We start from the raw sequence: 112777 nt of genomic DNA on the forward strand, positions 1-112777 counted from the left end.
CGCCAGGCTGGCGTTGAACGTTCATCACGATAGCCGGCGCTTGATTCGCCCATGCACCGAGCCAGCTATTTTCCGCCCCCTGTTCGACGGTGGCGACATCGCCCAACCGTACCGGCGCGCCGTTTTGATACGCGATGATAAGCCTGCGGTATTCGTCGGCAGACTGCATCTGATCGTTAGCAGAAAGTGTCACCGCCCGTTCGGGGCCATCCAGACTGCCTTTCGCCGAGTTGACGTTGGCGCCGGTAATTGCGGTACGGACCGTTTCGCTGGTCAGACCGAGCGCGGCGACAGCCTGAGCATTCAGTTTTACGCGTACCGCAGGGCGCTGCCCGCCGGCAAGCGTCACCAGCCCGACGCCGGAGACCTGCGAGATCTTCTGCGCCACGCGGGTTTCTACCATGTCCTCTACCTGGGTCATCGGCATCGCGTTTGAGGTGACGGCAAGCGTCATAATCGGCGGGTCCGCCGGGTTGACTTTGCTATAAATCGGCGGATTCGGCAGGTCGGAAGGCAATAAATTGGTGGCTGCGTTAATCGCCGCCTGTACTTCCTGCTCGGCAACGTCCAGCGGCAGCGTCAATTGAAACTGTAGCGTTACCACCGATGCGCCGCCGGAGCTTTGCGACGACATCTGCTTAAGTCCCGACATCTGGCCGAACTGGCGCTCAAGCGGCGCGGTGACGGCGGAGGTCATGACATCCGGGCTGGCGCCAGGGTAGAGCGTAACAACCTGAATAGTGGGGTAGTCGACCTCCGGCAAAGCGGCGACGGGCAGGAAGCGATAGCCGATAATCCCGGCGAGTAAAATCGCCGCCATCAGCAGAGTGGTGGCCACGGGGCGCAGAATAAACAGACGCGAAGGGCCGCCCGTGCTGCCCGGAGGTAATACCTGCATCAGGCGCGCGCTCCTTTTTGACCTTCATGGCGGGAAGGGGATTTTTCATCCGCCACGGTGGTTTGCGGCTCAACGACCTCGACTTTTGCGCCTTCCGTCAGCCGATCAATACCATCGGTAACGACGCGATCGCCTGCCGACAAGCCTGCGCTGATCACCACGTTTTGGTTATCCTGAATACCGATTTTTACCCGCTTCTTGCTGACGTTATTTTCGTCGTTCAGCACCCACACAAAGTGGCCCTCATTGCCCATTTGCACCGCCGCGGCAGGCACCACAACGGCATTTTGTTCGGTATCGACCAGCATCCGGGCGTTCACAAATTGATTGGGGAACAGCGTATCGTCCTGATTGGTAAAGCGCGCTTTAATTTTGATCGTTCCCGTCGTGGGATCAATCTGGTTGTCCAGACTGAGCAACACACCTTCGCTCAGTTTGTGCGAGTTAGTCCGATCCCAGGCTTCTACGACCAGCGCTTTCCCCGCTTTCTGTGCCTGAACTACGGTCGCGATATCGCTTTCCGGCAGAGTAAAAATGAGATCAATCGGGTGCGTTTGCGTAATGACGACAATACCGGCGGTATCGCTGCTGGAAATCTGGTTGCCGACATCCACCTGTTTCAGACCCACGCGTCCCGAGACCGGGGCCGTGATACGACTCCAGTCGAGCTGTAACTGCGCGCTGGCGACATTGGCTTCATCCGCTTTAATGGTTCCCTGGGTTTCGTTGACCAGCGCCTGTTGCGCATCCAGTTCCTGACGGGAAACCAGATTGGTTTTTGCCAGTTGCTGATAGCGCGCCAGATCACGACGCGCATTCGCCAGCGTAGCGTTATCTTTCGCCAACTGTCCCTGAGCCTGCGCCAGGGCGACCTTAAACTGGCTGGGATCGACTTGCGCCAGCAGATCGCCTGCGTTGACCTGCTGACCTTCCTGAAAGTGCAGGGCGATGAGTTGACCATCCACGCGGCTACGCACCGTAACGGTATTCGCTGCGGTCACGGTACCCAGCCCGCTCAGATAGCGCGGTACGGCTTGCGTGGTCGCGGTCGCGGCCTGTACCGGCACCAGAGGGCCGTCGCGCATACCGCGGCGACCTGCGGCGGCGGTATGCGGCGCTTGCGCGGCGACGCCCGGCGCGGCGGTCGGGCTTTCGCTACGGCTATGCCAGAACCAGAATGCGGCGGCGGCTACTACAACCCCAATCGCTATTGCCCAGCGGAAAGTATTACTGCCTTTCATCGGTATAAGTTTCTCATCCTGAAACGTTTTGCGGAATGTTGCTCCCTCTATTGTAGTCAGCAGGGAAGGGAGAAAAATGGAGGAATTATGGAACACGGTCGGGATTATTCTGAATGGCGGCCCGCTTTGCGAGGCGCTACGCAACTCTCATCGGTGAAAATCGTTAGCGTGCCGGAGTGCGGTAAAGTGGCGGCACGGCAATGAAGGTAAGCCACCGATTTCAGCAGGACGCTGAAACGGAAAAGCCCCTCCCGAGGAAGGGGCCAAAATAAGGAAAGGGTTATGATGAAGGTAGTCATCATACTGGTGATACTCTTAGTGATTAGCCTACCAGCTTACTAAGACACCAGGGGGAGGAGGAATCCTCCCTTACCCTCACTCCTGACGTTAAGCCACATCAAGAATAATGTCAATCCATCAGCACTGAGCTTGCGAGGCGCTTAGCGGAAAACAACCTCCGCCCAGCGCGCCAGTCCTGCGGTGACGGAGCCGAAATCATCGCCGCCAGCGACGGGTATGCCCGGTAGCTGTTCGGAAAGCGCTTTTTTAATCAATGGCGAACGGGCGCTGCCGCCGGTCAGATAGATGACATCCGGTTTTTCCTGCGCGCTGTCCAGCGCTAGTTGCACCTGTTCCAGAATACGCGCCAGCGGTTGATCCAGCGCCGCTTCCAGTCCTTGCTGGCTGATAGCGACCGCCAGGTCGTCGCTGATAAATGGCAGCCTCGCCGTAATATCCGCCTGGCCGGAAAGGGCGATTTTGCTCTCTTCCGCGCAGCGTACCAGGCGGTAACTAAGCCGCTGGCGCCAGACCTTGAGCAGCAACGCGACCTTGTCTGCTTCACGCGCGTTGCGAACCAAATCGTTCAACAGACGACCATTCGCGCTACTGTAAAAATCGCTTTGCGCCGGGACGTCGTTAATCGCCACGGCGTTCCACCACGGCAGCACCGGCAGGGCGATGCCTTTTTCGGTTTCGCCGCCCATGCCCAGCAAAGGCATCAGATTTTTAAAGGCCAGCGCGATATCCAGATCGTTTCCGCCCACGCGGCAACCGCTGTGCCCCAACAGGCTGTTTTCACGATCGGCGCGCTGACGCCACTGCGGCCCCATCAGCAGCATGGAGCAGTCGGTGGTGCCGCCGCCAATATCCACGACCAGCACACGCTTCTCTTCCCGCAGCGTAGCTTCGTAGTCCAGGCCCGCCGCAACCGGTTCATACTGGAATACCACCTCCTGAAAACCGGCGCGTTTTGCCGCCCGCTCCAGAATACCCTGCGCCTGGCGGTTCGCGTCATCGCCGCCGAGTCCCTGAAAGTTGATCGGGCGACCGATTACCGCCTGGGTAATGGCCTCCGGCAATTGGCTGTGCGCCGTATGACGAATATGTACCATCATGGCGCAGACCAAATCTTCAAACAGCGCGACCTGCTGCGGTTTCAGGCCGCTGGCGCCTAAAAAGGATTTCGGCGATTTGACAAACCAGACCTCCTGGGGATCGTCAATATAGTGCGCCAGCGACGCCAGACCAAACTGTACGCTTTGCGCGCCAACCTCAATATCTTCCTCGCGGTTGTACCGTATCGCGCGGCGCAGCAGCGCCTGGGTTTCTTCATCCGTTGCCGGCACATCATGATGGCGATACAGCCACTCGCTCACCGCCTCGCGCGTCGGCGCGCACAGCATAGACGGCAGTAATGCGCTGTTATTCTCCATTGTCAGCAACTGTGGATGCCCGTCGCGCATAATGGCGACCGAGCAGTTTGCCGTACCGTAATCAAATCCTATAAACACCTTAAAATCCCCATGCCAGTGAAGAAGGGGCGTGACTTTAGCGAAATGTCGTCGCGGCGACAACTGGAATATGAAAGCAAGGCGTTACGTGCGATTAGCGTTTATGCTGAAAGGTCAAATAAAGGAGAAAAGTATGTTTACCCTGAGCTGGCAGCCGCCTTACGACTGGTCGTGGATGTTGGGCTTTCTTGCCGCGCGTGCGGTGGACGGCGTGGAAACAGTAGGCGAGGGCTTTTATGCGCGCAGCCTGGTGGTGGGCGAGCATCGCGGACTGGTCAGCGTGAGGCCCAATCTGCCCACCCACACTGTGCAGGTGAGCGTAAGCGCCGGATTACTTCCCGTCGCGCCGGCGTGTCTGGCGAAGGTTTCGCGTCTGTTTGATCTTGACTGCCAGCCCGCGCAGGTTGCCGCCGTGCTGGGGCCACTGGGTGAGGACAGACCGGGGCTGCGTTTACCGGGATCGGTTGATATGTTTGAACAAGGCGTACGGGCGATACTGGGGCAACTGGTGAGTGTCGCGATGGCGGCAAGGTTGACGGCGAAAGTGGCGCGCCGCTATGGCGAGGCGTTGCCGGATGCCCCCGATTATGTCTGTTTTCCCGGTCCGGAAACGCTGGCGGTGGCCGATCCGCTGGCGCTTAAAGCTCTGGGGATGCCGCTGCGGCGCGCCGAAGCGCTGATTCATCTGGCGCAGGCGACGCTGGCGGGAAAACTGGCGCTCGCCGCGCCGCCGGATATTGAGCAGAGCGTTAAAAATTTACAAACGTTTCCGGGAATTGGCCGCTGGACGGCGAACTATTTCGCCCTGCGCGGTTGGCAGGCAAAAGATATCTTTTTACCCGATGATTACTTAATTAAGCAGCGCTTCGCCGGGATGACGGCCGCGCAGATCCGTCGCTACGCGGAGCGCTGGAAACCGTGGCGTTCCTACGCGCTACTGCATATCTGGTATACCCACGGCTGGCAACCGTCAATGGATAGCGAAATAGCTGGTATTCAGTAACAAATCCAACGGTTGCGCTTCGGCGATAGTGTCGCCATAAATCAGATCCACGCCAATACGGGAGAGCGTATCCAGCACCTGTGGGTTTTGTACCGGCCCGGCGAGCGTTTTGATGTCCAGATGCTGGGCGTGTCCCTGGATGATCGAGGTCAGCATTTCATCCATTAAACTCTCATGAACGTTGGCGATAAGGTCGCTATCCAGCAGTAAATAATCAGCGATATGCGGGGTCAGTAAATTAAACAGCTGTAAATCGCGCCCGACATGGCTGAGAATCACCTGGCAGCCGCGTTGCCGCAGTTTTCGCAGAGTCGCAGCGGCGGTCTGCGCCTGCTTAACGATAACGTCAGCCGGGATAATCAGGTGTAATAACCGTGGCGGCAGTGGGCTATGCTCCAGTTGTTCCAGCAGCTCATCAATGAGGGTCGCGCTGTATAATCCTGCGGCGGACAGCGGCAGCGCAACGCTTAATCCCTTGCTGGCGACGGCGGTCGCCGCATGGTGGAAAAACTCATGGAATACCCGTCGGTCAAGCGCGTGATGCAGCGCGGAGTCGGCTAATCCTGCCCGGAACGCGCGCTCTTCCATCACTTCCCCTTCGCTGGTCCACAGCCTGAGTGAGACCAGCCAAAAGCTGGTGGCCTCCGGCGTACGCGGCGGCGCGACGTTTCTGGCAAGCATTAGCAGGTGGTTATTTTTAATCATATGCCACTGTTCTTCCAGCGGCATCATTCCCTTTGAGGAGGTTAATGCGTGCTGCGGTTCGTACACGGTCAGACGGCCGCGACCGCTATTTTTCGCGGCGTAGCAGGCTATATCGGCCTGAGACACGACCTCTGTGAGCTGGCAGTTATGTTCATTTATCATTGTGATCCCGGCGCTGGCGCCGATCCGATGCAGGCGTCCTTCCCACATAAAGTGATATTCATTAACGGCGTTGATAAGCCGCGTCACGATAAAGCGCGCGCTGTCACTATTACAATCCGGCAGCAACAGGCCAAACTCATCGCCACCCAGACGGGCCAGGAGATCGCCGGAGCGAAGCATACTGAGCATCAGTGACGCGAGTTCGCGCAATAAGGCATCGCCGGCGGCATGTCCCGCGCTGTCGTTAACCGCTTTAAAACGGTCCAGATCGATAAACACCAGCGCATGATGTTGAGGTGATTCCTGTATTGTTTGCAGGCGCTGTTGAAGCTGTTTTTCAAAACTGGCGCGGTTGGCAAGATGGGTGAGGGCGTCATGCGTTGCGCTGTAGCTGAGCTGGCGTAACATTTTTCGTGATTCGGTAACGTCCTGGATAACCAGAACCGAACCAATCTTATCGCCGTCAAGCGTACTGAGCGGCGTGATACTGTAATGAATATCGTAGCTACCGCCGTTATGACAATGGAGCACTATCTCCTGTTCCATGTCCGATCGCGACCTGTCGGCGCGATAAATATCCTCCAGCAGCGGCCCCTTATCACCTGACGTAATGCGCAGAACCGTTAATAATGGCGCGCCTAAAGCATCCTCTTGCCGCCAGCCGCTCATCTTCTCGGCGATCGGGTTCATAAAGGTGATATTCATCGCGACATCAATACACACCACCGCTTCTCCGATAGAGTCAAGCGTGATGTGCAACCGTTCTTTTTCCTGAAACAGCGCGTCGTTCGCTTGTGTAATACGTTCCATCAACCGCTGGTTTTCCTGCTCGCTTTGCTTGAGATCGTTAATATCTTCAATCTGAGCAATAAAATAGAGAGGTTTATTGTCTTTATGACGAACCAGCGAGACGGCCAGTAGCGCCCAGACGACATCGCCGTTGCGGGTGTAGTAGCGTTTTTCCATGGAATAGCTATTGATGTCGCCGCGCACCAGCATGTTTAGCTGTTCAAGGTCGTTATTCAGGTCTTCCGGCCAGGTCAATTGCTGAAATGTCATCGTGCGTAATTCATCCTGGCTATAGCCAAGAAAATGGCTCAGAGATTTATTGACCTGTAGCCACTGACCCTCCGTACCGACCAGCGCCATACCAATGGCTGAATACTCCATCGCGTTGCGAAAGCGGGATTCGCTCTCGGTGATATGTTTGCGTTCCGTGCGAAACGCGTACATCACCATCGTCATCATATTGGCAGGCAGCAGGATCATTAAAAAAGGCAGCCACGGCATATTGACCATCACGTCGGTTTTCGGCGTGGCGAGCAGCGTGGGGTCATTGGCCAGCATGAGCGAGACCACGATAACGGTAGCTAAAAAAATTAAAAACGCCTCCATTCGCGGCAGGCGCACCGCACTCCACATCAACAGGACGATAACGCACGTAAACGGCCACGGAATATAGCGCATAGCGAGCCAGCTTAGCGCCAGCGTAATGACCAGCGTCAATAGCGTTTCCAGCAACAGATGCGGGTCGCGATGACGCAACAGATAGTGTGGTTTAAACAGTAAACCTAACGGCACCAGCGTCAGCGCGCCGATGGCTTCCGATAATACCCAAATCAGAAACGCTTTCGAGGCGACCGCTTCCGGCGCTATCAGCCAAAATAACAGGCCGCCGAGTAGCGGCGGAATCACGGCGCTGCCGATAGCCAGACGAAACCAGTCATTCAAATTTTGTAAGGGGTTGTAGCTGGGGAGCAGTTTTCGCAGCAGTATCGCGCCAGTGGCCGCCTCGATAATATTTATTGCCGTCCAGCTAAAGTTAAGCGAGGCGGCAGGAAATAAAGTCAGTGAGGCGCCGATGCTGCCGAGCGAGCAGGCGACCGCGATCCCTGGCCACAGACGGCCCGCATGGCGGTAAAACGCGACCATCATAATGGAGGTGGGGAACCACAGCGGCGCGAGTTGGGTGCCGACACGCGATAATACGAGCGAAAAGAGCGTAAAGACAAACGCGACCAGGCCTAAACTGACCAGACGCAATAGCGGGTGGGGGACGGTAACGAAAACATGTTGGGATGGTTTACTCATTACCACTCTATCCGAATCGCCGGTAACGTCGCGGAATACCGGACGCGTCAGTTTACTCTGTGATTATGCTAGTATAAACGCGTAATGATTTATACGCTGGCTGAATATAAATTGTGGCTCCCGGCGTATTCCTCCTCCAGACGGGTCGATAAATCCGCTGTCCGCGTTAAAACTGAACGCTTTTACGTCGCGACGTCGAATGCGCCGCCAACAAATTCACCGTGGCATAGCGCCGGACTGGTATCGCGCTGCTGAAATCCCTATAATTGCCGCGTTTGGCGTTTCGGCGCCCCCCTTCCTTACATCCAGGTTAATCAGGTCGCTAAATTTATGACTGATCAGTCTCATCAGTGCGTCATTATCGGTATCGCTGGCGCATCGGCTTCCGGCAAGAGTCTTATTGCCAGTACCCTTTACCGCGAATTGCGTGAACAAGTGGGTGACGAACATATTGGCGTTATTCCCGAAGACAGTTATTACAAAGATCAAAGCCATCTGTCGATGGAAGAACGCGTAAAAACCAACTATGACCATCCGAATGCGATGGATCACAGCCTGCTATTTCAGCATCTTCAGGCGCTCAAGCGCGGTTCGGCGATTGAATTACCGGTATACAGTTATGTTGAGCATACCCGTATGCAGGAAACGGTTCGCGTAGAACCGAAGAAAGTGATTATTCTTGAAGGTATTCTGTTACTGACCGACGCGCGTTTGCGTGAAGAGATGAACTTCTCTATTTTTGTCGATACGCCGCTGGATATCTGTTTGATGCGCCGTATCAAACGCGATGTGAACGAGCGTGGTCGCTCAATGGATTCGGTGATGGCGCAATATCAGAAAACGGTGCGTCCGATGTTCCTGCAATTTATTGAGCCTTCCAAACAATATGCGGATATTATCGTGCCGCGCGGCGGTAAAAACCGCATCGCTATTGATATTCTGAAAGCGAAAATCAGCCAGTTCTTTGAATAAATCTGGCGAATTGTGTACCGTTCAGTGATAACCTGGTTAGCCCTTGATGTGCTTGATTTAAGGGCTTGATGCGCGAAAGGAGAAAGTGCCATGCGTTTATGCGACCGAGATATTGAAGCCTGGCTGGATGAAGGCCGTTTGTCTATCACCCCGCGACCTCCCGTAGAGCGCATTAACGGCGCGACGGTCGATGTACGTCTTGGCAATAAATTTCGAACCTTCCGTGGCCATACGGCGGCGTTTATCGACCTGAGCGGGCCGAAAGATGAGGTCAGCGCGGCGCTGGATCGCGTGATGAGCGATGAAATCGTTTTGCCGGACGGCGAGGCATTTTATCTGCACCCGGGCGAGTTGGCGCTGGCCGTCACCTTTGAATCCGTTACCCTGCCGCCGGATTTAGTGGGCTGGCTGGATGGCCGTTCCTCGCTGGCGCGTCTGGGACTGATGGTGCATGTGACGGCGCACCGTATCGATCCCGGCTGGTCGGGCTGCATTGTGCTTGAGTTTTACAACTCCGGGAAGCTGCCGCTGGCGTTGCGTCCGGGTATGCTCATCGGCGCGCTGAGCTTTGAGCCGCTGTCCGGCCCGGCGGCGCGGCCTTATAACCGCCGTCAGGATGCCAAATATCGCGATCAGCAGGGCGCTGTTGCCAGCCGGATTGATAAAGACTGAGCCATTCGGCGCAATACTGCCGGTCCATTGAGGGTAGCATGAGACGATTTCTGACGACGCTGATGATTCTCCTGGTCGTGCTGGTGGCCGGATTCTCTGCGTTGGTATTGTTGGTCAATCCGAATGATTTCCGCGCCTATATGGTGCAGCAGGTTGCCGCGCGTAGTGAATATCAGTTGCAACTGGACGGGCCGCTGCGCTGGCACGTATGGCCGCAACTCAGCATCCTTTCCGGGCGAATGACGCTAACGGCGCGAGGCGCCAGCGAACCGCTGGTGCGGGCTGACAATATGCGCCTGGATGTCGCTTTATGGCCGCTGTTGAGTCATCAGCTTCATGTTAAGCAGGTGATGCTGAAGGGCGGGGTGATTCAACTGACGCCGCAAACGGAAGCGGTACGCAGCGATGATGCGCCGGTCGCGCCGAAAGATAATACCTTGCCGGACGTAGCGGAAGATCGCGGCTGGTCGTTTGATATTCGTAGCCTGCGCGTTGCCGACAGCGTGCTGGTTTTCCAGCATGAAAATGATGATCAGGTCACGGTGCGCGATATTCGTCTGAATATGGAACAAGATGCCGAGCATCGCGGCACGTTTGATTTTTCGGGACGCGTGAACCGCGATCAGCGGGATCTTGCTTTATCGTTCAGCGGAACGGTGGATGCTTCCGATTATCCGCATAATTTAACCGCGGGTATTGAGCAACTGCGCTGGCAATTGCAGGGCGCGGATCTACCGGCGCAGGGGATTGAGGGGCAGGGACAATTGCAGGCGCAGTGGCAGGAGGCGCAAAAACGTCTTTCATTTAACCACTTAAATTTAACGGCGAATGACAGTTCTCTGACCGGGCATGTTCAGGTAACGCTGGCGGAGCAGCCGGAATGGCAAATTGACCTCCAGTCCAGCAAGCTTAATCTGGACAACCTGTTGCCGCATCATAGCACCGTGGCACAGACGGGCGGCGCGGTGTCGCAGGGGCAAAATACGCTCCCCCTGACCAGGCCAGTTATCGCGTCGCGTGTTGGTGCGCCGCCTTATCAGGGGCTGCAAAGCTTTACGGCGGAGATTGCTTTACAGGCGGATTCAGTTCGCTGGCGGGGAATGGACTTTACCCAGGTTTCGACGAAGATGTCTAATCAGGCCGGATTGCTGGATATCACCGAGTTGCAGGGGAAACTGGCCGACGGAGAGATGTCGCTGCCCGGCACGCTTGACGCCCGCACCGCCAGTCCGCGCATCGAATTCCACCCTCGCCTCAACCATGTTGAGATTGGGACTATCCTGAAAGCCTTCAATTATCCGATTAGCCTGACCGGTAAGATGTCGCTGGTTGGCGATTTCTCCGGGGCGGATATTGACGCGGAGGCGTTTCGCCATAGCTGGAAAGGAAAAGCGCATGTTGACATGAGCAATACGCGCCTCGAAGGAATGAATTTCCAACAACTGGTGCAGCAGGCCGTAGAGCGAAGCGGCGGCGACGCGCAGCAGTCGCAGGAAAATATGGACAACGCGACCCGACTGGATCGCTTCACGACCGATCTGACGCTAAATAAGGGCACGCTGACGCTCGACGACATGGTCGGGCAATCTTCTATGCTGGCGTTAACCGGCAGCGGAACGCTGGATCTGGTTAAGCAGAGCTGTGATACGCAATTTAATCTGCGTGTGCTGGGCGGATGGAACGGCAATAGCAACCTGATCACCTTCCTGAAAGAGACGCCGGTGCCGCTGCGCGTCTATGGCAAGTGGCAGGAGCTGAACTATACCCTGCAAGTGGATCAGTTATTGCGCAAGCATTTACAGGATGAGGCGAAGCGTCGGCTCAACGACTGGGCGGATCGCAATAAAGATACCCGTAACGGTAAAGATGTGAAGAAACTGCTGGATAAGCTGTAGTTTTTGGCCAAAGAGGAGTGCCGGATGGCGAGGCTAACGCGCCTCCGGCCTGCCTGGTAAGCAGGCCGGGGCAGGCGAACAGACGTTACATCTCCGGGTCTGGCTCGCCGTTATGGAGCGGAATTAACTGCACTTTCTGCACTCGATGGCTTTCTACCTGCAATGTTTTCAGCAAATAATCACCCACCTGAACCTCTTCACCGGTTTGCGGTATGCGCTGCAAATATTCCATCAATAATCCGGCAATCGTATGGTATTCCCGTTTTTCATCCAGCGGCAGCGGCACGTACTGCACCAAATCCTCCAGCGGCATATGGCCGTTTGCTGTCCAGGAACCGTCCGGGTTCTTCTGAATATCGTGGCGGGCGTCAATTTCCTCGACTTCATTCGGCAGATTACCGGCGATAGTCTCCATGACATCGCTTAATGTCACAATGCCTTCAACCGAGCCAAACTCATCTACGACAAAGGCAAAATGGGTTCTGGCGTTACGGAACTGCTCCAGCGCAGGCAGCAGCGGCAATGTTTCCGGGAAAACCAGCGGTTGGCGAATCAGCGCGCGCAGGTTGAGCGGTTCGCCGCGCAGCGATTGTTGCAACAGATCGATGACGTGGACGACGCCGAGTAAATCTTCCTGTTCATTTTCACCCGTCACGACCAGACGCGTATGCTGGTTCTTTTCCAGCAGAGCGCGGATTTCCGCTTCCGGCGCGTTGAGATCGATATGCTCGATATCGTGACGCGACGTCATGATGCTACTTACGGTGCGCTGGTTGAGATTCAGCACCCGCTCAATCATCCTGCGCTCCTGCGGATTAAAAATCTGGCTGTCGTCATGGTCTGCCAGCATCGCAGCGGTTTCCGCATCCAGTTCGGCATCCTCTTTTTTACCGCTAATCAGCCGCATCACGGCCTCCGTTGTGCGCTGGCGCAGCGTATGGTTAGCGGAAAGAAAACGGCGGCGGTTAAAAATAGCCAGTTGGTTGAGCGCCTCGATCATCACCGAGAAGCCGATAGCCGCGTACAGATACCCTTTCGGAATGTGGAAACCAAACCCTTCCGCCACCAGGCTAAAGCCGATCATTAGCAGGAAGCTAAGACACAAAATGACAATGGTGGGGTGGTTGTTCACAAATCGGGTCAGTGACTTGCTGGCGAGCAGCATCAGGCTAATGGCGATTATCACTGCCGCCATCATGACCGCCAGGTGATCGACCATCCCCACGGCGGTAATCACGGAGTCGAGAGAAAAGATAGCGTCCAGCACCACGATTTGCGCGACCACCGCCCAGGATTTCGCCCCCTTACGCTGGGTAGGGTTGGCGCTATCTTTCCCTTCCAGCCGTTCGTTAAGCTCCATGGTGGCTTTAAAGAGCAGGAAGAAGCCGCCGAACAGCATAATCAGATCGCGGGCGCTGAAGCTTAACGTCTGTACGCTAAAGAGCGGCTTAGTCAAGGTGACCAGCCACGAGATTGACGCCAGCAGCAGCAGGCGCATGATCATCGCCAGTATCAGGCCGGTAATGCGCGCGCGGTCGCGCTGCCCCGGCGGTAGTTTTTCAGCGAGGATGGCAATAAAGACCAGGTTATCAATGCCGAGAACAAGTTCGATAACGATTAACGTTACCAGTCCGGCCCAGATTGACGGATCGGCAATCCATTCCATAGTAAGAGCAATACCTTCTGTAATATGACAATTGTCACAATTCGATCATGGATAATACGGCGGAAAAATGCAATGCCGCAGAGCAATTTATCTTTGTTACGCGGCTATAAAATAACTTTAAAATAGCCGTAATGTTTCTGTCGGAAACTAAATAATGTCAAGAATATATTTAGGAAATATCGCAGGTGGAGTGGAGTAAATAAATATTGTCAACATCAATAAAATCCTAAAATCATCTGTTAATTCATTTAATATTAATCTTAAAAATATAGAATGGCGGGTTTGTTACCTTGCCTGTCATTAGGTTAGCTGCAACAATTCTTGCAGGATTAAGATAGCGCGCTTAAATATCCTGTCACGACATCGAGAAAACTATTAATACGTAACCTTTATTTCGCTGAAGATTTTTATCTGAACGAGGATGAAATCGGAGGGGAATGCGAAAATTTAGAATAATCAGTGTATTGGTAGCTAAGAAGCCAGGGGCGGTAGCGTGCCTGAAAGCCTGAATATAAGCCTTTATTATTCTGTCAATAGCCTGCGGATGAATTGATTTTTTTTCAGAATGATGCCAGTTAATTTTCTCTGCCATTAACTGCAAGGTAAATGTGCACGGACGAAGCCGCTATTTAAATTGCACAGGATAATGACTCTGCCAAAGTGATAAATAATCAATGATGAAATCCAAAATGAAATTGATGCCATTATTGGCGTCGCTCAGCTTGATAAGTGGTTGCACAGTACTTCCGGGCAGCAATATGTCTACGATGGGGAAAGATGTGATCAAACAGCAAGACGCTGACTTTGATCTCGACCGGATGGTCAATGTGTATCCGCTGACGCCACGGTTGGTTGAGCAATTACGCCCGCGGCCCAATGTCGCGCAACCGAATATGTCGCTGGACCAGGAGATCGCCAGCTATCAGTATCGCGTCGGGCCTGGCGATGTGCTGAATGTCACCGTCTGGGATCACCCGGAATTGACCACGCCAGCAGGCCAGTACCGTAGCTCAAGCGATACCGGCAACTGGGTACAGCCGGACGGCACCATGTTTTATCCCTACATTGGAAAGGTTAGCGTCGTCGGTAAAACTTTGTCAGAGATTCGCAGCGATATTACCGGGCGTTTAGCGAAGTACATCGCGGACCCGCAGGTGGATGTCAATATCGCCGCTTTCCGCTCGCAAAAAGCGTACATCTCCGGCCAGGTGAATAAATCCGGTCAGCAGGCCATTACTAACGTACCGCTAACCGTCCTGGATGCGATTAACGCTGCGGGCGGCCTGACCGATATGGCGGACTGGCGCAACGTCGTGTTGACGCACAACGGCAAAGAACAGCGCATTTCGCTACAGGCGCTGATGCAAAATGGCGATCTTAGCCAGAACCGCTTGCTCTACCCTGGCGACATTCTGTATGTGCCGCGCAATGACGATCTGAAAGTCTTTGTCATGGGCGAAGTGAAAAAACAGAGCACCCTCAAAATGGATTTCAGCGGCATGACGCTCACCGAAGCATTAGGCAATGCGGAAGGCATCGATCTGACCACCTCCAACGCCAGCGGCATTTTTGTGATTCGTCCATTGAAAGGCGAGGGGGGACGCGGCGGCAAGATCGCCAATATCTACCAGCTTGATATGTCTGACGCCACGTCATTGGTGATGGCGACGGAATTCCGACTTCAGCCTTACGATGTGGTGTACGTCACGACCGCGCCGGTTGCTCGCTGGAACCGTCTGATCAATCAGTTGCTGCCGACCATTAGCGGTGTCCGTTATATGACGGATACGGCCAGCGACATTCATTCCTGGTAATCGTTATGTTTAACAAAATCTTAGTGGTCTGTGTGGGGAATGTTTGCCGTTCCCCGACGGCGGAACGTTTGCTAAAGCGCTTTCATCCCTCGCTGACGGTTGCGTCCGCCGGATTAGGCGCGCTGGTCGGCAAAGGCGCCGATCCTGCGGCGGCGAGCGTGGCGAGCGCCCACGATCTGTCTTTGGAAAATCACTGCGCAAGGCAAATTTCCGCGCGTCTGTGCCGGGAATATGACCTGATTCTGACGATGGAGAAACGTCACATCGCCGCCCTGTGCGACATTGCACCGGAAATGCGCGGCAAGGTAATGCTGTTTGGTCACTGGGACAGCGAGCGTGAAATACCGGACCCGTATCGCAAAAGCCGCGATGCGTTTGAGGCGGTGTACACATTACTGGAAAGGTCTGCCCGCCAGTGGGCGCAGGCACTGAATGCAGAGCAGGGAAAACCATGACAGAAAAAGTAAAACAATCTGCGGCGGTTACGGGTAGCGATGAAATCGATATCGGGCGTCTGGTCGGAACGGTGATTGAAGCGCGTTGGTGGGTGTTGGGGACGACGGCCATATTTGCGCTGTGCGCGGTAATTTATACGTTCTTCGCCACGCCCATCTATAGCGCCGATGCGCTGGTACAGATTGAACAAAACGCCGGTAATTCGCTGGTACAGGATATCAACAGCGCATTAGCGAATAAGCCGCCGGCTTCCGATGCGGAAATTCAGCTCATTCGATCGCGCCTGGTGCTGGGGAAGACCGTTGACGATCTGGATCTGGATATTGCCGTCACCAAAAACACCTTTCCGCTGTTCGGCGCCGGGTGGGAGCGGCTGATGGGACGTCACAATGAAATGGTGAAAGTCACGACATTCACCCGACCAGAGACGATGAGTGGACAGATCTTCACCCTCAAAGTGCTGGGCGACAAACGTTATCAGTTGGTTAGCGACGGCGGATTTAGCGCGCAGGGCGTTGTGGGCCAGCCACTCAATAAAGACGGCGTGACGATGCGGGTAGAGGCGATTGACGCCCGTCCTGATACGGAATTTACGGTGAGTAAATTCTCAACGCTTGGCATGATTAATAACCTGCAAAATAACCTCACCGTAACGGAAACCGGCAAAGATACCGGCGTTCTGAGCCTGACGTTCACGGGAGAGGATCGCGACCAGATCCGCGAAATTCTCAACAGTATTACCCGTAACTATCTGCAACAGGATATTGCGCGGAAATCTGAAGAGGCGGGGAAGAGCCTGGCGTTTCTGGCAAAACAACTGCCGGAAGTCCGCAGCCGTCTGGATGTGGCGGAAAACAAGCTAAACGCTTTCCGCCAGGATAAAGACTCGGTGGATTTACCGCTGGAGGCGAAGGCGGTGCTCGATTCGATGGTTAATATCGACGCCCAGTTGAATGAGTTGACGTTTAAAGAGGCGGAAATTTCCAAGCTCTTTACCAAAGCGCATCCGGCTTACCGCACCCTGCTGGAAAAACGTAAAGCGCTGGAAGATGAAAAAGCCAAACTGAACGGGCGGGTGACGGCGATGCCGAAAACCCAGCAGGAGATTGTGCGTTTGACCCGCGATGTGGAGTCCGGCCAGCAGGTCTATATGCAACTGCTTAATAAACAGCAGGAGCTGAAAATCACCGAAGCCAGCACCGTTGGCGACGTGCGCATCGTTGACCCGGCGATTACCCAGCCGGGCGTGCTGAAGCCGAAAAAGGCGTTGATTATTCTCGGCAGCATTATTCTGGGATTAATGTTATCGATTGTCGGCGTGCTGCTGCGCTCGCTGTTTAATCGCGGTATCGAAAGCCCGCAGGCGCTGGAGGAGCACGGGATCAGCGTCTATGCCAGTATTCCGCTGTCGGAATGGCAAAAAGCGCGCGATAGCGTCAAAACCATTAAAGGGATTAAGCGTTACAAGCAGAGCCAACTGCTGGCGGTGGGCAATCCGACCGATCTGGCGATTGAGGCGATTCGCAGCCTGCGCACCAGCCTGCATTTCGCCATGATGCAGGCGCAAAATAATGTACTCATGCTCACAGGCGTCAGCCCCTCTATCGGCAAAACCTTTGTTTGCGCCAACCTGGCGGCCGTCATCAGCCAGACGCATAAACGGGTATTACTGATCGACTGCGATATGCGCAAAGGCTACACCCATGAACTGCTCGGCACCAATAACGTGGACGGCTTATCTGACATTCTGGCGGGCAAAGGCGAGATAGCCTCCTGCGCGAAACCCACGGCGATCGCTAATTTTGATCTTATTCCGCGCGGTCAGGTACCGCCTAATCCATCGGAACTGCTGATGAGCGAGCGCTTCGGCGAGCTGATCGCCTGGGCAAGCAGCCGCTACGACCTGGTATTAATCGACACGCCGCCGATTCTGGCCGTGACGGACGCCGCGATTGTGGGTCGTCACGTCGGGACGACGCTGATGGTGGCGCGTTATGCCGTCAACACTTTAAAAGAGGTGGAAACCAGTCTGAGCCGTTTTGACCAGAATGGCATTCAGGTCAAAGGCGTCATTCTCAACTCCATTTTCCGCCGGGCGACGGGCTACCAGGATTATGGCTATTACGAGTATGAATACCAGTCAGATTCCAAATAAAAAATAAGGCGTGCCGGATGGCGCGGCCTGTGACTGTAGGCCGGACAAGCGTAGCGCCATGCGGCAAAACTATCTGGGGAATAAGCATGACAACAGACAATCCGCTGATCTCAATTTATATGCCAACCTGGAACAGGCAGCAGTTGGCTATCCGGGCGATTAAATCAGTACTACGTCAGGACTACCGTCACTGGGAGATGATCATCGTGGATGATTGCTCCTCGTCTTATCAGCAGCTACAACAATTTGTTGAGGAGCTGAACGACCCGCGCGTCCGTTATACTCATAATGCCATGAATACCGGCGCCTGCGCGGTACGCAATCAGGCCATTATGCAGGCGCAAGGGCACTACATTACCGGTATTGATGATGACGATGAATGGACGCCAAACCGTCTGAGCGTGTTTCTGGCCCATAAACACCAGTTGACTACGCACGCCTTTTTGTATGCCAACGACTATGTGTGTGAGGGCGAGGTCTACTCTCAGCCTGCCAGCCTGCCGCTGTATCCGAAATCCCCTTATTCGCGCCGCTTGTTCTACAAGCGCAATATTATTGGCAATCAGGTTTTTACCTGGGCCTGGCGTTTTAAAGCGTGTTTGTTCGATACCGAACTCAAGGCGGCGCAGGATTACGACATTTTTCTGCGTATGGTGGTGGAATATGGCGAACCGTGGAAAGTCGAAGAGGCGACGCAAATTTTACATATCAACCACGGCGAGATGCAGATTACCTCTTCGCCGAAAAAGTTCTCCGGCTATTTCCATTTTTATCGTAAGCACAAAGATAAATTCGATCGCGCCAGCAAAAAATACCAGCTTTTTACGCTGTACCAAATTCGCAATAAGCGAATGACCTGGCGCACGTTGCTGACGTTGCTCTCCGTGCGTAATAGCAAACGCCTGGCGGCCGGGCTGCGGGGGCGATAACGATGCTGGAAGACTTACGCGCGAATAGCTGGAGCTTACGCCCCTGTTGCATGGTGCTGGCCTACCGTATCGCTCATTTTTGTTCCGTCTGGCGCAAAAAGAATGTGCTGAATAATCTGTGGGCCGCGCCGGTGCTGGTGCTGTATCGCGTGATCACGGAATGCCTGTTCGGGTATGAAATCCAGGCCGCCGCGACCATTGGTCGGCGGTTCACTATCCATCATGGTTACGCGGTAGTGATCAACAAACATGTCGTCGCCGGCGACGATTTTACCATTCGCCACGGCGTCACCATTGGCAATCGCGGCGCGGACAGCCTGGCTTGTCCGGTGATCGGTAACGGCGTTGAGCTGGGGGCGAATGTCATCCTGCTTGGCGATATTACTATCGGTAATCACGTCACGATTGGCGCGGGTAGCGTGGTGCTTGACAGTATTCCGGACCATGCGCTGGTGGTGGGAGAAAAAGCACGGGTGAAGGTCAGCACATGAATATTCTGCAATTTAATGTACGGCTGGCGGAAGGCGGCGCGGCGGGAGTGGCGTTGGATCTCCATCTGCGGGCATTGCAAAAAGGGCTGACGTCGCGTTTTATCTATGGTTATGGCAAAGGCGGAAAAAAAAGCGTCAGTCACCACCGCTATCCGCAGGTGATAAAACAGACGCCGCGCGGCACGGCAATCGCCAATATCGCGCTATTTCGTTTCCTGAATCGCGATCTGTTTGGCAATCTCGACAATCTTTACCGCACGGTTATCCAGACATCCGGCCCGCTGGTGCTGCATTTTCATGTTCTCCACAGTTACTGGCTAAACCTGGCGGACATCGTGACGTTTTGCGAAAAAGTCAAAGCGCAAAAAGCGGACGTCACGCTGGTCTGGACGCTGCACGATCACTGGAGCGTCACCGGGCGTTGCGCCTTCACCGACGGTTGTGAGGGCTGGAAAAGCGGCTGCCAAAAATGTCCGACCCTAAGCAATTATCCGCCGGTCAGGGTGGATCGGGCGCACCAGCTTATTGACGGCAAACGTCAGCGCTTTCGTGACATGCTGCGGCTGGGCTGCCAGTTTATTTCGCCGAGCCAGCACGTGGCCGAGGCCTTTAACAGCGTTTATGGCGCGGGGCGCTGCCAGATTATTAACAACGGTATCGATCTGGCGACTGAGGCGATTCTCGCGCAGCTATCACCTGTGCCGCTGAATCCGGGAAAACCGCGAATTGCCATTGTGGCGCATGACTTGCGTTACGACGGCAAAACTGACCAGCGTCTGGTACACGACATGATGGCGCTGGGCGAAAAAATTGAACTGCATACCTTTGGTAAATTTTCGCCTTTTACCGGCCAAAACGTCGTTAATCACGGTTTTGAAACCGATAAGCGCAAATTAATGAGCGCGCTCAATGAGATGGACGCGCTGGTCTTTAGCTCGCGGGTCGATAACTATCCGCTGATCTTGTGTGAAGCGCTCTCGATCGGCGTACCGGTGCTCGCTACCCACAGCGAGGCGGCGCAGGAGGTGCTGGCGAAATCCGGCGGCCAGACCTTTGCCGCTACAGATGTACTGCGCCTGGCGCAGCGGCGTAAGCCAGAGATTGCTCAGGCGGTATTCGGCGCAACGCTGGACGCCTTTCGTATGCGTAGCCGCGTCGCGTACAGCGGTCAACAGATGCTGGAGGAGTATGTCTCGTTCTATCAGAATCTGTAGCTATCTGCTGCTGCCGCTGATCTACCTACTGGTCAATGTCAAGATTGCCCAACTGGGGGAAAGCTTTCCCATTACCATCGTCACTTTTTTACCGCTGTTGCTGCTGTTATTTGTGGAACGCATTAGCGTAAAAAAATTGATGATCGCCTTAGGCATCGGCGCGGGGCTTACGGCATTTAACTTCCTGTTCGGCCAGTCGCTGAATGCTGGTAAATATGTCACGTCCACGATGCTGTTTGTCTATATTGTGGTCATTATCGGGATGGTCTGGAGTATCCGATTCAAAACCATTTCCGTGCATAACCACCGAAAGATTTTGCGTTTTTTTTATCTGGTGGTGGGTATAGTGGTCGCGCTCGCCGCGGTTGAGATGGCGCAAATTATCCTTACCGGCGGCAGCAGTATTATGGAAGGAATTTCGAAATATCTCATTTACAGTAATAGCTACGTACTGAACTTCATAAAATTTGGCGGTAAGCGTACCACTGCGCTTTATTTTGAACCGGCATTTTTCGCTTTGGCACTAATCTCAATTTGGCTGAGCATCAAACAGTTTGGTATCAAAACACCGAAAAGCGATGCTATGATTCTGGCAGGGATAATATTATCAGGATCATTTTCAGGGGTAATGACCTTTATCCTGTTTTATCTTCTGGAGTGGGCGTTCCAATATTTGAATAAGGATGCGATAAAGAAAAAACTTCCACTGGCGCTGGTCTCATTAACCCTGTTTTTGGTTGGGGTAATTATTGCATTTCCTTATATCGCGACACGACTTGGCGATTTAGGGACGGAAGGCTCATCTTCTTATTATCGTATTGTGGGCCCCTTAGTCATGGTCGGATATTCCTTGACCCATATTGATGGTGTAGTCAGATTTGGCTCACTTTATGAATATGTCGCATCATTCGGAATCTTTAACGGTGCGGATGTCGGGAAAACCATAGACAATGGATTGTATCTACTGATTATTTATTTTTCCTGGTTCGCAGTGCTAATGACGCTGTGGTATATGGGGAAAGTTTTAAAAATGGCGCTAAATGCGTTTGGCGATAATCGCAATTTTCGGGTGCAGCTCTATCTTTTTACGCCGGTGTCGCTGTTTTTTACCGGTTCAATATTTAGCCCGGAATATGCTTTTTTAATCGTCTGTCCGTTCATTTTGCGCAAGGCGTTAAAAATTTCATAACGGGGTGGTGGCATGTTTTTAAGCGTCGTTACCGTCGCCTTTCGCAATTACGAAGGGGTGGTAAAAACCTGGCGCTCGCTGCGCAATCTGGCGCGCGATCCGGGCCTGTCATTTGAATGGATCGTAGTGGATGGCGGTTCGGAGGACGGCACGCGCGAATTTCTGCAAAAACGTCACGGTGAGTTTAACCTGCGTTTTATCAGTGAAAAGGATCTCGGTATTTATGATGCCATGAACAAAGGCATTGCGCTGGCGCAGGGGCGCTATACCCTGTTTCTTAATTCCGGTGATGCGTTCCATGATGATGCCGCGCTGTTTGTCCGGCAACTGGCGCGACAAAAGGGCGAGGCGATGTATATTGGCGACGCGCTGCTGGATTTCGGCGGCGGGCATAAAATACGCCGGAAGGCTAAACCCGGGTATTATATCTACCATAGTTTGCCAGCCAGCCATCAGGCGATATTTTTCCCGACGGCAGCGTTAAAAAAGTATCCTTATGATCTGCAATATCATGTCTCTTCAGATTATGCGCTGGCGGCCCGTCTCTATAAAGCAGGCTATCCTTTTCGGCGAATTAACGGACTGGTATCTGAATTTTCGATGGGCGGCGTGTCAACCTCGAATAATCTGGAATTATGTCAGGATGCAAAAAACGTACAGCGAAAAATATTACGTGTGCCAGGGTTTTGGGCGCAATTATCCTATTTATTACGTCTGAAAACGACGGGTAAAACAAAAGCGCGGTATAACAAAGTCTAATCACCGGGAGTTATTATGCAGGATCTTAGCGGCTTTACGGTGCCGAAGGGGTTCCGCGGCGCTAATGCGCTAAAAGTACAATTATGGTGGGCGGTACAGGCGACATTATTCGCTGGGTCGCCGCAAATATTGTATCGCTGGCGAGCCTTTTTGCTGCGTCTGTTTGGCGCCAAAATTGGAAAGAATGTGGTTATCCGACCGTCAGTAAAAATTACCTATCCGTGGAAATTAACCGTCGGCGATTATGCCTGGGTAGGCGACGACGCTGTGTTATATACGTTGGGTGAAATTAATATTGGCGCACATGCGGTCATTTCACAAAAAGGGTATTTGTGTACCGGTAGCCATGATTATACCAGCGCCCATTTCGATATTAACGCCGCGCCGATTGTTATTGGCGAAAAATGTTGGCTGGCAACCGATGTTTTTGTCGCGCCCGGCGTGACGATAGGTCATGGCACCGTCGTCGGCGCGCGCAGCAGCGTATTTAAATCATTACCGGCAAATGCGATTTGTCGGGGCAATCCCGCAGTGGTAACGCGCCAGCGCGTTCAGAAAGTTACTCCCTAACGGGACTATTTGAGGAAATGAAAATGTCAAAAGTCGCTCTCATTACTGGCGTAACCGGACAGGATGGGTCTTACCTGGCAGAATTTCTGCTGGAAAAAGGGTATGAGGTGCATGGTATCAAGCGCCGCGCGTCATCGTTTAATACCGAGCGCGTGGACCATATTTATCAGGACCCGCACAGCTGCAACCCGAAATTTCATCTGCATTATGGCGACCTGACCGACGCCTCCAACCTGACCCGCATTTTACAGGAAGTGCAGCCGGACGAGGTCTACAACCTGGGCGCGATGAGCCACGTGGCGGTGTCGTTTGAGTCGCCGGAATATACCGCCGATGTGGATGCGATGGGCACGCTGCGCCTGCTGGAGGCGATCCGCTTCCTCGGTCTTGAAAAGAAAACGCGGTTCTACCAGGCCTCCACCTCTGAACTGTACGGTCTGGTGCAGGAAATTCCGCAGAAAGAGACCACGCCGTTCTACCCGCGTTCCCCCTATGCGGTAGCGAAACTGTACGCCTACTGGATCACCGTCAACTACCGTGAATCCTACGGTATTTACGCCTGTAACGGCATTCTGTTTAACCACGAGTCCCCGCGTCGCGGCGAAACCTTCGTCACCCGTAAGATCACCCGCGCCATCGCCAATATCGCCCAGGGACTGGAGTCCTGCCTGTATCTCGGCAACATGGACTCGCTGCGCGACTGGGGTCATGCGAAAGATTACGTGCGGATGCAGTGGATGATGTTACAGCAGGAGCAGCCGGAAGATTTCGTGATTGCCACCGGCGTGCAGTATTCCGTACGCCAGTTTGTGGAGCTGGCGGCGGCGCAACTGGGGATAAAACTGCGCTTTGAAGGCGAAGGCATTAATGAAAAAGGGATCGTGGTATCCGTTACCGGACACGATGCGCCGGGCGTGAAACCGGGCGATGTGATTGTGGCCGTTGATCCGCGTTATTTCCGTCCGGCGGAAGTGGAAACCCTGCTGGGCGACCCGTCCAAAGCGCATGAGAAACTGGGCTGGAAACCGGAAATCACCCTGTCGGAGATGGTCTCCGAGATGGTGGCGAACGATCTGGAGGCCGCGAAAAAACACTCACTGCTGAAATCTCACGGTTACGAGGTGGCCATCGCGCTGGAGTCCTGAGAATGAATAAGCAACGAATTTTTGTGGCGGGCCATCGTGGGATGGTGGGATCCGCCATTGTACGGCAGCTTGCGCAGCGCGGCGACGTGGAACTGGTACTGCGCACCCGCGATGAGCTGGATCTGCTCGACGGGCGTGCGGTACAGGCGTTCTTTGCCGGGGCGGGTATCGACCAGGTTTATCTGGCGGCGGCGAAAGTGGGCGGCATTGTCGCCAACAACACGTATCCGGCGGATTTTATTTATGAAAACATGATGATAGAGAGCAACATTATTCACGCCGCGCACCTGCACAACGTGAACAAACTGCTGTTTCTCGGTTCGTCCTGTATCTATCCGAAACTGGCAAGGCAGCCGATGGCGGAAAGCGAGCTGCTGCAGGGGACGCTGGAGCCGACCAACGAGCCGTACGCCATCGCCAAGATCGCCGGGATTAAACTGTGCGAGTCCTACAACCGGCAGTACGGTCGCGACTACCGTTCGGTGATGCCAACCAACCTGTACGGCCCGCATGATAATTTCCACCCGGACAATTCACATGTGATCCCGGCGCTGCTGCGTCGCTTTCATGAGGCTGCGCAGAGCCACGCGCCGGAGGTGGTGGTGTGGGGCAGCGGCACGCCGATGCGTGAATTTCTGCACGTTGACGATATGGCGGCGGCCAGTATTCACGTGATGGAGCTGGCGCGTGAAGTGTGGCAGGAGAACACTGCCCCGATGCTGTCGCACATTAACGTCGGCACTGGCGTGGACTGCACCATCCGCGAGCTGGCGCAGACCATCGCAAAGGTGGTGGGTTACCAGGGCCGGGTGGTGTTCGACGCCGCGAAGCCGGACGGCACGCCGCGTAAATTGCTCGACGTCACGCGCCTGCATCAGCTTGGCTGGTATCACGAAATTTCACTGGAGGCAGGGCTTGCCGGTACTTACCAGTGGTTCCTTGAGAATCAGCAACGGTTCCGGGGGTGACAATGTTTTTACGTCAGGAAGATTTCGCCGCCGTGGTGCGGACCACGCCCCTCATCTCCCTCGATTTCATTGTGGAAAACGGCCAGGGGGAAATTTTACTGGGCCAGCGTCTCAACCGTCCGGCGCAGGGCTACTGGTTTGTGCCGGGGGGGCGGGTGTGCAAAGACGAAACGCTGGAGGCCGCCTTTGCACGCCTGACGCAGGCGGAACTGGGCGTGCGTCTGCCGCTGGCGGCAGGGACGTTTTATGGCGTCTGGCAGCACTTCTATGACGACAACTTTTCCGGTGAGGATTTTTCAACTCACTACATCGTGCTCGGCTTTCGTCTGCGCGTGGCGGAGAGCGATTTACGCCTGCCTGAGACCCAGCATGGCAGTTACCGCTGGCTGACGCCGGAACAGCTTCTGGCAAGCGATAATGTTCATGAGAACAGTCGGGCCTACTTCCTTCCTGACGCGCCGGCGGTGGGCCTATGAAGATCCTGGTCTATGGCATTAACTATTCGCCGGAACTGACCGGTATCGGCAAATATACCGGCGAAATGGTGGCGTGGATGGCGCGGGAAGGCCATGAGGTGCGGGTCATTACTGCGCCGCCGTACTACCCGCAGTGGAAGGTCGGCGAGCGCTATTCCGCCTGGCGCTATCGCCGGGAAGAGGGCGAGGCTACCGTCTGGCGCTGCCCGCTGTATGTGCCGAAACAGCCCTCCACCTTAAAACGGTTGCTTCATCTGGGGAGCTTTGCATTGAGCAGTTTTTTCCCACTGATGGCGCAGCGTCGCTGGAAGCCGGATCGGATTATCGGCGTTGTACCGACGCTCTTTTGTACGCCGGGAATGCGTCTGCTGGCGACACTCTCCGGCGCGCGTACCGTACTGCATATTCAGGATTACGAAGTGGATGCCATGCTCGGCTTAGGAATGGCGGGAAAAGGCAAGCGCGGCAGCGTAGCGCGGTTAGCGACGGCCTTTGAACGCAGCGCGCTGCGTAACGTTGATAATGTTTCGACCATTTCACGCTCCATGATGAATAAAGCGCGGGAAAAAGGCGTCGCGGCGGAAAAAATCCTCTTTTTTCCGAACTGGTCGGAAGTGGCGCGCTTTCAGGACGTTAATGACGCTGACGTGACGGCTTTGCGTCAGCAGCTTGGCTTGCCAGAGGGCAAAAAAATTGTGCTCTATTCCGGCAATATCGGCGAAAAGCAAGGGCTGGAAAAGGTAATTGACGCCGCGGAACGATTACGCGATCGACCGTTGATTTTTGCGATTGTCGGCCAGGGGGGCGGCAAGGCGCGGCTGGAGAACATGGCCCGCGAACGCGGCCTGGCAAATATTAAATTCCTCCCGCTGCAGCCTTACGACGCCTTACCCGCGCTGCTGAAAATGGGCGACTGCCATCTGGTGGTGCAAAAGCGCGGCGCAGCGGATGCGGTACTGCCCTCCAAGCTGACTAACATTCTGGCGGTCGGCGGTAATGCGGTGATTACCGCTGAGCCGCACACCGAATTAGGACAACTTTGCGCGCGCTATCCGGGCATCGCCGTTTGCGTGGAGCCGGAGTCGACCGACGCGCTGGTCGACGGGATTAGCCAGGCGCTCGCCATGCCGAAAAACAACACGACGGCACGTGAATACGCCGAACGCACGCTCAATAAAGAGAACGTGCTACGCCAATTTATTGCAGATATTCGGGGATGATAATGCGTCAGACAAAACTTTACCCGGTTGTGATGGCCGGTGGCTCCGGTAGCCGATTGTGGCCGCTTTCTCGCGTGCTTTATCCAAAACAGTTTCTGTGCCTGAAAGGCGATCTCACCATGCTGCAAACCACCATTTGCCGTCTGAACAGCGTGGAGTGCGAAAGCCCGGTGGTTATCTGCAACGAACAGCACCGTTTTATCGTTGCCGAACAGCTCCGCCAGCTCAATAAGCTGACGGAGAACATTATTCTTGAGCCCGCCGGGCGCAATACCGCGCCGGCGATTGCGTTGGCGGCGCTGGCAGCGACGCGCCAGCATACGGACTGCGATCCGCTGATGCTGGTACTGGCGGCGGATCATGCGATCGCCAATGAAGAGGCCTTCCGCGACGCGGTGCGCGACGCCATGCCCTATGCCGACGCGGGCAAACTGGTGACCTTCGGTATCGTGCCGGATCTGCCGGAAACCGGCTATGGCTATATCCGGCGCGGTGATGTCGTGCCGGGCGCGACGGATGCGGTGGCTTTTGAGGTGGCGCAGTTCGTTGAGAAGCCGGGGCTGGAAACCGCTCAGGCCTACGTCGCCAGCGGCGATTACTACTGGAACAGCGGCATGTTTCTGTTCCGCGCCGGACGCTATCTGGAAGAGCTGAAAAAGTTCCGCCCCGATATTCTGGCCGCCTGTGAACAGGCGATGCGCGGCGTCGATCCGGATCTTGACTTCATTCGTGTGGATGAAGAGGCCTTCCTCGCCTGTCCGGAAGAGTCCATTGACTACGCGGTGATGGAGCGGACGGCGGACGCGGTGGTGATGCCAATGGACGCGGGCTGGAGCGATGTCGGCTCGTGGTCCTCGCTGTGGGAAATCAGCGCCCACACCCCGGAGGGAAACGTCCACCACGGCGACGTCATCAGCCATAAAACGGAAAACAGCTACGTTTACGCCGAATCCGGCCTGGTGACCACCGTCGGCGTGAAGGATCTGGTGGTGGTGCAGACCAAAGACGCCGTGCTGATTGCCGATCGCCACGCGGTGCAGGACGTGAAAAAGGTGGTGGAGAAGATCAAGGCCGACGGACGCCATGAGCACCACATGCACCGCGAGGTTTACCGCCCGTGGGGCAAATACGACTCCATCGACGCGGGCGAGCGCTATCAGGTGAAGCGCATTACCGTCAAGCCGGGGGAAGGACTGTCGGTGCAGATGCACCATCACCGCGCCGAGCACTGGGTGGTGGTGGCGGGGACCGCCAGAGTCACCATCAACGGCGAGGTTAAGCTGCTCGGTGAAAACGAGTCCATCTATATTCCGCTGGGGGCGACTCACTGCCTGGAAAATCCGGGAAAAATACCGCTCGATTTAATTGAAGTGCGTTCCGGCTCGTATCTCGAAGAGGACGACGTGGTGCGGTTCGAGGACCGTTACGGGCGGGTCTGACGCCTGCAATGGTGCCCGGTAAGCGCAACGCGCCATCCGGCAATGAACAACAATAACGATGTTGGCCATTTACGGTCAGGGCTAACTGTTGCCTGAAGAAGGGTAAGAACATGACAAAATTAACCTGTTTCAAGGCCTACGACATTCGCGGCAGGCTGGGCGAAGAGCTCAATGAAGATATCGCGTGGCGGATTGGCCGCGCCTACGGCGAATATTTAAAACCGAAAACCATCGTGCTGGGCGGCGACGTGCGCCTGACCAGCGAGGCGCTGAAGCTGGCGCTGGCGAAAGGGTTACAGGACGCGGGCGTCGACGTGCTGGATATCGGTATGTCCGGCACCGAAGAGATTTACTTCGCCACCTTCCACCTCGGCGTGGACGGCGGTATTGAGGTGACCGCCAGCCATAACCCGATGGACTACAACGGTATGAAGCTGGTGCGCGAGGGCGCCCGCCCGATAAGCGGCGACACCGGTCTGCGCGACGTTCAGCGTCTGGCGGAAGCGGGCGATTTCCCGCCGGTGAACGACGCCGCGCGCGGCAGCTACAGACAAATCAGCCTGCGCGACGCCTACATCGACCACCTGCTCGCCTACATCAGTGTTAACAATCTCACCCCGCTGAAGCTGGTGGTGAATTCCGGCAACGGGGCGGCGGGGCCGGTCATTGACGCCATCGAAGCGCGTCTGAAGGCGCTGGGCGCGCCGGTGGAGTTCATCAAAATCCACAACACCCCGGACGGCACCTTCCCGAACGGCATTCCCAACCCGTTGCTGCCGGAGTGTCGCGACGACACCCGCAAGGCCGTTATTGAACACGGGGCGGACATGGGCATCGCCTTTGACGGCGACTTCGACCGCTGCTTCCTGTTCGATGAGAAAGGGCAGTTTATCGAGGGGTACTACATCGTCGGGCTGCTGGCGGAAGCGTTTCTGGAAAAACACCCGGGGGCGAAGATTATCCACGACCCGCGCCTGACCTGGAACACGGAGGCAGTGGTGACGGCGGCGGGCGGGACGCCGGTGATGTCAAAAACCGGACATGCCTTTATCAAGGAGCGGATGCGTACGGAGGATGCCATTTATGGCGGAGAAATGAGCGCGCATCACTATTTTCGTGATTTTGCCTACTGCGACAGCGGGATGATCCCGTGGCTGCTGGTGGCGGAGCTGGTGTGCCTGAAGGGACAGTCGCTGGGTGAACTGGTCCGCGACCGGATGGCGGCGTTCCCGGCGAGCGGGGAAATCAACAGCAGGCTGGCGGAGCCAGCGGCGGCCATCGCGCGGGTAGAAGCGCACTTTGCGGAAGAGGCGCAGGCAGTGGACCGCACGGACGGTCTCAGCATGTCGTTCGCCGACTGGCGTTTCAACCTGCGCTCGTCGAACACCGAACCGGTGGTGCGCCTGAATGTGGAGTCACGCGGCGATATTCCGCTGATGGAAGCGCGAACACGCACTCTGCTGGCGCTGCTGAATCAGTAACGTCAGATCTCCCCTTACCGCCTGCGGGTAAGGGGCCAATCACAGGAACAACGATGACAAATCTAAAAAAGCGCGAACGAGCCAAAACCAATGCATCGTTAATCTCTATGGTGCAACGCTTTTCAGATATCACCATCATGTTTGGCGGGCTGTGGTTCATCTGTGAAGTCAGTGGACTGCCATTCCTGTACATGCACCTGTTGGTGGCGCTGATTACGCTGGTTGTTTTTCAAATGCTGGGCGGGATGACCGATTTTTATCGCTCCTGGCGCGGCGTCAAAATGTCGACAGAGTTAACGCTGTTACTGCAAAACTGGACGCTGAGCCTGATCTTCAGCGCCGGTCTGGTGGCGTTTAATGATGACTTTGACAACCGCCTTGCCACCTGGCTGGCCTGGTATGCGCTGTCCAGCCTGGGCTTAGTGTTATGCCGTTCATTTATTCGTTTCGGCGCGGGCTGGCTACGCAATCGTGGTTATAACACTCGCCGGGTCGCCGTCGCCGGAGATTTGCCTGCGGGCCAGGCGTTGCTGGATAGCTTCCGTAATGAGCCGTGGCTGGGTTTTGAGGTGGTGGGCGTCTATCACGATCCCAAACCGGGCGGCGTCTCTGCTGACTGGGCCGGGAACTTCGAGCAGTTAATTGACGATGCGAAAGCCTCGCGAATTCACAATGTTTATATCGCTATGTCAATGAGCGACGGCGCCATGGTGAAAAAACTTGTGCGCGAGCTGGCCGACACCACCTGCTCGGTGATCCTTATTCCCGATGTGTTCACCTTTAATATTCTCCACTCGCGCGTGGAGGAGATGAGCGGCGTTCCGGTCGTTCCGCTGTATGACACGCCGCTGTCAGGGATTAACCGTCTGCTTAAACGGGCAGAGGATATCGTGCTGGCGTCGCTGATTCTGCTGCTCATCTCACCGGTACTGTGCTGCATTGCGCTGGCGGTCAAATTGAGCTCGCCCGGGCCGGTGATTTTCCGTCAGACGCGCTACGGGATGGACGGCAAGCCGATCAAGGTCTGGAAGTTCCGCTCAATGAAGGTAATGGAGAACGATAAGGTCGTTACCCAGGCGACACAAAACGATCCGCGCGTCACCCGGGTAGGTAACTTTTTGCGTCGTACCTCGCTGGATGAATTACCGCAGTTTATCAACGTGTTAACCGGCGGGATGTCCATCGTCGGTCCTCGCCCGCACGCGGTGGCGCATAACGAACAGTATCGTCAGTTGATTGAAGGTTACATGCTACGCCACAAGATGAAGCCGGGCATCACCGGCTGGGCGCAAATTAATGGCTGGCGCGGTGAAACCGATACGCTGGAGAAAATGGAAAAACGCGTGGAGTTCGACCTGGAATACATCCGCGAATGGAGTATTTGGTTCGATATCAAAATCGTTTTTCTGACGATTTTTAAAGGGTTTGTTAATAAAGCGGCGTATTAAGAACCTGATCCACAAGGCTATTTACTTGCCATATCGAACCAGGGCAGCGTGTACGCTCCGGTTTTTCCGCGCTGTCCGCGTTCAATCTGGCTGCGCCAATGACGCCTTGTGAACAGGTTCTGGAGAAAAGAATGAGTTTACGACAAAAAACGATCAGCGGCGCTAAATGGTCGGCTATCGCCACGATAGTGATTATCGGTCTGGGGTTAATTCAGATGACGGTGCTGGCGCGGATCATCGACAACCACCAGTTTGGCCTGTTGACTGTCTCGCTGGTGATTATCGCGCTGGCCGACACGATCTCGGACTTTGGCATCGCGAACTCGATTATCCAACGTAAAACGATTGGGCATCTGGAGCTGACCACGCTCTACTGGCTAAACGTTGGGCTTGGGATTGTGGTATTTGCGGTGGTCTTTTGGCTGAGCGATGCGATTGCCCATGTTTTGCATAACCCGGATCTCGCGCCGTTAATCAAAACGTTGTCGCTGGCGTTTATTGTGATCCCTCACGGGCAGCAGTTCCGTGCGCTGATGCAAAAAGAGCTGGAGTTCAATAAGATCGGCATGATCGAAACGACCTCCGTGCTGGCGGGGTTCACCTTTACGGTGATTAGCGCCCATTACTGGCCGCTGGCGTTAACCGCGATTCTCGGCTATCTGGTGAACAGCGCGGTGCGAACGCTGCTGTTTGGTTACTTTGGCCGCAAGATTTACCGCCCGGGGCTGCATTTTTCGCTGGCATCGGTGTCCACGAACCTGCGTTTTGGCGCGTGGCTGACGGCGGACAGTATCGTCAATTACATCAACACGAATTTATCGACGCTGGTACTGGCGAGAATTCTCGGCGCAAGCGTCGCCGGGGGATATAACCTCGCGTACAACGTGGCGGTTGTGCCGCCGGCGAAGCTTAACCCCATCATTACTCGCGTGCTATTTCCGGCATTCGCCAAAATTCAGGACGATACCGAGAAGCTGCGCGTCAACTTCTATAAGTTGCTTTCCGTGGTGGGAATTATCAATTTTCCCGCGCTGCTGGGCCTGATGGTAGTGGCGAACAATTTTGTGCCGTTAGTGTTTGGTGAGAAGTGGAACAGCATTATCCCGATCCTGCAATTGCTGTGCGTGGTGGGGCTGCTGCGCTCGGTAGGCAACCCGATTGGTTCGCTGCTGATGGCGAAAGCGCGCGTGGATATCAGCTTTAAATTCAACGTCTTTAAAACGTTTCTGTTTATCCCGGCAATTCTCATTGGCGGCCATCTGGCGGGGGCGATTGGCGTGACGCTGGGGTTCCTGGTGGTGCAAATCATCAACACCATTCTGAGCTATTTCGTGATGATTAAGCCGGTACTCGGCTCCAGCTATCGTCAGTATATTCTCAGCCTGTGGCTACCGTTTTATCTCTCATTGCCAACATTTATTACCAGCTACGGCGCAGGAAAGCTGGTCGACGGCTATTTACCGTTGTCAGGGGTATTCGCGCTACAGGTTATGGTCGGTATTTTGAGTTTTATTTTGATGATTATTTTTTCACGCAATGCGCTGGTGATGGAAATTAAAAATCAGCTTGTTGGTAGTGCAAAAATGAAAAAGTTATTACGTGTCGGATGACGGGGATATAAGAGGCTATTTATGAAATTATTAATTTTAGGCAACCACACATGCGGCAACCGTGGTGATAGCGCCATTATGCGCGGTTTGCTTGATGCCATCCGTCAACAGGCGCCAGAGGCGGAGATGGATGTGATGAGCCGTTTCCCGGTGAGTTCCGCCTGGTTGCAGGGGCGCCCGATTATTGCCGACCCGCTGTATCAGTTAAGTCAGAAACAGCAGGCGGCGGCAGGGCTTAACGGTCGGGTGAAAAAAGTATTACGCCGTCGTTTTCAGCATAAAATTTTATTGTCTAAAGTCGCCCAGGAAGGATCGCTGCGTAATTTTGCTATCGCGCCGGAATTTGCCGAATTCGCGCAATTTATTGCGCAGTATGACGCCGTCATTCAGGTGGGCGGTTCAAACTATGTCGACTTATACGGTTTGACTCACTTTGAATATCCGCTGTGCGCGTTTATGGCGAACAAACCAATTTATATGGTGGGACATAGCGTCGGCCCTTTCCAGAACCCTGACTTTAACCAGCTCGCCAATTATGTTTTTGGGCGCACCAGTGCGCTGATCCTGCGTGAAACCGTCAGCCGTGATCTAATGACCGCCGCGCAGATCGATACCCGGAAAGTGGAGCAGGGGGTGGATACTGCCTGGTTAGTCGAACGCCGTCACGACGAGTTTGTCGCCAGTTATGCTGTGCAGCACTGGCTGGACGTCACCGCGCGCCGCAAAACCGTCGCGATTACGTTGCGCGATCTGGAGCCGTTTGATAAACGCCTGGGCACCACTCAGCAGGCCTATGAGCAGGCATTTGCCCAGGTCGTGAATCGCCTGATTGCGGACGGTTATCAGGTACTGGCGCTGTCGACCTGCACCAGTATCGATCGCTATAACCGCGATGACCGGATGGTTGCGTTACGGATGGCGAAGTATGTAAACGACTCAGAGCATTTCCATATCGCGATGGACGAACTCAATGACGTGGAAATCGGAAAGATCCTCGCCTCCTGTGTACTGACCATCGGGACGCGCCTGCATTCCGCCATTATCTCCATGAATTTTGGCACGCCCGCTATCGCCATTAATTATGAACATAAATCCGCCGGGATTATGCAGCAGCTAGGCCTGGCGGAATTGGCTATCGATATCCGTCACTTGCTGAACGGTTCATTACAAAGCGTGGTGGCCGATACGCTCAATCAATTGCCTGCGCTAAAGGCAAAAGTGGCTAATGCCGTCACCGAGGAGCGGGCGAAAGGGTTCACGATGATCAAATCCGTTCTCGACAGAATTCGGGAGGAACAATGAAAGTCAGCTTTTTTCTGCTGAAATTTCCACTCTCATCGGAAACCTTTGTGCTGAATCAGATTACTGCGTTTATTGATATGGGCCATGAGGTGGAGATTGTCGCGTTACAAAAAGGCGATACCCAACATACTCACGCCGCCTGGGAGAAGTATGGCCTGGCGGCGAAAACCCGCTGGTTACAGGATGAGCCCCAGGGACGGCTGGCGAAACTGCGCTACCGGGCATGTAAAACGCTGCCGGGGCTGCATCGGGCGGCGACCTGGAAAGCGCTCAATTTTACCCGCTATGGCGATGAATCACGCAATTTGATCCTTTCCGCGATTTGCGCGCAGGTGAGCCACCCTTTTGTGGCGGATGTGTTTATCGCACACTTTGGTCCGGCGGGCGTGACGGCGGCCAAACTACGCGAACTGGGCGTGCTTCGCGGCAAAATCGCGACTATTTTCCACGGGATTGATATTTCCAGCCGCGAAGTGCTCAGTCATTACACGCCGGAGTATCAGCAGTTGTTTCGTCGTGGCGATCTGATGCTGCCCATCAGCGAACTGTGGGCCGGTCGCCTGAAAAGTATGGGCTGTCCGCCGGAAAAGATTGCCGTTTCGCGCATGGGCGTCGACATGACGCGTTTTACCCATCGTCCGGTGAAAGCGCCAGGGATGCCGCTGGAGATGATTTCCGTCGCGCGCCTGACCGAGAAAAAAGGCCTGCATGTGGCGATTGAAGCCTGTCGGCAACTGAAAGCGCAGGGCGTGGCGTTTCGCTACCGCATTCTGGGGATTGGCCCGTGGGAACGTCGGCTGCGTACGCTCATCGAGCAGTATCAGCTAGAGGATGTCATTGAGATGCCGGGGTTTAAACCGAGCCATGAAGTGAAGGCGATGCTGGATGACGCCGATGTTTTTTTGCTGCCGTCGATTACCGGTACGGATGGCGATATGGAAGGTATTCCGGTAGCGCTGATGGAGGCGATGGCGGTGGGGATTCCCGTGGTGTCTACCGTGCATAGCGGCATTCCGGAACTGGTGGAGGCCGGCAAATCCGGCTGGCTGGTGCCGGAAAACGATGCGCAGGCGCTGGCGGCCCGACTCGCTGATTTCAGCCGGATTGACCACGACACGCTGGAGTCGGTGATCACGCGCGCCCGTGAAAAAGTGGCGCAAGATTTTAATCAGCAGGCGATTAATCGCCAGTTAGCCAGCCTGCTACAAACGATATAAACGAGGTGGTATGCCCACGACTAAATTCTCCCGACGTACCCTCCTGACGGCAGGTTCCGCGCTTGCTGTTCTTCCTTTTCTACGCGCCTTGCCGGTACAGGCGCGTGAACCTCGCCAGACCGTCAATATTAAGGATTATCCGGCGGATGACGGTATCGCCTCGTTCAAACAGGCCTTCGCCGACGGACAGACCGTGGTCGTACCGCCAGGATGGGTGTGTGAAAATATCAATGCGGCGATAACGATTCCGGCGGGAAAAACGCTGCGGGTACAGGGCGCGGTGCGTGGGAATGGCCGGGGACGGTTTATTTTGCAGGACGGGTGTCAGGTGGTGGGGGAGCAGGGCGGCAGTCTGCACAATGTGACGCTGGATATTCGCGGGTCGGACTGTGTGATTAAAGGCGTGACGATGAGCGGCTTTGGCCCCGTCGCGCAAATTTTCATCGGCGGTAAGGAACCGCAGGTGATGCGTAATCTCATTATCGATGACATCACCGTTACCCACGCCAACTACGCCATTCTCCGCCAGGGATTTCATAACCAAATGGACGGCGCGCGGATTACGCATAGCCGCTTTAGCGATTTGCAGGGGGACGCCATTGAGTGGAATGTCGCGATTCACGACCGCGACATCCTGATTTCCGATCATGTCATCGAACGCATTGATTGTACCAATGGCAAAATCAACTGGGGGATCGGCATCGGGCTGGCGGGTAGCACCTATGACAATAGTTATCCTGAAGACCAGGCAGTAAAAAACTTTGTGGTGGCCAATATTACCGGATCTGATTGCCGACAGCTGGTGCACGTAGAAAATGGCAAACATTTCGTCATTCGCAATGTCAAAGCCAAAAACATCACGCCAGATTTCAGTAAAAAGGCGGGTATTGATAACGCAACGATCGCAATTTATGGCTGTGATAATTTCGTCATTGATAATATTGATATGACAAATAGTGCCGGGATGCTCATCGGCTATGGCGTCGTTAAAGGCAAATACCTGTCAATTCCGCAAAACTTTAAATTAAACGCTATTCGGTTGGATAATCGCCAGGTTGCTTATAAATTACGCGGCATTCAAATTTCCTCCGGTAACGCCCCCTCTTTTGTCGCCATCACCAACGTACGGATGACGCGTGCTACGCTGGAACTGCATAATCAACCGCAGCACCTCTTTCTGCGTAATATCAACGTGATGCAAACTTCAGCGATTGGCCCGGCGTTAAAAATGCGCTTCGATTTGCGTAAAGATGTCCGTGGTCAATTTATGGCCCGCCAGGACACGCTGCTTTCCCTCGCTAATGTTCATGCCATCAATGAAAACGGGCAGAGTTCCGTGGATATCGACAGGATTAATCACCAAACCGTGAATGTCGAAGCAGTGAATTTTCCGCTGCCGAAGCGGGGAGGGTAAGTACCGCTATTTTTACGAAAATTCCTGGGAAAAAGTTGTTCATACTTAATGTTATGGTGCCGACTAAGACGTAATGTAGAGCGTGCCATCATTATCCCTGGCAGCAGAGTAATTCATGCTGGCGAAAACAAGCTAAAGAGCTATAATTCAGCAACCATTTTACAGGTGGAAGAAACAATGATGAATTTGAAAGCAGTTATACCGGTAGCGGGTTTGGGTATGCATATGTTGCCTGCCACCAAGGCAATCCCAAAAGAGATGCTACCGATCGTCGACAAGCCAATGATTCAGTACATTGTCGATGAGATTGTGGCTGCAGGGATCAAAGAAATCGTACTGGTGACTCACGCGTCTAAAAACGCCGTTGAGAACCACTTCGACACCTCTTATGAACTTGAATCACTTCTTGAACAGCGCGTTAAGCGTCAGCTTTTGGCGGAAGTGCAATCTATCTGCCCACCGGGCGTAACGATTATGAACGTTCGCCAGGCGCAGCCGTTAGGGCTGGGGCACTCTATTCTGTGCGCGCGTCCGGTCGTGGGCGATAACCCTTTCATTGTGGTACTCCCGGATATTATTATTGATGATGCTACCGCCGATCCGCTGCGCTATAACCTTGCGGCGATGGTGGCGCGTTTCAATGAAACGGGTCGCAGCCAGGTGCTGGCGAAGCGCATGAAAGGTGATTTATCGGAGTATTCCGTTATCCAGACGAAAGAACCTCTGGATAATGAAGGCAAAGTCAGCCGGATTGTGGAGTTTATCGAAAAACCGGATCAGCCGCAGACGCTGGATTCCGATTTGATGGCGGTAGGCCGTTATGTGCTTTCAGCCGACATCTGGGCGGAACTGGAAAGAACCGAACCGGGCGCCTGGGGCCGCATCCAGCTCACCGATGCCATTGCTGAACTGGCGAAAAAACAGTCGGTTGACGCGATGCTGATGACGGGTGACAGCTATGACTGCGGTAAAAAAATGGGCTACATGCAGGCATTTGTGAAGTACGGGCTGCGCAACCTGAAAGAAGGAGCGAAGTTCCGTAAGAGCATAGAGCAGCTTTTGCATGAATAAGTATTAACAACCGTGATAAATGGTTGGTGATAAACATAATAACGGCAGTGAACATTCGAAGCGGCAAGTTGGCTGAAACGAGTGTTGGCTGCCGTTTTAGTTTTGTATAAAGGGCTTAAGTAACAAGGGGTTATCTGGAGCATTTTAATGCTGATTTTATAAGATTAATCCTTGTTTCCGGATGCAATTAATAAGACAATTAGCGTTTAAGTTTTAGTGAGCTTTGCCCTGCTGGGCGAGGTTTGTAACAAGTCGATATGTACGCAGTGCACTGGTAGCTGATGAGCCAGGGGCGGTAGCGTGTGTAACGACTTGAGCAATTAATTTTTATTGGCAAATTAAATACCACATTAAATACGCCTTATGGAATAGAAAAGTGAAAATACTTATTACTGGCGGGGCAGGTTTTATTGGATCAGCTGTTGTCCGCCATATTATTAAGAATACACAGGACACTGTAGTTAATATTGATAAATTAACCTACGCCGGTAATCTTGAATCCCTTTCTGATATTTCTGAAAGTAATCGCTACAATTTTGAACACGCGGATATTTGTGATTCCGCTGAAATAACGCGTATTTTTGAGCAGTACCAGCCGGACGCGGTGATGCATTTGGCTGCGGAAAGTCATGTGGATCGTTCGATTACCGGGCCGGCAGCATTTATTGAAACCAATATCGTCGGCACCTATGTACTTCTTGAAGTTGCGCGTAAATACTGGTCTGCGCTTGGCGAAGATAAAAAAAATAGTTTTCGTTTTCATCATATTTCCACTGATGAAGTTTACGGCGATTTACCGCATCCTGATGAAGTTGAAAACAGCGTTACGCTGCCGTTATTTACTGAAACGACGGCATATGCGCCAAGTAGCCCCTATTCTGCGTCAAAAGCATCCAGCGATCATTTAGTCCGTGCCTGGCGGCGTACCTATGGTCTACCAACGATCGTTACCAATTGTTCTAATAACTATGGCCCTTATCACTTCCCTGAAAAACTGATTCCGTTGGTCATTTTGAACGCACTGGAAGGAAAGCCTTTGCCAATTTATGGCAAAGGGGATCAGATTCGCGACTGGCTATATGTAGAAGATCACGCTCGCGCGCTTCATATGGTAGTGACTGAAGGCAAGGCAGGGGAGACTTATAACATTGGTGGCCACAATGAGAAGAAAAATCTCGATGTGGTATTTACTATCTGTGATCTGCTGGATGAGATTGTACCCAAAGCGACTTCTTATCGTGAACAAATCACTTATGTCGCGGATCGTCCGGGCCATGATCGTCGTTATGCCATTGATGCAGGTAAAATTAGCCGTGAATTAGGCTGGAAACCGCTGGAGACCTTTGAAAGCGGTATTCGTAAAACAGTGGAATGGTACCTTGCAAATACTCAATGGGTAAACAATGTTAAAAGTGGGGCGTATCAGAGTTGGATAGAACAGAACTATGAAGGACGCCAGTAATGAATATCTTACTTTTTGGTAAGACAGGGCAAGTAGGCTGGGAGTTGCAACGTTCTCTGGCACCAGTGGGGAATCTGATTGCCCTGGATGTCCATTCAAAAGAGTTTTGCGGTAATTTTAGTAATCCGAAAGGCGTTGCTGAAACCGTTCGTAAGCTTCGTCCCGATGTGATTGTTAACGCAGCAGCCCATACTGCAGTAGATAAAGCAGAGTCTGAACCAGAACTAGCGCAGTTACTTAACGCCACCAGTGTGGAAGCCATCGCTAAAGCGGCCAACGAAACTGGCGCATGGGTAGTGCATTATTCAACCGATTATGTATTTCCTGGTACCGGCGATATCCCATGGCAGGAAACGGACGCTACGTCGCCGCTGAATGTCTATGGCAAGACCAAACTGGCGGGAGAAAAGGCCCTGCAGGATAACTGCCCTAAGCACCTTATCTTCCGCACCAGTTGGGTTTATGCAGGTAAGGGCAATAATTTCGCAAAGACAATGCTTCGTCTGGCGAAAGAGCGTCAGACACTTTCAGTCATCAACGATCAGTACGGTGCGCCAACCGGTGCGGAATTACTGGCTGACTGCACGGCGCATGCGATCCGTGTGGCGTTAAATAAACCAGAAGTCGCAGGTCTTTACCATCTGGTTGCCGGGGGAACCACAACCTGGCATGACTACGCGGCGTTAGTCTTTGACGAGGCACGCAAAGCAGGGATAACGCTTGCGCTTACGGAGCTTAATGCTGTGCCGACCAGCGCCTACCCGACGCCGGCGAGCAGACCTGGAAATTCGCGTCTCAATACTGAAAAGTTTCAGCGTAATTTTGGCCTTATTCTGCCGCAATGGGAATTAGGAGTTAAGCGTATGCTGACTGAAATGTTTACGACGACAACCATCTGATAAATTTAAATGCCCATCAGGGCATTTTCTATGAATGAGAAATGGAAATGAAAACGCGTAAGGGCATTATTTTAGCGGGGGGCTCCGGCACCCGTCTTTATCCGGTGACCATGGCGGTAAGTAAGCAATTGCTACCAATTTATGATAAACCGATGATTTACTATCCCCTTTCCACGCTTATGCTGGCAGGCATTCGGGATATCCTGATCATCAGTACGCCACAGGACACGCCGCGTTTTCAACAACTGCTGGGAGACGGCCGCCAGTGGGGACTGAATCTCCAATATAAAGTACAGCCAAGCCCGGATGGCTTAGCACAGGCGTTTATTATTGGTGAAGAGTTCATTGGTCATGATGATTGTGCATTAGTGCTGGGTGACAATATCTTCTATGGTCATGATTTACCAAAGTTAATGGAAGCTGCCGTTAATAAAGAAAGTGGTGCTACCGTCTTTGCTTATCATGTAAACGATCCAGAGCGCTACGGTGTGGTTGAGTTTGACCAAAATGGCACAGCCGTTAGTCTGGAGGAAAAACCGTTACAACCGAAGAGTAATTACGCGGTAACGGGGCTGTATTTTTATGATAATAGCGTGGTGGAGATGGCGAAAAATCTTAAGCCTTCCGCTCGCGGTGAGTTAGAAATCACGGATATTAACCGTATCTATATGGAGCAGGGAAGATTGTCTGTCGCTATGATGGGGCGTGGTTATGCCTGGCTGGATACAGGGACGCATCAGAGTTTGATAGAGGCTAGTAATTTTATTGCAACCATCGAAGAACGCCAGGGACTAAAAGTGTCCTGCCCGGAAGAGATCGCTTATAGAAAAGGGTTTATTGATGCGGAGCAGATTAAGAATCTGGCTAAACCGTTGTCGAAGAATGCTTATGGGCAGTATCTCCTGAACATGATTAAAGGTTATTAATAAAATGAACGTTATTAAAACAGAAATTCCTGATGTATTAATTTTTGAACCTAAAGTGTTTAGTGATGAACGTGGGTTCTTTATGGAAAGTTTTAATCAGAAAGTATTTGAGGAAGCGGTTGGCCGAAAGATTGAATTTGTTCAGGATAATCATTCAAAATCAACTAAAGGTGTGTTACGTGGTTTACATTATCAAGTTGAACCTTATGCTCAAGGGAAGCTTGTACGCTGTATAGCAGGAGAAGTTTTTGATGTTGCTGTAGATATTCGCAAAGATTCCGAAACGTTTGGTAAATGGGTTGGTGTCAATATTTCTTCTGAAAATAAAAGGCAGTTGTGGATACCTGAAGGTTTTGCTCATGGGTTCTTAGTATTAAGTGAAGAAGCTGAATTTGTTTATAAAACATCAAACTATTATTCTGGCGAACATGAAAGAGGTATTATTTGGAATGATCCTGATATTAATATTACATGGGGAATAGATAGTCCAATTCTTTCATTAAAAGATAAAATTCATAAAGGTTTAGTAAAGTAACATAATTGCCATTATTTATAATTGAATAGATATTGTTCAACACCTATAAGCGTTTTATAGGTGTTATTAAAATTTTCTAATCCTATTTATTGCATTGTAATTAAAATTTAGAGAGTTATAGAGATATTTTAAAGAGCTTAGTCTATTCATCTGTTGTGTGAACGATGTGTGAATATGGGTTTTTTAGACAAAATAACCAAATTAGATAGATTTCAAAAAATATCAGACAGATATTTACTTGGAATAAGTAAAGTCAGTTCAAGAAAATAAAAATATGATATTAGAAACTATCATTCAACATTCCTTTTTAGCTAACAAAATACAGATGATTCGAGTTTTATCCTAATATGTTTAGAAATAAAGTTGCTCTTGGGTCTCAGATAGGATTGTTTACTTCAGTTCTTATATTAATAACAAACTTTTTTTTAAGAAGTTACTTTGTTAAAGTATATGGTGCTGATTTAACCGGGTATTATTTATTAGTAGTACAGTTGATGGGAGTATTAAACCTTGCTGAGCTAGGTATAAGTACAGCCTTAACATATATCCTATTTAAACCACTGCATAGAAAAGAAAATAGTGAGTTAAGACAATTATATTTTATAATAAAGAAAATATATCATTTTATAGCATTGGGCATATTAGTTATTGGACTGCTTTTCTTTTTGTTATTAAATTCTATAGTAAATGCAAGTATATCCCCTGAAAATCTATATATAACATGGGGGGTGTTTGTTATAAGTACATCATTATCATATTTATACTCTGCTCAATCTGTCATTTTAACAGCAGACCAGAATGTCTATTTGGTTAAATTAATTACTGGGTTAACTAGAAGTTTAGCATATATATTGCAAATATTTCTAATGATTTGCGGCGTCTCCTTTTGGATTGTGTGCGCTATTGAGTTACTTTCTAATGTAATACAACTTATTCTTTTTAACAGACTAACATTAAAAAAATATCCGCAATTAGTAAAGTTGGATATTACTGATACTATCAATAAAGAAAATATAATAAGTGTAAAATCTAAAATAAAAAGAGAGATAAAATATACGTTTGTACATAAAATTGCTGGTGTTGTTGTATTTAATACAGATTATTTAATTATATCTGTCTTTCTAGGTATAACGGTTATCACATCTTTTTCTTCCTATATGATGTTAATTCAAGCATTGGGTTTTCTGATATCAGCAATAGCTTCCCCACTGGGTGCTTATATAGGAGCAAAACTATATTCTGATAGTAAGGAAAAAGTTATCAGGATTATATCACTTTATAATTCACTTTTTTTTATGCTAGGTATTTTTTGCGCGTACATGTTTTATATATCTTCAAGTACATTTGTATCCTTATGGATGGGAAAAGAAATTGTACTTAGCCAACAATTAGTTTTGTTACTTTCTGTTAATTGCTTCGTATTGATTGCAAGGATCTCTTTTGATGTTGCAAAAGTAGGCCTTGGTTATATGTCAGATATTGAATTACCCCTACTGGAAGCCATAATTAATATTATCGTTTCATTAGTTTTAGTACATTATTTAGGTTTAAATGGGATAGTTATTGGAACTATCGTTAGTAATATCATCGTTGTCATGATCTTGAAACCAGTATTTTTATACAAAAATGCCCTTAAATCGGATAATGCATTTATTATTCATGAGCTTATAAGATCATGGTTCTTTATAAGCATATTCTTGCTTTCCATCTTTTTTATTACAAGGGCAAAAGTTATAGTCAGCAATGAATGGCTAGATTTCTTTATACAAGTGTGTATGAGTAGCATTACTCCTTTATTGTTATTGATAATGATATACAGCGTCTTTGATAGCAACGTTCGGAAATTCATGTTTGTTATGTTTAAAAAAATGTATAGGGAAAATTGATTCTCTAAAATTGGAGAAAAAGATCGTTGCCTGGATAGTTTGATAATGAAACCGATATATATTAAGCGTAGTGGTGTACGCAAAAGCGACTATTTGGCTATTGAAAATAAGGTATAAATCTAAACAAGATAAATATATGTAATAAAGTATTATCTTATTCCTTATCGCTTAATAATATGAGATGTGTTATGGTATTTTTAGCTTGGTTTATTGCTATTGGGATATATATAATATGTGGAATTCTTTATCTTCAATTTCCTCAATTATCACCACTAGGGGCCCTTGCATATACTGATACAGTGGGCGATGTAATCATTGTCGTATCCACGGGGATAGTGGGAGTTTTTCTCGGCTATTTTGCATTTTCTAAAATCAAGTTAGTAGGAATAAAAGATTTTAATAATTCTTGTTTTATAAATTTTTGTTCAGTATGCTTTATTATTTCAGCGTTTCTAATTTTCGCCTTAGGCGTCGCTGCATATGGTGGTTACATAGCATTTCTACATACGCCTTATATAGCAATCTATGAAGGTAGTGCAGAAAATCAAACCAGAGATATTCTCATATCTTCATCGGGATTGCTTGCTAACTATGCACTATTAACTAGCATTCGTGTCAACTTTAAAGAAATATCAATAACTAATAAAGTTGTCATAGCAGTATCGCTATTAATACTTGTTTCTATATTTATTCAGGGACGAAGAGAAAATTTAATTTTGCTAATATTATGTTTCGTGTCATTCTATATGCTAAATTATAAAATTAATTTTAAACGTATTATCAAAGTAAGCATTATTTGTATAATAATGTTTTTCATTGCTGGATTAGGTTTATATTTGCGTGAAAGCACTTCAACTTCAGGAGGAAGTATTTTTACAGCTATACCTTTTGCCGTGATGTATGAAACACATTTTTCTTTAGCGACTTTGGCTAATGAAGTGAGAACGCATTTATATAATAATTTACCTTATGGGGGAGTATTAGATTTATTTTCTCCCATATTATTTATTATCCCTGCTTTTATATATGGCATTTTTGGTTTAGATAAACAATCTTTGTTCGAGAATAATGAGATGCGTTTTTATGAGGATAAAGGTGGGCAGTTTATATTCACAGAGGCTTTTCATTCACTTGGTTATGTCGGAGTATTCCTGCATGGTTTAATCTTGGGTGTAATGCTAATAGTATTTTATCGTGTAGCCAAGAAAAGCAGGCTCATAATTTATCATTTTCCAATTGTTTCCCTCATATTTGTTGCAATGAGAAAAGACCTTACCTATGGTGTTAAATATATTTCTCTTTTGTTCATATTTATGATGATTTTTTATTTTATCTATAAGTTACTCCCACTTAAAAATAATGGTTGAATTAAAAATGCATAAAGTTCTTTTTATTAGTGCCTTTCATCCTGGGGCGAGAGGTTCGATCGGTGCTGGTGAGGCCATTTGTGGTGATAATTTAAAAAAACATGTAAATAATGGCAGTCAAGTCGATGTTATTGTTATATCTCCTGCAACACAATATGAAAATCCCGAAATTAAAGCACTATGCCATTCTTATGAAGTGATCAACGTTAGTAAGAAAGATTATCTTAAAGGGATACTTTTCAATGCTAAATATAAATCTTTTATTGCGCCATGGTTTTTTACTAGAGTAAATAAAAGTTTAATTAAACGGATAAATAATAAGATCTCTCACACGAATTACGACTTAGTATGGCTTGATTTTCCATCAGTTTTAGGAGTGGTAAAACATATTTTACATGCAAATATTCATTATTTTGCCCATGATGTTGTATCACAGCGCACAAGTCGTTCTCTTACAAAGAAACCTATCAATAAAGAGATTGCAAAAGTTGAGGCAAACTTATTCTGTAAGTTGAAAAAAATTGTGGCAATGTCTCATAAAGATAAATTGTTACTTGAACAAATGAATTATAAGGGAGTTATAGAGGTTGCTGATCTTGGAGTACAAAAAGTCGGTGAGGTATTAAATGGTATTCCGATTGAAGAGGTTGTAGATAAATTTAAGGATAGAAAAAATTTAATTTTTTTTGGTTACATGAAGCGTGCGGAAAACCACTGGTCTATAATATGGTTTATATTTTTTGTTTTTCTTAAAATAAGAAAACAAAATCCACATATCCATCTTTGGATTTTAGGCTTGGCTCCCAGACCTTTACTGAAGTTGATCGGCAAGTGTATATCTAATGTACATGTCGCTGGTGCTGTATCAGATCCTACCTTGGCTTTTCAAAAGGCCGATTTAAGTGTTGCACCTTTACTATATGGAGCTGGAGTAAAAATAAAGGTGTTACAGATGCTTGAGGCGGGTGCAACGGTTGTTGCTACTGAGGTTGGGGCTGAAGGTATTGAAAGCCATAAAAAGCTTCACATTGTTAATAAAACACAATTTGGTAAAAAAATACTTGAGCTTTTGGACTAAAAAATGCCCTCCTTTACTTTAATTGTTCCTACATATAATGCTGGTAGTGCTAGATGGAATGAGTGGTTTCACGCTTTTCAAAAACAAACTAATCAGCCATCACAATTGATAATCATTGATTCATCATCGACAGATGACACTAGAAATATTGCAAGCACTTATACCAACAATATTATAGTTATATCACCAAGTGAATTTAATCACGGAGGGACGAGAAATAAAGCATTAGCTTCCGCCGAAGAAAGTGATTTTGTTGTTTTTTTAACCCAGGATGCTATATTTGAAAATAAAAATGCCCTGGAAGAAATATTATCATTATTTAATGACAAAAATGTCGCTGCAGTATGTGGCAGACAGCTTCCTCATCATGATGCTAATCCTCTTGCTATACACGCAAGAAATTTTAATTATGGTACTGAAACTCTAATTAAAAGTAAAAATGATATAAAAAAACTCGGCATTAAAACCGTGTTCATGTCAAATTCTTTTGCAGCTTATCGGCGGTCTGTTTTTGAAGCACTTGGGGGGTTTCCTGAACATACTATCCTCGCTGAAGATATGTTTATGGCTGCGAGAATGATCCAGGCGGGTTATAAAATTGCTTATTGCGCAGAAGCCAGTGTAAGGCATTCGCATAATTATACGCCAAAACAAGAGTTCCAACGGTATTTTGATACAGGGGTATTTCATGCCTGTAACCCTTGGATTCAGCGTGACTTTGGCGGAGCCGGTGGTGAGGGTTTCCGCTTCGTAAAATCAGAGATTCAATTCCTGCTTAAAAATGCACCGTTCTGGATTCCAAGAGCTTTATTAACAACCTTTGCTAAATTTCTGGGTTACAAATTAGGCAAGCATTGGCAATCTTTACCGTTGTCTACATGTCGCTATTTTAGCATGTACAAGAGTTATTGGAATAATATCCAATATTCTTCGTCAAAAGAGATAAAATAAATGTCTTTTCTTCCCGTAATTATGGCTGGCGGCACAGGTAGCCGTTTATGGCCGCTTTCACGCGAATATCATCCGAAGCAGTTTCTAAGCGTTGAAGGTAAACTATCAATGCTGCAAAATACTATAAAGCGATTAGCTTCACTTTCTACAGAAGAACCCGTTGTCATTTGTAATGACAGACACCGTTTCTTAGTCGCTGAACAACTCCGCGAAATTGACAAGTTAGCAAATAATATTATTCTCGAACCGGTAGGCCGTAATACTGCACCAGCGATCGCTCTTGCCGCGTTTTGTGCGCTCCAGAATGCTGATAATGCTGATCCTCTTTTGTTGGTTCTTGCTGCAGATCATGTGATCCAAGATGAAATAGCTTTTACGAAAGCTGTCAGACATGCTGAAGAATACGCCGCAAATGGTAAGCTTGTAACTTTTGGTATTGTTCCAACGCATGCTGAAACGGGTTATGGATATATTCGTCGTGGTGAGTTGATAGGAAATGACGCTTATGCAGTGGCTGAATTTGTGGAGAAACCGGATATCGATACCGCCGGTGACTATTTCAAATCAGGGAAATATTACTGGAATAGCGGTATGTTTTTATTTCGTGCAAGCTCTTATTTAAACGAATTGAAGTGCTTATCACCTGAAATTTACAAAGCTTGTGAAAAGGCGGTAGGACATATAAATCCCGATCTTGATTTTATTCGTATTGATAAAGAAGAGTTTATCTCATGCCCGAGTGATTCTATCGATTATGCAGTTATGGAGCACACACAGCATGCCGTGGTGATACCAATGAGTGCTGGCTGGTCGGATGTGGGATCCTGGTCCTCACTTTGGGATATATCGAATAAAGATCATCAGAGAAATGTTTTAAAAGGAGATATCTTCGCACATGCTTGTAATGATAATTACATTTATTCCGAAGATATGTTTATAAGTGCGATTGGTGTAAGTAATCTTGTCATTGTTCAAACAACAGACGCTTTATTGGTGGCTAATAAAGATACAGTACAAGATGTTAAAAAAATTGTTGATTATTTAAAACGAAATGATAGGAACGAATATAAACAACATCAAGAAGTTTTCCGCCCTTGGGGAAAATATAATGTGATTGATAGCGGAAAAAATTACCTCGTTAGATGTATCACTGTTAAGCCGGGTGAGAAATTTGTGGCGCAGATGCATCACCACCGGGCTGAGCATTGGATAGTATTATCCGGGACTGCTCGTGTTACAAAGGGAGAGCAGATTTACATGGTTTCTGAAAATGAATCAACATTTATTCCTCCGGATACTATTCACGCGCTGGAAAACCCCGGAATGATCCCCCTGAAGTTAATTGAGATTCAATCAGGTACCTATCTTGGTGAGGATGATATTATTCGTTTAGAACAACGTTCTGGATTTTCGAAGGAGTGGGCTAATGAACGTAGTTAATAATAGCCGTGATGTTATTCATTCATCAGGTATTGTGTTTGGAACGAGTGGGGCTCGCGGTCTTGTAAAAGATTTTACACCTCAGGTATGTGCTGCTTTTACGGTTTCATTTATTGCCGTTATGCAGGAACATTTTTCGTTTGATACCGTAGCATTGGCAATAGATAATCGTCCAAGTAGTTATGGGATGGCTCAGGCGTGTGCTGCTGCATTGGCGGATAAAGGCGTTAACTGTATTTTTTATGGAGTGGTACCAACCCCAGCTTTGGCCTTTCAGTCTATGTCTGACAATATGCCTGCGATAATGGTTACGGGAAGTCATATTCCATTCGAGCGGAACGGCCTCAAGTTTTATCGTCCTGATGGTGAAATCACGAAACATGATGAGGCTGCGATCCTTAGTGTTGAAGATACGTGTAGCCATTTAGAGCTTAAAGAACTCATAGTTTCAGAAATGGCTGCTGTTAATTATATATCTCGTTATACATCTTTATTTTCTACTCCATTCCTGAAAAATAAGCGTATTGGTATTTACGAACATTCAAGCGCTGGGCGTGATCTTTATAAGCCTTTATTTATTGCATTGGGGGCTGAAGTCGTTAGCTTGGGTAGAAGCGATAATTTTGTACCTATAGATACAGAGGCTGTAAGCAAAGAGGATCGGGAAAAAGCTCGCTCATGGGCTAAAGAGTTCGATTTAGATGCCATATTCTCGACAGATGGGGATGGTGATCGCCCTCTTATTGCTGATGAGGCCGGTGAGTGGCTAAGAGGCGATATACTAGGTCTATTATGTTCACTTGCATTGGATGCAGAAGCCGTCGCTATTCCTGTTAGTTGTAATAGCATAATCTCTTCTGGCTGCTTTTTTAAACATGTTAAGCTTACGAAAATAGGTTCGCCTTATGTTATCGAAGCTTTTAATGAACTATCGCGGAGTTATAGTCGTATTGTCGGTTTTGAAGCCAATGGCGGCTTTTTATTAGGAAGCGACATCTGTATTAACGAGCAGAATCTTCATGCCTTACCAACTCGTGATGCTGTATTACCGGCAATAATGCTGCTTTACAAAAGTAGGAATACCAGCATTAGCGCTTTAGTCAATGAACTCCCAACTCGTTACACCCATTCTGACAGATTACAGGGGATTACGACTGATAAAAGCCAATCCTTAATTAGTATGGGCAGAGAAAATCTGAGCAACCTCTTAAGCTATATTGGCTTGGAGAATGAAGGTGCAATTTCTACAGATATGACAGATGGTATGCGAATTACCTTACGTGATGGATGTATTGTGCATTTGCGCGCTTCTGGTAATGCACCTGAGTTACGCTGCTATGCAGAAGCTAATTTATTAAATAGAGCTCAGGATCTTGTAAATACAACGCTTGCTAATATTAAAAAACGATGCTTGCCGTAAAAGAATTGAATGTTATTTACTTAATATGCCTATTTTATTTACATTATGCACGGTCAGAGGGTGAGGATTAAATGGATAATATTGATAATAAGTATAATCCACAGCTATGTAAAATTTTTTTGGCTATATCGGATTTGATTTTTTTTAATTTAGCCTTATGGTTTTCATTAGGATGTGTCTATTTTATTTTTGATCAAGTACAGCGATTTATTCCTCAAGACCAATTAGATACAAGAGTTATTACACATTTTATTTTGTCAGTAGTATGTGTCGGTTGGTTTTGGATTCGTTTGCGACATTATACATACCGCAAGCCATTTTGGTATGAGTTAAAAGAAATTTTTCGTACGATCGTTATTTTTGCTATATTTGATTTGGCTCTGATAGCGTTTACAAAATGGCAGTTTTCACGCTATGTCTGGGTGTTTTGTTGGACTTTTGCCATAATCCTGGTGCCTTTTTTTCGCGCACTTACAAAGCATTTATTGAACAAGCTAGGTATCTGGAAGAAAAAAACTATCATCCTGGGGAGCGGACAGAATGCTCGTGGTGCATATTCTGCGCTGCAAAGTGAGGAAATGATGGGGTTTGATGTTATCGCTTTTTTTGATACGGATGCGTCAGATGCTGAAATAAATATGTTGCCGGTGATAAAGGATACTGAGATTATTTGGGATTTAAATCGTACAGGTGATGTCCATTATATACTTGCTTATGAATACACCGAGTTGGAGAAAACACATTTTTGGCTACGTGAACTTTCAAAACATCATTGTCGTTCTGTTACTGTAGTCCCCTCGTTTAGAGGATTGCCATTATATAATACTGATATGTCTTTTATCTTTAGCCATGAAGTTATGTTATTAAGGATACAAAATAACTTGGCTAAAAGGTCGTCCCGTTTTCTCAAACGGACATTTGATATTGTTTGTTCAATAATGATTCTTATTATTGCATCACCACTTATGATTTATCTGTGGTATAAAGTTACTCGGGATGGTGGTCCGGCTATTTATGGCCACCAGCGAGTAGGTCGGCATGGAAAACTTTTTCCATGCTACAAATTTCGTTCTATGGTTATGAATTCTCAAGAGGTACTAAAAGAACTTTTGGCTAACGATCCTATTGCCAGGGCTGAATGGGAAAAAGATTTTAAACTGAAAAATGATCCTCGAATCACAGCTGTAGGTCGATTTATACGTAAAACTAGTCTTGATGAGTTGCCACAACTTTTTAATGTACTAAAAGGTGATATGAGCCTGGTTGGACCACGACCTATCGTTTCGGATGAACTGGAGCGTTATTGTGATGATGTTGATTATTATTTGATGGCAAAGCCGGGCATGACAGGTCTATGGCAAGTGAGTGGGCGTAATGATGTTGATTATGACACCCGTGTTTATTTTGATTCCTGGTATGTTAAAAACTGGACGCTTTGGAATGATATTGCCATTCTGTTTAAAACGGTAAAAGTTGTTTTTCACCGCAACGGTGCGTATTAATTTTATATTATATTTGGCAGAATGCTAGTATAATTGTCATGTTCAGTTTGAGGTAATTTATGTACTAATTATCTTATATTATAAATCATGTGCAATTATTTTTATATTTTTATATGAAAAACGTCCAGTATATATATTGAGAAACATTATTGTTATGGAGACATAATCGGAGTTATGACGGAAAAAAGCTCTTTTCCCATAAGCCACGAACATTCCTTAACTATGGATTATGTTAAAGCTTTTGGTATGATTTTCGTATTGGTTGGGCATATAAATAATGACATATTTAATGTTTATTATGCCTATCTTTTTCATATGCCATTATTTTTCTTTATTGGTGGGGTTTTATATAAAGATACAAGATGTATAACAAATTTTATAGCGCATGTTATAAAAAAACAGTTACCTTATCTTATAATAACTTATTTGATTATTGGTGCTATTGCATTATTAATTAATGTACGTTATGGAATACACACAGGTGATGCTTTTTCGACAGGACTATATGAAACGGTTAAACTTGCTATAAAATCAAATTTTCATAACAATAAAATGTTTTTAACAGGTTGGTTTCTGTTTGCTTATATATTTGTGAGCATTTTGTCGGTGATTATTATAAAAAGCATAAAACGGGTCGTTGTTAGCAATGCTTTATTATTGTCGGTATTGGTGGCGATTAGTGCATTATTAATAACTGTCTCAATAACATATTTATCTCCTCAGTATATTCTGGTGAAAGACTATAAGCTGAATTTTATATGCCAGGTGTTAACCGGTATGTCGTTTTATATTTTTGGATATGTGATAAGAAATCAGATATATAGTTTATTAAATTTCTATATTTTTATTTTATTAACTGTAATATAATATGTTTCGAAAAGTTATGGTTTCTCTACGCAGACAATTATGTCATGGAGTTATTATCCGGATGGGTTAATAATGTCTGTTATTAACGCGCTGATAGGTATTTATGCTGTGTTTTTTATCTCTCTATTAATTACAAGGGGAGTGAAAGAAATTAAGCTGCTAAAAATGATAGGTCAGAATTCAAGAGCTATCATGGCATATCATTTACTTGTATATGTAATTTTAGATATAATTGCTTCAATTTTAGGCGATTATAGCCTATCGGGAACAGATGTATATGATAATCACTTTATCACTAAATGGTCCGTTCCTGTCTACATTGCATTAGGTTTGCTACTGCCTCTAATTTTTAGTATTCTGAAACAGAAAGTAATAGGGAAGATAAAATTTAAGCGGGATTTTAGAATCAATTAAAAGCTAATTTTAGCTTTAATGCGGCCTAATGTTTAAGTGTTAATTTTTGGATAAATATCACGTAATAGGTTACTCAGGAGATTTTTATTTAGTCTACCGACGCGTTCCCAGATAAGGATTCCGGTGTGTCGTAGGTAGAAATAGGTAATTAATGATTGTTTCTTCGGGCTTTAAGTCTGGGTTATCATATTATTCACTTCATCTCATTGGATATAGTTCCTATGAGTAACCACACCTGACAGGAGTATGTAATGTCCAAGCAACAGATCGGCGTCGTCGGTATGGCAGTGATGGGGCGCAACCTCGCGCTCAACATCGAAAGCCGTGGTTATACCGTCTCCGTTTTCAACCGCTCCCGTGAAAAGACCGAAGAAGTGATTGCCGAGAATCCCGGCAAAAAGCTGGTGCCTTATTATACGGTGAAAGAGTTTGTTGAATCCCTCGAAACGCCTCGTCGTATCCTGTTAATGGTGAAAGCGGGCGCAGGTACTGATGCAGCTATCGATTCGCTGAAACCGTATCTGGAAAAAGGCGATATCATTATTGATGGCGGCAACACCTTCTTCCAGGACACAATCCGTCGCAATCGCGAGCTGTCTGCGGAAGGTTTTAACTTTATCGGTACCGGCGTTTCCGGTGGTGAAGAGGGCGCGCTGAAAGGACCATCTATCATGCCTGGCGGTCAGAAAGATGCCTATGAACTGGTGGCGCCGATCCTGACGAAGATTGCTGCCGTGGCAGAAGATGGCGAACCGTGCGTGACCTATATCGGCGCCGATGGTGCTGGTCACTACGTTAAGATGGTCCATAATGGTATCGAATATGGCGATATGCAGCTTATCGCTGAAGCTTACTCCCTGCTGAAAGGCGGCCTGAACCTCAGCAATGAAGAGTTGGCGAACACTTTTACTGAGTGGAATAACGGCGAGCTGAGCAGTTATCTGATCGACATCACTAAAGACATCTTCACTAAAAAAGATGAAGACGGAAACTACCTGGTGGATGTCATTCTTGATGAAGCCGCCAACAAAGGGACCGGTAAATGGACCAGCCAGAGCGCGCTGGATCTGGGTGAACCGCTGTCGCTGATTACCGAATCCGTCTTTGCGCGTTACATCTCTTCGTTGAAAGCGCAACGTGTTGCCGCATCTAAAGTGCTCTCCGGGCCGAAAGCGCAGCCGGCAGGCGACAAAGCGGAATTTATCGAGAAAGTGCGTCGCGCGCTGTATCTTGGCAAGATCGTCTCTTATGCGCAGGGCTTCTCGCAGCTACGCGCCGCGTCTGATGAATATCACTGGGATCTTAACTACGGCGAGATTGCTAAGATTTTCCGTGCGGGCTGTATCATTCGCGCTCAGTTCCTGCAGAAAATCACCGATGCTTACGCAGAAAACGCCGGTATTGCAAATTTGCTGTTAGCGCCTTACTTCAAGAAAATTGCTGATGAGTACCAGCAGGCGCTGCGTGATGTTGTGGCTTACGCGGTGCAGAACGGCATTCCGGTGCCGACATTCTCTGCGGCAGTGGCCTACTATGACAGCTATCGCGCCGCAGTACTGCCAGCTAACTTAATTCAGGCGCAGCGTGACTACTTTGGTGCGCACACCTATAAACGTACTGATAAAGAAGGCATTTTCCATACCGAGTGGTTGGAATAATTTCTGCAAAAATGTTTAAGCCCGGTTTAATACCGGGCTTTTTTTTATCTCTATTCTTATTGATTTATCGCTTTTGCTTAATATTAACTTAATAATCTGTGTTTATCGTAATGAAGATAATCTGAATTGTTTTCGTCTGCGTTGCACTTTATATACTCAGGCGTTAAAACTTTAATATCTTATCAGGATGCGAAATACATCATGATTCATAATTAAGTTAATTCTGAGAGCGAATAATGAAAATCACGATATCCGGGACGGGTTATGTTGGCTTGTCTAATGGTTTGCTTATTGCACAACACCATGAAGTGGTGGCGTTAGACATTGTTCCTTCCCGTGTTGAACTGTTAAATGATCGGATATCTCCGATTGTTGATAAAGAAATTCAGCAATTTTTAAAGGAAGATAACATCACATTCAGGGCAACGCTGGATAAGTTTGATGCGTACCAGAATGCAGATTACGTCATCATTGCTACGCCTACAGATTACGATCCAAAAACCAACTATTTTGATACGTCCAGTGTGGAATCGGTCATTCAGGATGTGATCAGCTTCAACCCCGCAGCCGTGATGATTATTAAGTCCACGGTGCCGGTTGGCTTCACGGCAGCAATGCGCCAGAAGTTTGCGACAGAAAATATCATTTTCTCTCCGGAGTTTTTACGTGAAGGTAAGGCCCTTTACGATAACCTTTATCCCTCCCGTATCGTGATTGGGGAACAGTCTGAGCGCGCCAGAGAATTTGCCGCATTACTCCAGGAAGGCGCTATTAAACAGGAGATTCCGACGCTGTTTACGGACTCCACTGAAGCGGAAGCCATTAAACTTTTCGCCAATACTTATCTCGCTATGCGAGTCGCTTATTTTAATGAATTAGACAGCTATGCTGAAACATTAGGGTTAAATACCCGACAAATTATTGAAGGGGTATGCCTCGACCCGCGTATTGGCAATCATTATAATAATCCCTCTTTTGGTTATGGCGGATATTGTTTGCCAAAAGATACCAAACAGTTGCTGGCTAATTATCAGTCAGTGCCTAATAATATTATCTCCGCTATCGTTGAAGCAAACCGTACGCGTAAAGATTTTATTGCCGACGCTATCCTCGCCAGAAAGCCTAAAGTGGTGGGCATTTATCGCCTGATTATGAAGAGTGGCTCCGATAACTTCCGCGCCTCATCGATTCAGGGGATTATGAAACGTATTAAAGCGAAAGGCGTAGAGGTCATTATCTATGAGCCGGTAATGGAAGAAGATACTTACTTCAACTCTCGCCTTGAGCGTGATTTGCACTGCTTTAAACAGCAGGCGGATGTCATTATTTCCAACAGGATGGCGGCAGAGCTTTTGGATGTCGCTGAAAAAGTGTATACCCGCGATCTTTTCGGTAGTGATTAATAAGGCAATCGGGGCTGATGAGTCCCGATGATTTATTGACCAAATGGAAATAATGTCTGATTTTTATCATTAATCCTATGGCATATATTTTCTTTATGACTACACTGTCTCCAGCTTCATCCTTTTTTTAGTTAGGGTATCTATGACAGTGGATAGTAATACGTCTTCCGGGCATGGGAACGATCCGGAACAGATTGATTTGATTGAGTTATTTCTACAGTTATGGCGTGGGAAGATGACCATTATTGTAGCCGTTGTTATCGCCATTTTGCTGGCCGTAGGCTACCTGATGATAGCCAAAGAAAAATGGACATCCACGGCGATTATTACCCAACCTGATGCCGCGCAGGTTGCCACCTATACCAACGCGCTCAACGTCTTGTATGGCGGGAATGCTCCCAAAATCTCTGAAGTGCAGGCGAATTTTATAAGCCGCTTTAGCTCTGCGTTTTCCGCATTATCGGAAGCGCTGGATAATCAGAAAGAGCGGGAAAAGCTCACCATTGAACAGTCGGTAAAGGGGCAGGCGCTGCCACTCTCGGTTTCTTATGTGAGTACTACCGCTGAAGGGGCGCAGCGTCGGCTGGCGGAATATATCCAACAGGTGGATGAAGAGGTCGCTAAGGAACTGGAAGTTGACCTGAAAGATAACATCACGCTGCAAACCAAAACGTTGCAGGAGTCTCTTGAGACGCAGGAAGTTGTGGCGCAGGAACAAAAAGATCTGCGTATTAAGCAAATCGAAGAAGCGTTGCGCTATGCGGATGAGGCCAAAATCACGCAGCCGCAGATTCAGCAAACCCAGGATGTTACCCAGGACACGATGTTCCTGCTGGGCAGCGATGCGCTAAAATCGATGATACAGAACGAAGCGACGCGTCCACTGGTCTTTTCTCCGGCCTATTACCAGACGAAGCAGACACTGCTGGACATTAAAAATCTGAAAGTGACTGCCGATACGGTGCACGTCTATCGTTATGTAATGAAGCCGACGCTGCCGGTCCGTCGCGATAGCCCGAAAACAGCCATTACCCTCGTGCTGGCTGTATTGCTGGGTGGGATGATCGGCGCCGGGATTGTGCTGGGGCGCAATGCGCTACGTAGCTATAAGCCAAAAGCCTTGTAAGCTTCTTTGCCGGATGGTGGGTTGGCTTCGAAAGGTAAAATTTCTCACTAAAAAACCGGGCATTGCCCGGTTTTTTTATGCTTATTGATGACGCTTACGAAGATTGTCGATCACGGCGGTGAGGTTGAGATCCTGATCCTGCAACAGCACCAGCAGGTGGTACATCAAGTCAGACGCTTCATTGGTTAATTCAAAACGATCATTGACGGTGGCCGCCAGCGCGGTTTCTACACCTTCTTCGCCAACTTTTTGCGCAATACGTTTGGTACCGCTGGCGTACAGTTTCGCCGTGTAAGAGCTGGCCGGATCGGCGGTTTTGCGCTCTGCCAGTAGCTGCTCCAGTTGATACAGGAATAACCATTGATGGCTGGCGTCGCCAAAGCAGCTACTGGTACCTTTATGGCAGGTCGGCCCGACAGGGTTTGCCAGCACCAGCAGTGTATCGTTGTCGCAATCTGGCGCAATGCTGACGACATTCAGCACATGGCCTGAGGTTTCGCCTTTGGTCCATAAACGCTGTTTCGTGCGTGAGAAGAACGTAACATGGCCGGATTCAATGGTTTTGTCCAGCGCTTGTGGGTTCATATAACCCAGCATCAATACTTCGCCGGATACCGCATGTTGCACGATGGCTGGCATCAGGCCATCGGTTTTTTCCCAGTCCAGCTCGCGGCGTTGTTGCTCTGTTAACATATCCTGATCTCCACGCCCTGGCCTGCCAGGTACGCTTTTAATTCGCCAATATTGATGATTTGCTTGTGAAAAACGGAGGCGGCAAGCGCGCCGTCGACATCGGCATCACGGAATGCCTCAAGAAAGTGTTCCATCGTACCCGCGCCGCCGGAGGCGATCAGCGGCACGCGGCAAACGTCACGGACTTTTTTCAACTGCGTCAGATCGTAACCGTTACGCACGCCGTCCTGGTTCATCATATTCAGGACGATTTCCCCCGCGCCGCGCTGTTGTACCTCTTGCACCCAATCCTGCGTCTCCCACTGCGTCACACGGGTACGGTTTTCATCGCCGGTATACTGGTTAACATGATATTTCCCCGTGGCGTCGTCAAACCAGGTATCAATCCCGACGACAATGCACTGTACGCCAAAACGGTCAGCCAGACGGGTAATCAGCGTTGGGTCAGCCAGTGCCGGGGAATTGATAGAGATCTTATCCGCCCCGAAAGAAAGAATTTTGGCGGCGTCGTCAATTGACCGGATACCGCCCGCTACACAAAACGGAATGTCGATCACCTCGGCAACGCGCGCCACCCAGCTTTTATCGACTACGCGACCATCGCTGGAGGCGGTAATGTCATAGAACACCAGTTCGTCCGCGCCTTCGTCGGCATAGCGTTTGGCCAGCGGAACGATATCGCCAATGATCTCATGGTTGCGAAACTGTACGCCTTTCACCACCTGACCATCACGAACGTCCAGACACGGAATTATACGTTTTGCCAGCATTGGATGGCCTCCTTAACGGTAAATTTCCCTTCTAACAGCGCGCGCCCGACAATCACGCCGCGCACGCCGGTGCCGCGCAGGGCGGCAATATCATCGATATCGCCAATACCGCCGGAGGACTGAAAGGCGATTTGCGGATATCTGGTGCATACCTCTTCGTACAGAGAAACGTTAGAGCCCGCCAGCGTGCCGTCGCGGGAAATATCGGTACACAGTACATGTTTCAGGCCGACGGGGAGATAGGTCTCCACCAGTTGTTCCAGCGAGACGCCGGAATTTTCCTGCCAGCCGCTAACCGCCACCTGCTTGTTGCCGTGTTCGTCTATGCGAACGTCCAGCGCCAGCACCAGCGCCTGCGCGCCAAAACGTTCAAACCAGCCTTTCACCACGTCAGGGGATTTCACCGCCGTTGAACCGATGACCACACGGGCAACGCCAGCTTTCAGTAATGCCGCAACGTCTTCTTCGGTACGCACGCCGCCGCCGACCTGAACAGGCACGTTCACGCCCGCGACCAGGGTTTTAATCAGCGGTATCTGTCGCTTAGCCGGATCTTTAGCGCCGGTCAGATCTACCAGATGCAGCACCCCGGCGCCCTGGGCGGCGTAATCCTGCAAACGGGGCAGGGGATCGTTACCGTAATCCCGCTGGCGGGCGTAGTCACCCTGGTGGAGACGCACCACGGTGCCGTCAATTAAATCTAATGCCGGAATAATCATTACATCTCCAGGAAATTTTTTAGCAACTGTGCGCCCGCCGCGCCCGAACGTTCCGGGTGGAACTGTACGCCGAAGAAATTATCTTTCTGTACCGCTGCGGTAAACGGCTCGCCGTAATTGCACTGGGCGATAGTCCACGGGTTGACCGGCATCGCGTAGCTGTGAACAAAGTAAAAATAGGCGCCATCTTCAATGCCCTGAAACAGCCGATTGCCCGCCTGCGGATACACGCGATTCCAGCCCATGTGCGGCAGCGGCAGACCAAAGTCGGTCATTTTCGGCACGTCTTGTTCGATAATGTTCAGCAGATCCACGCCGCGCGTCTCTTCGCTGCGACGACCCAGCAGTTGCATCCCTAAGCAGATACCCAGTACCGGCTGAGTACACGCTTTAATTAAGTCGATCAGTTCACGTTCGCGCAGTTGATCCATAGCGGCCTGCGCCGTGCCGACGCCGGGCAGAAAGAGTTTGTCAGCGCGTAATACGATTTCCGCTTCGCGGCTGACCACCGGGGTGTAACCGTGGCGCGCCACGGCGGATTTTACCGAGCTTAAATTGGCGCAGCCGGTGTCAAGGATGACGACGTTCATCACAGCACTCCTTTCGAGGACGGTAATGTATCGCCCTCCACGCGAATAGCCTGGCGTAGCGTTCGACCAAAGGCTTTAAACAAACTTTCGACACGGTGGTGATCGTTCTTACCCTTAGTCTTGAGATGCAGAGTGACGCCCATCGTGTAAGAGAGTGAGCGGAAAAAGTGTTCAATCATCTCTGTGCTCAAATCGCCCACACGCTGGTAGGTAAATTCAGCTTTATATTCCAGATGCGGACGACCGGAAATATCCAGCGCGCAGCGCGCCAGACATTCATCCATCGGCAGTACAAAGCCAAAACGGCAGATACCGCGCTTGTCGCCGAGTGCCAGTTTTAATGCCTCACCGAGCGCCAGTCCGGTATCTTCTACCGTGTGGTGATCGTCGATATAGAGATCGCCCTTAACGGTAATCTCCATGCGAAAGCCGCCGTGGGTGGCGATTTGATCGAGCATATGGTCAAAGAAGCCGACGCCGGTATTAATCTTGCTGTTGCCTTCGCGATCCAGCCAGACGCTGACATCAATCTGTGTTTCTTTGGTGTTACGGACCACATGCGCATAACGATCGCGTTTCGTTAGCTGTTCGCCAATCATCGTCCAGTTCAGCGTTTCACGGTGATAGCGTAAACCAGTAATGCCCATGTTATCAGCGAGCTGGATATCGGTTGCACGATCGCCAATCACATAGCTGTTGGCGCTATCCATCGCTTGTTCCGCAAGATAACGCTCCACCAGCTTCACTTTGGGCTTACGGCAGTCGCAATCGTCTGCGGGCAGATGAGGGCAGATCAGCACCTCATCAAAGCATACGCCCTGAGAAGTGAAAATCTGCATCATCAGGTTGTGCGGTCCGTCGAAGTCCGCCTGCGGGAAGCTTTGCGTGCCAAGTCCATCCTGGTTAGTGATCATCACCAGCTTAAAACCGGCTTTTTGCAGCTTCAGCAATACGGGAATCACCTCTGGCTCAAAGGCCAGTTTATCAAAGCGGTCTACCTGAAAATCGCTTGGCGGTTCGGAAATTAAGGTTCCGTCCCGGTCGATGAAAAGATACTTCTGACTCATACTGGCTCCGCACGTAAGGCGTCAATGACGCGCTGGTTTTCCTGGCGGGTGCCGACCGTAATCCGCAGGCAGCCGCTTAAAGAAGGTTGTTTATTCTGATCGCGTAAGATAATGCCCTGATCCCATAAGGATTTAAACACGCTGCTGGAGGCAGTAAACCGCGCCAGAATATAGTTGGTTTCAGAGTCAAAGACGTGTTCTACGCAGGCGGTCTGTTGCAGGGCATTCACCAGATACTGACGTTCCTGCACTGTCTGCGCCACGCGATCGCGCATTGCGTTTATTCCCTGCGGACTCAGCGCCTGGGCGGCGATATCCGCCACTGGCGTAGAAAGCGGATAAGGGGCGATCACTTTTAACAGCAGGTTGATCACCTCTTCATTAGCCAGCGTAAAGCCGCAGCGCAGACCCGCCAGTGCAAAAGCTTTCGACAATGTGCGCAGGATAACCAGATGAGGATATTCAACCAGCCAGCCTGTCAGCGTGGCCTGCGGGCAAAACTCAATATAAGCTTCGTCGGCGACGACTATCGCTTTACCGCGTGTCAACTCCAGCAGCGTGCTCAGATCCTGCGGGTTGATAAGTTGCCCGGTAGGATTATTGGGGCTACAAACGAACACCACTTTTGTGCCGTCAAGGTTGTCGGAAATCCCCTGTAGATCCAGCTGCCAGTTTTCAAGCGCGGGAACCGTCCGGCGCTCTACGCCAATGGTTTCGGCGCTGACGCTGTACATACCGTAAGTGGGCGGACAGTAGAGAATGGCGTCTTTTCCCGGTTCGCAGAAGGCGCGGATCACCAGCTCGATCCCTTCATCCGCGCCGCGGCTGACCAGCACCTGCTCTGGCTTTACGCCAGCATATTGCGCGTAGTTTTCAATCACGGCCTTTGGCTGGCATTCCGGGTAGCGGTTAAGCGTTTGTTGGGTGAGCTGAAACTCCACCGCTGTCGGGAATTCATTCGCGTTCAGCCAGACATCGCCGTTACCGCCCAGACGGCGGGCGGACTGATACGGTACCAGGTTGCGGACATTTTCACGGGCTAAGTCAGCGACGCTGAGAGTGTTTTCAGTGCTCATGCTTGCTCCTTGAGGGCGTTTACGCGCAGGGTCACGGCATTTTTATGGGCGGTCAGACGTTCTGCCGCCGCCAATGTTTCAATGGTTGATGCCAGAGCGGAAAAGCCCGCTTTCGACAGTTCCTGAACGGTCATCCGTTTCTGGAAATCCGCTAACCCAAGGCTGGAACAGGTAGCAGTATAGCCATAGGTCGGTAAAACATGGTTGGTTCCGGAAGCGTAATCACCGGCGGATTCCGGCGACCAGTCGCCGAGAAATACCGAGCCTGCGCTGGTAATCGCATCCACCAAATCGCGCGCATTGCGCGTCTGGATGATTAAGTGTTCCGGCCCATACTGATTAGAGATGGCGACGCACTGCGCTAAATCTTTGGTCACAATCAGACGACTGGCGCTCAGGGCCTGCCGGGCGGTGTCCGCGCGCGGCAGCTCCGCCAGTTGACGTTCTACCGCCTCCGCCACCTTGCGGGCAATGTCAGCATCAGGCGTCAGCAGAATCACCTGGGAATCCGGACCGTGTTCTGCCTGGGAGAGCAGGTCAGAAGCGACGAAATCCGGTGTTGCGCCGCTGTCGGCGATCACCAGCACTTCAGACGGCCCGGCTGGCATATCGATAGCCGCGCCGTCGAGGCGTTGGCTGACCTGACGCTTGGCTTCGGTTACAAAGGCGTTGCCGGGGCCAAAAATTTTATCCACTTTCGGTACGGACTCGCTGCCGAAGGCCAGAGCGGCAATCGCCTGCGCGCCGCCGACGTTAAAGATTTCCTGCACGCCACACAGTTGCGCCGCATAGAGGATTTCATCAGCGATGGGCGGCGGCGAGCACAGAACCACGTTCTGGCATCCCGCAATGCGCGCCGGCGTCGCCAGCATCAGCACCGTTGAGAAGAGCGGAGCCGAGCCGCCGGGAATATACAGACCGACGGACGCGACGGGACGCGTAACCTGCTGGCAACGCACGCCTGGCTGGGTTTCCACATCTACAGGCGGTAGCGTCTGCGCGGAATGGAACGTTTCAATATTTTTGACGGCCGCGGCCATCGCCTGTTTTAGTTCGTCGCTCAGACGCGCGCCGGCGGCGGCGATCTCTTCAGGGGTGACGCGTAGCGCTGTCACTTCTGTTTTATCAAATTTAGCGCTGTATTCACGCAGGGCATCGTCACCGCGTGTTTTTACATTATCCAGAATATCGCTGACCGTCCGGGTAATACTGTCAGAGGCGGAAATCGCCGGACGCGTCAGCAGCGCACGCTGCTGCTCAGGGCTACAGCTGTTCCAGTCAATCAGGGTATTGAAGCTCATGGTCTTTACTCCATCACAGGGTTCCGCCTTATCCGGCCTACTGAACCCAAAATATCAACGCATTACGTAGGCCTGATAAGCGCAGCGCCATCAGGCGTCAGATCACTCCATCATCTTCTCGATCGGCAGTACCAGAATCGAGCTGGCGCCAAGCGCTTTCAGTTTCTCCATGGTTTCCCAGAACAGCGTTTCGCTGCTGACCATGTGCATCGCCACGCGCTGTTGCTCGCCCGCCAGCGGCAGGATTGTCGGCCTTTCAGCGCCAGGCAGCAGGGCGATAACCTCTTCCAGGCGTTCACTTGGCGCGTGCATCATGATGTATTTCGATTCGCGCGCCTGAATCACGCCCTGAATACGGGTCAGCAATTTATCGATCAGCTCTTGCTTGCTCTGTGCCATCTCACCGTCGCGCTGAATCAGACAGGCTTTAGAGCGGTAGATAACTTCGACTTCACGCAGGCCGTTAGCTTCAAGCGTCGCGCCAGTAGAGACCAAATCGCAGATAGCGTCGGCCAGCCCCGCGCGCGGCGCGACTTCGACAGAACCATTTAACAGACACGATTTAAAAGAGACGCCTTTCTGGTCGAGGTAGCGTTTGAGGAGGTGCGGATAAGAGGTAGCGATACGTTTACCGTCCAGCGCGGCCGGGCCGTCCCAGGCTTCGTCAACCGGCGTTGCCAGCGATAAACGGCAGCCGCCGAAGTCAAGACGGCGCAGGGTAAAATAGCGCGGATCTTCGCCCTGCGCGCGGCGGTTGAGTAGCTCTTCTTCCAGCACGTTCTCGCCGATAATGCCGAGATCGACCACGCCATCCATCACCAGACCCGGAATGTCATCATCACGCACGCGCAGGATATCAATCGGCATGTTTTCCGCCATCGCAATCAGGCGCTGAGTGTGTAAATTAATTTTTATGCCGCAGCGGGCCAGCAATTCTCGTGAATCATCGCTTAAACGGCCTGATTTCTGAATAGCTATGCGTAAGCGGGTGTTGTCTAACATTCTGCGTTCCTCTTTATCCTGTCTGAACCGGTCTGTATCGCGCGCCAAAAAAAAAGCCCCCGGAAGATGATCTTCCGGGGGCTTTCTCATGCGTTCATGCACCACTGGAAGATCTGAATGTCTTCCAGCACACATCGCCTGAAAGACTAGTCAGGATGATGGTGATGATGGTGGTGTTTAAATTGAACGCGTGTCATAAAAATTCCGATGAATGCTTATTCATTTGATACCTTTTAACCTAAACCACTTTTACGCCTTAAAGCAAGCGCTTTTTTCATTTCGCATTTATAGTATGAATTGTCAGTCACGGCGGGCTGGCGTAGCCTTATGTATAAGGCGTTAAAGTCAGGAGAAAATGGATGAAAAAGGTCGCAATTGTCGGTTTAGGTTGGTTAGGCATGCCGCTGGCAATGTCGCTGGCAGCGAGAGGCTGGCAGGTTACCGGCAGCAAAACCACCCTTGACGGGGTGGAAGCGGCCCGTATGAGTGGAATTGAAAGCTATCCGCTGCGTCTGGAGCCGGAGCTGGTCTGTGAGGCGGACGATCTTGACGCTCTGCTGGATGTCGATGCGCTGGTGATAACACTGCCCGCGCGCCGTAGCGGTCCGGGAGAGGATTTTTATCTGCAGGCGATGCAGGAACTGGTCGACAGCGCGCTGGCTTATCGTATCCCGCGTATTATTTTTACCAGTTCGACGTCTGTTTACGGCGATGCGCAAGGCGTGGTGAAAGAGAATACGCCGCGTAATCCGGTCACGGCCAGCGGGCGTACCCTGAAGGAACTGGAAGATTGGCTGCATAATCTGCCGGGCACGTCAGTGGATATTCTGCGGCTGGCGGGGTTGGTCGGGCCTGGACGCCACCCCGGACGTTTCTTTGCTGGAAAAACCGCGCCGGATGGTCAACACGGGGTCAATCTGGTGCACCTTGAAGACGTGGTTGGCGCAATTACCCTCTTGCTACAGGCGCCAAAAGGAGGGCACATCTATAATATATGTGCGCCGGCGCATCCAGCCCGCAACGTGTTTTATCCGCAAATGACGCGTTTGCTGGGAATGGCGCCGCCGCATTTTCGTGACGCACCGGACAACGGCAAAGGGAAGATTATCGACGGTAGCCGGATTTGTAATGAGCTGGGATTTGAATATCAATATCCCGATCCGCTGGTGATGCCGATGGAGTGAGTCGCTGTCCAGCAGGTGGTCGCCATATAGCGCAAGGGGACGAGTATGAAACCACTGCTGGACGTTCTGGTTATTCTTGATGCGTTAGAAAAAGAAGGCAGCTTCGCGGCGGCGTCGGCAAAATTATTTAAAACGCCGTCCGCCCTCAGTTATACCGTTCATAAGCTGGAAAACGATCTTAATATCCAACTGCTCGACCGTAGCGGGCATCGCGCGCGATTTACGCGAACCGGTAAGATGCTACTGGAAAAAGGCCGTGAAGTGCTGCACACCGTTCGCGAGCTGGAAAAGCAGGCGATTAAACTGCATGAAGGCTGGGAGAACGAACTGGTCATCGGTGTGGATGATACCTTTCCCTTTTCTCTTCTGGCCCCGCTTATCGACGCTTTTTATCAACGCCACAGCGTGACGCGCCTTAAATTTGTTAATGGCGTTCTCGGCGGTTCATGGGAGACGCTGACGCAGGGAAGGGCGGATATCATCGTTGGCGCCATGCGCGCGCCGCCGCCTGACACCGGCTTTGGCTTTGCAAGACTGGGCGATCTTGAACTGGTGTTTGCTGTCGCTCCGCATCATCCGCTGGTTCATGAAGAGGAACCGCTTAGCCGCCAGACGATCAAACGTTTTCGCGCGATTGTGGTTGGCGATAGCGTCCATTCCTCGCGATCAATAGGGTCTGAACTGCTCGACGCTCAGGAAGCGATTACCGTGTTTGATTTTAAAACCAAGCTGGAGCTGCAAATTAGCGGCCTGGGATGCGGCTATTTACCGCGTTATCTGGCGCAGCGATTTTTGGAAAGCGGCGCGCTTATAGAGAAGAAAGTTGTAGCGCAAATCGTCTATGAACCGGTGTGGGTTGGCTGGAATGAACAGACCGCCGGGCTGGCCAGCGGCTGGTGGCGGGATGAAATTTTAGCAAATAATGCTATTGCTGGGGTGTATGCAAAATCGCCGGTTTAAAAATCAATCGCTTATGAAAAATAATTTTTTGAACGCGCTCGCATTCTCTTGTCATTTCACTTCAATTTAGGGCAGAATACGCCGCTTGCAAAAAATGACACTAACCGACGTTTTAATACGCGTCGGTTATTTTTTTGCTTCAAACACATCATTCAATACCAAGAGGCCGGGCTTCGTACCGGATAGATACTTACTTAAAAATCGACAGTTGTTGTCGCTGAGGAATCCAGAAAATGGGGCAATTTTTTGCTTACGCGACGGCATTCGCCGTAAAGGAGAATGACCATGTCGCATAACGTTACTCCAAACACCTCTCGCGTGGAATTACGTAAAACGCTTACGTTAGTTCCGGTTGTAATGATGGGTCTTGCCTATATGCAGCCGATGACGCTGTTCGATACATTTGGTATCGTTTCAGGCCTCACTGACGGTCACGTACCGACGGCGTATGCATTCGCGTTAATCGCGATTCTGTTTACGGCGTTGAGCTACGGGAAACTGGTGCGTCGCTACCCTTCCGCGGGTTCGGCGTACACCTATGCCCAGAAATCCATCAGCCCGACCGTTGGCTTTATGGTGGGTTGGTCTTCTCTGCTCGATTATCTGTTCGCGCCGATGATCAACATTCTGTTGGCGAAAATTTATTTTGAAGCGCTGGTGCCCTCCATTCCGTCATGGGTGTTTGTCGTGGCGCTGGTGGCCTTTATGACGGCCTTTAACCTGCGCAGCCTCAAATCGGTCGCTAACTTCAACACCGTGATTGTAGTGCTACAGGTGGTGCTGATTGCGGTCATTCTGGGCATGGTGGTTTATGGCGTATTTGAAGGCGAAGGCGCCGGTACGCTGGCGAGCACCCGTCCGTTCTGGTCCGGCGATGCGCACGTTATCCCGATGATTACGGGAGCGACGATCCTGTGCTTCTCCTTTACCGGCTTTGACGGCATCAGTAACCTGTCGGAAGAGACCAAAGATGCTGAACGCGTGATCCCGCGTGCGATTTTCCTGACCGCGCTGATTGGCGGCCTGATCTTCATCTTTGCAACCTATTTCCTGCAATTGTACTTCCCGGATATCTCTCGCTTTAAAGATCCGGATGCGTCTCAGCCGGAAATCATGCTGTACGTGGCGGGTAAAACCTTCCAGGTGGGTGCGCTGATCTTCTCTACTATCACCGTACTGGCTTCCGGTATGGCGGCGCATGCAGGCGTAGCGCGCCTGATGTACGTTATGGGGCGCGACGGCGTATTCCCGAAAAGCTTCTTCGGTTACGTTCATCCGAAATGGCGTACGCCAGCGATGAACATCATCCTGGTCGGGGCGATCGCGCTGCTGGCGATTAATTTTGACCTGGTGATGGCGACGGCGCTGATTAACTTTGGCGCGCTGGTCGCGTTTACCTTCGTTAACCTGTCGGTGATTTCGCAGTTCTGGATCCGTGAGAAGCGTAATAAGACGTTGAAAGATCACTTCCAGTATCTGTTCCTGCCCATGTGCGGCGCGCTCACGGTTGGCGCGTTGTGGGTTAACCTGGAAGAGAGCTCAATGGTACTGGGCCTGATCTGGGCGGGTATCGGGCTGATTTATCTGGCCTGCGTAACTAAAAGCTTCCGCAACCCGGTTCCACAGTACGAAGACGTCGCGTAATCGCGCGTATTATCGGCAATAGTAAAACCGGAGGCAGTGCCTCCGGTTTTTTGTCTGTCATCCAGCACGTTTACCAGATGGCTGCGTCACTATTTATCCGCTCTGGATTAACAATGCCCGTCAGGCATTGGTCAATTACACAATCTCAGTTGCGTACTGCCACAGTGATTTCAGCAACCCCAGCTTCGTTTTATCTTCCGCATACTGCTGAGAAAGCATCTGCAATTCGTTGGCATACTGTTGTAAAAACTCCGGCGTCAGTACCTGACGGCGATGCTCCAGCCAGCGCTGCTGCTCTGCGTCATCCAGCGTACCGGGAAAATTGCGTGCGCGGTAATTAAACAGCAGCTTCTCAATGCGCTTATCGACAAAGGTAATGTCCAGCGCGGGCAGGTTACGTGGCTCGGTTTCGAGTACGATTTTCATGGCTGCGCGATCGGCATCGCTGAAAAAACCATCATAGAGCTGGGCATCAACGTTATCCGAGGCGGCAAAAGGTTCGGCTTCGGCAAAAATCGCCACCACTTTGTCGCGGACCTGCGGGTTTTCACGCAACACTTTCAGGTTATCCAGGCAGTGCTGGCGGTTAATTCCCAGCCGGTCGGCATCCTCCGGGCGCAAGGTATTCGCCTGCGCCAGTACCGGACATTTATTGATATGCACCAGCTTTACCGGCACTGCGGCGAGATCGCCAAGATCGGCTTTGGCCGTATAAAGCCGCTCGCGAAGGGTGTCGCTGTCCAGCTCAAGAAGAGGAGAAATATCGCCTGCTAAATCGACCATGATCACCGCGTTACGGTTTTCAGGATGCCACGCCAGCGGCGCGACCCAGCTTGTATTACCGCGCCACGCGCCAAACATGCCGGAGACATGCACCAGCGGCTTCATTTGCGGAACGTCAATCAGCGCCGCCAGTTTATGTTTACTGCGGTGGCTATAAAGATAATCAAACAGCCGCGGCTGGCGTGTTTTCACCAGTTGCGCCATCGCAATAGTGGCGTAGACATCCGCCATCGCATCATGCGCGTTGCTGTGTTCGATCCCGTTCGCCTGGGTTAAATGTTCCAGACGAAAGCTGGGCAGGCCGTCGTCGTTTTCCGGCCAGTTAATTCCCTCCGGGCGCAGCGCATAACAGGCGCGCATGACATCCAATAGATCCCAACGTGAATTATCATGCTGCCAGCTCCAGGCATAGGGATCGTAAAAGTTGCGATAAAAAATATTGCGCGTGACTTCATCATCAAAGCGCACATTGTTGTAGCCCACAACGCAGGTTTTAGGAACGGTAAACAGCGCATGAATGCGTCTGGCGAAAGCGGCTTCGTTTTCTCCTTTCTCACGCGCTTCCTGCGGCGTGATGCCGGTAATCAGCACTGCGCCGGGCTGCGGTAGATAATCATCGGCGGGTTTGCAATAAAACACCTCCGGCTCGCCAATAACGTTGAAGTCGTTATCCGTACGGAGCGCGGCGAATTGCGCAGGTCTGTCGAGGGCCGGATGCGTACCGAAGGTTTCGTAATCGTGGAAGAGGAATGTGCTCTGTATGCTGTCGTTTTTAACTGTCACCTGATGTACACGCCTGATGTTGTATGTCCATGAAATAAAATGTTTTTAGTGCCGTTTTTGATATTGATTGCTTTTATTTGTACATGTCTGGATATTGTGGTTTATGTTGGTACATGCGATATTGAGTACAAAATAAGTACATAAACCATAAAATCATTGAGTACAGAAAACTAAAATGGCAATCAGTGACACTAAGCTTCGCTCTGTCTATGGTAAACCATATTCCGGCCCATCTGAAATTACTGATTCTGATGGGTTGGGTATCCGTATTACTCCAAAGGGAATCATTAGCTTCCAGTTCCGTTTTCGCTGGGATGGGAAACAGCACCGCATGGGACTTGGTCGCTATCCTGCTCTCACTCTGCGTGACGCCCGTAACATAGTCGCAGATTTAAGAGAGTCCGTCGATAAAGGCATTGATCCTCGTGAGCTTGCCGGAAACAACAAGTCAAAGAAAAAACCAACGGTAAAAGACTGCCTGGATTACTGGGAGGCAAACTATGTTAACGTGGCTTTGAGGGAAAAGACTAAGGCACTTTACAGGTCGACGGTCATAAAGCACATGAGTGATGCGTTCGCCGGTGTTCCGATTGAAGAAATTCCTGTTCGCCTGTGGGTTGAACGATTTACTGACGAAGAGCGATTAAACCCACGCAGGGCTCGTCAGTTACTGGTACAACTTCGGGCAGCTATTGGCTGGTGTACACGCAGACAATTTATCAGCACGGCTGATTTAATGCTGTTACAGCCAAAAGATGTGGGGACAAAACCAACCGTGGGTGAGGTGACACTCAGTTATAATCAGCTTGCTAAAATCTGGCTGGCGATAGAGCGTAGCAGAGGGTCAACGTCTAACCGATTGCTCCATCAACTACTGATGCTGTATGGCGCAAGGAATAGCGAACTTCGCCTGGCTGTTAAGGAGGAATTCGATCGTGAGGAGGGGATATGGACCGTACCCGCCGAAAAAAGTAAAACGAACAGAATTATCAGACGACCAATTTTTGACGCGGCCGATCAGTTGCTTAAAAAAGCAGAAATGACATACGGGAATATTCTTTTCCCTGGTCCGGATCTGAAAAAGTCCATGACTATTGCTGGTGCAAACAGATTTCTTGGAAGGATAGAATCATCCCTGGGTATTGGCGAATTTTCCGCTCATGATTTTCGGCGTACACTGGCAACCAGACTTTCAGAAGAAGGTATAGCTCCGCATGTTATTGAGAAAATGTTGGGGCATGAGCTGGGCGGCGTACTTTCTGTTTATAACAAACATGACTGGATTGCTGAACAGAAAGCCGCCTATGAGCTGTACGCTGAAAAAATATTCTGGCATATCAGGAAGATTTCTGGTTGATCCCCCCGTTTAAGATCCACTGTACCACCTCAGACTGAAGGTATTGTTTGGGGTGAGTTCGGATTGGTTTTGGAAAATTATATAGCTTGGTATATTTCGAAATGGTCATCCGTGAAGATACTTTGATCATTCTCATAGCTTCTTTTTCGTCAATCATACCAACATTGTTCTGTGCAATATCGTTCATATCCACCTCACAGACTGGCTACATAGACAGCACCAGCGACCATCGCAGTAGAATAAAGAGTGCTGGCAGTTAGGCGTCGAATGTTCCCACACTGCATACCGCCAATCACGACAGGGTTCTCGATTTTGTTGCTCATCGTTTTCTCCAGTGGCCCTGCAGCGGGCCATCGCTAATATTCAGTTTGCCTGTGCCGGCAGATTTCTAAGTTTCCGGACGCCGATCATTGCGGTGGCTACGTAGCTGGTGGCCCGGTTAACTACTTCGACAGGAACCTTTACGCCATCCACTACAACGGTGTAATTGGTAACGTGCTTTTGTCTGCCGTAATCGCCGAACTTCTCATGATGCGCAGCCAGTGCAATATCACATGCGCGACGACCGACTGGTGATTGCTTGCTTCTGTTAATAAGTTTCATCATCACTAAATCCCCAGTGAGGCGACGATATCGTTCGCTGTTTCTCGGGTACTGCCTTTACTCGATATTGATCTGCGGGCATTGACCCGGTGCAAAGTGAAGCCGTGCCGCTCGTAAAGTTCAATAACGCGTGGTGCGGTAGAATTACTGATAAACACCTTTGCGCCGCGCTGATGGGCTGCAACGCAGCTTTCAGCAAGCGCTACCTGGCTATCCCATGAGAACCCACCGGAGGCGTAGCTAGTGAAGCCAGTGGTGCCGGGTATTGGCTCGTATGGCGGATCGCAGTAAACGACATCACCATCACCCGCCAGCCTGAGAGTACGTTCGAAACCCGCAGTCATAAATACGCACGCGCGAGACTTCTTCCTGAATGCCCTGATCTCTTCTTCCGGGAAATATGGGGCTTTATACTTTCCCCATCCAACATTGAAAAAACCGTCAAGGTTGTAACGCATCAGACCGTTAAAGCAGTGCCTGTTGAGATAAAGGAATGCGGCTGCTCGTTCTGTCGCATTCAGTTTCTTGGCGTTGAATGCTTCACGAATTACTGTGTAGTTTTCGGCATCATTCAGATGTCTGAAAGCTTTTATTGCCTCTGCGATTACCGAATCAGGCACTACGGCCAGCATCTGGTACAGGTTAATCAGGTCGGCGTTGACGTCAGCCAGAAGGAAACGTTCGTGCTTGTCTGAGTTGAGAAACACCGAACCGCCGCCCACAAATGGTTCTATCAGTCGTTTACCTGCCGGGATAAGACGATCCAGTTCCGGCAGCAGCGAATATTTACCGCCTGCCCATTTCAGGAACGGGCGGCGCCAGGTGCGCGGAACACTTTTTTCAACTGGTAGTACTGCCGTTGTTGCGTGCGTCATCGCCACTGCTCCCCGAACGTGAAGCCAATCTCCTTTAGCGCTTCGTCCATCTTTTCGATAAATTCCGGTACCATTTCATTGAAGAGGGACGTGTATTTGTCGTCGCGCTCAACAACCACGTGGTGAATGCCTTCTCGCTTCATGCGCGGGTCATAATTCGCGAAATACCAGGCATCTCTCCCGGTTACCCACATGCTGAATTGCACCTGGGCCATATAGGCGGATTTGATAGCCTCGAAGCCGCCAAGCCTGAATTTCATAAAGTCGCGAGAGGTGAAAGGGCACTTCAACTCAAGACCGCGGCCATCACTGCACAGGCCGTCAGGAGAACAGGCGGTACGCATGCCCTCGTCACGGAAAAGGATCGGCGATCCGGTGACCTTCACGTCAGTGGTGAACTCAAACAGGGTGCGAGCATCGTCCTCATACTGTTTCCCCCAGGCCAGCGCCCTGGCGTTAACTTCCGGCGCCACGCCGGTGCAAACTTCAGCAAGAAGGGTGAGAAAGTAGGACATCTTCATATCAGTCCACTTCTTGCCCGACTTTGGCCTGGAAATGACGTTGTGAACTTCGGAAGCAGTGATGACACCGAGGCGTAGACGGTGCCATGCTTCATCACCTTGCTCGATGTTGCTAACGTCAATACCTGTACGAGCCAGGATAATTTCTGGTGTCATGCTTCCACCTTCTGTTCTGCTGCTTTCTGCTTCAGGAATCCGAGGGCTTTCACTGCTTCGATTTGCGTAAGATCTGACGATGCACCAATATCGCGGCGGAAGATTTGGGAGCAGAGCGGCAGCAGATCGTCATCCCATGTTTTATTCAGGGTGATCAGCAGATCATTAATTTCCCGCATGGTTTCATCGCTAACCGGAGTGATGTCGCGTTCCGTCTGGCGATCTGTGGTATACGTGGTATTTTCGACAATGCGTTCGGCCTCATCCTTGTCGTAGATGCCTGCGAAACCGAAGGCAAGACGGGCGCACTGGATCATTGCTTTGTGTCGCAACATCCGTTTGGGATGTGACTGCCACGGTCCAGTAATCTCACGACCATCACGGGTTTTGAATGGTTCCCGGCGACATTCATCCATCCATTCGGTAACGCAGATCGGATGGTTGCGGTCCTTACGGTAAATCCTGCATGTACATGATTCGTTATCCTGCTCAAAATCCATGCCGTCAAACTGCTGGTTTTCGTTGATAATACGGGACCAGCCATCAACACCCACCACAGGGACGATCCCGTTCTGCTTATCAGGAAAGGCGTAAATTTCTTTCGTCCACGGATTAAGACCGTACTGGTTGGCGACTATCAGTAGCGCAATAAACTGCGCATCACTGGCATCACCTTTAAACGCTGTCTGGCGCAATGTGGTGATCAGTTCCTGCGGATCTACAGAATCCATTCCTACACGTTCAGCCAGTTTTCCTGCCAGTGTTGCGAGTGCTGTGCTCATTTGTCTTATTCCTCTGATTCAATATCAATTTGATGCAGGGAAAACACCTCAACCATGTACCGCACAAACTCCGACGCGCGCTCCTGGAATTCGACATCGTCATCAAATGCCCGACTGATCGCTTTTTTGTTGGCGCCGTGACGCGGTAGCTCGTCCATACACAGCGACTCCAGCATGTGAAGCGACAGTCCTTTCTCCAGGTCGTCAGCCAGCTCGGACTCTTTCTCTTCTCTGGCGATTTGCTGGTAATGCCGGGTCCAGTTCTGAGCCTCGATCCGGTCGTAAGTGAGATATGCGTTCATGGCTGAACTCCTGAATTTGGTTTGTAGAAATCCCGGCAACATGTTGTCTGCCCATAAAATCAGTGATGTTTAAACGCTTGTCAGTGTGTGACGGTATTCCTGCGATACCAGGGAAGGCCGATGGCAATGCTCAGTTTTTTCATTGCCCGTTCCCAGAGTTCGCCATCACCGAGACAGGCTGCGATAGCCAGTTCACTCTGGGCGACCTGAAGTTTGTAGTGATCAATCATCGTTATCCTCCAGATGCCCGTTTTCGTGGAGCCAACTGATAACTTCATCAGGCGAAAGACGGTCCAGAATCTCCGGTAACTTACTGTTGTTGTCAGCCCAGTCGATGTAATCAGACAGGTCGATAGCGGAGAACAGCACATCGCTTTTGATATCTTCCAGTACATCTTCAAGTTCAACGCCACGAACTTCGGCGTTCACAAAGTTGCGATAACCACTGGTTGAAACGTCAACACCCTGGGCCTTGAGATCTAAATCGATTTTCATGACAGTGCCTCCACGAATTCTGTGAAGCTGAGTGCTTCCTCACCATCGGCGAGACCTTCAAAGTATTCTTCGTATGCTTTTTCCATCTCACCCTCGTTTGCCTTATCGCCGGCCAGCGGAACGTTTTAAACCTGCTGCGCGTTAACCTTGCCATCTCATCCCGGTCTTCGTATGCCCCGGGCGGCTACTTCGTTGGCGTCCTGCCTTGATGACTCGTTGCTGCGTTTGATAGGTTAAGTATTATCGATTCAATCGATACATGTCAATTAAATTTGATGATTAATTTTACAGGGAAGATTAAGAAAGCGAGATGTGGGTGAATTAATGACATAAAAAAACCGCCAGTTAAGGCGGTTAGTAGTTTTAAAGCTGGTTTAGCGAGAAGGAGGCTCGATTTTTCTGCGTCTTTGGTATTCAGCCATGAAATCGTCTAGTTCTTGAAGTCTGGTGCCTGCCAGCTCAATAAAACGGTCTTGTTCAACAGTCGGTAGCTGATCAAATATTTCTAAGAGCCGCTTTTGTCGGTCATTGAGATCTGTTGGACCACCTTGTGTTAGACGTTCAGGCACATCCGATTCATCATCATCCTCCATGAAGAACCAATACAACGGCTTACCCGTGGCCTTAGGTAACAACTCTAAGATATCTTTTCGGGGAAGAATGCCGGACTGACACCAACCATTAACTGATTGAGAGGTAGCGCCGACTCTACGACCTAACTCAGATTGGGTGATCCCAGTCTCATTAAGCACTCTTTGTAAACGCTCTCCAAAGTTCATTTTTCGTTCTCGCACAATTACATGGTTTCATTATACAGATTTTTTCTGTAGGTATGGCTATCGAAATAATTTGACAGTATCGATTAAATTTGAATAATTGGTTGTATCTTCACTCAATGAGACCGACCAATGAAAGTAACTGTTCAACGCAAGATCCTTTCCGTGTGTAGCCAGGCTGAGTTGGGACGCCGACTTGGTCGCCGTGCTCAGACCGTTAACGGCTGGTTTAAAAACAAAGTTCCCGGCGAACTTGTAGTTCGAGTGGCAAGAGCTATTGACTGGAAAGTCACCCCACACGAACTGCGTCCTGATCTCTACCCAAACCCAACAGATGGATTACCAAGCCAAGAGGCATCAGCCAAATAACCATAGAGGATATTTACCCATGGAGAACGCAATTGCACGAAAGTTAGACCCACCAGAAATCAACCCGGTTGAGATAGAGAGTGTCCTGCTCAACCGGCTTGCATCAGTAGGGCAGAAATCATACGCCGAGCATATGGGCATCAGCGAGTCGACAGTCAGCAGGCGTAAAGCTGAGGGATATTTCTGCAACATGGCGAAAGAGCTGGCTTTTCTTGGGATTCAGGCCGCGCCACCGGAGGCGGTACTGGTATCCAGAAACTATCTCACAGCCGTAGAGATTCTCGCTGATGCCGGGCTAAAGGCTGAACGAGCCAGGCCGGATGCGCTGGGGTGGGACTGAAAATGGCAGCAACCAAAAAGGCGAAAGCCGCGGTGAGGGGTCACCAACGGCTTTCTGGTGGAATTAACTGGATCAATTCACAGGAGTAATTATGGCAAATACTGCCGAAGTAATCAATTTTCCTGTGCCTGACGTGGCACATAAGGAGCCGCGCGTGGCAGATCTCGATGATGGGTTTACGCGCATCGCCAATGAGATCCTTGAGGCTGTAATGCATGCAGGTTTGTCGCAGCATCAGCTTTTGGTGTTCATGGCTGTCATGCGCAAAACATACGGCTTCAATAAGAAATCTGACTGGGTCAGTAACGAGCAGATCTCGGAGCTGACCGGCATTCTCCCTCATAAGTGCTCAGCTGCAAAAAGCGTCCTGGTTAAGCGGGGGATATTAACTCAAACCGGTCGTGTTATCGGGATTAATAAAACGGTCAGCGAATGGTCATCTTTACCTGAAAAAGGTACAGAAAAAAAAACTTACCTGAAAAAGGTAAATTTACCTGAATCAGGTAAGAAAAGTTTACCCGAATCAGGTAACGGCTATTACCCAAATCAGGTAAACACAAAAGACACTATTACAAAAGACAGTAAAGACAATAGTAATAACCCCCCTAAATCCCCCCGGGCGGTTTCGTTCGATGCGTCAAGTGTTCAGTTGCCTGACTGGCTGTCTTCGATCACCTGGTCTTCATGGGTTGAATACCGCCGTGACCTGAAAAAGCCGATTAAGTCTCAGCAGACCGTGACGCAGGCTATCAACCTGCTCGACCGCTGCAGGCTGAACGGATACACACCTGAAGAAATTATTAACCGCAGTATTGCGAATGGCTGGCAGGGTCTGTTCGAACCTGACGGACAGGCGAAGCGCAGCAGAGATATCGATCAGGAAAGTATCCACTGGAACAGCCCGGATGCATGGAGGGATTTCCTATGAAACCTGAACTCTACCGCGCAATAAACAATCGGGATGGCGCAGCGATGGCAAGCATAGCCGGGGGCAACCCTGAGCATGGCCGGGTTGTGAATTCAGACGCTGAGCGCCTTGTTGACGCGCTGTTCATGCAACTGAAGCAGATTTTCCCGGCCGCGACGCAAACCAATCTCCGCTCCGATGCTGACGAGCGAGTAGCTAAGCAGCAATGGATAGCGGCATTTTCAGAAAATGGCATCCGCACCCGCAAGCAGCTATCCGCCGGAATGCAGAAAGCCCGTTCCAGCCAGTCTCCGTTCTGGCCGTCGCCAGGTCAGTTTATTTCGTGGTGCCGTGAGGGGAGTGGAGTACTCGGGGTCAGTGTTGACGACATCATGGGCGAATACTGGCGTTGGCGGAAGCTTGTTTTCCGTTATCCGACCAGTGAGCAATTCCCCTGGAGGGATAAAAACCCGCTGTATTACCACGTCTGCCTGGAGCTGCGCCGCCGGGGAACGGAAGGGCAGCTTAGCGAAAAAGAACTGCACCGGGCCGCTGGCGACATTCTGCATGAGTGGGAAAAGCGAGTTCTTGCAGGTAAACCCATACCGCCTGTTCGTCGCGCTTTAGCCGCGCCGTCGCGGGATCGCGGTCCAACGCCAGCCGAGATGTTAATGGCGAAATACAAACAACGCAAAGACGCCGGTCTGATTTAACAGGAGCAACCAAATGAAAGAGCGTGGAATAACTGATTGTTTAACCATGAATCAGCTTGCAGAACGTAATGCTGAACACGTAGCTACCATAGCGGCGCTGGAAGCCAGATGTGCTGCGCTGTCTGCAAAGCTGAGCATGATTAACGACCTCACGGAAGTTGCCGAACAAGCAAACAAACTGGCGCAGGAAGCAACGGAAAAGCTGGTTCAGGAGCGTAATGCGTTGGCTGAGGAGAATGCGGGGCTGAAGGATGCACTTAACGACATCCTCCAGCCTGACGCAGCAGTACTTGAGAGAAACCACCGTGTCCGCGCACTGGATGCAATGGAAACACCATCCACCGACGCTTTTCTGGCGGAGATGCGTGCGCAGGGTGTGGAGATGTTCGCAGATAAATACAGGGCGCAACTCACCGCATTGCCAACAACTTCAGAAAATATTTTTGATGCAGCGCATGTAAGCCTGCGCTACCAGATTTTTGATGCTGACGAGTTCGCCGCCCAGCTTCGCAAAGGAGCCGCGCTATGAGCAACCGATTCTACATGATGTGCACACGCGAAACTGTCGGGAGCAATGCTTCATTCCACTGCCACAACGGCAACGGATATAGCTCAAACATCGACCGCGCTCACGTGTATACCCGAGAAGAGGCACAACGCAGTTGGGAGCTTGGCAGGGAGATTGACCAGCCTGTGTGCGCCGATAGTGTTGATGCCATGTCCGTGTGGCACGTGGATTGCCAGTACATTCCAACCGAAAGCGTTACCGAGGCTGGATGTGATTCATACGTGGCTTATAAGAAAGGCGACTGGAATGGGAACGATGTGTACTGGCTACAGAGTGGTGGCCTGCCAACTAATGACTTTTCTAAGGCGTTTGTATTTGTCTCTGCTAATACCGAAGAACCCGGCGTTGTCTGGCTGCCGTTTTCAATGGCCGACAGTGTGAAGCGCCGCACATTCAGCATCCATGACTTCAATCGCCACATTATGGTTCAGGGTGCAGGGCTGGTTATGCCTGACTGGTTGAAAAAACAAAACCGCAGGAAAAAGTCACGAAGTGGAAAGGTCCGCTGGAATTGCCCGCACTGCGGAAAAATCAGTTGGCAGTACAACCCATATGATTTTGAAGGTTGCCGCGACTACTCATGCGAAGGATGGAGACCACAATGACAGCACTCAACAAACAGACGCTGCGTGAAGAATTCCAGTACATGCAAGACCATTACAGCGACCCGGCAGACCGAGACCGTCAGATTATATATATCGCGGCAGAGGCGCTGCTGGATGAACTGGAGAAAGCGCAGCGTGCCAACGTCGCCCAAGATGACCATATCAACCAGCAGCAGGACCGCATTGAGCAACTGGAGAAAGGTCACAAAGAAGCCGCTAAGCAAATAAATTCCTGGCGTCGACTGGCGAAGCAGAATATCGCTGAGCGTGGAAAGGATATTTCTGAGCTGGAGGCTGCCCGTCAGCGCATAGCAGAACTGGAGGCGAAACTTGAAACCGCCGACAAATTGCAGGATAGCGCGTTTCGTCATGGTCTCCAGCATGGCTTTAGTTACGGACAAACAAACGACCAGGCGGGATTCGAACAATGCATGGCGGCGTATAGCCAGAAGGAGAAAAGCAATGGCTGCTAGTTGGTGGATGCCCGTTGCTCAACTACGAGTCATGAGGGCGCTGGAAAAGGGGTATGGGCTACGTCGCGACGTTGAAACCGACACGTACTGGTGGGAGGTTGGCGGCAAATGTACCCCGCAGGGGCGTGCGCTGCGCAATAAGGGATTCATCACGACTGAAGCACGCTTTGATGGACGTCTCGCGGATGATGTTCGCATTACGCCTACAGGGAAAAATGAGCTTAATTACAACCGTCACCGGGAGATTGATTAAATGGCTAAATCACAAATGCAGTTAGCAAACCGGGCGTGGCGTACTGAGACAAAATCTCTTGGGTGGCACCACGGGTGGAAAACAGGTCGCAGGGGGTGGAAAGCATTCTGCCGTGAGAATGCCGCAATCACAGTTGAAGAACACTTGAAAACTGACCCGCCGTTTGAGGACCAGGCTGACGCTAACTGGCATGTTGCAGAAGAATTAACCTACTGGACGAATTAACCATGAAAACCCAAATCGCAGAAGCAAAGATTTTAGACAACAACGGCACCTACTTTATCAACGGCTCCATCCTGCCTGTTTATTTAAATGAAGACGGCGATACATACCTGATTGAGGAATACGAGAAAGGTGAGCCTTGCGAACACATTATTAAAGACCTGTTCGCTGATGGTGTTCTGGTTGCTGTCAATCCAATTGGCTACAACTGAGGACTGACCCATGACCACTATTACCAGTAAATTCACTAAAGAGCGCCTGATTGATTGGGCTGTGGTAGCTGTAGCTGAAAGGGTGCGAGATTTAAAGGATGGCCCGGAATCAGTAGAAGCTGCGGCGAATTTAAAATTAGCTGAAATAGCGCTGGCATCGCTTACCGCTGAGCCTGTAGCGTGGAAATACAGACTTGTTGATATCAATTCAGGCACAGGGGATCATTGGAAATATTCAACTCAGTGCATAACACCTACATCCGGAAAGACGCACTGTATTGAGTCAGTTCCTCTCTACACCACCCCGCCAGCGCCGGACAACAAACAGACGGACGAACTTGTTATGTGGGTTAAGCGTTTATCCCACTCACTCAGAAACGCCAGACCAGACAGCAAGTTACACGGTGCTGCAATGGACTATTTGAGCCGTAAAGGGTTAATCAGTGTGGAGGATGTATTGAGATGACCACTATTACCAAAGAACATGCACAAAAAATAATTGATGCTGCCGACGAGGTCATCACTGCACTTGCTGGTACTAACGATGATTTTCACCCAGACAACAGCGAAAAGATGTGTGGGTTATGGGATGATCTGAACGACAGATATGCGCCGCCTGAAGTTGTGCGGGAACTTGCGCGGGCTATGCTGGCATCGCTGGACGGTGAGCCAGCCGGATATCATGTAATCAAAGAGTGTGGCCGGGTTGGCTGTAGTGTTGCAACGCTTGAGAAGGCCGAGAAAACGCGAGACTTCTGGAATAAAAAGTGGACTATCAGGCCGTATTTTTACACCGCCCCGCCAGTACAGGAAACAGGCGTTTACAAGGATATGCTCAATATCATCAGCTTGCTGGAAAACAACGAATGGGCTGAACACTGCACGAGCACAGTTTTAGGTTCACTCCTGGAATCAGAAATAACGCGTCTGGTTGGCAAAGAGCAGCTAGTGCCGATAGTACCGGATGAAATAGAACCGGACAGCAATAATACTTACGACTATGTCGACGGCTGGAACGCCTGCCGCGCCGCCATGCTCAACGGAGGTAAATCATGAAGTACTCTCAAGTAACAACATCAATGGCGAAAGATATTGCTTTTAAGCTTGGCGCTGTACTGAACGACGAAGAAGCAACAATCTTTGCCGATGGCTATAACGTCGCCCTGCTTAAAGTTAACAAAGACATGTCAACTGCATTATCAAATAACGCCAGTTTGTCAACCAACTCTCCGGTAATTCCAGATGGTTACGCACTTGTACCCGTCGAACCAACGGACGAAATGATAGCGGCAGCGCTGGAATGTGATGATGTGGTTTTCGACAGCACAGATCAGACCGCATTCTGTGCTCAGTATCGGGAAATATATTGCGCGATGGTTGATGCCGCACCAAAACCGGAGGGAAATAACGGATGAACTGGCCTGACGCATTTTTATATGTCGGGATAGCGTGGCTTTTGCATATGCAATAACGCGCATCTGAATAATTAATTAACCGTAAAAACGTTTTTAAACACCGCTCACGCGGCGGGATTCGTACAACCTGAATTATACAAGGTGAAAAATATGAACCAGACACTGAATAAATCCATTAAAGAGAAAATCGTGGATAATGCACTGGTAAAAGCCGGTATTCCGCAACGTAAAAAATCCCTGCGTGCTGCCCGTGCAGACTGGGCGGAACGTGTACGCCTGAAAGCCATCGGCGGACCGGAGGCAGAAGCTGAGGTATTAAAAACCGAAAAGAAAATTGCAGCGCTTATTGCGAAACTGCCCGAAGAACTGCGGACAAACTATACGTTTGTCAAAAAGGATAGAGATATTTATTTGAATATCGCTGGCTCACAGACTTATGCCTACTTCAACGGCAATTATCGTGCGAACGAATCAGGCGAACCAGACCATATCTACAAAGTTACACCATACAAATTCACTTTATTGCCTGATGACCCACTCGTTACCGAGTTCTACAGCTTCGATGCGCTTTACAGGGAAATAAAAAGCGACGAAACAGACATTCGCCAGAACGTCACCGCCGCACTGGATAAAGCCAGAACAGTGAAGCGTCTGCTGGAGCAGTGGCCTGAAGCCAAAGAACTGTTACCTGCTGAAGATGCGGTTGTTCCCCTGCCTCCTGCTATTCGCCGGGAAGCGCTGAACGAGATGATTGGGCTACCTTCTGAATCAATTCAGGAGTAGGCATTAGTACAAAATCAAAAAATACGAATCAGTGATTTGTAATCAACATTTCTTAGGTTTGTAGATATGCGAATAATAACCAGGAAGAAACCTGCGTTCACTGACCTGTACCAGACTGGTGTTCTGACGCGTATAGCAGCCGTTAAGACTGACAGTGGCGGCTGGCGCCTGTTTGGAGTGTGGCGTGATCAGGATATCGCTGTATTTGTGGAAGCGGCGCGCGGCGGCATCCGGGAATGGTCCGGCTTAAATTATCTGGCTGAGTTTGTGTTCAGTTGCGGCATTAGTCTATGGGAGGTTCACAACAAGACGGATCGGAAAACTCCGGCATGAAGTGTTGCGTCATAACCCGCTGCGGCGGGTTAGCCCAACAAGCCTCGCATATGCGGGGCTTGTTGTTGAAGCAGGGCTGGATTGGGTCGATTAAAATCTGAGCGCTACATTCAGAGGGGGCGAAATACTACAGCAATGTTGGGCGTTGTGCATTCCAACCAGGATATGATTTTTGTGCAAAAAGTGCTATTTATTGGCTTTGTGTCCACTTTAATCGACTCACAGGACCAGCCTATCTCCTGAGATCGTGACAATAGTTTACTATTACCTGAGGGGTAACTTCTGCGAAAATGCCGTTAACTTGCAAAGTGGCCATTGAGATTTTCGTCGAACATGCTTCTATCTTCAGACGCAGGCCCATTGCTCAAATATGACGAATGGTATTAAATTGTCCTCAACCACTTAAAGTGATCATAAATTCTTTGGATGTGTTTACATCCTACAATTTGAGAAAGCACTGCCAAACGTGCATGAGGGTGATAATCATGGGTCACGCATTAAAAAAGGCAGATCGCTTGTACATTCCGCCTCGTGACAAATCCATGGTGGCGAAACCTCGTGCAGCGATCAGCAAAGCATGTTCACATACTGGTCAAGTTAAAAACGCCTTTGAGTTTGGGTTTGCTCGTTACGAGAAGGCGATGGAAGAACTTTCAAAGGTCTGAGTAAAAACGGATGGCGATAGAGTATGTTGAAGGAGTCAATTATCTTTCCATTGAAGATATCGTTTACATCAACAGGTCTCTGATCGAGATTCAGACGCCAAATGAACCGATAGGCGTACTGAATCCGAACAACCTCAGTTCTTCCCAGTCCCGGCCAAGCACCATTCGATATTATGAGCAGACAGACGATATGTTTCGTCTGTCTGCTGTTCTAATTGAAAGCCTAATCCAGAATCATCCATTCGCAAACGCAAACAAACGCACCGCTATGATGGCAGGTTACGTATTCCTGTTGCTGAACGGATATGAGCTTACAGCACCTAGTGATGAAGTTGTAACCATCGCAGAGGGTTTGGCTCGTAAAGATTACTCAGTGGATGACCTGGAAAATTGGTTATGCCACTGGTCACGCGAGTATGATTCCAGAACGTTATGCGAAACTGGCGGTAATATGATTCAGTCTCTCGTGGCGACCTCACGTTACATCCGAATCAAATCGAATGAATAACCCGCTACGGCGGGTTTTTTTTCGCTTTCAGCCTTTGCCTAACTGATTTAGTAAATTCCGAATACTAGGAAAAACTCTTCCTATACAATGGCATGGCTTTTGCAAAAAGTGCTATTCACCTCTTGAATATTCTTTCTAACAGGTATACTGTGTTTATATACAGTAGTTAAATGTAGAGGGAATTATGAAGATAGAACTTACGATCAATAAGTCGAAAGAACTGCCGCGCGGCGCCATACCTGCACTTGAGAAAGAGCTGCTTAAAAGGCTTCAGAATCAATATGAAAATTGCTCTCTGGTTATACGAAGAGCTGGTGGCGATAGTTTGACTGTTTTCGGTGGTGAGAAGGGCGATAAAAAGAAGGTAGAGGAGATCCTTCAGGAAACGTGGGAAAGCGCTGACGACTGGTTTTATGCATATTAAGCATCGTGGAGTCGCAGACGTTTCCAGAAATAAAGTCAGTGTGACGGGGGGTTACATGTTAGAAGACTTACCAGAATCAGGGTATGCGGTTATACGTTGTTACGATCATTGTGTAGTGGCAAGGTTCGGTAGTATTCCGGATAGCGGACGCGCCCTGATGTATCGTCGTGGTGACGAGATATCTTTTGTTCCCCTTCACCCTGATGACATAGTTGGAACTCCAACATTATTTACGCAAATGTTAGAAAAGGCAGGCTATCGAATTACCCGTTGCTTTGATACACTTCAAATGTAGGCCTGAACAACCTGCACCTGCTGCGCCACGGAGAACACCATGGCGCACGAATTACAACTCATCAAGCAGTCATCTGGAATTCTGATCCCCGCTACGCCGGAGACCAGCGATATTCTGCAATCAAAAATCAAACTCGGCGCCGTGCTGGTGGCTGAGTTCCGTCAGGTGAGGAATCCTGCATTCCATCGCCGCTTTTTCGCGTTGCTTAACCTTGGGTTTGAATACTGGGAACCCACCGGCGGTGCCATTTCTGCCAATGAGCGCAAGCTGGTCAACGGTTATGCAAAGTTTCTCGCTGCATATGGCGGGAATGAAAGCGCATTACTGGATGCGGCTGAACAGTATCTGGAACAGATTGCAAACCGCCGGGTAACAAACGGGATTAGCCTGTGTAAATCATTCGATGCCTACCGCGCATGGGTGACGGTTGAGGCTGGTCACTATGACGCTATCCAGCTACCGGACGGCACCCTTCGCAAACATCCCCGCAGCATCGCTTTTTCCAGTATGGATGAGGTCGAATTTCAGCAGTTGTATAAATCTGCGCTTGATGTTCTCTGGCGCTGGATTTTATCACGTACATTCCGTACTCAGCGCGAGGCCGAGAACGCCGCCGCCCAGCTCATGAGCTTTGCGGGGTGATGGCGATGAAATACTCCTGGTTCCATCATCATGACTGCACAACCGAGCAGGCCGACACGCTGATATCGGATTATCAGAAGCGGGGCGTAAGGACAGAAAAGAGCCTGAACCCTGACTTCATTACCTGGACTGTCAGCGCGAAATTACCTGAATATGCGCACCGGGTGCGGACGCCAAAATCCTTACGCCAAAAGGTCTGGGGGTGAACATGGCTAAATTACCGCGCCGTAAGTGCGCAAACAAAGAATGCCGCCAGTGGTTTCACCCGATACGCGAGGGGCAGATCGTTTGCTCGTACCAGTGCGCCAGCGCCGTCGGCAAAGAACAGACCAGAAAAGCTCGCGAAGCCGCGCAACGTAAGGCGCAATCCCTTCAGCGCGCCGCTGAGAAAAAAGAACGCGCCGCCTGGCGCCAGCGGAAAGCCGCGGTTAAGCCGCTGAAGCACTGGATTGACTTGACGCAGCGCGCCGTAAACGACATTTGCCGCGAAACCGAACTGGCAGAAGGACTCGGTTGCATCTCCTGTGGAACGAAGACGGCGTTCGCATGGCATGCAGGCCATTACAGGACTACGGCCGCCGCCGGGCATCTGCGATTCACTCGCTTCAACATCCATCTTCAGTGTGATGTCTGCAACGTCTACAAATCAGGGAACATCGAAGCATATCGTGCCGCGCTGGTTGAGCGTTACGGGGAGGCGGCGGTGCTGGCACTCGAGAACAATAACACCCCGCACCGCTGGACGGTCGAGGAGCTGAAGGAAATCAGGCTCGCGGCACTGGCGGATCTGCGTGCGCTAAAAAAGCTGGAGGCCGCATGAAACCAGAACTGATCGAGATACTCCGCATGCGCTGGCAGCGCCTCCGTATTTACCGCCGTCCGGGTTCGGTGCTGGTTGACTACCGCATCCTGCGCAATTTTGTTCGTATTTATCAGTTCACAGGATTTACTCAATGAACACTCAATACCTCCAGTATGTACGTGAGCAGCTAATGGTAGCGACAGCCGATTTAAGCGGGGAGACTAAAGGGCAGCTTTTGGCCTGGCTGGAGAACGCGCAATTCGACACGAAAAACTATCCCCGAAAAAAACAGCGTATCTGGGACGAGGAAACAGAAAGCTGGATAACGTTAAATAACCCACCAATTCCCGGCAAGCAGTCGCTGGCGAAAGGAAGCGCTATCCCGCTGGTGAAGCCTGTGGAATATTCCACTGCCTCATGGCGCCGGGCGGTTCTTTCACTCGATGAACACTACAAGGCGTGGTTGTTGTGGAATTATAGTGAGAATACCTGCTGGGAACACCAGGTCGAAATAACAAGTTGGGCGTGGTGCGAGTTCAGACAGCAGCTTGCAGGGAGGAAGATGGCTGGCAAGACAGTGGAGCGGCTGAAGAAACTTATCTGGCTGGCGGCGCAGGATGTCAGAGAGGGGCTGGCCGGACGATACGTCTACCAGCAACAGGAGCTTGCCAGCCTGTGCGGGGTTAAGCCTGACAACTGGAGCCACAACTATGCGGACTACTGGCGCGCGATGAGTAACATCTTTAAGAGGCTTGATACCGAATCTCTGCTTTGTCTGGTGAAAACAAGATCACAACAAAAAGCGACCTTTTCGCAGCAGGGTATTGCAAAAGTCAATTAAATAGCATACATTTTGAGTAAATCTGATATCGTCGCCATAGCTTCAATCGTCGACCAAACAAATTCAAGCCTCGCCATCGTGCGGGGCTTTTCTGTTTGTGCCGTCCGGAATAATCCCTCTGAGTTTTGTCGTTAATCCACCGGGCGGCCTTCCTACTTCACACTGCGCCATCCGAGCTATCGGAGGTGAGGCTTATGAAAATGCACAACGATCCCCATTCCTGGCAGGGCTGGCTGGAGCTGTTCCAGAGCTGGTGGCGAGGAGATACCCCGCTGGGCGCTGTTCTGATGTCGTTATTTATGGCTGGTCTGCGCATTGCCTATTTTGGCGGTAACGGTGGCTGGAAGAAAAAAACACTCGAAATTCTACTTTGCGGCGCCCTGACGTTGACCTTCTCATCTGCGCTGGAATATTTCGGCTGGCCCAAGTCCCTGTCTGTTGCGATAGGTGGCGGCGTCGGCCTTATCGGCGTGGATGCGATCCGCGGCTTTGCAATGAAGTTTATCAGTGGTCGTATCGGTGGGGATAATAACAAGGTTTAATCATGAACGAGTCTCAATTTCAGCAGGCGGCTGGTATCAGCGCCGAACTGGCCGCGCGCTGGTATCCACATATTACGGCGGCAATGAGCGAATTCGGTATTACTGCGCCACTGGATCAGGCCATGTTCATTGCTCAGGCGGGACATGAAAGCGCTGGTTTTACAAGGCTGGTGGAGAGCTTCAACTACAGTATCGCCGGGCTGACCGGATTCATCCGCGCCGGGAGAATCACTCCAGATCAGGCCAGTACTCTTGGACGAAAATCCTGTGAGAAGGCGCTTCCGCTCGAGCGACAGCGTGCAATAGCTAATCTGGTATACAGCAAGCGAATGGGTAACAACGGGCCTGGCGACGGCTGGAACTACCGCGGGCGTGGACTTATCCAGATCACAGGTCTGAACAACTACCGTGATTGCGGTAACGGGATCAAAACTGAGCTCGTTGCCCATCCGGATCTACTGGCACAGGATACGTATGCTGCCCGTAGTGCAGCGTGGTTCTTCGCGACTAAAGGGTGTCTGAAATATTCCGGCGACATGGTACGCGTTACACAGATAATCAACGGAGGGCAGAACGGCATCGGAGAGCGGCGAGAGCGCTTTGAAAAAGCAAAATCGGTGCTGGTATGAATCTGTTACCTGTATTGCTTAAAAAATTCTGGAAGCCATTAGCAGAAATACTGCTGGTGGCTTTTTTGTTATGTGCTGGTGCGTACTGGTGTTATTCACGAGGTTATCAGAAAGCGGATACATCCTGGAAATACCAGTGGGCGCAACGAGACCTTACCGATGCGACCGCTGCATTGCAGCGTGAAGTAACCGAAAGAGCGAAAGAGCAGCGTCGCCAGCACGCCGCAGATGAAGAACGGAAAAGAGCTGATGAAGAACTGGCAAAAATACAGGCCGATGCTGATGCTGCTGAGCGTGCTCGCGGTGGGCTGCAACAGCAGCTCGCAGCAGTACAACGGCAGCTCGCAGGAAGTGAAACCGGCAGGCTTTCCGCTATTGCCGCAGCAAGCCAGGCAAAATCCGAGACCGGAATACTGCTCGCCCAGTTGCTTGGCGAAGCTGACGATCTGGCGGGAAAGTTCGCAAAAGAGGCTGATGAGCGTTATGTCGCCGGAAGTACCTGCGAGCGCACCTACGACAAAGTAATAAGGCTCCATGATGAATAATGCCCGCATTTTGCGGGCATTAACTTTTAACGATTTTCTGGATGCACTCTCGCGTTGAGTGTATCGATAAAATCTTGTTTTGTGATACCTACATCGTGTATCCAGTTTTTTGCACGAGCAGGTAAGAAAACCTCAAGCATACGGCGATAAATTTCAACTGAAGGCATGTGGGAATTCTTCGTTAACTCTTCCTTGCCTGAGAAGCGCCCCATACGCTTAAGCATGCCACCGATAGTCAAATAATTTGTTTCGTTATTACCATCAAAGCCAGGGAAAGCTAAGGATGCCTCACCATTGAAATGAGGAATTGATTCTGCAACATCTGCCTTATCCTCATCGCTGAAGTGGTTGTAGGTATATTGAAGTATTTCATACATATCAAACGTATCAACAAACAGTTGTACTTCCTCTGGATCCTCTTCACCATCATCTAGACTCGGGTACTTCCATCTCAAGGCCCAGTAGCTATCAGTGCTAACTGCCTCATCGATGAAGTCAGGATCAAAAGAGTTTTTAATTTTCAGTGCGCGGTGAATATCACAGAGCATTTGGATCTGCAGTTTTTCTTGCTGTGAGTATTTCATTCTAAATTCCTTGAATTGATAGACCATTGTTACAGCATTAGAAAAGATACATGCGATCATAAATATTTCAAGAAACTGAGGGTTAAAATGGCAAAACCGGACTGGGGAGCACTGCAACACCAGTTCCTCGCCGAGCATGCTAAATCCGGTATTTCCCCCAAAGACTGGTGTGAAGCGCAGGGACTGAATTACGCCAGCGCAAAGCGTTATATCAAGATTGCGAATAGTGCTGCGAATTCGCAAAAAAAAACTGCGAATCAAACTGCGAATTCGCAGAAAGGAAAAATGCGTAACTCCACTCAGGAGAAGGCTTGCAAGGGAAAAGATAAAACTGCGAATAAAAGCGAAAATTCCACAAATTCTCCAGAAACGAAACCGATACGCGGATCCAGGCGGTCACCGCCAACAAACCCATTCAAACCCGGAAACCAGCAAGCCCTTAAACATGGGGGATATGGGCGCCGCATGCTTCTATCTGACGCCATTACAGAGGATGCACAAGCGCTCACGCTGGATGATGAGCTTTTCTGGCTACGTGCTGCGAACTTGACTGCGGCGGAGAACATCGGCCGCTGGCAGGCAGAGTTAGAACTCGCTAATGACGAGACAGCAAAAGACCTTCATGAACTTATTTCCTCCGCGGAGAAAGCTATGCACCGCAATACTGCGCGTATTGAGTCGCTGGAATACACCAAAGGATCAATAGCGAAACTTCAAGTTGATGCCGCGTACCGGGAAGCAGCCACTGAAAAAGTTGAACTGGAAATCGATGTGATGAAAGACGGTGATAAAGACAACGCGATTGTCGTTCATAACTCGCTGCCAATACCGGGAAGATGATATGGCCGATATTTACCTTCCTACGCTGCATGACGGGCAATTAAAGGTCTGGTCTGATTCCTGGGAAGGTCAGTTGCATGCGGTCCGGTGTGGTCGTCGCTGGGGCAAAACCTTCATGCTTTCCAGCGCCGCGGTGACCTACGCTACTGCTCCGTTTAAGCGTCCGGGTATGGATATTGAACTCGGCGGCAGGGTGGGGATTTTTACTGCTGAATATCGTCAGTATCAGGAGATCTACGACAAGCTCGAAGAAATCCTGCTGCCTCTGAAAAAAAGCTTCAGCCGCCAGGAGAAGCGACTGCTGCTGAAGAACGGCGGGAAGATCGACTTCTGGGTCACCAACGACAACAAACTGGCTGGCCGTGGTCGTGAATACGAAATCATCCTGATAGACGAGGCGGCGTTTACCAAGTCGCCTGAGATGCTGAGGGAGATATGGCCCAAGTCGATTAAGCCAACACTGCTGACGACGAAAGGCCGGGCCTACGTATTTTCAACACCGGACGGTGTGGACGAAGAGAACTTCTTTTATGCCATCTGCCACGACAAGAACCTTGGCTTTATAGAGCACCACGCGCCGACGTCTTCCAATCCGTTCGTTCCACCTGAAGAACTGGAAAAGGAAGAGGCGAACAACGACCCACGAGTGTTCCGCCAGGAGTTTCTGGCCGAGTTCGTCGACTGGTCAGCCGCTTCGCTGTTCGACATCCGGAAATGGTTTGAGGGTGAGAATCAGGATCAGCCTGTCGATTACCCTGAAATGTGCCAGGCCGTCTTTGCTGTCATGGATACTGCCGTTAAAGGTGGTTCTGAGCATGACGGCACGGCGGTGGTGTATTACGCCGTCGACACCCGGCCCGGCATTCAGCGCCTCACCATTCTGGACTGGGATGTGGTGCAGATTGACGGCGCACTGCTGGAAACGTGGATGCCGTCGGTATTCGACCGGCTCAACGAGCTTTCCGGCCAGTGCGTTGCCATCAACGGCAGCCTCGGCGTTTTTATCGAAGACGCCAGTATGGGCAGCATCCTCCTGCAGAAAGGCGAAAGCCTGGGATGGCCAGTCAACAAAATTGAGTCCGCCCTGACCAGCAAAGGAAAGGACGAGCGCGCCATTATGGCCTCCGGTTATCACTACCGCGGGCTGGCGAAAATATCCCGATACGCCTTCGAGAAGACAGCCGTCTTCAAGGGCGAGACAGCAAACCATCTGCACAAGCAGGTTTCCCGATTCCACCTTGCCGACAAGAACGCGCATAAACGCGCCGATGACTTGCTCGATGATTATACCTACGGGCTGATCATCGCCTTCGGCAGCAGCGACGCAATCTGACGAGAGGACCAATGAACGAAGACGATTTCGAAATCGGCAGCTGCTCTCACTCAGAGTTGATGGCATTGCTGGACAGCGACGACATCCAGCCAGGGTCAACGGCTGGCTATCAGACCTGCAAAACGGTTTACCTCTACCACCCGCTGGGCGGAAAGATGGTGGATCGCCCGATTAAAATGGCGATGAATGAGCCGCGCACCGTCCATGTTGCCCAGTCCTATGGCCTTGAGCAGCGCCTGCGTGACGCGTTCGAGCGAGAATGGAAAGCGATGGGTGCTAACCAGCACATCGCCAACGCCGCGCGGATCGCCCGAATTTACGGCGTATCTGCGATTGCAATGCTGGTGGATAACCAGGAGCCGAATGAATCGCTGGATTACCGCACGCTGTACAAGCACAACGTCAGCTTTAACATTCTCGACCCGCTGAACACCGCGGGCAGCATCGTGCTGAATCAGGACCCAAATGCCCAGGACTTCCAGAAAGTCGACGGTATCCGGGTGGCGGGCAAGCCGTATCACAAATCGCGCTGCGTTGTCGTGCAGAACGAGGATCCGATTTACCTAGCATACAACCCTGCGGCGTTCGGCTTCACCGGCCGCAGCGTATACCAGCGAGCGCTCTATCCATTGAAATCCTTCATCCAGACCATGCGCACCGACGACATGGTTGCGGTGAAAGGTGGCTTGCTGGTGACGAAAATTAAGGGGCCAAGCTCCGTCGTCAACAACATGATGCAGAAGCTCAGCGGCATTAAGCGCATGATGCTTAAGCGCGGGAAGACGGGAGAGGTCCTGCAGATCGGCGAGAGCGACAACATCGAGTCAATCGACCTGAGCAATCTGGAAAAACCTCTCGACTCTGCGCGTAAGCACATCCTGGAGAACGTGGCCGCCGCCGCCGACATGCCGGCGATCATCCTCAACTCTGAGACGTTCGCCCAGGGCTTCGGTGAAGGCACTGAAGATGCCCGCGCCGTGGCAGTGTACATCGACAACATCCGCGAGTGGCTGGACTCGCTTTACGCGTTCTTCATCCGCGTGTGCCAGTACCGTGCCTGGAGCATAGAGTTTTTCCAGTCGTTACGCGCCGACTTCCCGGAGCTGAAAAACACCTACAGCGTGTATTTCGCGAGCTGGATAAACAACTTCGAGTACCGCTGGCCATCCTCTCTGAAAGAGCCGGAAAGCGAGAAGGTGAAGGTCGATGAGACGCGATTCAAGGCGATAGTAAGCATGCTGGAAGCGGTGCTGCCGCAGCTCACAGCGGACCCGGAGAACCGCGCGACACTTATCGAGTGGGCGTGCGAAAACGCCAACGCCAACGAGAACCTCTTCCCGCAGCGGCTTAACCTCGATTACGACTCGCTGAAAGACAACCCACCGCCGGAGCCGCCAAAAGCTGAAGAGCCGGGCGGCGGGATGATGCTATGAACACTTTCACCCGAACAGTGAGAGATGCGGTGAAGTTCTTTCTCCGCAACGGCTATTCGTCCCGGGAAGAGCTGGAACGCTGGCAGGCAATTATCCGCCAGGCCGCCGAAAGCGAAACCGCCGATGACTACATGGCGATGGTCACCCGCAATCTGACGAAAGCATACGACCTGCAGGTGGGGCGTGCTGGCGCGCTGAAGCGCCACCAGGGCATATCCCGGTTTACACTCAACTACCTTGAGCCACAGCTGAGGACAGAGCTCGACAGGAGGATCCTCGCCAGCGCCGACCTTATCAAGCTCAACCGCAAAAAAGCCATCGACACCACGTTATCGCGGTTTAGCGGCTGGGCCAGCAGCATTCCCTCTGCCGACAGTATTGCGCTGACTGGCATTCAGGGAACAATGCGGGAGACGGCAGGGCACATTCAGAAGGCCGCCGAGAAGGTGGACTATGAAGCGCGCCGGGTGATGATCGACCAGAACCATAAGCTGATAGCCAACATCGACAACGTGATCGCAACCAGCAACAACGCGATTGCAGCGATATGGCACAGCCACTGGCGGCGTCCTGGCTATGACTTCCGCGAGGACCACAAGGAACGCGATCAGCTGTATTACCTGATTCGCGGGAACTGGGCGCAAAAAAACGGGTACGTGAAAGCCGGGCCTGCCGGTTACCTCGACGAAATCACTCAGCCTGGCGAAGAGGTTTTTTGTCAGTGCTACGTGACCTACATCTACAACATTCGAAGCATTCCAGAATACATGCTGACCCAGAAGGGGCAGAAGTTCATGGAGTCGATGAAGAAAGCAGCATAGGAGCATTAAAACGTGGCTATTTTTGGCAGCGGGATAATGTTCCGTCAGGGTAAGTTCGTCTTCCTGATCCAGCGCTCGGATGATGGCACTTGGTGTCAGCCCGGCGGCACGGTAGAGCAGGGAGAACTGGCTATTGATGCCGCGCGCCGCGAGGTGCTGGAAGAGGTGGGTTATCAGTACGATGGCCCGCTGATCCCGCACAGTGTTCACGGTGATTATCTGACGTTTCGCGCCGAAGTGCCGGAGAGATTCGAAGCGAAGCTTAACGACGAATCGTTGGCCGCCGGATGGTTCCACATTGACGATCTGCCTAAACCGCTACATCAGCCATTCGCTGAGATGCTGGCACGGCAGGCGCTCAATGAAACGGAAGTGGCCGCACTCATCGCTGACGGGACCTTAAGCAGCCCGCAATTCTTTATCAATATGTGGATGTTCGCCATCCGGGTGACCGGAACGGGAGTAACCTGGCGCTCTGCAGATCAACAGATGGCCTTCCGTAACCCGGACGACTATCTCACCCCAGAGTTTCTCCAGCGGGTTGCCGGGCTACCGCTCATATGGCTGCACCCGGAGAAAAATACGCTTGATAGCAATGAATTCGCCAAGCGCGTTATCGGCACCCTGACAAATAGTTGGGTTGCTGACAATGGTGAGGTGTGGGCAATTGCACGCGTATATGACGCCGAGGCTGCCGAAATCATGGCAACCAGGCAGTTAAGCACCTCACCAACAGTCAAGTTTGTTGAGGTTCCCGATTCAATCATTGAGATCGACGGTCAGCCTCTACTGGTGGAGCCATCCCCTGAGTTGCTCGACCACGTTGCAATTTGTGAACAGGGCGTATGGGACAAACTCCTTGCCCCTACTGGTGTTAAATCTGATTCCATTCCAAACGAGGCTGAAAAGATGGACGAGGAAAAAATCGTAGCGCTAATCAATAAGGCGATTGACGCACGCATGGCTAAGGCTGACTCAGAAGCAGCAGACCTGAAAGCCAAGGCCGATGCCGAAGAAGCAGCCAAGAAAGAAAAGGCTGATGCTGAGGAGAAAGAGGCCGAAGAGGCGAAAGCCAAAGCTGACGCGGAAGAGAAAGCCGCGAAGGAAAAAGCAGACGCTGAAGCCAAAGAGAAGGCCGATACCGAAGAGGCTGAGCGTATGGCGAAAGAAAAGGCTGACGCCGATGTCCGTCGCGAAATCGCAGAGCTTAAGTCGCGCATTCCAACCGAGTTAAGCGATGAAGAGCGTAACGAAGTCGCCGACGCACAGGTGAAGGCCGATAGCGTGTTCTCCTGCTTCGGTAAGCGCGCGCCGGTTCCGCTGTCCGGTGAAAAGCCGCTGGCATATCGCCGCCGCCTGATGATCCAGCTTCAGGAACATTCGCCTGACTTCAAAACCGTCGACCTGTCCTCCATCGCTGACTCAGCCCTGCTGAGTGTGGCCGAGAAGACGATCTACGCCGACGCGCAGAAATCGGCAATCCTGTCTGTTGGGCCTGGCATGCTGCGTGAAATTAAACGCGCTGATGCAACTGGTCGCCAGATCAGCACCTTCGAAGGCGATCCTGCTGTCACCTGGGCTCCGTTCCAGTCTGGCAAGCGTCAGGTCACCAGTTTCAACAACCAGGCTTAACGGGAGCTCTCAAGCATGGCTAACTTATCTCTTAACCCGATGGCAACCACGAACGCGCTGGGTTCTTTCGGTGTGCAGTCCGACGGTTATATTCAGGGCGTTGCGCTGGATGACCCGGCGAACCGCTTTAATCTGGCTGCTGGCACAGTGGCACCAACCGAAACCAAACCTCTGTGGGGTGGGCTGCCCGTCGCCGAGCTTCTTCCAGGTACCAGCTCAAGCCCTCGCGGTTCGTTTATCCGCCGCGCGGTGTCTGTTGCCGAACTGGAAGGCTTTACCGTCTTCAATCAGGCGCACAACGGCCTGACCACTCCGCAGTCTCCGGTTCCGCTGTACGCATCCGGCATGAGCGTTTCCTACTATCGCCTGGGCTCTAGCATGCGCATTCCGCTGAAAGCATCTGCGCAGGTTGTTGCGCTGGGTACCGCTGGTGCTTCAGTGAAAACACCGCTGGCTTGGGATTTCGTGAACAACCAGATCACCACTGCGGCGGCAGCTGGCTTCGCCGGTTCCGATATCGCGACAACTGATGTGTCCTATGCCTCTGGCGTGGCTACAGCAACCACTGCTTCAGCGCATGGCCTGACGGCTGGCCAGTACGTAAAAATCAGCGGCGTTGCTCCATCGGCGTACAACGGCACCGTTGTTGTGTTGTCTGTACCGAGTGCAACCACCTTTACTTACACCCCGGCGACAGCACCAGGCGGTGCAGCGACCACGCAGGGCACCATCGGTGCGGTAACGCTTTCCGACATCACACTGCCAGTGAAAGTGCTCGCCGTCGAAACAGGTAACTCCAAAACTGTCACCTATGACAGCTCAACTGGTTTCCTGACCTGGAATAACAACGACAGCTGCGCGCTGGTCTTACTTTAATCAGGAGCTGAATTAAATGGCTGCAATTACCCCCAGCTACACTATCGTCAATCCGTCGTATATCGCGCCGGAAATGATCCTTGGTTACCAGCAGGCGTCAGGTGCGTTTGAAACTATCGCCAGCGGTAATCCTCAGGTCCGAATTGGCGTTGGCGACCAGTACGCCTACATGCGCCGCCTGGATATTCGCACCCAGGTAACCTCCAGCCAGTCGGGTAACGCCAACCAGTTGCCGAGCGTGGCACTTGATGCCCGGATGATTTCCACCCCAACTTACCTGTTCCGCTGCCGTGGTATCTACGATCACCACGACATGGCGGCAGCCGGTAACTGGAATTTTGCTCTGCCGGAAGCTCAACGTCTCGGCATGCGACAGGGTATTTTCCAGCAACTTCGTTCTGCACTGTTGTACGGCATGAATCCGGCTGGTGGTGAAGGATTGTTGAATACTGCTGGCGCAACAACCGAAACACTGCCAGCAGACAGCGCCGGAAATACCACTGTGCTGACCTACGATCATGGTCAAATGGCCGTTTACCTGCTCGGTCACGTCCAGGCGGCAATGACCCGCACCATGCAGTTAGGTCGCCAGTTGCGCGTCGTTATTCTCGGTCCTCAGCGCGTTCTGGGTGCAATGGAGATCCAGCAGATTGTCCAGCTGACCTCATATCAGCGTCCTGGTGGCGGTACCGATACCGTTGGCAACACCGTGAAGGAGGTTCTGAAAGGGGCAAATGTTCAGGTGGACTGGGTTTATGACGACACGCTGATCGGAAAAGGCGCGGGCGGAACAGACGCGGTGGTCATTACCATCCCTGAAGTTGAAGTGCCGATGGTCAATTCCACCGTGAACACCAACGAATTCGCCAAGCTGACCCCGTCTCTTGCCGCGAATGCGCTGATGTTCTGTGATATGGCTGCACCGCGTGAAATTCCGACACCGATCGCTGGTGGCGCCATTGATGTTCTGTCCGAAATGCGTTCAACCGCAGGCTGGGCAGTTCGTCCGGAAGCCATCACCATCCTGTCTATGGCGTACAGCGCCTGATCCATTATTTGAAATGAACTAGCCCCCACAGGGATATCTCTGCGGGGGCTTTTTTACGAGGGTAACTAATGAAACTGTATATCGCCAACACCACTAAACAGCGTCATATCTTCACCTATCGCAAGCTGGAGACAGGGAGACTTGTTCAGATCCCTATTGAGCACGGCGCACAAATGATGGTTCTTGATGGCTCCACCGAAGAGGTTGACGCGGTTATTCAGCACCATCGTGTTTATGGTCTGGTTGATTCGACAAAAATTGATCAGAGTAAAGATTTTGTCGGTCTTTGCTACAGCATTAACAAGCCTGTTTCGGCATCGGTAATCGAGAAAACTATTCGCGACAACGATGTTCATTTGACACGTAACGCTCACAACCTCCGGCAGGCATCAATTATTGCTCACGACAGTACGCTGCGAAACAGTGGTACGGGTTACGACGGTGATATGGAATTCAGCGTTGAGCAGGCCAGAGGCCGTGATGAAAGCGACGAAACTCAGGTCGTTAACGAGACGATTGTTACTCCGAAAGCCGGGAATAAGAAAAAATGAGCGTAAATCTGGCTGCATTCATCATATTCGTTCGCACAGATATGGGCGTAACCGCCAGCCAGGTTCCTTATGACTCTCCGTCCTTTGTTGTTGCGTATAACGCGGCCGTGGAATGGGTGAACCGGGATATTGAACTGGTTATGCCCAGCCTGTATGAGGTTGCCGTTTACAATCTTGGCGCATCGTTTCTGGTCAACTACGGTACTGAGTCGGTATTTGCTGAATTCAGGAAAGAGTATGGGCTGAATGATTTCAAGGCTGGCGTGATAACGGGGGCCGGGGATAACTCAACCAGCGCGCAGCGTCTTGTGCCTGACTTCTTCAAAGATTTGTCTCTGGCCGATCTGCAGATGTTGCAGGACCCTTGGGGACGCCGCTATCTGATGATTGCCCAGCAGTTCGGTAGCCTGTGGGGGCTGTCATGATCACCTTTCATCTTGGCGTTATCGACATTCCCTACGAGGATGAAAACACCACGACCGGGGATGTTGCTGAGTACCTGGAAGAAAAATACCAGATTATGCAGACCTTTTTTGACAGGTACGGAAACGACATCGCCGACCTGATGAGTAAAGACCTCGCCGCAAATCTTGAAAATATGCTGGCTGGCGCGCCGCCGTTAAGGGATCCGCTTGCGGAATCCATGTCACGCGTTCACGACCTGTTCGTGGCCTTTCTGGATAACGAAGAGATGAACGGCATGTCAGGTGTGCCAACCCGACGCGCGCTGCTGGGTATATCTAAACGCTTCAAAAATAAGAAGGGCGATCCGCGGGCATCCTTTATCGATACAGGAAACTATCAGGCGGCAATGCGCGCCTGGGTAAGCGGGGTATTAAATGCCTTCCCTGAGTGAACTACAGCAGAATGCAAAAACAGAGCTTAACGCGGCTCTGACGCAGGGGCTTGACGACCTCAGTCGCTTTCAGGTGGTTACGTTTACGAAGTATATCCGGAAGGTTCTTCCGCTTGATGGATTCGTGTTCTGGGTTAAAGCCTCAGTCCTGTCTGATAACCCGGGCAACGAACCCGACACGGTAAACGTCAAAGGCTACCTTCATCTGACGACAGAAACCATCCAGGACGATGAACAACTCTACGACCGCAACGTCGTTACGTTTACTGCGCAGGCCGATATAGACCCATTCAACGATATTGGGTCGGACGTCCTGTACATCGGCGAGTTCTTTGGCATTCAGTTTTCTTTCTCCCGTCGAACCGGGCTGAACGAACCGGCCAATCTTTATCACTACACAGGGGAGGCGATCTATCCGCATATGCGGTCGCAGATTATCAACTCTGCGGATGATATCGACCTGAGTGACGTTGTGGTTTCCAGTTCGTTGCCTGTATGGCTTGGGCTGAGTCAGTTTATGCCAATGTTTCCGGCGATGCTTTCCACGCAGAACCTGTCGCCTCCCTTCGCGACAATACGGTGCAGCAATGTCTCTCCGATCGCCGGGGCGTTTTATATCGATGAACGCGACAACCAGTACCAGCTGGTTTCCGAGGATGTGACGATTTCGATTACAGGCCTCAGGAATGCCGTGGTTGAGGACTTTCTGCGATATGTTCAGCAGTACACCCTGCGCGATGATGCAGAAATGGGCGTAATGAATATTCCTGTGATACAGGATGAGCGCGTCACGCAGAACGAGCTCAACATTATCGCCATGCGGAAAAAGGTCAAATTCAAAGTTAATTACTACCAGCAGCGGATGAGGAACGTCGCCCGCAGGCTGATCACGTCTGCAATTCCGTCCATTTATGTGGAGAAATAATCCAAATGGCAATAGTAAATATCAATGTGTCGGTGACCAGTCCGCCGAAACCCTCCCAGTTGTTAAAGTCAGGCGCTCTGGTATCAACGGGGGGAACCACGCTGGCGGCGGGGAGTTATCAGTTGCTGACGTCCAAAGACGATCTAAAAAATATCGTTGCGCCAGCAAAAGCTATTTCTTCGCTTGCGTGGGCCGGGAATACCGTCACGGTGACTCTTTCAGAAAATCATGGCTGGTCCATTGATGAAACGATCCCTGTTGTGATTTCTGGTGCTGCGCCTGCTGCTTATAACGGGGCATATACAGCGTCTGTGACAGGCGAAAAAACGTTTACTTATCCCCTGAACAGTGATCCCGGTACAGCAACGGTTACAGGTACCGTAACGTCTGTTGCCGCCGGAGAACTCCAGCAGATGAACACCACGTACTGGGCACAGGGGACCAGCCGGGCGGTTTATGTCCTTGAGCTGGGTGAGATGAATGTAAAATCTGCGGTTGCGGCCCTTGGTACGTTCATTGATGAAGATACTTCTCTGGGAAACACATACCAGAAATTTTTCTCTTACCTTGTGCCGAGGGAATGGGACGCCGAACCGACCTTTAAAACGCTGGCGAACAATTACACTTCGCCCGGCGCGCTGGTGAAATTTTTCGTCACTACCACGATTGCGACGTACCAGGAATGGGTATCCGGCAAATATCCGAATGTCTTTGCCGGGGTTGAGGCGCCGTCAATTGGCGCAACTGAGTTCTCGATGGCGGCACCGTTCCAGTCCTCACTGGCAAACGATCCGGGGTCATCAAACATGGTCCCGCCGATGGCGTACCGCTTTATGTATGGCGTAACGGAGTATCCGCCGGCAGGTAATGGTACGTTGCTGAAAACCCTGCAGGATAACCATATCAACTATATCGGCACGGCGGCAGAAGGTGGCCTGAGCAATAAAATGCTGGTGGCCGGTCACATGCTTGACGGTATGCCGTTTAACTACTGGTACTCGGTGGCATGGTGTGCAATCAACCTTGAGCTGGATCTGGCGAATGAAGTGATTAACGGTTCTAACACTACTGTTAACCCGCTTTATTACGATCAGCAGGGAATTGGTCGCCTGCAACGACGCGCTTTGAAAACTCTCCGTTCCGGTATCAGTTACGGGCTAATCCTCGGTCAGGTGATTGATACGCAACTCACGCAGGAATCGTTCAACGCGGAATATGAAAAAGGCTCTTATGCCGGGAACGCGGTCATCAACGCAGTACCGTTCGCTGACTATACCAGCCTGAATCAGTCCGATTACGCCGATGGAAAATATAACGGCCTGAGTGCGGTTGTCACCCCGCGTCGTGGTTTTGAGTCCATCACTTTTAATCTCAACGTGACCAATTTTGTGGGGGCGTAATAAATGCCAAATCCATTAGTACCACAGGGCTTTCTTAACCGTGTCAGGGGTGCGGTGACTGTCACGGATATTCCGGCGCTGAATGTCACCGCGTCATTTCTGGGTAAGGATGCGATCAGTATGCGGCCGGATTCGGCTGCAACGGACATTATCCCCACACTGACCGGAACCGTGGGGAGCCAGGTACCTTATCAGCAGGTAACGATCACGATGCATTTACTGCGAACGCAGGGGCTGGCGGCGAGCTATCAGAACCGTTTCGCTTCTGATACGTCGCTGGGAGAGGTCGTTATCACGCCGGATGCCAGCACCTTCGGAAACTACACGGTCCTGAATGCATATCTGGTGAATTTTAATGAACTGACCATCAACGGTATGGATGCCGGATATGTCGTGACGATTTCCGGTTATCTGATCACCAACGATAAAATGTGGGGCTAATGGCCGTGAAAATTGACCGAAAACTGAATTTTGTCAGCACCATCACCCGCGATGACGGATCACTGGTGTATCTGCACATTGTGCCGTTTCCGTATGAAGTCGTTGAGGAAAATTGCGTACTGCTGGGGAATCTGTTCAATAATTTTTTCTCCCTGGTGGGTTCGGTAGGTGCGCCCCGCGTGGCGGCGATGATGCTGCGAAAAATCATCAAAGCGCGGCAGGAGGCAGGAGATCTTCAGCCAGGAACGCCGAATATTGTCGATGAGATACAGCGTTTGACAACGGTCATCTGGAACGATAACGGAACCTGGAAAACGTCTTCGCTGGAGGCTGCATTCAGGCAGGAAATTATCACCGATGATGAGTACCGGGAAGTTGAGGGCGAGGTCGTTTTTTTTATGGTGAGCTCTGCCATTCAGAAAGCGAACCTGATCGCACCGACGGTGGGGAAAGCGCTCGATATGTACAGTGGGCAACTTGTGTCATTGAGCGCTATGGCGTATCGCGATTCTTTACCGACGTCGAAAACGGCTACCGATACCCCGACCCCGGAAGCCCTGCCGGAACCCTCACACATACCCTCCTGACATGGGCCTCATGCGAAGGCTTCAGTCACCTCTGTCGTGAACTGGGCTGCGGTGAATATAAAAGCCCGCTCCATTTCCGGCAGCGGTTCATTCTGGAGGAAATAAGACGCAAGGGGTATTTCAATGGCGGCTAAATCCATTGTCGAAATTGATGTTCAGGACGAGAAATTTCAGTCGTTCCTGGAAAAATTCAATGAATACCAGAAAGCACTCGGCGAATTACCTGAACAATGGCGGGGGGCGGTTCACGGACTCGGCGAGGCCGCAAAGGAGACAGAACGTGTCCGGGATGGTACGGAGGGGATTACAAAAGCGTTCGCTGATGGCGTTGCGGCGTTAGCATCTGTTAATGACGGCCTCGATCGACTCAACGGTAATCTGGAGAAGGCCACAAAAACCCAGACGGAGTTTAACAAGAAGTCCGGCGGTGCGCGCAATTTCCTGAATAAAGCCAGCAAGGATGCGAAATCGCTGGCAGGTCATATTAAAGATGCCACAACCAGCCTGCTTTCATGGGGAACCGTTCTGGGGCTTTTTTCCGGGCTGGCTGGTGCGGGCGGTCTGTGGGGGCTTAACCACCTGGCCGGCAATGCCTCCGCACAACGGTTTACTGCGATGGGGCTGGGGACGACGGCAGGTGGACTTAATTCGACTGCTGTCGATTTTCAGAAAGCGCTGGGTAATCCTGTCGGAACTCTGGGCGCCATACGTGATGCGCAGCTTGATTTGAGTAAACGCTGGCAGTTCCGGGCAATGGGAGTCGATAACCCGGACAGGGATCCTGCTGAGCTTTTACCTGAAATGATAAAAGCGGCGCGTGATATTTTTGTGCGTAACGGCAGTACGCAGCAGGGGGCTGAAGCCTACGGGCTGACGAACTATTTCACCCTTGACGATCTGAACCGCTTCAAAAAAATGAGCGATGAAGAAATCGATGCGATGGCGAAACAGGCGCAGCAGGACACTCGCCGCCTTCAGTTGACGGACCAGCAGCTTCGCCAGTGGCAGGATTTCAACATTCAGCTCGACCGCAGTAAGGTCAGTATCGGGAATACGTTTATCCGGGGACTGGCACCGCTGGCGCCGGAGCTGGGAAAACTTTCGGATGCCTTTTCCGGCGCGATTGAAACGGTCCTCAAATCGCCGGAACTGGGGAAATGGATTGATGGCCTTTCAGATGGTATACGCCGGTTTGGTAATTATCTGGCTTCCCCCGAATTCCAGAAAGATGTTGAAGCTTTCATATCCGGTGTGGAGCGGCTTGGTCGGGTTATCGGCAAAGTCATTGACTGGATAAGTGGTAAATCCGACATCACGACGGATGACATTAAATCCCGGTCATCGATACTCAGCGACGAGAAGCGCACCGATCCCGTTACCAGTGAGACTTACACCCCGGGTGGGGATGATGATCCGCGAGTGTGGTCGTGGCTGAAAGGGGTAAAAAAATTCTTTGCATCAGGAGATGTTAAGCCGGTCGACGGGAAACAGGCTGATGTTCATGCTAAGGGGCGAACCATTGCTGACAGGTTCAATAATCCTGCGAATTTACGTTATGCCGCAGGTTATGAAACCGCCAATACCAGAAGCGGGAAATTTGCTGTGTTCCCCAGCCTGGATGAAGGCGTTCTCGCTGCTGCAAAACAACTGCAAATATACGGCACAAAGGGCATCAACAATATCCACGATATTATCAGTAAATGGGCTCCATCTAACGAGAACAATACGAAAGCATATATCGGGCATGTTGTGAATGCGACTGGCCGCAGCGAATTCGAAAAGCTGAATTTAAATGATACCCGGACGCTCGCGAAATTAATTACTGCCATGTCAGTAAAAGAAGGTGCCGGCTCCCGGTTAAGTGAAGGGAAGGTTATACAGATTATCAATAATGCCGGAGGTCATTTTCAGGAATCGCAGAAAAAATCTTTGCAGGATATAAATCCATCCGACAGCGTGCGGAGACAATATCTTGCCCAGTATGGTTCTGAATTGCCAGGTACCAGCACAAATAACCCTGTCGTACAACCAGTACAACAGGGTTCGGGGAAAACTGACCAGATACTGCAACAAATTCTGGATAACCAGAAGCGTGGTCATGCTCAGGGACTTGTTGTTTATAACAATACCGGCGGTAATGCAGTTGTATCCAGTACGCAACTTGGAGGGTTCGGTTAATGTCATTTACCCGCGAGCTCTACAAGCTCGGTTTTGAAATCTCCCCGGTTATTCTCTGCGATGGTGTGGCGCAGAGTATACCCGGCGGCATGTTGCCGATAGTCGCCCTGACCCAGAGCGCCAGCTACGTTTCAGGTCTGATGGGGGGCGCTATTGAACTGACGGATCTGGATAAGTATTTCTGCCACTGGCGAGCGGCGCCCGGTGGGACAATGGTTGATTACGACATTGGTCGTTATCCGTTTGCAAATCAGGCGGTGGCAGCCAATGCGCTTCTCTCGCAGCCGCTGCGCATTCCAATGCTGATGGATGCGCCGGTAAATGAAAACACTGGCGCCATGACAAAGCTGGTCACGCTGAGTTCGTTGCAGGCCGTATTGCAGGCACACGCCAGTCTTGGCGGAACGTTTATTGTGGCAACGCCAGGTATTATTTACAGCAACTGCATACTGAGAACGGTGCGTGATGTTACCGGATCGAATGATGCCTTACCGCAGCGGCAATGGTTATGGGATTTTGAGCAACCACTGCTTTCTGAAACCGGGGCTGAACAGGCGATAAACAGTTATCTGGGCAAGATTGATAACGGGGACAAGGCAACAGAAAGCGCCTGGACCAGTACCATCTCGGCGATTGGTAATACCTCACTCGGCAGTAGTGTATCGGGTGCGGTTATTGGCTTAATCGGAAAACTGAGCGGGGCATTTAATTTATGAGCATGGCGTATTATCCCTTCTCCGGTAACGAACAGAAAAGCATGGTCTTTACTCCCGTTCTCGATGGTGAAGTTTATAACTGCCAGACGAAATGGAATATTGCCGCCCAGCGCTGGTACCTCAATATCACGGATAACTCAGGCCGTCGGCAACTGACAATACCGGTTATTGGTTCCCCAAAGAATTACGATATTAATTTACTGGTGGGGGCATTCAGCAAAACCAGAATGGTATGGCGTGTTTCTGACGGTCAGATTGAGGTATTTAACTGATGCGTTTCTACGACATTCAGATTTTTAATGCTTCGGATGCTAAGGGCAACCCCGGTACGCTGTACAGACAGTACAGTAGCATGAAAAACGGGGTATTTAACCCGGGGTGCCTGATGGTTGAATTCGACCTTCTCCGTTTTGGTGAATCCACTCCCAAAGGGCAGAGCTGCATCACTGTCTGGGGCATCAGTCCGCAGGAAATGCAACAGGCCAGACAGGATATGTTTGGCATGACCATAAAAATGTGGGTGGGAATGTCAAAAGGGTTGCCGCTGGCGAAACCGGAACAGCGTGGACTGGTGCTGGAAGGGACCATCTGGCAGGTGCTGGGAAACTGGCAGGGGACCGAGTTACGGCTGGATCTTATTGTGACCGCCGGCCCTGTGTCTGACGTTAACCCACTACCGCTGGCACCCGTAAATTTAACGGTGCCGTGGAACAAAGGGGTTAAGCTTTCTGTCGCGCTGACGCAATGCTTTCAGACGCTGGGGGGTGACTACCGGTTCTCAGTCAGTATCAGCGATCGCCTGGTGAATAATTATGACAGCAATATGTTTTGCGGTAGTCTCCAGGAGCTTGCGACCAGACTTAACTCGCTGAGTAAAAGCATCATTAAGGACAGTAATTATTCTGGTGTTGAAATAGCGATGGTGAACGGCAGGGAGATCCGCGTATTCGATAACGATTTTGCTAACCACCAGGATAAAGATTCAAAAAAAAGCGCCTCTTACAGAAGTAAAAATCCCGTGCAAATTGAATTTACCGATCTTGTTGGTCAACCGACATGGATCCAGTTTGGTACGGTATCCATTCCCTGCGTTATGCGCAGCGATATTCAGGTGGGCGATTATATCCGGATGCCGAAGAAATTAAGGCCGATGATCCAGGCATCGTCATACTCACAGTTTCGTGATGACTCGGCTTTTACGGGGGATTTTCTGGTGTCTTCGGTCCGTCTGGTGGGTAACAGCAGGCAACCGGACGCAAACAGTTGGGTAACTGTTATCGAGGCGCATCCAACAGGGGGGATTGCTGCAACATGAGTATAAATAAAAAACTCAATTTTGGCGGCAATATGAATAATTTCGCCGACCAGAAAATAGCCGCCGCTATGCAGATGGCCGGAAAGATTTTACCCGCAGAGGTCGTCAGTCAGTCCGGGAAAATGGTCACTGTTACCTTTTTGCTGCGGGACATTCCCTACACGTTACCTCAGTTGACCATTCCGCTATTCGGCCCTCAGTACATCAGATACCCGATGCAAAAAGGAGATAAGGGGATAGTCATCCCGGCGGATACCTACCTGGGCGGCGCCAGCGGCCTCGGAGGGGGAACGGCTGATCTGACACCCCCCGCAAATCTCAGTGCGCTGGTGTTTTTACCCATCAGTAACACGGAGTGGGAGAACGTCGATGGTCAGGTACTGACGCTGTACGGGCCGGAGGGGGTAACCATTCGTGATGCGAAAAGCAACACTACGTTTCTGCTCACACCGGAAAGTATCACGATTGCCACACCTGAAAAATTCGAAGTGACGGTGGGCAGTACAGTTCTGACGCTCACCGCTGGTACCTGGTCGCTGACAGGGCAGAGTGGAACACTGACTGACAGTGCGGCCAGCACCAGCCCGAAAATCATGCTGGAGGGCTGGGAAAAGCTGGTTCAGTGGGTTAACAGCCACAGGCACAGCAATGGTAATGACGGACAGGATACCGGAGGGCCAACGTCACAATTCAACGGGAGTATTACCGAATGAGGACATACGGACGAGATAAAGACGGGAAGTGGGTAACGGTCACGACTGACGAAAACGGGTTTAACGATTCTGTGTATCTCACAACGCTGGTGCAGAATCTGAAGCTGTCCCCGCAGGAGTCCCCGTTTTTTGCTAATCACGGTATACCGGCTAACGGCTCAGTTATTCAGCAGATACTGCCGACTTTTTATGTTAACCGGCTCCAGCAGCAGTTCAGCAAATATTTTTCCTCTCTACAGATTGCGCTGGCGGATGTTGATCCCCCTGTTTACAACATTTCGTCGATTACTAACTCAGGCTCTAAAATAGTGGCTCAGGTGTATGTATGAGTGATTTACCCATTAGTTATGATATTGCCGGCCCTGTTCCTAAAACGACGGATGAACTCCGGCAACTGGTTATTGATACTGCAACAGCGCTGTCCCCGGGGATAACCACAAATCTGCCAGGATCGCTGATTGAAGATATGGTCAGTACGAGCGTCGGTGCGCTTGTGGTATGTGATCAGGCGCGGGTTGACCTGATTAACTCATGCAGCCCGTATGCGGCAAATGTACACCTGCTGGCGCAACTGGGTGATATGTACGGCGTTCAGAAAGGGCAGGGTACCAATACATCGGTTTATGTGGTGTTCAGTGGCCCGCCCGGGTTTGCTATACCGAAAGGTTTTATGGTCGGGGATGGAACCTACACCTATACCGTTCAGCGTGACACGATGCTCCCGGAAAGTGGACAAACGGAGCCTGTCTATTGCCTGGCAACAACCGGGGGCTCCTGGGCAGTACCTGCGGGGACTGTAAATCAGATAAAAACCTCAGTACCGAATACATATAACCTGACCTGCACCAACCTTACCGCTGGATTACCCGGCGCGCAGGAACAGACTTTTTCTTCATACCGTGCCCAGGTATTCCAGGCGGGTATGTACGGTGTACAGGGAACGCCTGACTGTTACCGGATTGAACTGAAAAATGTTTATGGTGTACAGGAGAATCTGATCTCATACCGACAGGCATCGCTCGGGGCATGGGTAGCGATAGCTGGTGGCGGCGATCCTTATGAAGTGGCTTACGCTATCTATAAAGCCGTGCCAGATATCTCCGTACTGACGAATGATGTAGTGAATCCATCAGGCGCTGCGGTGGATAAAAAAACGATACCGATCATTGTGTATCCGGATACGTATCACGTGCCGTTTGTAGTGCCATCATCACAAAACGTTACGCTTTTAATCACCTGGAATACAGCCTCAACCAGCTATATCGATCCAACCGGGATTGAAAAAGCAGTGCAGCAAAGCATTGCTGATTACATTAACGGAATTGCAACGGGTGAACCAATAAACATTTTCCTGATTCGGGATATTTTTCTTAATCAGGTTAAGGGGCTTGTATCTTCAAACCTTGTATCAATGATTGATATTCAGGTTGGAATAAACGGAAAAATTGTCCCACCTGCAACCGACTCCAGCCTGGTTTATGGTGATACTTACGCCTATTTTTCCACTTCATCTTCACAAATTCAGGTTAAGCAATATGGCAGCTCTTCTTGAAAGCATTATTCCGGCCTACCCCTATACGCAATATAATGACGATCCGGATATAGTTGCCTTTTTTGATGCTTATAACAAACTGGCACAGGGGTATCTTGATTACTTTAACAACCTGAATTTACCTTGCTGGACCTCCCCGGCGATTACCGGTGAGTTGCTGGACTGGATTGCGGCGGGTATTTATGGGGAATCACGCCCCCTGCTTCAGATCTCCGAGGATGCCATTGCACGTGGAGCGTATAACACTATTGAGTACAATAATGTCGCGTATGCAAAACTGAGAAATTATGTTCCCGGCTCAGCGTCATATGTTCCGGACGACTATTTTAAACGGATACTGACATGGAATTTTTATAAAGGCGATGGTTCGCACTTCTGCATCAACTGGTTCAAACGACGGCTTGCACGCTTTATACATGGAGCTAACGGAATAGACCCACCTGTACAGTCCACTTTTGATATTAGTGTAATGCCCGATAAGGGCATTTTTTTTGTCTCCATTCCTGACTATGGCGATGGTGTCGGGCACTTTCTTAAAGATGCAATTGACCAGTCGCTGGTGAAACTCCCATTTATTTATACCTATTCGGTAACGGTGGTTGAGCAATGATTATTGGATTCGGAAATAATGTCGTCTCCTCACTGGCGGCTGATATTACCGCCAGCCAGACGACCATTCAGGTGATGCCTGGTGCGGGAGCGATGTTTGCTAATTTGCTTACCAGCGATTATGCGAACAGCTCAAACCCTCTTAAAACTTACGCCAAAATTACACTGACAGACGCAAAAGAAACAGTTTTTGAGGTATGCCATCTGACAGCAGTTAATAATGACATGCTGACGGTTATTCGCGGTCAGGAAGGTACAACAGCGAAGGGATGGTCACTGAATGACGTTATAGCGAATTTTGCGACGCGAGGATCTGAAAATCAGTTTGTACAAATTGAAGAGCTCCAGAGTGGGCATTATGTCGCTGGTGTGGCCGGAGGTACAGAGAATAATCTGACGCTGGAGTTACCAGCAACTTATTTCGTCAATGGTGGAGTTGACTGGACATTGCGCACTCCACTTGTGGTTATTCCGGCGCTAAACAATACCGGAGCCAGCACTCTGCAACTGACGATGGGGGGGCGTGTGCTTGGCAAATTCCCACTATACAAGGGGAATAAAGCAGAGTTATCGGCCAATGATATTATTAAAGATGCTCCTGTCCTATGCGTTCTGGATAATACAAAAACCTATTTTTCTGTGCTTAATCCCCTGGAGATTTATTTGGGATCACGGTATTTGCAGAAAGACCAGAATCTGGCCGATGTCAACGATAAAGCGCAGGCCCGTCAGTCCCTACAACTCGGCGACAGCGCGACCCGCAACGTTGGCACCACTCAGGGAACGGTAGCCGCAGGTGACGACAGCCGCATCACTGGCGCCCTGCAAAAATCGCAGAACGGCGGCGATATTCCGGACAAAAAACAATTTGCGAGAACTATCGGTGCTGTGACCTCTACCAACATCACATTTAATAATGCTTCTGGATGGTACAAAATCGCCACGGTTGTAATGCCGCAGGCTACATCAACTGCGGTGATTAAATTATATGGAGGGGCTGGGTTTAACGTTGGCTTATTTGAGCAGGCGGCAATCAGTGAATTAGTGCTGCGTGCCGGTAATGGTTCACCTGTTGGAATAACCGCCACGCTGTGGAGACGCTCGCCGACTTCTGCTAACGAGGTCGCATGGGTTAATACATCAGGCGACACTTACGATATTTATATTAATATCGGCCAGCATGCGCACTGGTTAATTGCGCAATATGATTACACCGGCAATGCAAATGTCACGCTGTACAGCACGCCTGAATATTCATCAGTACAGCCGGGAAACTCAACCAGCGGTCAGACATATACACTGTTTAATAGTCTGATGAAACCCACTTACGAAGATGTGGGTGCATTGCCGATTACAGGGGGGCAGCTTAACGGCCCGCTGGGTATTGGTACTGACAATGCACTGGGCGGTAATTCGATTGTGCTCGGTGATAACGATACAGGGTTTAAACAGGATGGCGACGGCATTCTGGGTATTTACGCCAATAATGCCCGGGTCGGTTATATCGACAATTCCGGGTTACACCTGTCAGTAGATGTTCTCACTAATGGTGGCATACGAGCAGGTGACGGGAAAAGGCTGTCACTGACGAGTAATAATAATTCGACAATGACAGCCACGTTTAATTTATGGGGCGACGCAAACAGGCCTACTGTTATTGAACTGGACGACGATCAGGGATGGCATCTGTACAGCCAGCGAAATCCTGATGGTTCGATTGTCTTTACGGTCAATGGCGATATCACCGCTAACACGCTTCGTGCAGGCGGGGCCATCTATCAGAATAACGGCGACATCTTTGGTTCTGTCTGGGGGAATAGCTGGCTGAGTCTTTGGATTAATAATAATTTCGTCACAGATGTTCAGTTAGGGGCTGGCACATCAGTGACTACCTGGAACAATGCAGGTTCATGGCCTAACACTCCCGGGTATGTAGTTACCTCCGTCTGGAAAGATAATCAAGGCGAAAATATTGATGGTATTAATTATGCGCCTTTGCAAAAACGAGTCGGGAATCAGTGGTATACCGTACAAGGGGGAACGGTATAATGAAAAAATATCAGGATATTAAAAATTTCAGACTGATTGACGCGCCTGTAAACAGGGGTAAAACTCAGGCCGAAATAAATATAGGTGCATATTTTCTGGAGTCAGAAGACGGGCAGGACTGGTATGAGTGTCAGTCATTATTTTCTGATGATACTGCAAAAATAATGTACGACCCTGAGGGGGTGGTCTGGGGTGTTGTTAATAAGCCAGTCCCGCAACGTGGAAACACATATGCTGTATCAATGTTGTGGCCGGTTAATATGTCTGTTGCGGAAATAGACGCTGCTGACTGTCCTGATGATTGCCGTGGTGATGGTACGTGGTTATATCAGGACGGTAAAGTCGTTCAGCGGGGTTATTCTCCGGAAGAGCTGCGTAAAAAGGCTGAGGCTGAAAAAATTCGTCGCCTTTCTGAAGCTGAATCAGCCATCGCACCACTGGCGCGGGCAGTAAAACTAAAAATTGCCACAGATGAAGAGATTAAACGGCTTGAAGCATGGGAACTCTACAGCGTAATGGTTAACCGTGTGGATACAGCTTCCCCTGACTGGCCGGAGGTGCCGGATGTGGCGTGAAGCGCGTCTGGCTTTTACGGATTCCCTGGCTGCGCTGGATTGTTCCGTCGTTCCGGCGCATCCGTGGATTCACGGTTTGGGGCAACAGACAGATAACTGGGCAGGTATGATGCAGGCAATGGTCTTCAGGGATTTAAAATCCATGGGCGCCAACTGCAAATGAAAAAGGATACTGGAATGATAATAACGGTAATTAAATAAAGCAACGCCCGGACTACCGGGCGTATATAAATTATTTTTATTGCAGACTGCCGTATGGAAGAGGATTCTTTAATAGATTTTTCTGTTTTAACTTATTTTTTATCCTCTGAGTCAGATTAATCTCTATGTATTTATGTGTAAAGTGAGCTGCCAGGATAGATATCCCGATAGCCAGCAACACGGATGGGATCATCTTAAAATCCGAATATCCGACAGCTCCAACTCTTTTTACCACAGCAAGACCAACTGCGCTATGGAGCAGATATAACGAAAATGAGATGTTTCCCACATAAGTCAAAAAACGGGGGATAAATGCCAGCAATAAAGATTCCCCAAGCGTGAGGGCAAGAACAAAGAACCCCAAAACAAGGGAACTTTTCCTGTCCAACGCATGGATGTTTCCAGTATATATTCCCCAAATAATATATATTAGTAGTACGATAGCACTAATACCTGATAATAATTCTATTTTTCTTGAAGGAAAGTTTTGTTTTATTTTGATGTACAGCCAGCCAACTATAACTCCAATAATAAACTCCAGTAGAAGAGGGTTTGTCAGAAAACCGAAGTATGGAGATGAAAAAGGATAACCTTGTACATTTATTGTTGGTTGGTATCCTGCTATCACAGGTATGATGCTGGTTACCAGAACGCCCCAAGTGACGAGCGCCAGAACTCGGTGTTTAACCAGCAGACATAAAGCGAATACAAGGTAGAAATAAATTTCGTAGTTGAGTGTCCATCGAATATTATACGTACCACCATCGTCAATGTAGAGTGGCGGTGTAGAGGTTTTGTATAATGTGAATGTCAACGCACTTAAAATGTTTTGCACTTTGTCTGGATAATGAAAAGTGCTCATAGCGCCTTCAAGAAGAAAGGCTATGACAAGACAAAGATAGTATAACGGAATGATACGTATTACCCTGTTAAGCAAGAACCGAACCAGAGATGCTTTCCCTCGCATATAACTCCAGGTAGTATAAACCATTATAAAACCGCTAATAATGAAGAAAATATCAACACCGATAATTCCAGGGCTAAATACTTTATCCCATATTGTAGGGTTTCCTTTAGCTCCATCATTCAGAAAGCCTCTATAATGGAACAACACAACCAGTAACGCAGCAATACCACGCAGTGCTTGCAGAGAGTGTAACTTTGTGCGCATAACATCCCCTCAAAAAGAACTCATTATCGCACAGGTAGAACAATAATTACCATGGGCTGTTTCACAACTCCCGCAATTCTTGAAATGCTGGACCATTTCTTATGGCGCGTATACGAGCCTTTTGAATTTTACCTCAGTGACGACATCAGCGATATAATCAGTGTACCAGCTGGATTCATTACCGACTTTGCCACGATACCACGCATATTCTGGACGTTCATGCCGCCAGATGGCAAATATTCCAAAACCGCAATAATTCACAACTGGATTTACGACAACGCGCTGCGCACGAAAAAAGAAGCCGATTTGATACTCCTGGACAGAATGACCGTACTTGGCGTGCCGAAGTGGAAACGGATAGTGATGCATCTGGCGGTCAGGTGGTTTGGCAGGGGGATGTATGGGAAAGAACGTTGCAACAGATGATGAGAAAGCGCAGCTCGACG

The 112777-nt window shown here is 50.3% G+C and carries 124 protein-coding genes, 2 pseudogenes and 1 other annotated feature (2 of these 127 only partly in view); of the genes and pseudogenes, 100 read left to right on the forward strand and 26 right to left on the reverse strand.

Going from position 1 to position 112777, the window contains the following annotated elements; translation table 11 throughout:
- On the reverse strand, positions 1–898 hold the beginning of the coding sequence (gene mdtB, locus ACLJRH_RS00535) for a multidrug efflux RND transporter permease subunit MdtB (protein WP_023137012.1). Its footprint begins 2225 nt before the window's first position; the window shows 898 of its 3123 coding nt (coding positions 1–898); the start codon lies at positions 896–898; the stop codon falls past the left edge of the window.
- The gene (gene mdtA / locus ACLJRH_RS00540; protein ID WP_023137013.1) at positions 898–2139 is read right to left on the reverse strand and encodes a multidrug efflux RND transporter subunit MdtA; all 1242 of its coding nucleotides are present in this window, start codon (positions 2137–2139) and stop codon (positions 898–900) included. Before mdtA ends, mdtB begins: the two co-directional genes overlap by 1 nt.
- A 282-nt stretch (positions 2140–2421) precedes the next feature.
- On the opposite strand from mdtA, the gene ACLJRH_RS00545 reads away from it, so the two are divergent.
- Positions 2422–2481, forward strand: coding sequence for a type I toxin-antitoxin system Ibs family toxin (locus tag ACLJRH_RS00545; RefSeq protein WP_105887528.1), 60 nt, complete (start codon positions 2422–2424; stop codon positions 2479–2481).
- 98 nt (positions 2482–2579) lie between these two features.
- On the opposite strand, the gene yegD is transcribed toward ACLJRH_RS00545, so the two are convergent.
- On the reverse strand, positions 2580–3932 hold the full coding sequence (gene yegD, locus ACLJRH_RS00550; protein ID WP_000469623.1) for a molecular chaperone: 1353 nt from the start codon (positions 3930–3932) through the stop codon (positions 2580–2582).
- 133 nt (positions 3933–4065) lie between these two features.
- On the opposite strand from yegD, the gene alkA reads away from it, so the two are divergent.
- Positions 4066–4935 carry a DNA-3-methyladenine glycosylase 2 gene (gene alkA, locus ACLJRH_RS00555; RefSeq protein WP_023137014.1) on the forward strand — a complete coding sequence of 290 codons (870 nt, stop codon included), beginning with the start codon at positions 4066–4068 and terminating at the stop codon, positions 4933–4935.
- Here the strand turns inward: alkA and ACLJRH_RS00560 are convergent.
- Entirely contained in the window at positions 4903–7893 is a 2991-nt protein-coding gene (locus tag ACLJRH_RS00560) for an MASE1 domain-containing protein (RefSeq protein WP_023223158.1), read from the reverse strand. The two genes, alkA and ACLJRH_RS00560, sit on opposite strands and share 33 nt — an antisense overlap.
- A gap of 330 nt (positions 7894–8223) precedes the next feature.
- Here ACLJRH_RS00560 and udk point away from each other — a divergent pair, with 330 nt between their 5' ends.
- The 3 genes from udk (at position 8224) to asmA (ending at position 11432) form a co-directional block, all read left to right on the forward strand.
- On the forward strand, positions 8224–8865 hold the full coding sequence (gene udk / locus ACLJRH_RS00565; RefSeq protein ID WP_000132082.1) for a uridine kinase: 642 nt from the start codon (positions 8224–8226) through the stop codon (positions 8863–8865).
- A 90-nt stretch (positions 8866–8955) separates the two neighbouring features.
- Positions 8956–9537 carry a dCTP deaminase gene (dcd, locus tag ACLJRH_RS00570; protein WP_001234783.1) on the forward strand — a complete coding sequence of 194 codons (582 nt, stop codon included), beginning with the start codon at positions 8956–8958 and terminating at the stop codon, positions 9535–9537.
- A gap of 38 nt (positions 9538–9575) precedes the next feature.
- Positions 9576–11432, forward strand: coding sequence for an outer membrane assembly protein AsmA (asmA, locus tag ACLJRH_RS00575; protein ID WP_001252264.1), 1857 nt, complete (start codon positions 9576–9578; stop codon positions 11430–11432).
- An 85-nt stretch (positions 11433–11517) separates the two neighbouring features.
- Here the strand turns inward: asmA and ACLJRH_RS00580 are convergent, their stop codons facing one another.
- A complete protein-coding gene (locus ACLJRH_RS00580) occupies positions 11518–13098 on the reverse strand; it encodes a TerC family protein (RefSeq protein ID WP_410957992.1) in 1581 nt (526 codons plus the stop codon).
- Between the two features lie 674 nt (positions 13099–13772).
- Between ACLJRH_RS00580 and ACLJRH_RS00585 the strand changes: the two genes are divergently transcribed.
- The 37 genes from ACLJRH_RS00585 to wzzB all read left to right on the forward strand — a co-directional run bounded on the left by ACLJRH_RS00585 (position 13773) and on the right by wzzB (position 56400).
- A complete protein-coding gene (locus tag ACLJRH_RS00585; protein ID WP_000978077.1) occupies positions 13773–14912 on the forward strand; it encodes a polysaccharide export protein in 1140 nt (379 codons plus the stop codon).
- Between the two features lie 5 nt (positions 14913–14917).
- Positions 14918–15367 carry a low molecular weight protein-tyrosine-phosphatase Wzb gene (gene wzb, locus ACLJRH_RS00590; protein ID WP_000482224.1) on the forward strand — a complete coding sequence of 150 codons (450 nt, stop codon included), beginning with the start codon at positions 14918–14920 and terminating at the stop codon, positions 15365–15367.
- Positions 15364–17523: a tyrosine-protein kinase Wzc gene (wzc, locus tag ACLJRH_RS00595; protein WP_000137227.1), complete on the forward strand. Its 2160-nt coding sequence runs from the start codon at positions 15364–15366 to the stop codon at positions 17521–17523. Before wzb ends, wzc begins: the two co-directional genes overlap by 4 nt.
- A gap of 86 nt (positions 17524–17609) precedes the next feature.
- On the forward strand, positions 17610–18452 hold the full coding sequence (wcaA, locus tag ACLJRH_RS00600; protein WP_000205692.1) for a colanic acid biosynthesis glycosyltransferase WcaA: 843 nt from the start codon (positions 17610–17612) through the stop codon (positions 18450–18452).
- A 2-nt stretch (positions 18453–18454) separates the two neighbouring features.
- Positions 18455–18943, forward strand: a complete 489-nt coding sequence (wcaB, locus tag ACLJRH_RS00605) for a colanic acid biosynthesis acetyltransferase WcaB (RefSeq protein WP_000888725.1) — start codon at positions 18455–18457, stop codon at positions 18941–18943.
- Complete coding sequence (gene wcaC / locus ACLJRH_RS00610) at positions 18940–20157, forward strand: colanic acid biosynthesis glycosyltransferase WcaC (protein WP_001023832.1); 1218 nt, start codon at positions 18940–18942, stop codon at positions 20155–20157. Before wcaB ends, wcaC begins: the two co-directional genes overlap by 4 nt.
- Positions 20132–21346 (forward strand): colanic acid polymerase WcaD, encoded by a 1215-nt coding sequence (gene wcaD / locus ACLJRH_RS00615; protein ID WP_000091402.1) that lies wholly within the window; start codon positions 20132–20134, stop codon positions 21344–21346. The genes wcaC and wcaD overlap by 26 nt, the downstream gene beginning before the upstream one ends.
- Positions 21347–21358: 12 nt before the next feature.
- A complete protein-coding gene (gene wcaE / locus ACLJRH_RS00620) occupies positions 21359–22105 on the forward strand; it encodes a colanic acid biosynthesis glycosyltransferase WcaE (protein WP_023136765.1) in 747 nt (248 codons plus the stop codon).
- Positions 22106–22120: 15 nt separating this feature from the next.
- Positions 22121–22675, forward strand: coding sequence for a colanic acid biosynthesis acetyltransferase WcaF (gene wcaF, locus ACLJRH_RS00625; protein ID WP_001153603.1), 555 nt, complete (start codon positions 22121–22123; stop codon positions 22673–22675).
- Positions 22676–22698: 23 nt separating this feature from the next.
- Complete coding sequence (gene gmd, locus ACLJRH_RS00630) at positions 22699–23820, forward strand: GDP-mannose 4,6-dehydratase (protein ID WP_000048160.1); 1122 nt, start codon at positions 22699–22701, stop codon at positions 23818–23820.
- 2 nt (positions 23821–23822) lie between these two features.
- On the forward strand, positions 23823–24788 hold the full coding sequence (locus ACLJRH_RS00635; RefSeq protein WP_001041701.1) for a GDP-L-fucose synthase family protein: 966 nt from the start codon (positions 23823–23825) through the stop codon (positions 24786–24788).
- A gap of 2 nt (positions 24789–24790) precedes the next feature.
- A complete protein-coding gene (locus tag ACLJRH_RS00640) occupies positions 24791–25264 on the forward strand; it encodes a GDP-mannose mannosyl hydrolase (RefSeq protein WP_001645098.1) in 474 nt (157 codons plus the stop codon).
- Complete coding sequence (gene wcaI / locus ACLJRH_RS00645) at positions 25261–26484, forward strand: colanic acid biosynthesis fucosyltransferase WcaI (protein WP_000699648.1); 1224 nt, start codon at positions 25261–25263, stop codon at positions 26482–26484. The genes ACLJRH_RS00640 and wcaI overlap by 4 nt, the downstream gene beginning before the upstream one ends.
- Positions 26481–27923 carry a mannose-1-phosphate guanyltransferase gene (gene cpsB, locus ACLJRH_RS00650; RefSeq protein WP_023892226.1) on the forward strand — a complete coding sequence of 481 codons (1443 nt, stop codon included), beginning with the start codon at positions 26481–26483 and terminating at the stop codon, positions 27921–27923. The genes wcaI and cpsB overlap by 4 nt, the downstream gene beginning before the upstream one ends.
- A gap of 110 nt (positions 27924–28033) precedes the next feature.
- Positions 28034–29404, forward strand: a complete 1371-nt coding sequence (gene cpsG / locus ACLJRH_RS00655; protein WP_000164185.1) for a colanic acid biosynthesis phosphomannomutase CpsG — start codon at positions 28034–28036, stop codon at positions 29402–29404.
- 53 nt (positions 29405–29457) lie between these two features.
- Positions 29458–30852, forward strand: coding sequence for an undecaprenyl-phosphate glucose phosphotransferase (gene wcaJ, locus ACLJRH_RS00660; RefSeq protein WP_000183163.1), 1395 nt, complete (start codon positions 29458–29460; stop codon positions 30850–30852).
- Positions 30853–30983: 131 nt separating this feature from the next.
- Positions 30984–32462, forward strand: coding sequence for a colanic acid undecaprenyl disphosphate flippase WzxC (gene wzxC, locus ACLJRH_RS00665; RefSeq protein WP_000058682.1), 1479 nt, complete (start codon positions 30984–30986; stop codon positions 32460–32462).
- Between the two features lie 21 nt (positions 32463–32483).
- Positions 32484–33764 (forward strand): colanic acid biosynthesis pyruvyl transferase WcaK, encoded by a 1281-nt coding sequence (wcaK, locus tag ACLJRH_RS00670; RefSeq protein WP_000770902.1) that lies wholly within the window; start codon positions 32484–32486, stop codon positions 33762–33764.
- The gene (wcaL, locus tag ACLJRH_RS00675) at positions 33761–34981 is read left to right on the forward strand and encodes a colanic acid biosynthesis glycosyltransferase WcaL (RefSeq protein WP_023136763.1); all 1221 of its coding nucleotides are present in this window, start codon (positions 33761–33763) and stop codon (positions 34979–34981) included. Before wcaK ends, wcaL begins: the two co-directional genes overlap by 4 nt.
- Positions 34982–34991: 10 nt before the next feature.
- The gene (gene wcaM / locus ACLJRH_RS00680; protein WP_023136762.1) at positions 34992–36395 is read left to right on the forward strand and encodes a colanic acid biosynthesis protein WcaM; all 1404 of its coding nucleotides are present in this window, start codon (positions 34992–34994) and stop codon (positions 36393–36395) included.
- A gap of 177 nt (positions 36396–36572) precedes the next feature.
- Entirely contained in the window at positions 36573–37466 is an 894-nt protein-coding gene (galF, locus tag ACLJRH_RS00685) for a GalU regulator GalF (RefSeq protein WP_000981469.1), read from the forward strand.
- A 376-nt stretch (positions 37467–37842) separates the two neighbouring features.
- Entirely contained in the window at positions 37843–38928 is a 1086-nt protein-coding gene (gene rfbB, locus ACLJRH_RS00690) for a dTDP-glucose 4,6-dehydratase (protein ID WP_000697850.1), read from the forward strand.
- Positions 38928–39827, forward strand: a complete 900-nt coding sequence (gene rfbD, locus ACLJRH_RS00695; protein WP_023223157.1) for a dTDP-4-dehydrorhamnose reductase — start codon at positions 38928–38930, stop codon at positions 39825–39827. Before rfbB ends, rfbD begins: the two co-directional genes overlap by 1 nt.
- A gap of 47 nt (positions 39828–39874) precedes the next feature.
- Complete coding sequence (gene rfbA, locus ACLJRH_RS00700) at positions 39875–40753, forward strand: glucose-1-phosphate thymidylyltransferase RfbA (protein ID WP_023136761.1); 879 nt, start codon at positions 39875–39877, stop codon at positions 40751–40753.
- A gap of 4 nt (positions 40754–40757) precedes the next feature.
- Positions 40758–41288: a dTDP-4-dehydrorhamnose 3,5-epimerase gene (gene rfbC, locus ACLJRH_RS00705; RefSeq protein WP_001100807.1), complete on the forward strand. Its 531-nt coding sequence runs from the start codon at positions 40758–40760 to the stop codon at positions 41286–41288.
- A 347-nt stretch (positions 41289–41635) separates the two neighbouring features.
- The gene (locus tag ACLJRH_RS00710) at positions 41636–43174 is read left to right on the forward strand and encodes a lipopolysaccharide biosynthesis protein (RefSeq protein ID WP_023136760.1); all 1539 of its coding nucleotides are present in this window, start codon (positions 41636–41638) and stop codon (positions 43172–43174) included.
- A 188-nt stretch (positions 43175–43362) separates the two neighbouring features.
- Positions 43363–44541 (forward strand): O-antigen polymerase, encoded by a 1179-nt coding sequence (locus ACLJRH_RS00715; protein WP_023136759.1) that lies wholly within the window; start codon positions 43363–43365, stop codon positions 44539–44541.
- Between the two features lie 7 nt (positions 44542–44548).
- On the forward strand, positions 44549–45619 hold the full coding sequence (locus ACLJRH_RS00720) for a glycosyltransferase (RefSeq protein WP_023892087.1): 1071 nt from the start codon (positions 44549–44551) through the stop codon (positions 45617–45619).
- Positions 45620–45622: 3 nt separating this feature from the next.
- Positions 45623–46570: a glycosyltransferase family 2 protein gene (locus tag ACLJRH_RS00725; RefSeq protein ID WP_001138990.1), complete on the forward strand. Its 948-nt coding sequence runs from the start codon at positions 45623–45625 to the stop codon at positions 46568–46570.
- On the forward strand, positions 46571–48010 hold the full coding sequence (locus ACLJRH_RS00730) for a mannose-1-phosphate guanylyltransferase/mannose-6-phosphate isomerase (protein ID WP_023136757.1): 1440 nt from the start codon (positions 46571–46573) through the stop codon (positions 48008–48010).
- On the forward strand, positions 47997–49430 hold the full coding sequence (rfbK, locus tag ACLJRH_RS00735; RefSeq protein ID WP_001103634.1) for an O-antigen biosynthesis phosphomannomutase RfbK: 1434 nt from the start codon (positions 47997–47999) through the stop codon (positions 49428–49430). Before ACLJRH_RS00730 ends, rfbK begins: the two co-directional genes overlap by 14 nt.
- Before the next feature lie 71 nt (positions 49431–49501).
- Positions 49502–50932 (forward strand): undecaprenyl-phosphate galactose phosphotransferase, encoded by a 1431-nt coding sequence (locus ACLJRH_RS00740; RefSeq protein WP_000368704.1) that lies wholly within the window; start codon positions 49502–49504, stop codon positions 50930–50932.
- A 174-nt stretch (positions 50933–51106) separates the two neighbouring features.
- Positions 51107–51799, forward strand: coding sequence for an acyltransferase family protein (locus ACLJRH_RS00745; RefSeq protein WP_410957993.1), 693 nt, complete (start codon positions 51107–51109; stop codon positions 51797–51799).
- Between the two features lie 72 nt (positions 51800–51871).
- Positions 51872–52213 (forward strand): hypothetical protein, encoded by a 342-nt coding sequence (locus ACLJRH_RS00750; protein ID WP_023223381.1) that lies wholly within the window; start codon positions 51872–51874, stop codon positions 52211–52213.
- Positions 52214–52464: 251 nt separating this feature from the next.
- A complete protein-coding gene (gndA, locus tag ACLJRH_RS00755) occupies positions 52465–53871 on the forward strand; it encodes an NADP-dependent phosphogluconate dehydrogenase (protein ID WP_000043532.1) in 1407 nt (468 codons plus the stop codon).
- A gap of 236 nt (positions 53872–54107) precedes the next feature.
- On the forward strand, positions 54108–55274 hold the full coding sequence (gene ugd, locus ACLJRH_RS00760) for a UDP-glucose 6-dehydrogenase (RefSeq protein ID WP_000704835.1): 1167 nt from the start codon (positions 54108–54110) through the stop codon (positions 55272–55274).
- A 142-nt stretch (positions 55275–55416) separates the two neighbouring features.
- Positions 55417–56400 (forward strand): LPS O-antigen chain length determinant protein WzzB, encoded by a 984-nt coding sequence (gene wzzB / locus ACLJRH_RS00765; protein ID WP_000215247.1) that lies wholly within the window; start codon positions 55417–55419, stop codon positions 56398–56400.
- Positions 56401–56481: 81 nt separating this feature from the next.
- Here wzzB and hisIE read toward each other — a convergent pair whose 3' ends face one another.
- From hisIE to hisL, 9 genes are all read right to left on the reverse strand, one after another.
- Positions 56482–57093, reverse strand: coding sequence for a bifunctional phosphoribosyl-AMP cyclohydrolase/phosphoribosyl-ATP diphosphatase HisIE (gene hisIE, locus ACLJRH_RS00770; protein ID WP_000954845.1), 612 nt, complete (start codon positions 57091–57093; stop codon positions 56482–56484).
- Positions 57087–57863: an imidazole glycerol phosphate synthase subunit HisF gene (gene hisF / locus ACLJRH_RS00775; protein WP_023137039.1), complete on the reverse strand. Its 777-nt coding sequence runs from the start codon at positions 57861–57863 to the stop codon at positions 57087–57089. The genes hisIE and hisF overlap by 7 nt, the downstream gene beginning before the upstream one ends.
- Positions 57845–58582: a 1-(5-phosphoribosyl)-5-[(5-phosphoribosylamino)methylideneamino]imidazole-4-carboxamide isomerase gene (gene hisA / locus ACLJRH_RS00780; RefSeq protein ID WP_000586408.1), complete on the reverse strand. Its 738-nt coding sequence runs from the start codon at positions 58580–58582 to the stop codon at positions 57845–57847. Before hisA ends, hisF begins: the two co-directional genes overlap by 19 nt.
- On the reverse strand, positions 58582–59172 hold the full coding sequence (gene hisH, locus ACLJRH_RS00785; protein WP_001103591.1) for an imidazole glycerol phosphate synthase subunit HisH: 591 nt from the start codon (positions 59170–59172) through the stop codon (positions 58582–58584). The genes hisA and hisH overlap by 1 nt, the downstream gene beginning before the upstream one ends.
- Positions 59172–60239: a bifunctional histidinol-phosphatase/imidazoleglycerol-phosphate dehydratase HisB gene (gene hisB, locus ACLJRH_RS00790; protein WP_000080044.1), complete on the reverse strand. Its 1068-nt coding sequence runs from the start codon at positions 60237–60239 to the stop codon at positions 59172–59174. Before hisB ends, hisH begins: the two co-directional genes overlap by 1 nt.
- Positions 60236–61315 (reverse strand): histidinol-phosphate transaminase, encoded by a 1080-nt coding sequence (hisC, locus tag ACLJRH_RS00795; RefSeq protein ID WP_023137038.1) that lies wholly within the window; start codon positions 61313–61315, stop codon positions 60236–60238. Before hisC ends, hisB begins: the two co-directional genes overlap by 4 nt.
- Positions 61312–62616: a histidinol dehydrogenase gene (gene hisD / locus ACLJRH_RS00800; RefSeq protein WP_000009622.1), complete on the reverse strand. Its 1305-nt coding sequence runs from the start codon at positions 62614–62616 to the stop codon at positions 61312–61314. The genes hisC and hisD overlap by 4 nt, the downstream gene beginning before the upstream one ends.
- 102 nt (positions 62617–62718) lie before the next feature.
- Entirely contained in the window at positions 62719–63618 is a 900-nt protein-coding gene (gene hisG / locus ACLJRH_RS00805) for an ATP phosphoribosyltransferase (RefSeq protein ID WP_000886599.1), read from the reverse strand.
- Between the two features lie 47 nt (positions 63619–63665).
- Positions 63666–63789: a sequence feature (His leader region), on the reverse strand.
- On the reverse strand, positions 63765–63815 hold the full coding sequence (hisL, locus tag ACLJRH_RS00810; RefSeq protein ID WP_001364200.1) for a his operon leader peptide: 51 nt from the start codon (positions 63813–63815) through the stop codon (positions 63765–63767). It overlaps the preceding feature by 25 nt.
- A 162-nt stretch (positions 63816–63977) precedes the next feature.
- Between hisL and ACLJRH_RS00815 the strand changes: the two genes are divergently transcribed.
- From ACLJRH_RS00815 to plaP, 4 genes are all read left to right on the forward strand, one after another.
- Complete coding sequence (locus tag ACLJRH_RS00815; RefSeq protein ID WP_000754712.1) at positions 63978–64802, forward strand: SDR family oxidoreductase; 825 nt, start codon at positions 63978–63980, stop codon at positions 64800–64802.
- 45 nt (positions 64803–64847) lie between these two features.
- Entirely contained in the window at positions 64848–65762 is a 915-nt protein-coding gene (locus tag ACLJRH_RS00820; protein ID WP_000803384.1) for a LysR family transcriptional regulator, read from the forward strand.
- 233 nt (positions 65763–65995) lie between these two features.
- Positions 65996–66058 carry a membrane protein YoeI gene (gene yoeI, locus ACLJRH_RS00825; protein WP_096335044.1) on the forward strand — a complete coding sequence of 21 codons (63 nt, stop codon included), beginning with the start codon at positions 65996–65998 and terminating at the stop codon, positions 66056–66058.
- Positions 66048–67406: a putrescine/proton symporter PlaP gene (gene plaP / locus ACLJRH_RS00830; protein ID WP_001519005.1), complete on the forward strand. Its 1359-nt coding sequence runs from the start codon at positions 66048–66050 to the stop codon at positions 67404–67406. The genes yoeI and plaP overlap by 11 nt, the downstream gene beginning before the upstream one ends.
- Before the next feature lie 135 nt (positions 67407–67541).
- Here the strand turns inward: plaP and sbcB are convergent, their stop codons facing one another.
- Positions 67542–68972 carry an exodeoxyribonuclease I gene (sbcB, locus tag ACLJRH_RS00835; RefSeq protein WP_000216706.1) on the reverse strand — a complete coding sequence of 477 codons (1431 nt, stop codon included), beginning with the start codon at positions 68970–68972 and terminating at the stop codon, positions 67542–67544.
- Positions 68973–69147: 175 nt separating this feature from the next.
- Between sbcB and ACLJRH_RS00840 the strand changes: the two genes are divergently transcribed.
- Positions 69148–70329, forward strand: coding sequence for a tyrosine-type recombinase/integrase (locus ACLJRH_RS00840; protein WP_001007943.1), 1182 nt, complete (start codon positions 69148–69150; stop codon positions 70327–70329).
- Here the strand turns inward: ACLJRH_RS00840 and ACLJRH_RS00845 are convergent.
- The 9 genes from ACLJRH_RS00845 to ACLJRH_RS00885 form a co-directional block, all read right to left on the reverse strand.
- Positions 70310–70516 carry a helix-turn-helix transcriptional regulator gene (locus ACLJRH_RS00845; RefSeq protein WP_000997833.1) on the reverse strand — a complete coding sequence of 69 codons (207 nt, stop codon included), beginning with the start codon at positions 70514–70516 and terminating at the stop codon, positions 70310–70312. The two genes, ACLJRH_RS00840 and ACLJRH_RS00845, sit on opposite strands and share 20 nt — an antisense overlap.
- A 176-nt stretch (positions 70517–70692) precedes the next feature.
- Positions 70693–70932, reverse strand: coding sequence for a DUF4060 family protein (locus ACLJRH_RS00850; RefSeq protein WP_001754984.1), 240 nt, complete (start codon positions 70930–70932; stop codon positions 70693–70695).
- Between the two features lie 5 nt (positions 70933–70937).
- A complete protein-coding gene (locus ACLJRH_RS00855) occupies positions 70938–71807 on the reverse strand; it encodes a DNA adenine methylase (RefSeq protein ID WP_000148481.1) in 870 nt (289 codons plus the stop codon).
- Positions 71804–72484, reverse strand: coding sequence for a lambda exonuclease family protein (locus ACLJRH_RS00860; protein ID WP_000187056.1), 681 nt, complete (start codon positions 72482–72484; stop codon positions 71804–71806). Before ACLJRH_RS00860 ends, ACLJRH_RS00855 begins: the two co-directional genes overlap by 4 nt.
- Positions 72481–73266 carry a phage recombination protein Bet gene (bet, locus tag ACLJRH_RS00865; protein WP_001648679.1) on the reverse strand — a complete coding sequence of 262 codons (786 nt, stop codon included), beginning with the start codon at positions 73264–73266 and terminating at the stop codon, positions 72481–72483. The genes ACLJRH_RS00860 and bet overlap by 4 nt, the downstream gene beginning before the upstream one ends.
- Positions 73267–73271: 5 nt before the next feature.
- The gene (locus tag ACLJRH_RS00870) at positions 73272–73568 is read right to left on the reverse strand and encodes a host-nuclease inhibitor Gam family protein (protein WP_000995351.1); all 297 of its coding nucleotides are present in this window, start codon (positions 73566–73568) and stop codon (positions 73272–73274) included.
- Between the two features lie 80 nt (positions 73569–73648).
- Positions 73649–73798: a host cell division inhibitory peptide Kil gene (locus tag ACLJRH_RS00875; RefSeq protein ID WP_000565272.1), complete on the reverse strand. Its 150-nt coding sequence runs from the start codon at positions 73796–73798 to the stop codon at positions 73649–73651.
- A complete protein-coding gene (locus ACLJRH_RS00880; RefSeq protein WP_000687096.1) occupies positions 73791–74063 on the reverse strand; it encodes a hypothetical protein in 273 nt (90 codons plus the stop codon). The genes ACLJRH_RS00875 and ACLJRH_RS00880 overlap by 8 nt, the downstream gene beginning before the upstream one ends.
- Positions 74064–74437: 374 nt before the next feature.
- Positions 74438–74842 carry a transcriptional regulator gene (locus ACLJRH_RS00885; RefSeq protein WP_001009036.1) on the reverse strand — a complete coding sequence of 135 codons (405 nt, stop codon included), beginning with the start codon at positions 74840–74842 and terminating at the stop codon, positions 74438–74440.
- 129 nt (positions 74843–74971) lie between these two features.
- On the opposite strand from ACLJRH_RS00885, the gene ACLJRH_RS00890 reads away from it, so the two are divergent.
- From ACLJRH_RS00890 to ACLJRH_RS01015, 26 genes and pseudogenes are all read left to right on the forward strand, one after another.
- On the forward strand, positions 74972–75208 hold the full coding sequence (locus ACLJRH_RS00890; protein WP_000869364.1) for a transcriptional regulator: 237 nt from the start codon (positions 74972–74974) through the stop codon (positions 75206–75208).
- Positions 75174–75548 carry a CII family transcriptional regulator gene (locus tag ACLJRH_RS00895; protein WP_076735768.1) on the forward strand — a complete coding sequence of 125 codons (375 nt, stop codon included), beginning with the start codon at positions 75174–75176 and terminating at the stop codon, positions 75546–75548. The genes ACLJRH_RS00890 and ACLJRH_RS00895 overlap by 35 nt, the downstream gene beginning before the upstream one ends.
- 91 nt (positions 75549–75639) lie before the next feature.
- Positions 75640–76476 (forward strand): replication protein, encoded by an 837-nt coding sequence (locus tag ACLJRH_RS00900; protein WP_000024043.1) that lies wholly within the window; start codon positions 75640–75642, stop codon positions 76474–76476.
- Entirely contained in the window at positions 76473–77168 is a 696-nt protein-coding gene (locus tag ACLJRH_RS00905) for a replication protein P (RefSeq protein WP_000801765.1), read from the forward strand. The genes ACLJRH_RS00900 and ACLJRH_RS00905 overlap by 4 nt, the downstream gene beginning before the upstream one ends.
- Positions 77169–77181: 13 nt before the next feature.
- Positions 77182–77697, forward strand: a complete 516-nt coding sequence (locus ACLJRH_RS00910) for a hypothetical protein (RefSeq protein ID WP_410957994.1) — start codon at positions 77182–77184, stop codon at positions 77695–77697.
- Positions 77694–78341, forward strand: coding sequence for a hypothetical protein (locus ACLJRH_RS00915; RefSeq protein WP_410957995.1), 648 nt, complete (start codon positions 77694–77696; stop codon positions 78339–78341). Before ACLJRH_RS00910 ends, ACLJRH_RS00915 begins: the two co-directional genes overlap by 4 nt.
- Entirely contained in the window at positions 78338–78814 is a 477-nt protein-coding gene (locus ACLJRH_RS00920; protein ID WP_410957996.1) for an ead/Ea22-like family protein, read from the forward strand. Before ACLJRH_RS00915 ends, ACLJRH_RS00920 begins: the two co-directional genes overlap by 4 nt.
- Complete coding sequence (locus tag ACLJRH_RS00925) at positions 78804–79067, forward strand: hypothetical protein (protein ID WP_252298405.1); 264 nt, start codon at positions 78804–78806, stop codon at positions 79065–79067. The genes ACLJRH_RS00920 and ACLJRH_RS00925 overlap by 11 nt, the downstream gene beginning before the upstream one ends.
- The gene (locus ACLJRH_RS00930) at positions 79068–79292 is read left to right on the forward strand and encodes a hypothetical protein (protein WP_410957997.1); all 225 of its coding nucleotides are present in this window, start codon (positions 79068–79070) and stop codon (positions 79290–79292) included.
- A gap of 2 nt (positions 79293–79294) precedes the next feature.
- Positions 79295–79501 carry a hypothetical protein gene (locus ACLJRH_RS00935; protein WP_057515929.1) on the forward strand — a complete coding sequence of 69 codons (207 nt, stop codon included), beginning with the start codon at positions 79295–79297 and terminating at the stop codon, positions 79499–79501.
- A gap of 10 nt (positions 79502–79511) precedes the next feature.
- Positions 79512–79967: a hypothetical protein gene (locus tag ACLJRH_RS00940; protein WP_410957998.1), complete on the forward strand. Its 456-nt coding sequence runs from the start codon at positions 79512–79514 to the stop codon at positions 79965–79967.
- Positions 79964–80557, forward strand: a complete 594-nt coding sequence (locus ACLJRH_RS00945; protein WP_410957999.1) for a hypothetical protein — start codon at positions 79964–79966, stop codon at positions 80555–80557. The genes ACLJRH_RS00940 and ACLJRH_RS00945 overlap by 4 nt, the downstream gene beginning before the upstream one ends.
- A pseudogene (locus ACLJRH_RS00950) lies at positions 80554–80673 on the forward strand (protein Eaa); the annotation flags it as partial. The gene ACLJRH_RS00945 and the pseudogene ACLJRH_RS00950, both read left to right, overlap by 4 nt.
- Before the next feature lie 393 nt (positions 80674–81066).
- Positions 81067–81699 (forward strand): Nmad5 family putative nucleotide modification protein, encoded by a 633-nt coding sequence (locus ACLJRH_RS00955; RefSeq protein WP_410958000.1) that lies wholly within the window; start codon positions 81067–81069, stop codon positions 81697–81699.
- 818 nt (positions 81700–82517) lie between these two features.
- On the forward strand, positions 82518–82697 hold the full coding sequence (locus ACLJRH_RS00960) for a hypothetical protein (protein WP_000509711.1): 180 nt from the start codon (positions 82518–82520) through the stop codon (positions 82695–82697).
- Between the two features lie 10 nt (positions 82698–82707).
- The gene (locus ACLJRH_RS00965) at positions 82708–83205 is read left to right on the forward strand and encodes a type II toxin-antitoxin system death-on-curing family toxin (protein ID WP_187791143.1); all 498 of its coding nucleotides are present in this window, start codon (positions 82708–82710) and stop codon (positions 83203–83205) included.
- A gap of 184 nt (positions 83206–83389) precedes the next feature.
- Positions 83390–83629: a DinI family protein gene (locus ACLJRH_RS00970; protein WP_082328467.1), complete on the forward strand. Its 240-nt coding sequence runs from the start codon at positions 83390–83392 to the stop codon at positions 83627–83629.
- A gap of 55 nt (positions 83630–83684) precedes the next feature.
- Positions 83685–83924, forward strand: a complete 240-nt coding sequence (locus ACLJRH_RS00975; RefSeq protein WP_001804676.1) for a hypothetical protein — start codon at positions 83685–83687, stop codon at positions 83922–83924.
- A 39-nt stretch (positions 83925–83963) separates the two neighbouring features.
- Complete coding sequence (locus ACLJRH_RS00980) at positions 83964–84566, forward strand: DUF1367 family protein (protein WP_000929790.1); 603 nt, start codon at positions 83964–83966, stop codon at positions 84564–84566.
- Positions 84566–84772 carry a hypothetical protein gene (locus ACLJRH_RS00985; protein ID WP_001241019.1) on the forward strand — a complete coding sequence of 69 codons (207 nt, stop codon included), beginning with the start codon at positions 84566–84568 and terminating at the stop codon, positions 84770–84772. The genes ACLJRH_RS00980 and ACLJRH_RS00985 overlap by 1 nt, the downstream gene beginning before the upstream one ends.
- Positions 84773–84774: 2 nt before the next feature.
- Positions 84775–85386 (forward strand): recombination protein NinG, encoded by a 612-nt coding sequence (locus ACLJRH_RS00990; RefSeq protein ID WP_058114797.1) that lies wholly within the window; start codon positions 84775–84777, stop codon positions 85384–85386.
- The gene (locus ACLJRH_RS00995; protein WP_000801757.1) at positions 85383–85523 is read left to right on the forward strand and encodes a YlcG family protein; all 141 of its coding nucleotides are present in this window, start codon (positions 85383–85385) and stop codon (positions 85521–85523) included. Before ACLJRH_RS00990 ends, ACLJRH_RS00995 begins: the two co-directional genes overlap by 4 nt.
- A complete protein-coding gene (locus ACLJRH_RS01000) occupies positions 85520–86209 on the forward strand; it encodes a bacteriophage antitermination protein Q (RefSeq protein WP_001097243.1) in 690 nt (229 codons plus the stop codon). The genes ACLJRH_RS00995 and ACLJRH_RS01000 overlap by 4 nt, the downstream gene beginning before the upstream one ends.
- Positions 86210–86409: 200 nt before the next feature.
- A complete protein-coding gene (locus ACLJRH_RS01005; RefSeq protein WP_162264800.1) occupies positions 86410–86751 on the forward strand; it encodes a phage holin, lambda family in 342 nt (113 codons plus the stop codon).
- Between the two features lie 2 nt (positions 86752–86753).
- Positions 86754–87380: a glycoside hydrolase family 19 protein gene (locus tag ACLJRH_RS01010; protein ID WP_001005896.1), complete on the forward strand. Its 627-nt coding sequence runs from the start codon at positions 86754–86756 to the stop codon at positions 87378–87380.
- Positions 87377–87925 (forward strand): DUF2514 family protein, encoded by a 549-nt coding sequence (locus ACLJRH_RS01015; protein WP_001050815.1) that lies wholly within the window; start codon positions 87377–87379, stop codon positions 87923–87925. Before ACLJRH_RS01010 ends, ACLJRH_RS01015 begins: the two co-directional genes overlap by 4 nt.
- A 26-nt stretch (positions 87926–87951) precedes the next feature.
- Here ACLJRH_RS01015 and ACLJRH_RS01020 read toward each other — a convergent pair whose 3' ends face one another.
- The gene (locus ACLJRH_RS01020; RefSeq protein WP_000877751.1) at positions 87952–88509 is read right to left on the reverse strand and encodes a YfbU family protein; all 558 of its coding nucleotides are present in this window, start codon (positions 88507–88509) and stop codon (positions 87952–87954) included.
- 87 nt (positions 88510–88596) lie between these two features.
- On the opposite strand from ACLJRH_RS01020, the gene ACLJRH_RS01025 reads away from it, so the two are divergent.
- From ACLJRH_RS01025 to ACLJRH_RS01145, 25 genes are all read left to right on the forward strand, one after another.
- Entirely contained in the window at positions 88597–89349 is a 753-nt protein-coding gene (locus tag ACLJRH_RS01025) for a hypothetical protein (protein ID WP_001118134.1), read from the forward strand.
- Between the two features lies 1 nt (position 89350).
- The gene (locus ACLJRH_RS01030) at positions 89351–90682 is read left to right on the forward strand and encodes a terminase large subunit domain-containing protein (protein ID WP_000763785.1); all 1332 of its coding nucleotides are present in this window, start codon (positions 89351–89353) and stop codon (positions 90680–90682) included.
- A gap of 11 nt (positions 90683–90693) precedes the next feature.
- Complete coding sequence (locus ACLJRH_RS01035; RefSeq protein WP_001001270.1) at positions 90694–92115, forward strand: anti-CBASS protein Acb1 family protein; 1422 nt, start codon at positions 90694–90696, stop codon at positions 92113–92115.
- On the forward strand, positions 92112–92936 hold the full coding sequence (locus tag ACLJRH_RS01040) for a hypothetical protein (protein ID WP_001091611.1): 825 nt from the start codon (positions 92112–92114) through the stop codon (positions 92934–92936). Before ACLJRH_RS01035 ends, ACLJRH_RS01040 begins: the two co-directional genes overlap by 4 nt.
- Positions 92937–92948: 12 nt before the next feature.
- Positions 92949–94568, forward strand: coding sequence for an NUDIX hydrolase (locus ACLJRH_RS01045; protein ID WP_000964073.1), 1620 nt, complete (start codon positions 92949–92951; stop codon positions 94566–94568).
- Between the two features lie 15 nt (positions 94569–94583).
- Positions 94584–95444: a hypothetical protein gene (locus tag ACLJRH_RS01050; RefSeq protein WP_000002317.1), complete on the forward strand. Its 861-nt coding sequence runs from the start codon at positions 94584–94586 to the stop codon at positions 95442–95444.
- 16 nt (positions 95445–95460) lie between these two features.
- Positions 95461–96492 (forward strand): DUF2184 domain-containing protein, encoded by a 1032-nt coding sequence (locus ACLJRH_RS01055; RefSeq protein WP_000719055.1) that lies wholly within the window; start codon positions 95461–95463, stop codon positions 96490–96492.
- Between the two features lie 68 nt (positions 96493–96560).
- Positions 96561–97043 (forward strand): hypothetical protein, encoded by a 483-nt coding sequence (locus ACLJRH_RS01060; protein ID WP_000780868.1) that lies wholly within the window; start codon positions 96561–96563, stop codon positions 97041–97043.
- Complete coding sequence (locus ACLJRH_RS01065) at positions 97040–97468, forward strand: hypothetical protein (protein ID WP_000115737.1); 429 nt, start codon at positions 97040–97042, stop codon at positions 97466–97468. The genes ACLJRH_RS01060 and ACLJRH_RS01065 overlap by 4 nt, the downstream gene beginning before the upstream one ends.
- The gene (locus tag ACLJRH_RS01070; protein ID WP_000627557.1) at positions 97465–97899 is read left to right on the forward strand and encodes a hypothetical protein; all 435 of its coding nucleotides are present in this window, start codon (positions 97465–97467) and stop codon (positions 97897–97899) included. Before ACLJRH_RS01065 ends, ACLJRH_RS01070 begins: the two co-directional genes overlap by 4 nt.
- Positions 97883–98824, forward strand: coding sequence for a hypothetical protein (locus ACLJRH_RS01075; protein WP_001139601.1), 942 nt, complete (start codon positions 97883–97885; stop codon positions 98822–98824). The genes ACLJRH_RS01070 and ACLJRH_RS01075 overlap by 17 nt, the downstream gene beginning before the upstream one ends.
- Before the next feature lie 5 nt (positions 98825–98829).
- Positions 98830–100224: a hypothetical protein gene (locus ACLJRH_RS01080; RefSeq protein WP_001018953.1), complete on the forward strand. Its 1395-nt coding sequence runs from the start codon at positions 98830–98832 to the stop codon at positions 100222–100224.
- A 3-nt stretch (positions 100225–100227) separates the two neighbouring features.
- Entirely contained in the window at positions 100228–100665 is a 438-nt protein-coding gene (locus tag ACLJRH_RS01085) for a hypothetical protein (RefSeq protein WP_001133547.1), read from the forward strand.
- Complete coding sequence (locus ACLJRH_RS01090) at positions 100665–101252, forward strand: hypothetical protein (protein WP_000268743.1); 588 nt, start codon at positions 100665–100667, stop codon at positions 101250–101252. Before ACLJRH_RS01085 ends, ACLJRH_RS01090 begins: the two co-directional genes overlap by 1 nt.
- Positions 101253–101375: 123 nt before the next feature.
- The gene (locus ACLJRH_RS01095; RefSeq protein ID WP_000729223.1) at positions 101376–103430 is read left to right on the forward strand and encodes a hypothetical protein; all 2055 of its coding nucleotides are present in this window, start codon (positions 101376–101378) and stop codon (positions 103428–103430) included.
- Positions 103430–104146, forward strand: coding sequence for a hypothetical protein (locus ACLJRH_RS01100; RefSeq protein WP_000011138.1), 717 nt, complete (start codon positions 103430–103432; stop codon positions 104144–104146). Before ACLJRH_RS01095 ends, ACLJRH_RS01100 begins: the two co-directional genes overlap by 1 nt.
- Complete coding sequence (locus tag ACLJRH_RS01105; protein ID WP_000061271.1) at positions 104143–104418, forward strand: hypothetical protein; 276 nt, start codon at positions 104143–104145, stop codon at positions 104416–104418. Before ACLJRH_RS01100 ends, ACLJRH_RS01105 begins: the two co-directional genes overlap by 4 nt.
- Positions 104418–105461 (forward strand): hypothetical protein, encoded by a 1044-nt coding sequence (locus tag ACLJRH_RS01110; protein ID WP_001213277.1) that lies wholly within the window; start codon positions 104418–104420, stop codon positions 105459–105461. Before ACLJRH_RS01105 ends, ACLJRH_RS01110 begins: the two co-directional genes overlap by 1 nt.
- Positions 105458–106174 (forward strand): hypothetical protein, encoded by a 717-nt coding sequence (locus tag ACLJRH_RS01115; protein WP_000026342.1) that lies wholly within the window; start codon positions 105458–105460, stop codon positions 106172–106174. The genes ACLJRH_RS01110 and ACLJRH_RS01115 overlap by 4 nt, the downstream gene beginning before the upstream one ends.
- Positions 106171–106503, forward strand: a complete 333-nt coding sequence (locus ACLJRH_RS01120; protein WP_001261468.1) for a hypothetical protein — start codon at positions 106171–106173, stop codon at positions 106501–106503. Before ACLJRH_RS01115 ends, ACLJRH_RS01120 begins: the two co-directional genes overlap by 4 nt.
- On the forward strand, positions 106500–107726 hold the full coding sequence (locus tag ACLJRH_RS01125; protein WP_001281712.1) for a baseplate J/gp47 family protein: 1227 nt from the start codon (positions 106500–106502) through the stop codon (positions 107724–107726). The genes ACLJRH_RS01120 and ACLJRH_RS01125 overlap by 4 nt, the downstream gene beginning before the upstream one ends.
- On the forward strand, positions 107710–108336 hold the full coding sequence (locus tag ACLJRH_RS01130; protein ID WP_000729406.1) for a hypothetical protein: 627 nt from the start codon (positions 107710–107712) through the stop codon (positions 108334–108336). Before ACLJRH_RS01125 ends, ACLJRH_RS01130 begins: the two co-directional genes overlap by 17 nt.
- Complete coding sequence (locus tag ACLJRH_RS01135) at positions 108333–110384, forward strand: hypothetical protein (protein WP_000583379.1); 2052 nt, start codon at positions 108333–108335, stop codon at positions 110382–110384. The genes ACLJRH_RS01130 and ACLJRH_RS01135 overlap by 4 nt, the downstream gene beginning before the upstream one ends.
- A complete protein-coding gene (locus tag ACLJRH_RS01140; protein ID WP_000760501.1) occupies positions 110384–110959 on the forward strand; it encodes a tail fiber assembly protein in 576 nt (191 codons plus the stop codon). Before ACLJRH_RS01135 ends, ACLJRH_RS01140 begins: the two co-directional genes overlap by 1 nt.
- Complete coding sequence (locus ACLJRH_RS01145) at positions 110949–111122, forward strand: hypothetical protein (RefSeq protein WP_000267959.1); 174 nt, start codon at positions 110949–110951, stop codon at positions 111120–111122. The genes ACLJRH_RS01140 and ACLJRH_RS01145 overlap by 11 nt, the downstream gene beginning before the upstream one ends.
- Before the next feature lie 75 nt (positions 111123–111197).
- On the opposite strand, the gene ACLJRH_RS01150 is transcribed toward ACLJRH_RS01145, so the two are convergent.
- Entirely contained in the window at positions 111198–112331 is a 1134-nt protein-coding gene (locus ACLJRH_RS01150; RefSeq protein ID WP_001259328.1) for an acyltransferase family protein, read from the reverse strand.
- Positions 112332–112382: 51 nt separating this feature from the next.
- Here ACLJRH_RS01150 and ACLJRH_RS01155 point away from each other — a divergent pair, with 51 nt between their 5' ends.
- A complete protein-coding gene (locus ACLJRH_RS01155; RefSeq protein WP_095112543.1) occupies positions 112383–112757 on the forward strand; it encodes a DUF1353 domain-containing protein in 375 nt (124 codons plus the stop codon).
- Positions 112744–112777: pseudogene (locus ACLJRH_RS01160) on the forward strand (tail fiber assembly protein) (its annotated part continues 98 nt past the right edge of the window); the annotation flags it as partial. The gene ACLJRH_RS01155 and the pseudogene ACLJRH_RS01160, both read left to right, overlap by 14 nt.

The sequence above is a fragment of the Salmonella sp. SAL04162 genome, assembly GCF_046551535.1.
GTDB lineage: Bacteria > Pseudomonadota > Gammaproteobacteria > Enterobacterales > Enterobacteriaceae > Salmonella > Salmonella enterica.

Coding starts and splice junctions, on each gene's coding strand:
- mdtA (WP_023137013.1), bottom strand. CDS start 2,139: ATGAAAGGCAGTAATACTTTCCGCTGGGCAATAGCGATTGGGGTTGTA.
- alkA (WP_023137014.1), top strand. CDS start 4,066: ATGTTTACCCTGAGCTGGCAGCCGCCTTACGACTGGTCGTGGATGTTG.
- ACLJRH_RS00560 (WP_023223158.1), bottom strand. CDS start 7,893: ATGAGTAAACCATCCCAACATGTTTTCGTTACCGTCCCCCACCCGCTA.
- udk (WP_000132082.1), top strand. CDS start 8,224: ATGACTGATCAGTCTCATCAGTGCGTCATTATCGGTATCGCTGGCGCA.
- dcd (WP_001234783.1), top strand. CDS start 8,956: ATGCGTTTATGCGACCGAGATATTGAAGCCTGGCTGGATGAAGGCCGT.
- asmA (WP_001252264.1), top strand. CDS start 9,576: ATGAGACGATTTCTGACGACGCTGATGATTCTCCTGGTCGTGCTGGTG.
- ACLJRH_RS00580 (WP_410957992.1), bottom strand. CDS start 13,098: ATGGAATGGATTGCCGATCCGTCAATCTGGGCCGGACTGGTAACGTTA.
- ACLJRH_RS00585 (WP_000978077.1), top strand. CDS start 13,773: ATGATGAAATCCAAAATGAAATTGATGCCATTATTGGCGTCGCTCAGC.
- wzb (WP_000482224.1), top strand. CDS start 14,918: ATGTTTAACAAAATCTTAGTGGTCTGTGTGGGGAATGTTTGCCGTTCC.
- wzc (WP_000137227.1), top strand. CDS start 15,364: ATGACAGAAAAAGTAAAACAATCTGCGGCGGTTACGGGTAGCGATGAA.
- wcaA (WP_000205692.1), top strand. CDS start 17,610: ATGACAACAGACAATCCGCTGATCTCAATTTATATGCCAACCTGGAAC.
- wcaB (WP_000888725.1), top strand. CDS start 18,455: ATGCTGGAAGACTTACGCGCGAATAGCTGGAGCTTACGCCCCTGTTGC.
- wcaC (WP_001023832.1), top strand. CDS start 18,940: ATGAATATTCTGCAATTTAATGTACGGCTGGCGGAAGGCGGCGCGGCG.
- wcaD (WP_000091402.1), top strand. CDS start 20,132: ATGTCTCGTTCTATCAGAATCTGTAGCTATCTGCTGCTGCCGCTGATC.
- wcaE (WP_023136765.1), top strand. CDS start 21,359: ATGTTTTTAAGCGTCGTTACCGTCGCCTTTCGCAATTACGAAGGGGTG.
- wcaF (WP_001153603.1), top strand. CDS start 22,121: ATGCAGGATCTTAGCGGCTTTACGGTGCCGAAGGGGTTCCGCGGCGCT.
- gmd (WP_000048160.1), top strand. CDS start 22,699: ATGTCAAAAGTCGCTCTCATTACTGGCGTAACCGGACAGGATGGGTCT.
- ACLJRH_RS00635 (WP_001041701.1), top strand. CDS start 23,823: ATGAATAAGCAACGAATTTTTGTGGCGGGCCATCGTGGGATGGTGGGA.
- ACLJRH_RS00640 (WP_001645098.1), top strand. CDS start 24,791: ATGTTTTTACGTCAGGAAGATTTCGCCGCCGTGGTGCGGACCACGCCC.
- wcaI (WP_000699648.1), top strand. CDS start 25,261: ATGAAGATCCTGGTCTATGGCATTAACTATTCGCCGGAACTGACCGGT.
- cpsB (WP_023892226.1), top strand. CDS start 26,481: ATGATAATGCGTCAGACAAAACTTTACCCGGTTGTGATGGCCGGTGGC.
- cpsG (WP_000164185.1), top strand. CDS start 28,034: ATGACAAAATTAACCTGTTTCAAGGCCTACGACATTCGCGGCAGGCTG.
- wcaJ (WP_000183163.1), top strand. CDS start 29,458: ATGACAAATCTAAAAAAGCGCGAACGAGCCAAAACCAATGCATCGTTA.
- wzxC (WP_000058682.1), top strand. CDS start 30,984: ATGAGTTTACGACAAAAAACGATCAGCGGCGCTAAATGGTCGGCTATC.
- wcaK (WP_000770902.1), top strand. CDS start 32,484: ATGAAATTATTAATTTTAGGCAACCACACATGCGGCAACCGTGGTGAT.
- wcaL (WP_023136763.1), top strand. CDS start 33,761: ATGAAAGTCAGCTTTTTTCTGCTGAAATTTCCACTCTCATCGGAAACC.
- wcaM (WP_023136762.1), top strand. CDS start 34,992: ATGCCCACGACTAAATTCTCCCGACGTACCCTCCTGACGGCAGGTTCC.
- galF (WP_000981469.1), top strand. CDS start 36,573: ATGATGAATTTGAAAGCAGTTATACCGGTAGCGGGTTTGGGTATGCAT.
- rfbD (WP_023223157.1), top strand. CDS start 38,928: ATGAATATCTTACTTTTTGGTAAGACAGGGCAAGTAGGCTGGGAGTTG.
- rfbA (WP_023136761.1), top strand. CDS start 39,875: ATGAAAACGCGTAAGGGCATTATTTTAGCGGGGGGCTCCGGCACCCGT.
- rfbC (WP_001100807.1), top strand. CDS start 40,758: ATGAACGTTATTAAAACAGAAATTCCTGATGTATTAATTTTTGAACCT.
- ACLJRH_RS00710 (WP_023136760.1), top strand. CDS start 41,636: ATGTTTAGAAATAAAGTTGCTCTTGGGTCTCAGATAGGATTGTTTACT.
- ACLJRH_RS00715 (WP_023136759.1), top strand. CDS start 43,363: ATGGTATTTTTAGCTTGGTTTATTGCTATTGGGATATATATAATATGT.
- ACLJRH_RS00720 (WP_023892087.1), top strand. CDS start 44,549: ATGCATAAAGTTCTTTTTATTAGTGCCTTTCATCCTGGGGCGAGAGGT.
- ACLJRH_RS00725 (WP_001138990.1), top strand. CDS start 45,623: ATGCCCTCCTTTACTTTAATTGTTCCTACATATAATGCTGGTAGTGCT.
- ACLJRH_RS00730 (WP_023136757.1), top strand. CDS start 46,571: ATGTCTTTTCTTCCCGTAATTATGGCTGGCGGCACAGGTAGCCGTTTA.
- rfbK (WP_001103634.1), top strand. CDS start 47,997: ATGAACGTAGTTAATAATAGCCGTGATGTTATTCATTCATCAGGTATT.
- ACLJRH_RS00740 (WP_000368704.1), top strand. CDS start 49,502: ATGGATAATATTGATAATAAGTATAATCCACAGCTATGTAAAATTTTT.
- ACLJRH_RS00745 (WP_410957993.1), top strand. CDS start 51,107: ATGACGGAAAAAAGCTCTTTTCCCATAAGCCACGAACATTCCTTAACT.
- ACLJRH_RS00750 (WP_023223381.1), top strand. CDS start 51,872: ATGTCTGTTATTAACGCGCTGATAGGTATTTATGCTGTGTTTTTTATC.
- gndA (WP_000043532.1), top strand. CDS start 52,465: ATGTCCAAGCAACAGATCGGCGTCGTCGGTATGGCAGTGATGGGGCGC.
- ugd (WP_000704835.1), top strand. CDS start 54,108: ATGAAAATCACGATATCCGGGACGGGTTATGTTGGCTTGTCTAATGGT.
- wzzB (WP_000215247.1), top strand. CDS start 55,417: ATGACAGTGGATAGTAATACGTCTTCCGGGCATGGGAACGATCCGGAA.
- hisIE (WP_000954845.1), bottom strand. CDS start 57,093: ATGTTAACAGAGCAACAACGCCGCGAGCTGGACTGGGAAAAAACCGAT.
- hisF (WP_023137039.1), bottom strand. CDS start 57,863: ATGCTGGCAAAACGTATAATTCCGTGTCTGGACGTTCGTGATGGTCAG.
- hisA (WP_000586408.1), bottom strand. CDS start 58,582: ATGATTATTCCGGCATTAGATTTAATTGACGGCACCGTGGTGCGTCTC.
- hisH (WP_001103591.1), bottom strand. CDS start 59,172: ATGAACGTCGTCATCCTTGACACCGGCTGCGCCAATTTAAGCTCGGTA.
- hisB (WP_000080044.1), bottom strand. CDS start 60,239: ATGAGTCAGAAGTATCTTTTCATCGACCGGGACGGAACCTTAATTTCC.
- hisC (WP_023137038.1), bottom strand. CDS start 61,315: ATGAGCACTGAAAACACTCTCAGCGTCGCTGACTTAGCCCGTGAAAAT.
- hisD (WP_000009622.1), bottom strand. CDS start 62,616: ATGAGCTTCAATACCCTGATTGACTGGAACAGCTGTAGCCCTGAGCAG.
- hisG (WP_000886599.1), bottom strand. CDS start 63,618: ATGTTAGACAACACCCGCTTACGCATAGCTATTCAGAAATCAGGCCGT.
- ACLJRH_RS00815 (WP_000754712.1), top strand. CDS start 63,978: ATGAAAAAGGTCGCAATTGTCGGTTTAGGTTGGTTAGGCATGCCGCTG.
- ACLJRH_RS00820 (WP_000803384.1), top strand. CDS start 64,848: ATGAAACCACTGCTGGACGTTCTGGTTATTCTTGATGCGTTAGAAAAA.
- plaP (WP_001519005.1), top strand. CDS start 66,048: ATGTCGCATAACGTTACTCCAAACACCTCTCGCGTGGAATTACGTAAA.
- ACLJRH_RS00840 (WP_001007943.1), top strand. CDS start 69,148: ATGGCAATCAGTGACACTAAGCTTCGCTCTGTCTATGGTAAACCATAT.
- ACLJRH_RS00845 (WP_000997833.1), bottom strand. CDS start 70,516: ATGAACGATATTGCACAGAACAATGTTGGTATGATTGACGAAAAAGAA.
- ACLJRH_RS00850 (WP_001754984.1), bottom strand. CDS start 70,932: ATGAAACTTATTAACAGAAGCAAGCAATCACCAGTCGGTCGTCGCGCA.
- ACLJRH_RS00855 (WP_000148481.1), bottom strand. CDS start 71,807: ATGACGCACGCAACAACGGCAGTACTACCAGTTGAAAAAAGTGTTCCG.
- ACLJRH_RS00860 (WP_000187056.1), bottom strand. CDS start 72,484: ATGACACCAGAAATTATCCTGGCTCGTACAGGTATTGACGTTAGCAAC.
- bet (WP_001648679.1), bottom strand. CDS start 73,266: ATGAGCACAGCACTCGCAACACTGGCAGGAAAACTGGCTGAACGTGTA.
- ACLJRH_RS00870 (WP_000995351.1), bottom strand. CDS start 73,568: ATGAACGCATATCTCACTTACGACCGGATCGAGGCTCAGAACTGGACC.
- ACLJRH_RS00875 (WP_000565272.1), bottom strand. CDS start 73,798: ATGATTGATCACTACAAACTTCAGGTCGCCCAGAGTGAACTGGCTATC.
- ACLJRH_RS00880 (WP_000687096.1), bottom strand. CDS start 74,063: ATGAAAATCGATTTAGATCTCAAGGCCCAGGGTGTTGACGTTTCAACC.
- ACLJRH_RS00885 (WP_001009036.1), bottom strand. CDS start 74,842: ATGAACTTTGGAGAGCGTTTACAAAGAGTGCTTAATGAGACTGGGATC.
- ACLJRH_RS00890 (WP_000869364.1), top strand. CDS start 74,972: ATGAAAGTAACTGTTCAACGCAAGATCCTTTCCGTGTGTAGCCAGGCT.
- ACLJRH_RS00895 (WP_076735768.1), top strand. CDS start 75,174: ATGGATTACCAAGCCAAGAGGCATCAGCCAAATAACCATAGAGGATAT.
- ACLJRH_RS00900 (WP_000024043.1), top strand. CDS start 75,640: ATGGCAAATACTGCCGAAGTAATCAATTTTCCTGTGCCTGACGTGGCA.
- ACLJRH_RS00905 (WP_000801765.1), top strand. CDS start 76,473: ATGAAACCTGAACTCTACCGCGCAATAAACAATCGGGATGGCGCAGCG.
- ACLJRH_RS00910 (WP_410957994.1), top strand. CDS start 77,182: ATGAAAGAGCGTGGAATAACTGATTGTTTAACCATGAATCAGCTTGCA.
- ACLJRH_RS00915 (WP_410957995.1), top strand. CDS start 77,694: ATGAGCAACCGATTCTACATGATGTGCACACGCGAAACTGTCGGGAGC.
- ACLJRH_RS00920 (WP_410957996.1), top strand. CDS start 78,338: ATGACAGCACTCAACAAACAGACGCTGCGTGAAGAATTCCAGTACATG.
- ACLJRH_RS00925 (WP_252298405.1), top strand. CDS start 78,804: ATGGCTGCTAGTTGGTGGATGCCCGTTGCTCAACTACGAGTCATGAGG.
- ACLJRH_RS00930 (WP_410957997.1), top strand. CDS start 79,068: ATGGCTAAATCACAAATGCAGTTAGCAAACCGGGCGTGGCGTACTGAG.
- ACLJRH_RS00935 (WP_057515929.1), top strand. CDS start 79,295: ATGAAAACCCAAATCGCAGAAGCAAAGATTTTAGACAACAACGGCACC.
- ACLJRH_RS00940 (WP_410957998.1), top strand. CDS start 79,512: ATGACCACTATTACCAGTAAATTCACTAAAGAGCGCCTGATTGATTGG.
- ACLJRH_RS00945 (WP_410957999.1), top strand. CDS start 79,964: ATGACCACTATTACCAAAGAACATGCACAAAAAATAATTGATGCTGCC.
- ACLJRH_RS00955 (WP_410958000.1), top strand. CDS start 81,067: ATGAACCAGACACTGAATAAATCCATTAAAGAGAAAATCGTGGATAAT.
- ACLJRH_RS00960 (WP_000509711.1), top strand. CDS start 82,518: ATGGGTCACGCATTAAAAAAGGCAGATCGCTTGTACATTCCGCCTCGT.
- ACLJRH_RS00965 (WP_187791143.1), top strand. CDS start 82,708: ATGGCGATAGAGTATGTTGAAGGAGTCAATTATCTTTCCATTGAAGAT.
- ACLJRH_RS00970 (WP_082328467.1), top strand. CDS start 83,390: ATGAAGATAGAACTTACGATCAATAAGTCGAAAGAACTGCCGCGCGGC.
- ACLJRH_RS00975 (WP_001804676.1), top strand. CDS start 83,685: ATGTTAGAAGACTTACCAGAATCAGGGTATGCGGTTATACGTTGTTAC.
- ACLJRH_RS00980 (WP_000929790.1), top strand. CDS start 83,964: ATGGCGCACGAATTACAACTCATCAAGCAGTCATCTGGAATTCTGATC.
- ACLJRH_RS00985 (WP_001241019.1), top strand. CDS start 84,566: ATGGCGATGAAATACTCCTGGTTCCATCATCATGACTGCACAACCGAG.
- ACLJRH_RS00990 (WP_058114797.1), top strand. CDS start 84,775: ATGGCTAAATTACCGCGCCGTAAGTGCGCAAACAAAGAATGCCGCCAG.
- ACLJRH_RS00995 (WP_000801757.1), top strand. CDS start 85,383: ATGAAACCAGAACTGATCGAGATACTCCGCATGCGCTGGCAGCGCCTC.
- ACLJRH_RS01000 (WP_001097243.1), top strand. CDS start 85,520: ATGAACACTCAATACCTCCAGTATGTACGTGAGCAGCTAATGGTAGCG.
- ACLJRH_RS01005 (WP_162264800.1), top strand. CDS start 86,410: ATGCACAACGATCCCCATTCCTGGCAGGGCTGGCTGGAGCTGTTCCAG.
- ACLJRH_RS01010 (WP_001005896.1), top strand. CDS start 86,754: ATGAACGAGTCTCAATTTCAGCAGGCGGCTGGTATCAGCGCCGAACTG.
- ACLJRH_RS01015 (WP_001050815.1), top strand. CDS start 87,377: ATGAATCTGTTACCTGTATTGCTTAAAAAATTCTGGAAGCCATTAGCA.
- ACLJRH_RS01020 (WP_000877751.1), bottom strand. CDS start 88,509: ATGAAATACTCACAGCAAGAAAAACTGCAGATCCAAATGCTCTGTGAT.
- ACLJRH_RS01025 (WP_001118134.1), top strand. CDS start 88,597: ATGGCAAAACCGGACTGGGGAGCACTGCAACACCAGTTCCTCGCCGAG.
- ACLJRH_RS01030 (WP_000763785.1), top strand. CDS start 89,351: ATGGCCGATATTTACCTTCCTACGCTGCATGACGGGCAATTAAAGGTC.
- ACLJRH_RS01035 (WP_001001270.1), top strand. CDS start 90,694: ATGAACGAAGACGATTTCGAAATCGGCAGCTGCTCTCACTCAGAGTTG.
- ACLJRH_RS01040 (WP_001091611.1), top strand. CDS start 92,112: ATGAACACTTTCACCCGAACAGTGAGAGATGCGGTGAAGTTCTTTCTC.
- ACLJRH_RS01050 (WP_000002317.1), top strand. CDS start 94,584: ATGGCTAACTTATCTCTTAACCCGATGGCAACCACGAACGCGCTGGGT.
- ACLJRH_RS01055 (WP_000719055.1), top strand. CDS start 95,461: ATGGCTGCAATTACCCCCAGCTACACTATCGTCAATCCGTCGTATATC.
- ACLJRH_RS01060 (WP_000780868.1), top strand. CDS start 96,561: ATGAAACTGTATATCGCCAACACCACTAAACAGCGTCATATCTTCACC.
- ACLJRH_RS01065 (WP_000115737.1), top strand. CDS start 97,040: ATGAGCGTAAATCTGGCTGCATTCATCATATTCGTTCGCACAGATATG.
- ACLJRH_RS01070 (WP_000627557.1), top strand. CDS start 97,465: ATGATCACCTTTCATCTTGGCGTTATCGACATTCCCTACGAGGATGAA.
- ACLJRH_RS01075 (WP_001139601.1), top strand. CDS start 97,883: ATGCCTTCCCTGAGTGAACTACAGCAGAATGCAAAAACAGAGCTTAAC.
- ACLJRH_RS01080 (WP_001018953.1), top strand. CDS start 98,830: ATGGCAATAGTAAATATCAATGTGTCGGTGACCAGTCCGCCGAAACCC.
- ACLJRH_RS01085 (WP_001133547.1), top strand. CDS start 100,228: ATGCCAAATCCATTAGTACCACAGGGCTTTCTTAACCGTGTCAGGGGT.
- ACLJRH_RS01090 (WP_000268743.1), top strand. CDS start 100,665: ATGGCCGTGAAAATTGACCGAAAACTGAATTTTGTCAGCACCATCACC.
- ACLJRH_RS01095 (WP_000729223.1), top strand. CDS start 101,376: ATGGCGGCTAAATCCATTGTCGAAATTGATGTTCAGGACGAGAAATTT.
- ACLJRH_RS01100 (WP_000011138.1), top strand. CDS start 103,430: ATGTCATTTACCCGCGAGCTCTACAAGCTCGGTTTTGAAATCTCCCCG.
- ACLJRH_RS01105 (WP_000061271.1), top strand. CDS start 104,143: ATGAGCATGGCGTATTATCCCTTCTCCGGTAACGAACAGAAAAGCATG.
- ACLJRH_RS01110 (WP_001213277.1), top strand. CDS start 104,418: ATGCGTTTCTACGACATTCAGATTTTTAATGCTTCGGATGCTAAGGGC.
- ACLJRH_RS01115 (WP_000026342.1), top strand. CDS start 105,458: ATGAGTATAAATAAAAAACTCAATTTTGGCGGCAATATGAATAATTTC.
- ACLJRH_RS01120 (WP_001261468.1), top strand. CDS start 106,171: ATGAGGACATACGGACGAGATAAAGACGGGAAGTGGGTAACGGTCACG.
- ACLJRH_RS01125 (WP_001281712.1), top strand. CDS start 106,500: ATGAGTGATTTACCCATTAGTTATGATATTGCCGGCCCTGTTCCTAAA.
- ACLJRH_RS01130 (WP_000729406.1), top strand. CDS start 107,710: ATGGCAGCTCTTCTTGAAAGCATTATTCCGGCCTACCCCTATACGCAA.
- ACLJRH_RS01135 (WP_000583379.1), top strand. CDS start 108,333: ATGATTATTGGATTCGGAAATAATGTCGTCTCCTCACTGGCGGCTGAT.
- ACLJRH_RS01140 (WP_000760501.1), top strand. CDS start 110,384: ATGAAAAAATATCAGGATATTAAAAATTTCAGACTGATTGACGCGCCT.
- ACLJRH_RS01145 (WP_000267959.1), top strand. CDS start 110,949: ATGTGGCGTGAAGCGCGTCTGGCTTTTACGGATTCCCTGGCTGCGCTG.
- ACLJRH_RS01150 (WP_001259328.1), bottom strand. CDS start 112,331: ATGCGCACAAAGTTACACTCTCTGCAAGCACTGCGTGGTATTGCTGCG.
- ACLJRH_RS01155 (WP_095112543.1), top strand. CDS start 112,383: ATGGGCTGTTTCACAACTCCCGCAATTCTTGAAATGCTGGACCATTTC.